Source organism: Kitasatospora misakiensis (assembly GCF_042656005.1).
Classification (GTDB): domain Bacteria; phylum Actinomycetota; class Actinomycetes; order Streptomycetales; family Streptomycetaceae; genus Kitasatospora; species Kitasatospora misakiensis.
This window is the reverse complement of record NZ_JBHSOF010000009.1, coordinates 1-112,562: the sequence shown is the minus strand read 5'-3', so window position 1 is coordinate 112,562 and position 112,562 is coordinate 1. Positions and strand designations below refer to the sequence as shown.

The 112,562-nt window shown below is 74.3% G+C and carries 104 protein-coding genes, 3 pseudogenes and 1 riboswitch (1 of these 108 running past the window's edge); of the genes and pseudogenes, 67 read left to right on the top strand and 40 right to left on the bottom strand.

The window, feature by feature from the left end; genetic code table 11:
• Positions 1-29, top strand: the final stretch of a protein-coding gene (locus ACFP3U_RS10260; protein ID WP_380225016.1) for an ABC transporter ATP-binding protein. It extends 1,786 nt beyond the left edge of the window; 29 of the gene's 1,815 nt are visible here — the last part of the coding sequence; its start codon lies off the left edge, out of view; it ends in the stop codon at positions 27-29.
• Between the two features lie 53 nt (positions 30-82).
• Here ACFP3U_RS10260 and ACFP3U_RS10255 read toward each other — a convergent pair whose 3' ends face one another.
• On the bottom strand, positions 83-751 hold the full coding sequence (locus ACFP3U_RS10255; protein WP_380225015.1) for a lysophospholipid acyltransferase family protein: 669 nt from the start codon (positions 749-751) through the stop codon (positions 83-85).
• Between the two features lie 216 nt (positions 752-967).
• On the opposite strand from ACFP3U_RS10255, the gene ACFP3U_RS10250 reads away from it, so the two are divergent.
• Positions 968-1,180, top strand: coding sequence for an EF-hand domain-containing protein (locus ACFP3U_RS10250; protein WP_380225014.1), 213 nt, complete (start codon positions 968-970; stop codon positions 1,178-1,180).
• A gap of 213 nt (positions 1,181-1,393) precedes the next feature.
• Here ACFP3U_RS10250 and ACFP3U_RS10245 read toward each other — a convergent pair whose 3' ends face one another.
• Positions 1,394-3,604, bottom strand: a complete 2,211-nt coding sequence (locus ACFP3U_RS10245) for a bifunctional glycosyltransferase/CDP-glycerol:glycerophosphate glycerophosphotransferase (protein ID WP_380225013.1) — start codon at positions 3,602-3,604, stop codon at positions 1,394-1,396.
• A gap of 174 nt (positions 3,605-3,778) precedes the next feature.
• Here ACFP3U_RS10245 and ACFP3U_RS10240 point away from each other — a divergent pair, with 174 nt between their 5' ends.
• From ACFP3U_RS10240 to ACFP3U_RS10230, 3 genes are all read left to right on the top strand, one after another.
• Positions 3,779-3,925 (top strand): hypothetical protein, encoded by a 147-nt coding sequence (locus ACFP3U_RS10240; protein WP_380225012.1) that lies wholly within the window; start codon positions 3,779-3,781, stop codon positions 3,923-3,925.
• Between the two features lie 456 nt (positions 3,926-4,381).
• Positions 4,382-4,651, top strand: coding sequence for a hypothetical protein (locus ACFP3U_RS10235; protein WP_380225011.1), 270 nt, complete (start codon positions 4,382-4,384; stop codon positions 4,649-4,651).
• Positions 4,652-4,925: 274 nt separating this feature from the next.
• The gene (locus ACFP3U_RS10230; RefSeq protein WP_380225010.1) at positions 4,926-5,381 is read left to right on the top strand and encodes a YjbQ family protein; all 456 of its coding nucleotides are present in this window, start codon (positions 4,926-4,928) and stop codon (positions 5,379-5,381) included.
• Positions 5,382-5,430: 49 nt separating this feature from the next.
• Here the strand turns inward: ACFP3U_RS10230 and ACFP3U_RS10225 are convergent, their stop codons facing one another.
• Positions 5,431-6,117: a DUF1990 family protein gene (locus ACFP3U_RS10225; protein WP_380225009.1), complete on the bottom strand. Its 687-nt coding sequence runs from the start codon at positions 6,115-6,117 to the stop codon at positions 5,431-5,433.
• Positions 6,118-6,216: 99 nt separating this feature from the next.
• On the opposite strand from ACFP3U_RS10225, the gene ACFP3U_RS10220 reads away from it, so the two are divergent.
• Positions 6,217-6,489, top strand: a complete 273-nt coding sequence (locus tag ACFP3U_RS10220; RefSeq protein ID WP_380225008.1) for a hypothetical protein — start codon at positions 6,217-6,219, stop codon at positions 6,487-6,489.
• Positions 6,490-6,541: 52 nt separating this feature from the next.
• On the opposite strand, the gene ACFP3U_RS10215 is transcribed toward ACFP3U_RS10220, so the two are convergent.
• Both ACFP3U_RS10215 and ACFP3U_RS10210 read right to left on the bottom strand, forming a co-directional pair.
• The gene (locus ACFP3U_RS10215) at positions 6,542-9,718 is read right to left on the bottom strand and encodes an AAA family ATPase (RefSeq protein WP_380225007.1); all 3,177 of its coding nucleotides are present in this window, start codon (positions 9,716-9,718) and stop codon (positions 6,542-6,544) included.
• Complete coding sequence (locus tag ACFP3U_RS10210; RefSeq protein WP_380225006.1) at positions 9,715-10,884, bottom strand: exonuclease SbcCD subunit D; 1,170 nt, start codon at positions 10,882-10,884, stop codon at positions 9,715-9,717. The genes ACFP3U_RS10215 and ACFP3U_RS10210 overlap by 4 nt, the downstream gene beginning before the upstream one ends.
• Before the next feature lie 493 nt (positions 10,885-11,377).
• Here ACFP3U_RS10210 and ACFP3U_RS10205 point away from each other — a divergent pair, with 493 nt between their 5' ends.
• From ACFP3U_RS10205 to ACFP3U_RS10195, 3 genes are all read left to right on the top strand, one after another.
• A complete protein-coding gene (locus ACFP3U_RS10205; protein WP_380225005.1) occupies positions 11,378-12,484 on the top strand; it encodes a hypothetical protein in 1,107 nt (368 codons plus the stop codon).
• A gap of 216 nt (positions 12,485-12,700) precedes the next feature.
• Positions 12,701-13,363 carry a hypothetical protein gene (locus ACFP3U_RS10200; RefSeq protein ID WP_380225004.1) on the top strand — a complete coding sequence of 221 codons (663 nt, stop codon included), beginning with the start codon at positions 12,701-12,703 and terminating at the stop codon, positions 13,361-13,363.
• 277 nt (positions 13,364-13,640) lie between these two features.
• On the top strand, positions 13,641-14,441 hold the full coding sequence (locus ACFP3U_RS10195; RefSeq protein ID WP_380225003.1) for an SGNH/GDSL hydrolase family protein: 801 nt from the start codon (positions 13,641-13,643) through the stop codon (positions 14,439-14,441).
• 65 nt (positions 14,442-14,506) lie between these two features.
• Here the strand turns inward: ACFP3U_RS10195 and ACFP3U_RS10190 are convergent, their stop codons facing one another.
• The gene (locus ACFP3U_RS10190) at positions 14,507-15,460 is read right to left on the bottom strand and encodes a nitroreductase/quinone reductase family protein (RefSeq protein ID WP_380225002.1); all 954 of its coding nucleotides are present in this window, start codon (positions 15,458-15,460) and stop codon (positions 14,507-14,509) included.
• Between ACFP3U_RS10190 and ACFP3U_RS10185 the strand changes: the two genes are divergently transcribed.
• On the top strand, positions 15,384-15,542 hold the full coding sequence (locus ACFP3U_RS10185; protein ID WP_380225078.1) for a hypothetical protein: 159 nt from the start codon (positions 15,384-15,386) through the stop codon (positions 15,540-15,542). The genes ACFP3U_RS10190 and ACFP3U_RS10185 overlap by 77 nt on opposite strands.
• A gap of 197 nt (positions 15,543-15,739) precedes the next feature.
• On the opposite strand, the gene ACFP3U_RS10180 is transcribed toward ACFP3U_RS10185, so the two are convergent.
• On the bottom strand, positions 15,740-16,906 hold the full coding sequence (locus ACFP3U_RS10180; protein ID WP_380225001.1) for a polysaccharide deacetylase family protein: 1,167 nt from the start codon (positions 16,904-16,906) through the stop codon (positions 15,740-15,742).
• Between the two features lie 233 nt (positions 16,907-17,139).
• Positions 17,140-19,011 (bottom strand): AMP-dependent synthetase/ligase, encoded by a 1,872-nt coding sequence (locus tag ACFP3U_RS10175; RefSeq protein WP_380225000.1) that lies wholly within the window; start codon positions 19,009-19,011, stop codon positions 17,140-17,142.
• Between the two features lie 531 nt (positions 19,012-19,542).
• Here ACFP3U_RS10175 and ACFP3U_RS10170 point away from each other — a divergent pair.
• From ACFP3U_RS10170 to ACFP3U_RS10145, 6 genes are all read left to right on the top strand, one after another.
• Entirely contained in the window at positions 19,543-22,524 is a 2,982-nt protein-coding gene (locus tag ACFP3U_RS10170; RefSeq protein ID WP_380224999.1) for a sensor histidine kinase, read from the top strand.
• The gene (locus tag ACFP3U_RS10165; RefSeq protein ID WP_380224998.1) at positions 22,521-22,940 is read left to right on the top strand and encodes a roadblock/LC7 domain-containing protein; all 420 of its coding nucleotides are present in this window, start codon (positions 22,521-22,523) and stop codon (positions 22,938-22,940) included. The genes ACFP3U_RS10170 and ACFP3U_RS10165 overlap by 4 nt, the downstream gene beginning before the upstream one ends.
• A gap of 269 nt (positions 22,941-23,209) precedes the next feature.
• A complete protein-coding gene (locus ACFP3U_RS10160) occupies positions 23,210-23,539 on the top strand; it encodes a DUF742 domain-containing protein (protein WP_380225074.1) in 330 nt (109 codons plus the stop codon).
• A 121-nt stretch (positions 23,540-23,660) separates the two neighbouring features.
• Positions 23,661-24,209, top strand: a complete 549-nt coding sequence (locus ACFP3U_RS10155) for a GTP-binding protein (protein WP_380225073.1) — start codon at positions 23,661-23,663, stop codon at positions 24,207-24,209.
• 255 nt (positions 24,210-24,464) lie between these two features.
• Positions 24,465-24,593, top strand: coding sequence for a hypothetical protein (locus ACFP3U_RS10150; RefSeq protein ID WP_380224997.1), 129 nt, complete (start codon positions 24,465-24,467; stop codon positions 24,591-24,593).
• A gap of 381 nt (positions 24,594-24,974) precedes the next feature.
• Entirely contained in the window at positions 24,975-25,808 is an 834-nt protein-coding gene (locus ACFP3U_RS10145) for a winged helix-turn-helix domain-containing protein (RefSeq protein ID WP_380224996.1), read from the top strand.
• A 102-nt stretch (positions 25,809-25,910) separates the two neighbouring features.
• On the opposite strand, the pseudogene ACFP3U_RS10140 reads toward ACFP3U_RS10145, so the two are convergent.
• Together ACFP3U_RS10140 and ACFP3U_RS10135 are read right to left on the bottom strand one after the other, a co-directional pair.
• A pseudogene (locus ACFP3U_RS10140) lies at positions 25,911-26,678 on the bottom strand (IclR family transcriptional regulator); the annotation flags it as partial.
• A gap of 600 nt (positions 26,679-27,278) precedes the next feature.
• On the bottom strand, positions 27,279-28,271 hold the full coding sequence (locus ACFP3U_RS10135; protein ID WP_380224995.1) for an aldo/keto reductase: 993 nt from the start codon (positions 28,269-28,271) through the stop codon (positions 27,279-27,281).
• Positions 28,272-28,670: 399 nt separating this feature from the next.
• Here ACFP3U_RS10135 and ACFP3U_RS10130 point away from each other — a divergent pair, with 399 nt between their 5' ends.
• From ACFP3U_RS10130 to ACFP3U_RS10105, 6 genes are all read left to right on the top strand, one after another.
• A complete protein-coding gene (locus ACFP3U_RS10130) occupies positions 28,671-29,702 on the top strand; it encodes an LLM class flavin-dependent oxidoreductase (protein WP_380224994.1) in 1,032 nt (343 codons plus the stop codon).
• Positions 29,703-29,952: 250 nt separating this feature from the next.
• Complete coding sequence (locus ACFP3U_RS10125) at positions 29,953-30,519, top strand: TetR/AcrR family transcriptional regulator (RefSeq protein WP_380224993.1); 567 nt, start codon at positions 29,953-29,955, stop codon at positions 30,517-30,519.
• Between the two features lie 56 nt (positions 30,520-30,575).
• Complete coding sequence (locus ACFP3U_RS10120; RefSeq protein WP_380224992.1) at positions 30,576-31,181, top strand: DUF4865 family protein; 606 nt, start codon at positions 30,576-30,578, stop codon at positions 31,179-31,181.
• Between the two features lie 17 nt (positions 31,182-31,198).
• Positions 31,199-31,705, top strand: coding sequence for a carboxymuconolactone decarboxylase family protein (locus tag ACFP3U_RS10115; RefSeq protein ID WP_380224991.1), 507 nt, complete (start codon positions 31,199-31,201; stop codon positions 31,703-31,705).
• Positions 31,702-32,616 carry a phosphotriesterase family protein gene (locus ACFP3U_RS10110; protein ID WP_380224990.1) on the top strand — a complete coding sequence of 305 codons (915 nt, stop codon included), beginning with the start codon at positions 31,702-31,704 and terminating at the stop codon, positions 32,614-32,616. The genes ACFP3U_RS10115 and ACFP3U_RS10110 overlap by 4 nt, the downstream gene beginning before the upstream one ends.
• A gap of 358 nt (positions 32,617-32,974) precedes the next feature.
• Positions 32,975-34,123: an alpha/beta hydrolase gene (locus ACFP3U_RS10105; RefSeq protein WP_380224989.1), complete on the top strand. Its 1,149-nt coding sequence runs from the start codon at positions 32,975-32,977 to the stop codon at positions 34,121-34,123.
• A 79-nt stretch (positions 34,124-34,202) separates the two neighbouring features.
• Here ACFP3U_RS10105 and ACFP3U_RS10100 read toward each other — a convergent pair whose 3' ends face one another.
• On the bottom strand, positions 34,203-34,532 hold the full coding sequence (locus tag ACFP3U_RS10100) for a MoaF-related domain-containing protein (protein ID WP_380224988.1): 330 nt from the start codon (positions 34,530-34,532) through the stop codon (positions 34,203-34,205).
• 334 nt (positions 34,533-34,866) lie between these two features.
• Positions 34,867-35,030: riboswitch (cyclic di-AMP (ydaO/yuaA leader) on the top strand.
• Here ACFP3U_RS10100 and ACFP3U_RS10095 point away from each other — a divergent pair.
• Positions 35,031-36,365, top strand: a complete 1,335-nt coding sequence (locus ACFP3U_RS10095; RefSeq protein WP_380224987.1) for a glycoside hydrolase family 16 protein — start codon at positions 35,031-35,033, stop codon at positions 36,363-36,365. It abuts the riboswitch before it with no gap.
• 121 nt (positions 36,366-36,486) lie between these two features.
• On the opposite strand, the gene ACFP3U_RS10090 is transcribed toward ACFP3U_RS10095, so the two are convergent.
• Both ACFP3U_RS10090 and ACFP3U_RS10085 read right to left on the bottom strand, forming a co-directional pair.
• Entirely contained in the window at positions 36,487-36,960 is a 474-nt protein-coding gene (locus ACFP3U_RS10090) for a hypothetical protein (RefSeq protein ID WP_380224986.1), read from the bottom strand.
• A gap of 442 nt (positions 36,961-37,402) precedes the next feature.
• A complete protein-coding gene (locus tag ACFP3U_RS10085) occupies positions 37,403-38,143 on the bottom strand; it encodes an IclR family transcriptional regulator (RefSeq protein ID WP_380225072.1) in 741 nt (246 codons plus the stop codon).
• A gap of 260 nt (positions 38,144-38,403) precedes the next feature.
• Here ACFP3U_RS10085 and aceB point away from each other — a divergent pair, with 260 nt between their 5' ends.
• Positions 38,404-40,053, top strand: a complete 1,650-nt coding sequence (gene aceB, locus ACFP3U_RS10080; protein ID WP_380224984.1) for a malate synthase A — start codon at positions 38,404-38,406, stop codon at positions 40,051-40,053.
• A gap of 64 nt (positions 40,054-40,117) precedes the next feature.
• On the opposite strand, the gene ACFP3U_RS10075 is transcribed toward aceB, so the two are convergent.
• Positions 40,118-41,182, bottom strand: coding sequence for a winged helix-turn-helix domain-containing protein (locus ACFP3U_RS10075; RefSeq protein ID WP_380224983.1), 1,065 nt, complete (start codon positions 41,180-41,182; stop codon positions 40,118-40,120).
• A gap of 55 nt (positions 41,183-41,237) precedes the next feature.
• Between ACFP3U_RS10075 and ACFP3U_RS10070 the strand changes: the two genes are divergently transcribed.
• Positions 41,238-42,509: an MFS transporter gene (locus ACFP3U_RS10070; RefSeq protein WP_380224982.1), complete on the top strand. Its 1,272-nt coding sequence runs from the start codon at positions 41,238-41,240 to the stop codon at positions 42,507-42,509.
• 292 nt (positions 42,510-42,801) lie between these two features.
• Here ACFP3U_RS10070 and ACFP3U_RS10065 read toward each other — a convergent pair whose 3' ends face one another.
• The 7 genes from ACFP3U_RS10065 to ACFP3U_RS10035 form a co-directional block, all read right to left on the bottom strand.
• The gene (locus ACFP3U_RS10065) at positions 42,802-44,187 is read right to left on the bottom strand and encodes an 8-oxoguanine deaminase (RefSeq protein ID WP_380224980.1); all 1,386 of its coding nucleotides are present in this window, start codon (positions 44,185-44,187) and stop codon (positions 42,802-42,804) included.
• 56 nt (positions 44,188-44,243) lie between these two features.
• Positions 44,244-45,731, bottom strand: coding sequence for a nucleobase:cation symporter-2 family protein (locus ACFP3U_RS10060; RefSeq protein WP_380224978.1), 1,488 nt, complete (start codon positions 45,729-45,731; stop codon positions 44,244-44,246).
• Between the two features lie 221 nt (positions 45,732-45,952).
• Positions 45,953-46,885, bottom strand: a complete 933-nt coding sequence (gene pucL / locus ACFP3U_RS10055) for a factor-independent urate hydroxylase (protein WP_380224976.1) — start codon at positions 46,883-46,885, stop codon at positions 45,953-45,955.
• 28 nt (positions 46,886-46,913) lie between these two features.
• A complete protein-coding gene (gene uraH, locus ACFP3U_RS10050) occupies positions 46,914-47,249 on the bottom strand; it encodes a hydroxyisourate hydrolase (RefSeq protein ID WP_380224975.1) in 336 nt (111 codons plus the stop codon).
• A gap of 105 nt (positions 47,250-47,354) precedes the next feature.
• Positions 47,355-47,858, bottom strand: coding sequence for a 2-oxo-4-hydroxy-4-carboxy-5-ureidoimidazoline decarboxylase (gene uraD / locus ACFP3U_RS10045; RefSeq protein WP_380224973.1), 504 nt, complete (start codon positions 47,856-47,858; stop codon positions 47,355-47,357).
• Positions 47,859-48,108: 250 nt separating this feature from the next.
• On the bottom strand, positions 48,109-48,489 hold the full coding sequence (locus ACFP3U_RS10040; RefSeq protein ID WP_380224970.1) for a helix-turn-helix domain-containing protein: 381 nt from the start codon (positions 48,487-48,489) through the stop codon (positions 48,109-48,111).
• Positions 48,486-48,794 (bottom strand): thiamine-binding protein, encoded by a 309-nt coding sequence (locus tag ACFP3U_RS10035; RefSeq protein WP_380225071.1) that lies wholly within the window; start codon positions 48,792-48,794, stop codon positions 48,486-48,488. Before ACFP3U_RS10035 ends, ACFP3U_RS10040 begins: the two co-directional genes overlap by 4 nt.
• A 161-nt stretch (positions 48,795-48,955) precedes the next feature.
• Between ACFP3U_RS10035 and ACFP3U_RS10030 the strand changes: the two genes are divergently transcribed.
• The 13 genes and pseudogenes from ACFP3U_RS10030 (at position 48,956) to ACFP3U_RS09970 (ending at position 63,528) form a co-directional block, all read left to right on the top strand.
• A complete protein-coding gene (locus ACFP3U_RS10030) occupies positions 48,956-49,813 on the top strand; it encodes a TIM barrel protein (protein ID WP_380225070.1) in 858 nt (285 codons plus the stop codon).
• A gap of 53 nt (positions 49,814-49,866) precedes the next feature.
• On the top strand, positions 49,867-50,754 hold the full coding sequence (locus ACFP3U_RS10025) for a 2-hydroxy-3-oxopropionate reductase (protein WP_380224969.1): 888 nt from the start codon (positions 49,867-49,869) through the stop codon (positions 50,752-50,754).
• Between the two features lie 430 nt (positions 50,755-51,184).
• Entirely contained in the window at positions 51,185-52,327 is a 1,143-nt protein-coding gene (locus ACFP3U_RS10020; protein ID WP_380224968.1) for a glycerate kinase, read from the top strand.
• Positions 52,328-52,471: 144 nt separating this feature from the next.
• Positions 52,472-53,857 (top strand): allantoinase AllB, encoded by a 1,386-nt coding sequence (allB, locus tag ACFP3U_RS10015; protein ID WP_380224967.1) that lies wholly within the window; start codon positions 52,472-52,474, stop codon positions 53,855-53,857.
• A 116-nt stretch (positions 53,858-53,973) separates the two neighbouring features.
• A pseudogene (gene alc, locus ACFP3U_RS10010) lies at positions 53,974-54,987 on the top strand (allantoicase); the annotation flags it as partial.
• Between the two features lie 293 nt (positions 54,988-55,280).
• Positions 55,281-56,741, top strand: coding sequence for a catalase (locus tag ACFP3U_RS10005; protein ID WP_380224966.1), 1,461 nt, complete (start codon positions 55,281-55,283; stop codon positions 56,739-56,741).
• A gap of 228 nt (positions 56,742-56,969) precedes the next feature.
• A complete protein-coding gene (locus ACFP3U_RS10000) occupies positions 56,970-57,749 on the top strand; it encodes an IclR family transcriptional regulator (RefSeq protein WP_380224965.1) in 780 nt (259 codons plus the stop codon).
• 221 nt (positions 57,750-57,970) lie between these two features.
• Positions 57,971-58,885 (top strand): metal-dependent hydrolase, encoded by a 915-nt coding sequence (locus tag ACFP3U_RS09995; RefSeq protein WP_380224964.1) that lies wholly within the window; start codon positions 57,971-57,973, stop codon positions 58,883-58,885.
• Positions 58,886-59,071: 186 nt separating this feature from the next.
• Positions 59,072-60,160 (top strand): PDR/VanB family oxidoreductase, encoded by a 1,089-nt coding sequence (locus ACFP3U_RS09990; RefSeq protein WP_380224963.1) that lies wholly within the window; start codon positions 59,072-59,074, stop codon positions 60,158-60,160.
• Between the two features lie 36 nt (positions 60,161-60,196).
• Positions 60,197-61,090, top strand: coding sequence for a M24 family metallopeptidase (locus ACFP3U_RS09985; RefSeq protein ID WP_380224962.1), 894 nt, complete (start codon positions 60,197-60,199; stop codon positions 61,088-61,090).
• Positions 61,087-62,832, top strand: a complete 1,746-nt coding sequence (locus ACFP3U_RS09980) for an SDR family oxidoreductase (RefSeq protein WP_380224961.1) — start codon at positions 61,087-61,089, stop codon at positions 62,830-62,832. Before ACFP3U_RS09985 ends, ACFP3U_RS09980 begins: the two co-directional genes overlap by 4 nt.
• 89 nt (positions 62,833-62,921) lie before the next feature.
• Positions 62,922-63,119 (top strand): type II toxin-antitoxin system VapB family antitoxin, encoded by a 198-nt coding sequence (locus ACFP3U_RS09975; RefSeq protein WP_380224960.1) that lies wholly within the window; start codon positions 62,922-62,924, stop codon positions 63,117-63,119.
• Positions 63,112-63,528, top strand: a complete 417-nt coding sequence (locus ACFP3U_RS09970) for a PIN domain nuclease (protein WP_380224959.1) — start codon at positions 63,112-63,114, stop codon at positions 63,526-63,528. The genes ACFP3U_RS09975 and ACFP3U_RS09970 overlap by 8 nt, the downstream gene beginning before the upstream one ends.
• A gap of 45 nt (positions 63,529-63,573) precedes the next feature.
• Here ACFP3U_RS09970 and ACFP3U_RS09965 read toward each other — a convergent pair whose 3' ends face one another.
• Entirely contained in the window at positions 63,574-64,014 is a 441-nt protein-coding gene (locus ACFP3U_RS09965; RefSeq protein ID WP_380224958.1) for a PIN domain-containing protein, read from the bottom strand.
• A complete protein-coding gene (locus ACFP3U_RS09960) occupies positions 64,011-64,289 on the bottom strand; it encodes a hypothetical protein (protein ID WP_380224957.1) in 279 nt (92 codons plus the stop codon). The genes ACFP3U_RS09965 and ACFP3U_RS09960 overlap by 4 nt, the downstream gene beginning before the upstream one ends.
• Before the next feature lie 136 nt (positions 64,290-64,425).
• On the opposite strand from ACFP3U_RS09960, the gene ACFP3U_RS09955 reads away from it, so the two are divergent.
• Entirely contained in the window at positions 64,426-65,343 is a 918-nt protein-coding gene (locus ACFP3U_RS09955; RefSeq protein ID WP_380224956.1) for an SDR family oxidoreductase, read from the top strand.
• 34 nt (positions 65,344-65,377) lie between these two features.
• Here the strand turns inward: ACFP3U_RS09955 and ACFP3U_RS09950 are convergent, their stop codons facing one another.
• Positions 65,378-66,391 (bottom strand): helix-turn-helix transcriptional regulator, encoded by a 1,014-nt coding sequence (locus ACFP3U_RS09950; protein WP_380224955.1) that lies wholly within the window; start codon positions 66,389-66,391, stop codon positions 65,378-65,380.
• Between the two features lie 119 nt (positions 66,392-66,510).
• Between ACFP3U_RS09950 and ACFP3U_RS09945 the strand changes: the two genes are divergently transcribed.
• Together ACFP3U_RS09945 and ACFP3U_RS09940 are read left to right on the top strand one after the other, a co-directional pair.
• The gene (locus ACFP3U_RS09945) at positions 66,511-66,723 is read left to right on the top strand and encodes a cold-shock protein (protein ID WP_380224954.1); all 213 of its coding nucleotides are present in this window, start codon (positions 66,511-66,513) and stop codon (positions 66,721-66,723) included.
• 62 nt (positions 66,724-66,785) lie between these two features.
• Positions 66,786-67,442 carry a LysE family translocator gene (locus ACFP3U_RS09940; protein ID WP_380224953.1) on the top strand — a complete coding sequence of 219 codons (657 nt, stop codon included), beginning with the start codon at positions 66,786-66,788 and terminating at the stop codon, positions 67,440-67,442.
• Between the two features lie 10 nt (positions 67,443-67,452).
• On the opposite strand, the gene ACFP3U_RS09935 is transcribed toward ACFP3U_RS09940, so the two are convergent.
• The gene (locus tag ACFP3U_RS09935; protein WP_380224952.1) at positions 67,453-67,746 is read right to left on the bottom strand and encodes a hypothetical protein; all 294 of its coding nucleotides are present in this window, start codon (positions 67,744-67,746) and stop codon (positions 67,453-67,455) included.
• 215 nt (positions 67,747-67,961) lie between these two features.
• Here ACFP3U_RS09935 and ACFP3U_RS09930 point away from each other — a divergent pair, with 215 nt between their 5' ends.
• On the top strand, positions 67,962-68,258 hold the full coding sequence (locus tag ACFP3U_RS09930; RefSeq protein ID WP_380224951.1) for a hypothetical protein: 297 nt from the start codon (positions 67,962-67,964) through the stop codon (positions 68,256-68,258).
• A gap of 21 nt (positions 68,259-68,279) precedes the next feature.
• Here the strand turns inward: ACFP3U_RS09930 and ACFP3U_RS09925 are convergent, their stop codons facing one another.
• The 5 genes from ACFP3U_RS09925 to ACFP3U_RS09905 form a co-directional block, all read right to left on the bottom strand.
• Positions 68,280-69,551, bottom strand: a complete 1,272-nt coding sequence (locus ACFP3U_RS09925; protein ID WP_380224950.1) for an XdhC family protein — start codon at positions 69,549-69,551, stop codon at positions 68,280-68,282.
• A 127-nt stretch (positions 69,552-69,678) separates the two neighbouring features.
• Positions 69,679-71,166, bottom strand: a complete 1,488-nt coding sequence (locus ACFP3U_RS09920) for an NCS2 family permease (RefSeq protein WP_380224949.1) — start codon at positions 71,164-71,166, stop codon at positions 69,679-69,681.
• 262 nt (positions 71,167-71,428) lie between these two features.
• Complete coding sequence (gene pucD, locus ACFP3U_RS09915) at positions 71,429-73,828, bottom strand: xanthine dehydrogenase subunit D (protein ID WP_380224948.1); 2,400 nt, start codon at positions 73,826-73,828, stop codon at positions 71,429-71,431.
• Positions 73,825-74,325 carry a (2Fe-2S)-binding protein gene (locus ACFP3U_RS09910; protein WP_380224947.1) on the bottom strand — a complete coding sequence of 167 codons (501 nt, stop codon included), beginning with the start codon at positions 74,323-74,325 and terminating at the stop codon, positions 73,825-73,827. Before ACFP3U_RS09910 ends, pucD begins: the two co-directional genes overlap by 4 nt.
• The gene (locus tag ACFP3U_RS09905; RefSeq protein WP_380224946.1) at positions 74,322-75,209 is read right to left on the bottom strand and encodes an FAD binding domain-containing protein; all 888 of its coding nucleotides are present in this window, start codon (positions 75,207-75,209) and stop codon (positions 74,322-74,324) included. Before ACFP3U_RS09905 ends, ACFP3U_RS09910 begins: the two co-directional genes overlap by 4 nt.
• A 434-nt stretch (positions 75,210-75,643) precedes the next feature.
• On the opposite strand from ACFP3U_RS09905, the gene ACFP3U_RS09900 reads away from it, so the two are divergent.
• Entirely contained in the window at positions 75,644-77,236 is a 1,593-nt protein-coding gene (locus ACFP3U_RS09900) for a PucR family transcriptional regulator (RefSeq protein WP_380224945.1), read from the top strand.
• 134 nt (positions 77,237-77,370) lie between these two features.
• On the opposite strand, the gene ACFP3U_RS09895 is transcribed toward ACFP3U_RS09900, so the two are convergent.
• The gene (locus tag ACFP3U_RS09895) at positions 77,371-78,507 is read right to left on the bottom strand and encodes an alpha/beta hydrolase (protein ID WP_380224944.1); all 1,137 of its coding nucleotides are present in this window, start codon (positions 78,505-78,507) and stop codon (positions 77,371-77,373) included.
• A 310-nt stretch (positions 78,508-78,817) separates the two neighbouring features.
• On the opposite strand from ACFP3U_RS09895, the gene ACFP3U_RS09890 reads away from it, so the two are divergent.
• From ACFP3U_RS09890 to ACFP3U_RS09860, 7 genes are all read left to right on the top strand, one after another.
• The gene (locus tag ACFP3U_RS09890; RefSeq protein ID WP_380224943.1) at positions 78,818-79,846 is read left to right on the top strand and encodes a substrate-binding domain-containing protein; all 1,029 of its coding nucleotides are present in this window, start codon (positions 78,818-78,820) and stop codon (positions 79,844-79,846) included.
• The gene (locus ACFP3U_RS09885; RefSeq protein WP_380224942.1) at positions 79,843-80,880 is read left to right on the top strand and encodes an ABC transporter permease; all 1,038 of its coding nucleotides are present in this window, start codon (positions 79,843-79,845) and stop codon (positions 80,878-80,880) included. The genes ACFP3U_RS09890 and ACFP3U_RS09885 overlap by 4 nt, the downstream gene beginning before the upstream one ends.
• The gene (locus ACFP3U_RS09880; protein ID WP_380224941.1) at positions 80,877-81,731 is read left to right on the top strand and encodes an ATP-binding cassette domain-containing protein; all 855 of its coding nucleotides are present in this window, start codon (positions 80,877-80,879) and stop codon (positions 81,729-81,731) included. The genes ACFP3U_RS09885 and ACFP3U_RS09880 overlap by 4 nt, the downstream gene beginning before the upstream one ends.
• Positions 81,728-82,834: an ROK family glucokinase gene (locus ACFP3U_RS09875; RefSeq protein ID WP_380224940.1), complete on the top strand. Its 1,107-nt coding sequence runs from the start codon at positions 81,728-81,730 to the stop codon at positions 82,832-82,834. Before ACFP3U_RS09880 ends, ACFP3U_RS09875 begins: the two co-directional genes overlap by 4 nt.
• Before the next feature lie 231 nt (positions 82,835-83,065).
• Positions 83,066-84,856 carry a gamma-glutamyltransferase gene (gene ggt, locus ACFP3U_RS09870; protein ID WP_380224939.1) on the top strand — a complete coding sequence of 597 codons (1,791 nt, stop codon included), beginning with the start codon at positions 83,066-83,068 and terminating at the stop codon, positions 84,854-84,856.
• Positions 84,857-85,074: 218 nt separating this feature from the next.
• Positions 85,075-85,878, top strand: a complete 804-nt coding sequence (locus ACFP3U_RS09865) for an exodeoxyribonuclease III (RefSeq protein ID WP_380224938.1) — start codon at positions 85,075-85,077, stop codon at positions 85,876-85,878.
• A gap of 172 nt (positions 85,879-86,050) precedes the next feature.
• Positions 86,051-86,665, top strand: a complete 615-nt coding sequence (locus ACFP3U_RS09860) for a hypothetical protein (protein WP_380224937.1) — start codon at positions 86,051-86,053, stop codon at positions 86,663-86,665.
• A 113-nt stretch (positions 86,666-86,778) separates the two neighbouring features.
• On the opposite strand, the gene ACFP3U_RS09855 is transcribed toward ACFP3U_RS09860, so the two are convergent.
• On the bottom strand, positions 86,779-87,540 hold the full coding sequence (locus tag ACFP3U_RS09855) for a lysoplasmalogenase (RefSeq protein ID WP_380224936.1): 762 nt from the start codon (positions 87,538-87,540) through the stop codon (positions 86,779-86,781).
• A gap of 250 nt (positions 87,541-87,790) precedes the next feature.
• Between ACFP3U_RS09855 and ACFP3U_RS09850 the strand changes: the two genes are divergently transcribed.
• Both ACFP3U_RS09850 and ACFP3U_RS09845 read left to right on the top strand, forming a co-directional pair.
• Positions 87,791-89,644, top strand: coding sequence for a DUF2398 family protein (locus ACFP3U_RS09850; protein ID WP_380224935.1), 1,854 nt, complete (start codon positions 87,791-87,793; stop codon positions 89,642-89,644).
• A gap of 246 nt (positions 89,645-89,890) precedes the next feature.
• A pseudogene (locus tag ACFP3U_RS09845) lies at positions 89,891-90,130 on the top strand (RNA-guided endonuclease TnpB family protein); the annotation flags it as partial.
• A gap of 15 nt (positions 90,131-90,145) precedes the next feature.
• Here the strand turns inward: ACFP3U_RS09845 and ACFP3U_RS09840 are convergent.
• From ACFP3U_RS09840 to ACFP3U_RS09820, 5 genes are all read right to left on the bottom strand, one after another.
• Positions 90,146-90,331 carry a hypothetical protein gene (locus tag ACFP3U_RS09840; protein ID WP_380224934.1) on the bottom strand — a complete coding sequence of 62 codons (186 nt, stop codon included), beginning with the start codon at positions 90,329-90,331 and terminating at the stop codon, positions 90,146-90,148.
• 221 nt (positions 90,332-90,552) lie between these two features.
• Positions 90,553-90,927, bottom strand: coding sequence for a MerR family transcriptional regulator (locus ACFP3U_RS09835; protein ID WP_380224933.1), 375 nt, complete (start codon positions 90,925-90,927; stop codon positions 90,553-90,555).
• An 86-nt stretch (positions 90,928-91,013) separates the two neighbouring features.
• A complete protein-coding gene (locus ACFP3U_RS09830; protein WP_380224932.1) occupies positions 91,014-91,829 on the bottom strand; it encodes an alpha/beta fold hydrolase in 816 nt (271 codons plus the stop codon).
• Positions 91,830-92,048: 219 nt separating this feature from the next.
• A complete protein-coding gene (locus ACFP3U_RS09825) occupies positions 92,049-92,702 on the bottom strand; it encodes a TetR/AcrR family transcriptional regulator (RefSeq protein WP_380224931.1) in 654 nt (217 codons plus the stop codon).
• A 160-nt stretch (positions 92,703-92,862) separates the two neighbouring features.
• On the bottom strand, positions 92,863-93,771 hold the full coding sequence (locus tag ACFP3U_RS09820) for an acyl-CoA thioesterase (RefSeq protein ID WP_380224930.1): 909 nt from the start codon (positions 93,769-93,771) through the stop codon (positions 92,863-92,865).
• 181 nt (positions 93,772-93,952) lie between these two features.
• Between ACFP3U_RS09820 and ACFP3U_RS09815 the strand changes: the two genes are divergently transcribed.
• Together ACFP3U_RS09815 and ACFP3U_RS09810 are read left to right on the top strand one after the other, a co-directional pair.
• Entirely contained in the window at positions 93,953-95,350 is a 1,398-nt protein-coding gene (locus tag ACFP3U_RS09815; RefSeq protein WP_380224929.1) for an SWIM zinc finger family protein, read from the top strand.
• On the top strand, positions 95,347-98,094 hold the full coding sequence (locus ACFP3U_RS09810; RefSeq protein ID WP_380224927.1) for a DUF7824 domain-containing protein: 2,748 nt from the start codon (positions 95,347-95,349) through the stop codon (positions 98,092-98,094). Before ACFP3U_RS09815 ends, ACFP3U_RS09810 begins: the two co-directional genes overlap by 4 nt.
• A gap of 54 nt (positions 98,095-98,148) precedes the next feature.
• Here ACFP3U_RS09810 and ACFP3U_RS09805 read toward each other — a convergent pair whose 3' ends face one another.
• The 3 genes from ACFP3U_RS09805 to ACFP3U_RS09795 all read right to left on the bottom strand — a co-directional run bounded on the left by ACFP3U_RS09805 (position 98,149) and on the right by ACFP3U_RS09795 (position 100,731).
• Entirely contained in the window at positions 98,149-99,426 is a 1,278-nt protein-coding gene (locus ACFP3U_RS09805; RefSeq protein WP_380225069.1) for an MBL fold metallo-hydrolase, read from the bottom strand.
• Positions 99,427-99,679: 253 nt separating this feature from the next.
• Complete coding sequence (locus ACFP3U_RS09800) at positions 99,680-100,132, bottom strand: MaoC family dehydratase (protein ID WP_380224926.1); 453 nt, start codon at positions 100,130-100,132, stop codon at positions 99,680-99,682.
• Positions 100,133-100,299: 167 nt separating this feature from the next.
• Positions 100,300-100,731 (bottom strand): pyridoxamine 5'-phosphate oxidase family protein, encoded by a 432-nt coding sequence (locus ACFP3U_RS09795; RefSeq protein ID WP_380224925.1) that lies wholly within the window; start codon positions 100,729-100,731, stop codon positions 100,300-100,302.
• A 280-nt stretch (positions 100,732-101,011) separates the two neighbouring features.
• Here ACFP3U_RS09795 and ACFP3U_RS09790 point away from each other — a divergent pair, with 280 nt between their 5' ends.
• The 13 genes from ACFP3U_RS09790 to ACFP3U_RS09730 all read left to right on the top strand — a co-directional run.
• On the top strand, positions 101,012-101,914 hold the full coding sequence (locus tag ACFP3U_RS09790) for a hypothetical protein (protein WP_380224924.1): 903 nt from the start codon (positions 101,012-101,014) through the stop codon (positions 101,912-101,914).
• A 282-nt stretch (positions 101,915-102,196) separates the two neighbouring features.
• Entirely contained in the window at positions 102,197-102,676 is a 480-nt protein-coding gene (locus tag ACFP3U_RS09785; protein WP_380224923.1) for a hypothetical protein, read from the top strand.
• Positions 102,670-103,620: a hypothetical protein gene (locus tag ACFP3U_RS09780; RefSeq protein WP_380224922.1), complete on the top strand. Its 951-nt coding sequence runs from the start codon at positions 102,670-102,672 to the stop codon at positions 103,618-103,620. The genes ACFP3U_RS09785 and ACFP3U_RS09780 overlap by 7 nt, the downstream gene beginning before the upstream one ends.
• 64 nt (positions 103,621-103,684) lie before the next feature.
• Positions 103,685-104,581, top strand: a complete 897-nt coding sequence (locus ACFP3U_RS09775) for an SAF domain-containing protein (RefSeq protein ID WP_380224921.1) — start codon at positions 103,685-103,687, stop codon at positions 104,579-104,581.
• Between the two features lies 1 nt (position 104,582).
• On the top strand, positions 104,583-105,860 hold the full coding sequence (locus ACFP3U_RS09770) for a CpaE-like family protein (RefSeq protein ID WP_380224920.1): 1,278 nt from the start codon (positions 104,583-104,585) through the stop codon (positions 105,858-105,860).
• A complete protein-coding gene (locus ACFP3U_RS09765; RefSeq protein WP_380224919.1) occupies positions 105,850-107,502 on the top strand; it encodes a CpaF family protein in 1,653 nt (550 codons plus the stop codon). Before ACFP3U_RS09770 ends, ACFP3U_RS09765 begins: the two co-directional genes overlap by 11 nt.
• Positions 107,499-108,515: a type II secretion system F family protein gene (locus ACFP3U_RS09760; RefSeq protein ID WP_380224918.1), complete on the top strand. Its 1,017-nt coding sequence runs from the start codon at positions 107,499-107,501 to the stop codon at positions 108,513-108,515. The genes ACFP3U_RS09765 and ACFP3U_RS09760 overlap by 4 nt, the downstream gene beginning before the upstream one ends.
• On the top strand, positions 108,512-109,390 hold the full coding sequence (locus ACFP3U_RS09755; protein ID WP_380224917.1) for a hypothetical protein: 879 nt from the start codon (positions 108,512-108,514) through the stop codon (positions 109,388-109,390). Before ACFP3U_RS09760 ends, ACFP3U_RS09755 begins: the two co-directional genes overlap by 4 nt.
• A gap of 85 nt (positions 109,391-109,475) precedes the next feature.
• Positions 109,476-109,766, top strand: coding sequence for a hypothetical protein (locus ACFP3U_RS09750; protein WP_380224916.1), 291 nt, complete (start codon positions 109,476-109,478; stop codon positions 109,764-109,766).
• 38 nt (positions 109,767-109,804) lie between these two features.
• Complete coding sequence (locus tag ACFP3U_RS09745; protein ID WP_380224915.1) at positions 109,805-110,182, top strand: TadE family protein; 378 nt, start codon at positions 109,805-109,807, stop codon at positions 110,180-110,182.
• Positions 110,179-110,679, top strand: a complete 501-nt coding sequence (locus tag ACFP3U_RS09740) for a TadE/TadG family type IV pilus assembly protein (protein WP_380224914.1) — start codon at positions 110,179-110,181, stop codon at positions 110,677-110,679. Before ACFP3U_RS09745 ends, ACFP3U_RS09740 begins: the two co-directional genes overlap by 4 nt.
• Positions 110,680-110,873: 194 nt before the next feature.
• Positions 110,874-111,350 carry a hypothetical protein gene (locus ACFP3U_RS09735; protein WP_380224913.1) on the top strand — a complete coding sequence of 159 codons (477 nt, stop codon included), beginning with the start codon at positions 110,874-110,876 and terminating at the stop codon, positions 111,348-111,350.
• Positions 111,350-112,562: LysM peptidoglycan-binding domain-containing protein (locus tag ACFP3U_RS09730; protein WP_380224912.1), on the top strand; the 1,213-nt coding region annotated here is incomplete at its 3' end. The genes ACFP3U_RS09735 and ACFP3U_RS09730, both read left to right, overlap by 1 nt.

Below are 112,562 nucleotides of genomic sequence, written 5' to 3'. Positions count from 1 at the left end.
AGTCCCCGGTCACGGCCGTCGCCCCCTGACGCACGGGCGCGACGCCCCCGCCGGGGGCTACGGACCGGCGTCTCGTCCGGCGTCAGGCCGCCTTGGGGACCTCGTTGTACGTCTCCACGAACTCCTGGCCGGAGAGCCGCTGGATCGCCGCCATCACCTCGTCCGTGACGTGGCGGCGGGCCTTGAGCGAACGCGCCTGGCCGTGCAGTTCGTCGAAGTGCAGCGGCTCGCCGAAACGGACCGTCACCTTCTTGACGCGCGGCAGCCGCTTGCCGATCGGGAGGATCTGCTCGGGCCCCTCCAGCGCCACCGGCACCACCGGGACGCCGGCGGTCAGGGCCAGCCAGGCCACGCCGGTCTTGCCGCGGTAGAGCCGGCCGTCCAGCGAGCGGGTGCCCTCGGGGTAGATGCCGAAGGCCTTGCCGTCCTCCAGGATCTCCAGCGCCCGCTCCAGCGAGGCCTGCGCGGAGCGGTAGGTGCCGCGCTCGACGGGCACCGCGCCGATCCCCTCGAAGAAGCCGCGGGACAGCGCGCCCTTGAGGCCGCTGCCGGTGAAGTACTCGGCCTTGGCCAGGAAGTGGACGCGGCGCGGCGCGGTGAGCGGGATCACCACGCTGTCGATGAACGACAGGTGGTTGCTGGCGAGGATGACGCCGCCCTTGCGCGGCACGTTCTCGATTCCCTCGATGGTGGGACGCCAGATCCCCCGGGCGAGCGGTTTCAGCACCAGCCTGGTGGCGAGATCGAGCATGGTCCCTCCCTGGACGAGCACGCCCGAGAGGTGCCCGGGCCTGAGGTACGACGAGCGGCGTTCGGTTTCCCCGGCCGGGCCGGGATCAGACCCGCAGACTACGACACCCACCCCCGAGCCCGTCCACTCCCGCCCGCCGTGGCGCTCGCCACGGCCGGGTAGGGTACCGCCGTCGGAAATGCACATCAGCAGCTGATCAGCCCCAGGAGGGTCCCCATGGCAGACGTCGACGACATCCGCGCGGCGTTCGACAAGTTCGACAAGAACGGCAACGGCCGCATCACCGCCGCCGAGTACGCCGTCGTCGCGCGCGAGCTCGGCGACCTCACCACCTCGATCGCCGTGGCCGAGGCCATCATCAAGCAGATGGACACCAACCACGACGGCGAGCTGACCTTCGAGGAGTTCCTGGCCGCGCGCCAGGGCTGACGACGGCAGGGCCGGCCACGGCCGGCCCGACCGCCCGGGCCAGGACGGGGCCCCGGAGTGATTCCGGGGCCCCGTCGTCGCGTCCTCAGGGCAACGTGTCCTCAGGCCGTCGCGTCTTCGGGTCGTCGTCTCCTCAGGTCGTCGTCTCCTCGGGTCGACGTCTCCTCGGGTCGACGTCTCCTCGGGTCGACGTCTCCTCGGGCCGTCGTGTCCTCAGCCGGCGGTCGGGAACACCCGGCGGACCACGCGCTCCGCCGCCCCGCCGTCGTCCCACGGGCAGAACCGCTTGCGGAAGTCGGCCCGCGCCGCCGGCGCCGGGTCACCGGCCAGCAGCGCCTCCGCCAGCCCCTCCGGATCCGTCGTCAGCGCGCCCGGCGGCTGCTCGAACAGGTCGAAGTAGACGCCCCGGTCCCGCTTGTACTCCTCCCAGTCCGGCGCGAAGACCACGATCGGCCGGTCCAGCACGGCGTAGTCGAACATCATCGACGAGTAGTCCGTCACCAGGACGTCGGCCGCCAGGTAGAGGTCCTCCACCGTCGGGTGCGCCGACACGTCCAGGATCTCCGCCGCGTCCTCGTCCGCGGTCAGGTCGCCCGGCCCGCCGGTGTGGAAGTAGTGGGTCCGGACCAGCAGGGTGAACTCCGGCCCCAGCCGCCGGGCCAGCTCCCGTACGTCCAGCAGCGGCACGTAACCGCCGCGCGCCTCCCGGTGGGTGGGCGCGTACAGCACGGCGGTGCGTCCCGGCGCCAGCCCGAACCGCTCGCGCATCGCCGCCACCTCGCCCGGCGTCGTCAGGGCCAGCCGGTCGTTGCGCGGGTAGCCGGTGTCGAGCATCTCGTAGCGGCCGGGGAAGGCGCGGGCGAAGTGCTCGCTGGTGTGCGGGTTGGAGGAGACCAGGAAGTCCCAGCGGTCGACGGCCTCCTGGAGTCGCTCGAAGTCCATCCCGTCGGCGGCCACCGGGTGGTCCCTGAGGTCCATGCCCATCGCCTTCAGCGGCGTGCCGTGCTGGGTCTGGACGTGCACCGTGCCGGGCCGCTTCACCATGGTCCGGGGGAAGTTGACGTTGTTCACGAAGTACTTGGCCATGGCCATCGTCTTCAGGTAGGCCGGGGTGTTGACGATGACGTACGGCACGCCGTCCGGCAGGGTCGCCGCCTGGGTGCGGTTCTCCACCACCCAGACCCCGTGGATCCCGGGCGCGAGCTCCTTCGCCTTCTCGTAGATCGCGGCCGGGCTGCACGCGTAACCCCGGTGCCAGTACGCGGCGTACACCGCCAGGTTCGGGTTCAGCGGCATCCGGCGGAAGGCGTTGTACGCGGTGAACCGGGCGCTGCCGCGCACCCCCTTCTTCAGGGCCGGTGCCACCGCCCGCGCCCCGCGCTTGAGTTCGCGCGGCAGCCGCCCGGTGCGGCGCAGTTCCGCGTACGCGCGCCGGGCGCCGCGCGCCGCGAGCCGGTACTGGACGCCGCGCACGCCCCCGGGGAAGCGGTAGTCGGCCGGGCGGTGCCGGGCGAAATGCTCGGCGATCCGGCGGAAGAACTCGGGCCGCAGGCCGACCGGGACCAGCCCCGGGGTGTCGTAGACGGTGAGCGCCTGCTGCACGGTCCGCTCGAACACCAGGGTGCGCAGCGCCTCCGGGACGGGCCGGCCGGGGCGGTCGGGCCGGTCCAGGAAGGCGAAGATCGCGTCGTACTGGGCGAAGGCGTCGGCGTGCTTGGCGGAGGCGGTGCTGGTGATCGCCCCGGCCCGGCCGCGCCGGTAGAAGTAGCAGGGGCGGTCGAGGTAGCGCAGCCGGTCGGCGGCGAGCAGCGCCGGGTAGGTGACGGAGATGTCCTCGTAGTAGCCGCGGCCGAAGGAGACGTCGAGGCCGAGCAGGAACGCGCGGCGGAACACCTTGTTCCAGACCGACATCACCGTCCTGAACAGGGCCGGGTGCTCGGCCAGCGTGCTCCCCCCGACGAGCGGGGATCCGGTCAGCACGTGCCGCCAGGGGTTGGGCTCGGTCCCGCCGTCGGGGTAGACGTGGGTGAAGTCGGTCAGCAGGACGTCGGCGGGCGCCTCCCCGCGGCCCTCGCGCTCCACCTCGACGGTGAGCTCGTCGAGGAGGGCGGCCACGGTGCCCTCGGGCACCCAGTCGTCGCTGTCGACGAACCAGACGTACGTGCCGCGCACCTCGGGGAGGGCGGCGGTGCGGGCGCCGCCGAGGCCCTGGTTCTCGGCGAGGTGGAGGACGCGCAGGCGCGGGTCGCGGGCCGCGTACTCGTCCAGGATCGCGCCGCTGCGGTCGGGGGAGCGGTCGTCGACCGCGATCACTTCGAAGCGGGACTCGGAGGGGGAGGCGTCCGCCAGGAGGGAGTCGAGGCAGCGCGGCAGGAAGCGCTCCACCCCGTGGACCGGGAGCACGATGCTGAGGAGGACTGGCACGCTGGCCGAGTCTACCGAGCGCGGTGACGGTGACGGCCACCGGAGGAGGGCGGATGCGGGGCACCGCGTGGGAAAGGGGTGGGCGCCGTGTGCGGGAAGGGTGCGCGGCCGATGCCGGTCGCGATGTTGGTCGCGATGTTGGTGCCGATCGCGATGCCGATGTCGGAGTCACCGATGTCGGAGCCGGAGCCGCCGGTGCCGGACCCCGAAGGGTGTGGCACCGGCAGCCTGGTGGCGGCCCGGCCGACCCTCTACGGCCGGCCGCCGGTCCGGGAACCGCCCGCACCTGGCCGCCGCAGCGTCGAGGCGGCCTGGCAGTAGGTACGGGGTAACCGGAAGCTTCATCAGTCGAACACTGCGGCCGGAGATGTTCGCGCCCGCATGGTCGATAGAGATACTGCTTGGAGCCGGGGCCCGCGTCAATCCCCCGGTTGTGTTCACTTCCTAAACGGATAGTCGTATCGCCCCAGGTGGTGGACCGAGGCCTCTCGCGAGCGCCGCCCGGCGGACACGGTGGGTGAACGGTCGGTGACCCTGTGCGCCGGGCGTGCACCGCTGCGGCGGGCGCCGGGTGAATGACCCGAAGTCCCTGCTGACGAACCGCTGGTCGTGCACCATCATTGATGCGTAGTCGTGATCGGTCGGGTGGTCCCTGGTGCAGTGTCAGTTGACGCAGCACGGTACGGTTGCAGAACACCAGGACGGTTGCGCGAAGGCCGTCTGTCACGGATAGTCTTCGCCTCACGGCCCTGGCGCCTCGTAGGGGTGGGAAAACTGATGGAACAGATGCAAGTGCGGGCTCGGCCTCGGGTGCCGGCGATCCAGTGCGGCGTCGGCACGACCGGCCGCCGGATCGAGCGACACCTGGCGGTGCTCGGTGCACCCGCACTCCCGGCGGTGGACACCGCCGAGGCGCTCGGGTTGATAAGGGAACTGACGCCGCGCGGCGCCGATGTCCCGACGTCGCGGGCGCGCCGCCATGCGCGGGTCAAGCTGCTGGCGCCGCTGCGCCGACTGCGGCGGGGGCTCTTCGGCGGGCGCGGCTGAGCCGGACCGGCTGAGCGGACGCCCCGGCCCCGGGGCGTCGCACACCGACCGTCGCGCTCGCCCGCACATCGAGCTGCACCGGCCCGACGGATCCTCGCGACCGTCGGGTCTTCCGTGTTCCCGGACCCGGTCGTCCCCGGTCGCTCTTGGTCGGTCCTGGTCGTTCCTGGTCGTTCCTGGACGGAACCTTTCAGCGTACGTGGACATGCCTCTCCGGCACGGGGAGTCGGCGAGGCTGGTCAACCGGCTCCCGTACGTGGGCCAGGATGGCGCCATGGCGGACCACAACCACTCCCGAACCACCTCCCACTCCACCTCCTTCCGGACCGAGACCTTCGAGATCACCACCGGCAGCCACGAGGTCGCGCTCGACATCACCGACCGCTGCGCCCGGTTCCTCGACGAGCACGCCGTTGGGCGGGACGGCCTGCTCAACGTCTTCGTCCCGCACGCGACGGCCGGAATCGCCGTCCTGGAGACCGGCTCCGGCAGCGACGACGACCTCCTCGCCACCCTGCGCGAACTCCTACCGGCCGACGACCGGTGGCGGCACCGACACGGCAGCCCCGGCCACGGCCGCGACCACGTCCTCCCCGGTCTGGTCGCCCCGCACGCCACCCTGCCGGTGATCGGCGGGCAACTCGCGCTGGGCGTCTGGCAGTCGGTGGTACTCATCGACACCAACGGCGACAACCCGCGACGGACGGTCCGGCTCTCCTTCCTGGGCTGAGCGCCGCGCACACCTCCGGTCGTCGAAGGCGCCGCCGGCGCGGACCGGGCTAGGACCTGTCCGGCAGTGACTCCGGTGCCGGCCCGGGCTCCGGGTCGGCGGCGGCTTCGACGACCGAGGTGAGGTAGCGCTCGATCGCCAGGTACTGGCAGAGCACGGCGACCGGGCGGCCGAGCCGCGCGTACCAGGCCGCGAGCCGGGCGAAGGCGCTGACCTCGAACCACACCTCGCCCGCCGCGTCCATGGACACCACGAACGCTTCCTCACCGCGCTCCGGGTGCCCGGGCAGCGTGCCGTAGGCGAAGCCGATCCGGTCCGGCTCGTCCACCGTCCACACCACCCGGCACGGGATCACCAGCCGGGGCCAGCGGGTCCCGGGCAGGCGGAGCCGCAGGAGGACGGTCGCCCCCGGCTCGGCGGGAGCGTAGGGGTGGACGGCGAAGCCGGTGCCCAGCTGGCAGCCCCAGCCGAGGACGAACCGGCCGGCCCGGGCCAGGACCTCCGGTCCGTGTCCGAGGTGGACCCGCCGCCGCAGGTGGGCGTACCCCTCCGGCAGCCGGGCGCCCCGGGTGGCGCCCACCTCGCGGTAGCTGGGCGCGGCGGCGCGGGCGGCGAGCAACCTCCGCTCCAGGGCGGAGCGGCCGGCCGGGCCGCCCCGGGCAGTGGTCGGGTCGGTCGGGTCGGGCAGGTCGGTCGGGTCGGCGCGGGGTATCTCGTGGCCGGGCGAGTCGGGCATACGGCCACCGTAGCGGCCGCCCTCGGGGCGACCTCGCGTGGGACCGCCTTGCGCGGGACGGCCTTGCGCGGGAGCGGCCCGGGGAGTAGAGAAGGCCACATGAGCGAAACAGCGACGCACGACAAGGGCAGCGCGAACGACGGGAGCACCGCCGTCCCCGACACCCGGGTCACCCCGGCGGCCGACCCGATCTGCGCCCTCGCCCCGAGCGACGCGGAGGCGGCCCTGCTGCCCGACCCGGAGCTGACCGGCCCGCGCGCAGACTGCGTGCTGTGCGGCGAGCCCACCGAACTGCCCGCCGACCACCCGGGCAGCACGCTCTGCCCCGTCTGCACCTGGCAGCAGGCCCAGCGGATCGCCTGCTCCGGCTGACCGGGCCGCCCGCCCGTCGTACGGATCCCGTTGGATCACGGATTTCCTCGGGTCAGGCGTCCTCCCGCCCCGCCAGCGCCAGGGTGGAGCCGTGCCGGCCCTTGCGGACCAGCAACTGGGCCGGGATCCGGCTGCGCAGATCGGCGACATGGCTGACGATGCCGACCGCGCGGTCCCGCTCGCGCAGTCCGTCGAGGACGTCCATCACCTCCTCCAGGGTGTGCTCGTCGAGGCTGCCGAAGCCCTCGTCGATGAAGAGCGTGTCCAGCGGCATGCCCCCGGCCTCGTCGGTGACCACGTCGGCCAGGCCGAGCGCCAGGGCGAGCGAGGCGAAGAAGCTCTCGCCGCCGGAGAGCGTCGCGGTGTCGCGCTCGGTGCCCGTCCAGGCGTCCACCACGCGCAGCGCCAGGCCCGAGCGCTTGTTGCCACCGCCCCGGTCGTCGCTGTGGACGAGGGTGTAGCGGCCGCCGGACATCCGGACCAGCCGGTCGCTCGCGGCCGCCGCCACCTGCTCCAGCCGGGCCGCCAGGACGTACGACTCCAGGCGCATCCGGAGCCGGTTGTCGGTGGAGGTGCCGGCCGCGAGCGCGGCCAGCCGGCTGATCCGCGCGTACCGGGTCAGCTCCGGGGCCAGTGAACGGGCCAGCTCGGTGAGCCGCTGGCCGATCGCGGCGAGTGCCTCGCAGCGCAGGCGCGCCGCGTCCCGTGCGGCGTGCGCCGCGCGCAGCCGGTCGGTGGCGGCGCCGAGCCGGCTCCGGGTACCGGGCAGGTCGGCGGGCGGCAGGGCGGCCGCCGTGGCCAGCTCCGGCTCGGCGAGCCCCCGCTCCGCCTCGTCCAGCGCCACCCGGTGCCGGTCCAGCCGCAGCTCCAGCCGATCGCGCTCGGCGAGCAGCAGCCGGACGGCGACGGCGTCCTGCGCGCTCGCGAACCCGGCCGCCACCCCGGCGGCGGCGAGTTCGTCGTCGGCCCGTTTGAGCTGGTGCGCCGCCTCGGTGGCCGCGCGGGCCGCTCCGCCGAGGTCCGCCACGGCCGAGGCGAGGCGGTGCAGCGCGTTCGCCCGGGCCGCCACCGACGGCGCCTCGCCGCGGGCCGCGGCCACCCGGGCGGTCAGCTTCTCCTGCTCGGCGTGCAGGGTCCGGGCCTGGGCGGCCAGTTCCGCGCTCCGCTCCCGGGCGTCGGCCAGCGCGGTGCGGCGGACGGCCTGCTCCTCGGTGAGCCGCTCGATCTCCCGGCCGACCGCACCGAGCCGCTCCGCGACCCGGACCGCCTCCCGGTGCTCCAGCCCCAGCCCGGTGAGCGCCCCGGCCAGGGCGTCGGCGGGCTCCTCGCCGGCCGCGCCGGCCGCCGCCGCACGGCGCACCCGGAGGCCGGCGAGTTCCCGTTCCGCCGTGTCGGCGGCCTGCTCGGCGGCCGTCTGGGCGTGCCGGGCACGCTCCTCGTCCTCGGCCCGGACCGGTTCGCCGACCGGGCGGGCCGGGGCCGGGTGCTCCGCCGAGCCGCAGACCCGGCAGGGCTCGCCGGCGCTCAGCTGCGCGGCCAGCTCGGCGGCCATGCCGGTCAGCCGGCGCTCGCGGAGCTCCAGGCCGTGCTGCCGGGCGTCCAGGGCCTCGGCGCGCCGGGCGAGGGCGCGCGGCGCGGCCCGGTCGATCTCCCGGTCCAGCGTGTCCCGCTCGCGGGCGGCGGACAGCCGGGCGGTCAGCTCGGCGCGGCGGGCGTCCAGCCGCTCGACCAGCGCGGCGGCGTCCCGGGCGGCGGACTCCTCCTCCTGCAGCGCGGCGAGCCGGGCGTCGAACTCGGCCAGCCAGTCGCCCGCCTCCTCGGCGAGGTCCTCGGCGCGCCGCAGGTCCGCGGTGAGCGCGGCCCGGGTGCCGGCCAGCTCGGCGCACTGCCGTTCGTCGTCCCGGGCCCCTTCCAGCCGGACGATCTCCGCGCGCAGCCGCCGCTCCGCCTCGGCCAGCTCCTCGGCCTCGGCGTGCGCCAGCGCCCGGCCGCCGCCGGTCGCACCCGCGCCGGTCACACCCGCGCCGGTCGCGCCCGCCCCGGCCGGTCCCGCACCGCCGTCGGCCGAGACCCCGCCGGCCAGGCCGTCCCGGCCCGCCCGGTCGGTGGCGATCTCGGCGAGCACCGCGCGGTGCCGGTCGGCCTCCTCCCGGGCCTGCCGGTACGCCGCCGCCGCGCGCTCCCGCAGGTGCAGCACGGACTCGACGCCGACCGCCGCCTGCGCCGCGGTCAGCCGGCGGCGGTCCGCCGCCCGCGCGGGCTCGTCCTCGGCCAGCCTGGCGGCCTCCCGCACGGCCTGCCGGTGCCGCTCCTGCCGGTCGGCCAGCTGCTCGTCGGCCTCCCGCGCCCGCTCCGCCGCCCGGTGCGCCTCCTCCGCGCCGGCCAGCGCGGCCTCGGCGACGGTCAGCTGCTCGGCCGCGCCGCCGCGCAGCACGGCCGCCCAGCCCAGCACCCCCGTGGTGAGCTCGGCGTCCGCCGACGGGCTCGGCGCGCCGTCGTCCTCGGTGGTCACCCGGCCCTCGGCGGGCTCCGCGCCCGGGCCGGCCGCCTGCTCGGCCTTGCTGGCCAAGTCCCGCAGCCGGCCGCGCCCGGTCTGGACGGCGGCCTCGTGCGCCCGGCGCTGCTCGGCCAGCCAGGCCTCGACGGACTGGAACCGCTCGGTGTCGAACAGTCGGCGCAGCAGCTTGCCGCGCTCCTCCGAGTCGGACCGCAGGAACCGTGCGAAGTCGCCCTGCGGCAGCAGCACCACCTGGCAGAACTGGTCCCGGCTCATCCCGATCAGCCGGTGGAGCTCCTCGCCGGCCTCCTGGTGCGATTTGCTGACCGCCCGCCAGCCCGGCGCGCCGTCGCCGGTGCCCGCGCCGTCCACCGACCACTCGCGCAGCAGGGTCTGCGCGCGCTCGACGGTCATGCCCGTGCCGACCTTCTTCGGCCGCGGCTGCTCGGGGATCCGGATGACCTCCAGTCGGCGGCCGCCGAGCGTCAGCTCCAGCCGGACCTCGGTCAGCCGGTCGAGGTCCGCGTGGTCGCTGCGCAGCCGGTTGGCGCGGCGGGTGCCGGGCACCTCGCCGTAGAGGGCGTAGCAGACCGCGTCCAGCACACTGCTCTTGCCCGCGCCGGTGGCGCCGCGCAGCAGGAACAGCCCGCCGGCGGCCAGTGCGTCGAAGTCGACCGTCTCGGTGCCCGCGAACGGGCCGAAGGCGGTCACCGTCAGCCGGTGGAGTCTCATCGGGGCAGCTCCGCCTTCCGGTCGGTGGTCTCCCGGACGCGCTCGAAGCCGTCGCGCAGCCAGCCGAGCTCGTCCGGGTCCGGCTCGGCGCCGGGGCGGACGTGCCGCAGGAAGCCCTCGGCGATCTCCAGGTCGGTGCGCCCGCTGACCCGGGCCGCGTAGGAGGGGGAGGCCGCGGCGGTGGTCTCCTCCGGATCGAACAGCAGCTGGAGGGTGTGCGGGAAGCGGCGGCGCAGCCGCTCCATCGGCTCGCTCGGGCGGCTCGGGTCGGTGAGGGTGACCTGCACCCAGGACTGCTCGTCGGCGGTGTGCCGCTGGTCGGTGAGCAGCTCGTCCAGCCGGCCGCGCAGCCGGGCCAGCGGCCGGGGGACGGGGCAGAAGACCCGCTCGGCGGTGACCGCGCCGCCCGCCGCGAGGTCGACCAGCCACATGCTCTTGCGCTGCTCGTGCTCGGAGAAGGAGTAGGCGAGCGGGGAGCCGCTGTAGCGCAGGTGCGGGGCGAGGGTCTGGCAGCCGTGCAGATGGCCGAGCGCGGCGTAGTGGACGCCGTCGAAGACGGCGGCGGGGACGGCAGCGACCCCGCCCACCGCGATGTCGCGCTCGCTGTCGGTGGGCTCGCCGCCGGTGACGAAGGCGTGCGCGAGCACCACGGCGCGGGTGCCGGCCGGGCGGGCCGCGAGGTCGGCCCGGACTTGGTCCATCGCCGCGCCGAGCACCGCCGCGTGACCGCCGCGCGCCAGCCCGAAGCGCTCCCGGACCAGCGTCGGCTCCAGGTAGGGCAGACCGTAGACGGCGACCGGTCCGTGCGCGTCGGCCAGCAGCACCGGCTCCGCGCACTCGCCGGGGTCGGTCCGCAGGTGGACTCCGGCCCGGCCGATGAGGCCGGCGCCGACGCCGAGGCGGCGGGCGGAGTCGTGGTTGCCGCTGATGAACACCGTCGGCACGCCGAGGTCGGCGAGCCGGTGCAGCACGTCGTCGAACAGCGCGACCGCCTCCAGGCCCGGCAGCGCCCGGTCGTACACGTCGCCGGCGACCAGCACGGCGTCGACGCGCTCGTCCCGGACCACCGCCACGAGGTGGTCGAGGAAGGCGCGTTGGGCGTCGTGCAGGCTCTCCCGGTGGAACGAACGCCCGAGATGCCAGTCGGAGGTATGCAGCAGTCGCATGGTTCCCGACCATAACGGGCGCCACCGACAACTCGGTCCGGAACGGGGACCGGCGGCCGTCCGGGGGCGGGCCGGCCAGGCTCCGCGCCCTCACTCCAGGTCGATTGTCAGTGACGCTGTGTATGGTCGCGGTCGTCGGGAGCCAGGGGGCTCGTGGGGCCGGCGGACGTGTCGACGACGGAGGGAAGTGACCGTGCAGGACCAGATGCGAAGCGAGTTGCGGGAGCAGCGGCAGGAGCAGGAGCAGGAGCAGGGACAGGAGCGGGAGCAGGGACAGGAGCGGCACCCGGAGCGGTGCGGTGGCGGAGGGCGCCGCCGTGGCCGACGCGGTCGAGGTGGCCGATCGGTCGGCGGGGGCGCGGTCGGCTGCCGCGAGCGGTGGCGCAGGCCGGTGGCGCGGTTGTGGGGGCCGGGGCCGGGGCCGGCCCGGCAGCGGCCCAGCCCGGGTGGGCCGGGCGGTCGGGTCCCGGACGGGCGGCCGCCGGGCGGCGGGGTGAGCACTCCCCGGACCGGGGGCTCGGGCGGGTCCGCCGGGCCCGGGGTGCGGGACCGGCGCCGGGGGCGCCCGCGCGGGGCGCCGCCGCCGCAGCCGGTGGCGCTCGCGCTGGCCGTCGGCGCCGGCGACTTCGCCGATCTCGCGCGGCACGGGCTGTTCGGCGGTCTGTCCTACCGGTCCTACCTGCGGCGGGTGGCGGTCCAGCTCCGCGCGCTGCGCGGACACGGGCTGGAGGTCCACCTGCGGATGCTCGACCCCGTCGACTACGAGGAGTACTGCGAGGCGCTCGGCTTCGCGCCCGGGGACGCGGCCGCCCGGGTCGCGTACGCGGCCGATCCCGAGCTGGCCGGGGAGCCGTTCGTCTACGCCGGGCAGCGGTTGACGGCGCTGCTGCCGGAGCTGGCCGACGACCACCGGGCCAGGGTGCGGATCTCCATCGCGATGGCGGCCCTGCTGACGGCGGTCGGCGAGGGGCCGCCGGGGGAGCGGCGGCTGGTGGCGGCGATGCGGCACGCCGTCGAGGTCCAGCTGGCGGTGGCGGCGGGGGCCGGTGACGGCTTCCACCTGCTGACCCTGCGCTGCCACGGGCCCGCGGACGGCGAGGAGCTGGCCTCGGCGACCGACGTCCGGGTGGAGCGGGGCCGGTCCGCGGCCGGCGGGCGGGACGCCGAGGCGTTCTGCGTGACGCTGGCGGCGGGCCTCGCCGTCGGCGGCTCCGGGGCGATGGTGTTGCACGGGGACCCGGCGGCGCCCGGTGGGCAGACGGCGCGGGGCTGGGCGCTGCGGCGGGGGCGGCTGCGGCCGATGACCGTCCGCGAGGTGCTGGACGAGCTCGCCGACGACGTCGGCCGGGGCCTGCCGTTCCCGCCGGCGGTCGTCCCGTTGCCGGGCTTCCCGCTGCCGGCGCCGCCCTCGGCGGAGGGTGGTCGGCCGGGGGAGGGGCGGTCGCGGCCGCCCGGTGATCCGGTCGGTGACCAGCCCGGCGGCCGGCCCGGCGAACGGCCGGGTGGCCGGCCCGACGACCGGCCGCCCGGGGGCGGCCAGCCGGGCGGGCGGCCGTCCGGGGAGCCGCCGTTCGGGGACGGGGGTGGGCCCCTGGTGTGACCACGGCTGACCAGGGCGTTCGGCTCGGGGTGTCCACCAAGCGGCGCTGGGGACTGTTCATCGACCGCCTGTTCGGGGAAGATTTCGGGGAAGATCAACAGTGGGAACGGTCGGTGCCCCACGCCGCCGTGCCCGCCGCTCCGCCCCGAACCGAGTACCGCGAACCGTCCCCGCGCACCGTCGGTCCGGCGAGCCCGACACCGAAAGGGGGGACGCATGAGCCGGATCGAGTACAGCGCGGAGATCGCCGAGCTGCTCGGCCTGGTGCGCCGGCGTCCCACCGCGGGCTGGCCGTGGCGACCGGGTGAACGGGTGCCCGCCGGGCTTCCGGTCAAGCAGTCGTGGGGGTGGCTGTTCGCCCCCGACGGCCGGGTGCTGACCCTGGTCAACCCCAAGGACGGCATCGTCTCGCTGCCCGGTGGCTCGCTGGAGCCGGAGGACGCCGGTGACCCCGGTTCCGCGCTGGCCCGGGAGGCGGCCGAGGAGGCGCAGGCGTTGATCGGTACGCCGTACTACCTCGGTTACCTCTACGACCGGGTCGGCTCGGCCAACGGTGGACACGAGTGCGCCCGGGTCCGGATGGCCGCCGCGCTGCGGGCCGTCGGTCCGAGCCTGCCGGACCCGGCCTCGGGACGGCACTACCGGCGGCTGCTGGTCGCTCCGGGCCTCGCCGTCGAGCTGCTCGGCTGGGGCGCGCCGGGCCTGCGTCAGGCCCGGGCCGCGGTGGCGACCGCCGTCCGGAGGCTGGGCGTGCCCGCGGCCGCCAACGAGACGATCGAGGAGCTGCCGCTGAACGGCTGCGAGCTGTTCCCCGGCGCGGCCCCGGGGTCGGCTTCCGGTCCGGCCCCGGCCCAGGGCCCGGGCGCGCCCCCGGTGTGACCCCGACCGCCTGACCCCGACCGCCCGACCCCGACCGCCTCACCCTGACCACGTAACCCCGACCGCGCAACAGGCCGTACCACCCGACCCGGCTGAACGCCGTCCCTCGATCGGGCGACGCCCGGAAACCGGCGCCCGGGCGCATTTCCCGTGGTGGAAGGGGCAGTTCACCGTCCCGTTGTCAGACTGTCCGTCAATTGCCTTGGCATGACAACTTCCCGAGTTAGCTACCGCCTGGTATCAAATTCTGTGACGCGAGTCACTCCCAGGAGGTGTCATGCTACGCCCTGCCCGTGCCATGTCCGTCGCCGTCACCGCGGTGCTCCTCTCCCTGACCACCCTCGTCACAGCCGGTTCGGCCCACGCCGCCGGGGTCAACTACGTCGCGCTCGGCGACTCGTACGCCTCAGGCCTCGGGGCCGGGAGCTACACGAGCGAGAGCGGCAGCTGCAAGCGCAGCACCAACGCGTACGCGTACCTGTGGAAGAACGCGCACGCGCCGTCCTCCTTCTCCTTCGTCGCCTGCGCCGGCGCCAGAACCTCAGACGTGCTCAACAACCAGCTCTCGGCCCTGAACTCGTCCACCACGCTGGTCAGCGTCAGCGTCGGCGGCAACGACGCGGGCTTCGCCAGCGCGATGCAGACCTGCGTCCTCGACTCCGAGAGCGCCTGTCTCAACGCCATCGCCACCGCGAAGAACTACGCGACCGGCACGCTGCCCGGCAAGCTCGACCAGGTCTACTCGGCGATCCACGCCAAGGCCCCGAACGCCCGGGTCGTCGTGCTCGGCTACCCGCACCTCTACAAGGTCGGCGGCAGCTGCATCTTCGGCATCGGCGACACCAAGCGGTCCGCCATCAACAGCGCCGCCGACACGCTCGACGACGTCATCGCCAAGCGCGCCGCCAACGCGGGCTTCGCCTTCGGCGACGTCCGCTCGATCTTCCGCGAGCACGAGATCTGCGGCTCCAGCACCACCTGGCTGAACAGCACCACCCTGCCGGTGGAGGAGAGCTACCACCCGAAGGCCGCCGGCCACTCGGGCGGCTTCCTGCCGGTGTTCACCGCGCAGGCCTGACCGCACCCCGCAGACGGCGGGCCCGCCGGTCCCCCACCGGGGGAGGGACCGGCGGGCCCGTCCACTCAGCGCCCCGATGGCGGGAACGGGATCCCGGCCAGGGCGGGCAGCAGTTCCCGCTCCTCGTGGGCGAGATGGGCCTCCAGCTCGTCCGCCGTCCGCGACAGTGCGGCCCGGAACCGCTCCGGTTCGGCGGATTCGAGGCCGGACACCAGCGCGACCAGCTCGTCCTTCAGCCGGGACACCGCGCGGTGCTCCTCGGCCAGCCGGTCCAGCACGCCCCGCAGCTCCGGATGGCTGCGGGCCAACGCCGGGAAGACGCCGTGGTCCTCGCCGGAGTGATGGACGGTCAGACCCTGGCAGAAGGCCAGGCAATGCTGGCGGATCTGCAGGCCGAGCGCCGGAGCGCGGCCGCCGCCTCCTCCGGCGAAGTGCGCCTCGGTCTCGGCTCGCACCTGCCGCACCTGGGCGCGCAGCCAGTCGTGCACCTCCAGCAGTTTGTCCGCGAGGCTCGCCACCTCGCGCACCGGCGCCCCGGCCCCGGCCCCGGCCCCGGCCCCGGGGTCCGGGTGCTCCAGCACCACCACGGGCAGGACCCGTGCGGTGTGCCGCTGGTAGTCGCCGTACCCGGGGGCGGCCCGGACGACCGCCTCGAACAGCCGGTCGCGCCGTTCCCCCTCGGCGGGGACGGCGATCGCGTCGAACACCTCCTCGCCAAGTTCCACCCGCACCAGCGGGCCGGCGAGCAGATTCCGGTACCACTGCGGGTGTTCGGGCGCCCCGGCCGCCGAGGCGACGACCAGCAGCAGCCCGTCCGCCCGTACGAACCCGAGCGGCACGGTGTGCTCCCGCCCGGAGCGTTCGCCGACGGTGGTCAGCAACAGCAGGTCCCCGCCCTCGAAGGGTCCGCCGACCCTTCCGCCCCGGGCACGGAACTCATCGATGACCGACTGGTTGAACGACGAAGGAGAAGTAGATGAAGAGGATGAAGAGGATGAAGAGGAAGAAGAAGAAGACATGGGCATGCGTCTGTGGGTGTCTCCGAACAGGGGAAGAGGCGGCCGAAGCCGCGGTGATCGTCAGGAAAGGGGAGCGGAGTAGGTACTCATCGCGCATCGTCCCTCTGCGTAAAGGTGCTCGCTCGGTCACCGGCCGGCCCACATCTCTTTGGCCGGCGCCACGCCGCACGCGGACCATCCCAGCACCCGCACACGCCCGCTGTCAACGCGTCGGAAACGGCGCACCGCCGGCCCCCCGGGCGGGGTCGGCGGTGCGCCGGCGAGCGGCAGTCGGCGGTGTCAGCGCAGGTAGGAGGCCAGGCCGGCGGGCTTGAGGCCGGCGGCCTCGGCGGCGGCCAGGGCGCGTCGGAGGTCGTCGGCGAGGGTGTCCGTCCAGTGCATCAGGACGACGTCGCCGGGCGACAGGGTCCCCTCGTGCCAGATCTTGGCGGCGCCCCAGCTGAAGTCCGCGTCGGCGGTGAGCACGGTGCGCATGCCGCAGTTGGCGGCGGCCTGGAGGGTGTCGGCGTTCCAGGCGAAGAACGGCGGGCGGAACACGGTGGGCGCGGTGCCGAAGAGGCGGGTCAGCGAATCCCGGGCGTCGCAGATCTCCACCTGCTGCTCGGCGGGCGGGAGCTTGGTGAGGTCCCGGTGGGAGACGCTGTGGTTCTGGACGGAGGAGCCGGGTGCGGCGGTCACCCGCCGGAAGTAGTCGGGGTTGGCGGCGGCGGCCATCGGCAGCGGGAAGGCGGTGATCGGCAGTTGGTGGTCGGCGATGAAGCGCTCCGCCTCCGGGGTGGTCTGCCAGCCGTCGTCGACGGTGAGGAAGACCACCTTGTCGCTGGTCGGCACCGAGCCGGCGGCGGTCGCCGGGGTGGGCGCGGGACTGTCGACCCGCATGTCGTCGACCGCGAACGGCCCCTGCTGGTACCAGCCGTGGACGGCGAGCCGGACGGTGGTGGCGGTCGGGCCCGCGGTGAAGCGGGTGGTCAGCTTCTGCCAGCCGCCGTTGGTGCTCTCCGTCCAGGCGGGGGCGGTCGGGCGGTCGGTGCCGTCGGTGGCGCCGAGGAAGACGAACCTCCCGCGGACCCAGGCGGAGGCGGTGTAGGTGGTGCCGGGCTGGACCGAGACGGTCTGCGCGCACTCGCCGGTGGAGTCCTCGCCCGCCGGGGTGACGGCCAGGGCGGAGGCGCCCGAGTGCGGGGCGGCGGTGGTGACGGAGGCCTCGGCGGGACCGCCGGAGCAGCGCCAGCCGGGCACGCTGCCCCAGTCGGCGAGCGAGGAGGCGGGGATCTCGAACCCGGGGTTGGTGGCCAGGTTGACGGCGGGCGCCACGGCCTCCGTGCCCGAAGCGGCGGGCTCCGCGCCCGAAGCGGCGGCCGGTCCGGCGAGGCCGGCCACCAGCAGCACGGCGGCGGCCGGCCCGGACAGACGGCCGGACAGACGCCCGGACAGGCGTGTGGACATGCGCGAGGAGATGGACACGTGGGGACTCCAGCGTGGGGGACGCGCCCGTGGGGCGGGCGCGCGGAGAACGGGATGTGGGGGTGCTCCCGGAGGGGGCGGGAGCCTTCGGCGTGCCGCACTCGGACCGGAGAAAACAATGGACTGGACCACTGCGATCGTCAAGGGAGAGCGCGGCCCGGCGAGACCCCGTGTCGACCCCATGTCACCTGCGTAAAACGGGACAAGACGAGACGTCAGGGGGCGTACAGCTCCTCGATGTCCGTCGCGTAGTACTCGACGATCGCCGCCCGCCGCAGCTTCAGCGAAGGCGTCATGAGCCCCTGCTCCATCCCGAACTCCCGGGGCAGCAGTCGGAAGGCGCGGATCGACTCGGCCCGCGAGACGGCGGTGTTGGCCGCCGCGACCGCCCGCTGGATCTCCGCGTGCAGGTCCTCGTCGGTGAGCACCGTCCACGGGTCCGCCTGCCCGCGCCCGCGCCGCTTGAGCCAGTGCGCCAGCGCCGCCGGATCGAGGGTGATCAGCGCGGCCACGTACGGGCGGTCGTCGCCGACCACCAGGCACTGCGAGACCAGCGGGTGGGACTCCACTCGGACCTCCAGCGCGGCGGGCGCGAGGTTCTTGCCGCTGCTGGTGACGATGACGTCCTTCTTGCGGCCGGTGATGGTCAGGTAGCCGTCCTCGTCCAGGCTGCCGAGGTCGCCGGTGCCGAACCAGTCCTCGACGAGCGATTCGGCGGTGCAGCGCGGGTGGTTGAGGTAGCCGCCGAAGACGCCGGGGCCGCGCACCCACACCTCGCCGTCGTCGGCGATCGCCACGGTCGTGCCGGGCACCGGCCGCCCGACCGTGCCGACCTTCGACCGGCCGGGCGGGTTGCCGGTGACGGCGGCCGAGGTCTCGGTCAGCCCGTAGCCCTCGTACAGCTGGAAGCCGATCCCGGCGAAGAAGAGGCCGAGTTCGCGGTCGAGCGTCGAGCCGCCGCACATCAGCAGCCGGGTCCGGCCGCCGAACACGGCGCGCAGCCGCTGGTAGACCGTGCGCTCGTAGGCCAGGTGGCGCAGCCGCAGCGCGGTGCCCGGGCCCGGTCCGCGCCCGAAGGCGCGCTGTTCGCGGGCGGCGGCCCAGTCGACGGCCACCTGCCGGGCCTGTTCGAGGAGTTCGCCGCGCCCGGCCTCCTCAGCGGCGCGCCGGGTCTGCTGGAACACCTTGTCCAGGACGTAGGGGACGACGAGCAGGAAGGTCGGGCGGAGGGCGGCGAGCGCGGGCAGCAGCGCGTCGGTGGACAGCTCGGCGACGTGGCCGAGCCGGAAGCCGCCGCGCACCGAGGCGATCTGCACCATCCGCCCGTAGACGTGCGCCAGCGGCAGGAGCAGGACGGTGCACGGCTGGTGGCCGCCGGTGTCGCGGATCGCGTCCCCCCAGCCGTCGAGCTGCGAGTCGGCCGCGGCGGCCAGCGCGCCGTGGGTGATCAGGCAGCCCTTGGGGCGGCCGGTGGTGCCGGAGGTGTAGACGACGGTGGCGACGGTGTCGGCGGTGACGCCGAGCCGCTGCCGGTGGACGAGCGAGTCCGGCACTCCGCGGCCGTCCTCGACGATCGCGGCGACGCAGTCCCGGTCCAGCTGCCAGATGCCGGTCAGGTCGGGTAACGCGTCGCAGACCGCGCCGACGGTCATCGCGTGGTCCTCGTCCTCGACCAGGCAGGCCACCGCCTGGGTCTCGGCGAGGATCCAGCGGACCTGCTCGGCCGCGGCCGTGGGGTAGACCGGGACGGAGATCGCGCCGATCGACCAGAGCGCGTAGTCGAACAGCGTCCACTCGTAGCGGGTGCGGGACATGAGCGCGACCCGGTCGCCGTAGCGCACGCCCCGGGTGAGGAGGCCCTTGGCGACGGCGAGGACCTCGTCGCGGAAGTCGGCGGCGGTGACGTCCTGCCACCCGTCCCCGCCGGTGGCGCACCGGGCGTCCCCGCCGGTGGCGCACCGGGAGCGGTTGGCACGGCGGGTCAGTTGGACCAGGCCGGGGGAGCGTTCCGCGGTGTCGTAGAGCGAGTCGGCCAGCCCGCCGGTGGCCGGCGGTCCGGCCGGGGCGGGCATGGTGAACTCGCGCACGATCCCCCCGATCCGTCCTGCAGGTGCAGCGAAACTATCGGATAGCTTGCCGACTGCCCAGGGTTGTGACCGTGACGCGACGAGATCGGCACCGGTGCGTGCGGAAAGTGTCGTGGAGTCGTCACGAGCGTCGCACGACTGTGGGGAACCGGTGATCACGGCGGTGATCCGGACACGATCCGGTTCGGGGCGAGGAGAGGGTGGGTTCGACCCTCGAACGAGTGGTCAGGGCGTAGTAGAGTCTCGCAGACCCACGGCCGGGGCCCCCGGCCGATCCCCGGAACAGCCCTCGGCCGGTACTTGGTCCGTACCAACCGAATCCCTACCAAGCCGCCGCCGTACCAAGCCTTCTCCGTACCCGCTCGACTCGATGCCGGGCCGACTCGCCACCGAGTCGACTCTGTCCGTGCCGCCCCGGCCCGCCCCGGCCCGCCTCCCCGCCTCCCCGCCCACCCGTCCGCCCCACCCGTCCGGACGTCCCGCCCGCCCCCGCACCCCGTCCGCGCCTGGCACTTCCCGACCGAGGACTCCATGCGTCTGCGCAGCAGCTCGATCCGCGCGAAGATCATCGCGCTGCTCCTGGTGCCCATCGTCGCCCTCACCGCCCTCTGGGCGTACGCGACGCTCGCCACCACCGGCGACGTCTGGAGCCGCCTGGACGTCAGCCGGACGTACAAGGAGTTCGGCACCCCGGTCGACCAGTACGCGCACGACCTGCAGAGCGAGCGCCGAGCCGCCGTCCGGCGACTCGCCGACCCGGCCTCGCGGGCCGCCCGCGACGCCTTCGAGCAGGCCCGCGCCACCACCGACCACGACCTGGCCGTGCTGCAGCAGAAGAAGGACACCGAGGGCAGCCGGCTCGACGAGGCCCAGCGCGGCCGCTACCTGCAGATCCTCGCCGCCGCCGACCAACTCGCGCCGCTGCGCGCCCAGATCGGCCGGGCCGCGCTGAACTGGGAGTTCGCGCTCGGCCAGTACACCGACCTGATCAAGCCCACCTTCGGCTTCCGCTCCGCCTTCGTCGCCCGTCAGAGCGGCCAACTCCCGCGGCAGGGGACGATCCTGATCGAGCTGGTGCGCGCCCGCGAGTACCTCGCCCAGGAGGACGCGGCGATGGAGGGGCTGCGCAGCGCGCCCGGCCGGCCGACCGCCGAGCAGTACCAGGTCGCGCTCGACGCCCTGCACAACCAGCAGGCCCTGTTCACCGTCTACATCGCCGAGCTGGACCCGGTCGACCAGGCCGACTACATCGCCCTGCGCGGCGGCGAGGCCTGGGCCGCGCTCGCCCGGGCCGAGGCGGACTTCGTCGGCGCGGGCGGCCCCGAGCGGGTGGTGCAGGCGATCAACGGCGACGCCTGGCGGGAGACCGCCGACCGCGCGCTCGACGACCTCGCGGCGATCAACGCCCGGCTGGCCGGCACCATCGACGACCGCGACCACTCCTACGCGATCGGACTGCTCTGGCGCGGCGGCATCGCCGGTGTGGTCGGTCTGGTCGCCGTGGTGCTCTCGGTCCTCATCTCCTACCGGATCGGCCGCGGCCTGGTCCGCCAGCTGATCGGCCTGCGCAACGCCGCCAACGAGCTGGCCGGCACCCGGCTGCCCTCGGTCATGCTGCGGCTGCGCAAGGGCGAGTCGGTGGACGTCGCCGCCGAGGCCCCCGAACTGGACTTCGGCCACGCCGAGATCGGCCAGGTCGGCCGCGCGATCAACGCCGTGCAGCGGGCCGCCGTCGAGGCCGCCGTCGAGCAGGCCGAACTGCGGCGCGGCGTCTCGGCCGTCTTCGTCAACCTGGCCCGCCGCAGCCAGGTGCTGCTGCACCGTCAGCTGACCCTGCTCGACACCATGGAACGGCGCACCGAGGACCCGACGGAGCTGGAGGACCTCTTCAAGGTCGACCACCTCACCACCCGCATGCGCCGGCACGCGGAGGGCCTGATCATCCTCGCCGGCGGCTCGCCCGGCCGGGCCTGGCGCAAGCCGGTGCGGATGGTGGACGTGGTCCGCGCGGCGGTCGGCGAGGTCGAGGACTACGCCCGGGTGATCGTCCGGCCGTTCCCCGGCACCGGGCTGCTCGGCAGCGCGGTCGCGGACGTCACCCACCTGATCGCCGAACTGGTCGAGAACGCGGCGGTGTTCTCCCCGCCGAACACTCAGGTCACCGTCCAGGGCGAGGTGGTGGCGCACGGCTTCGCGCTGGAGATCGACGACCGCGGGCTCGGACTGAGCGAGCAGGCGCTCGCCGAGATCAACGAACGCCTCGCGGTGGAGCAGGAGTTCGACCTCGCCGACACCGACCGGCTGGGCCTGTTCGTGGTCAGCCGGCTGGCCCGGCGGCACGGCATCCGGGTGCACCTGCGGCCCTCCCCGTACGGGGGGACGACGGCGGTGGTGATCATCCCGCGCGAGCTGCTGGCGGAGGCTCCGGACGGACTGCCGGAACCGCCCGCGGCCTCGGGCGCGGGTACGGGCTCGCGTGCGGGCGCGGGGTCGGGCGTCGGCCCGGCTTCCGGCGCGGACGCGGCCGGGGCGCGGCGAGCGGCCGCGCAGCGGCGCGCGCAGCGTGACCTCGGCGAGCGGACCGCGCTCGACGAGGACGGTCCGGACGTCGACTCCCACGGCGCGCTGAAGGGCGTGAACGGATCCGGCGGTCGGCACCGGATCACCGGCGGTCCGCGACCCTCGGCGCCCGAACCGGCCCGGACGCCGGGCGGGCTGCCGCGCCGGTCCCGCGGCAGCGGCGGGCCGGTGCTGGTGACGGCGCCCGCCGGTGAGGCGGCCGGTCCCGGCACCGGACGGCACCGCCGGGCGGAGGCCGCGGCGGTGGTGGACGCGGATCTGAACGCCGACGCAGCCGTGGACGCGGGAACGTCCGACGGTGGGGCGGTGCGCGAGGCCGCGCCCGCGAACGGAGCCGCGGCGACGCCGGCCGCACCGGCCGCCTCGGGTGCGCTGCCGCGCCGGGTCCGGCAGGCGAGCCTCGCCCCGCAGTTGCGCGAGCGTGCGGCGAACGCCGCTGCCGGGCGGTCCGACCGTGCCGGCGCCGCCGATGGCGCCGGTGCGGGCGAGCCGGTGCGCGAGCGGTCGCCGGAGGAGGCCCGGGCCGCCTTCTCCTCGTTCCAGCGCGGCTTCACCCGAGGCCGGGTCGCCACCGCCGTCCCGCCGGCGACGCCAGCGCCGACGCCGAGCCCCACCTCCCGTCCGGCCTCCGCGCCCGGTCGGCAGTCGCCGGACCCGGAGCGCCGCGCGCTCGCCCCGGCACCCGCTCCGGCGGCGCTGCCCGGCCCCACCGGGGGCGAGCCGGCACCGCTGGCCCGCCGCGCGCCCGTTCCACCGCCGACCAGGTTCGTCCGGCCCCCGCACGCCGCGGCGGAACCGGGCGCACCCGTCGGTCCGTTGTCCGACGGGCCGTCGGAAAGGCCCGCTCCACCCGCAGCACCCGTAACACCCGCAGGACCAGAACGACCCGCACGACCGGTACCACCCGCTTCAGCGGAAGGAACAGATTCATGACCACTTCGACGCAGTCGGCCGGAGACCTCAACTGGCTCCTGGACGACCTGGTGGGACGCGTGGCCGCCCTGCGGCACGCGGTGATCCTCTCCAGCGACGGCCTGGCCACCGGCGCCTCCCGCGACCTTGACCGGGAGGACGCCGAGCACCTGGCCGCCGTCGCGGCCGGCTTCCACAGCCTGGCGAAGGGCGCCGGCGGACACTTCAAGGTCGGCGGCGTGCGCCAGACCATGGTCGAGCTGGACGAGGCCTTCCTGTTCATCACCGCGGCCGGGGACGGCAGCTGCCTGGCGGTGCTGAGCGAGGCCGAGGCCGACATCGGCCAGATCGCCTACGAGATGGCCCTGCTGGTCAAGCGGGTCGGCGAGCACATGGCCGCCGAACCGCGCGCCGACGTGGCCCCGCCGGGGAGATGAGCGGGCCGATGGCGGACGAGGAGCCGACACCGGTGCCGCGCGACCCGGGGACGGAGAAGCGCGAGCCGGAGGGCCGTGCACCGGACGGTCATGAGCCGGACGGCGACAACGAGCCGGGCAGCGGTGAGCCGGACGGTCGTGCGGCCGGGGAAGGCGGCCGGGACGGGGAGGGCGGGGGCGACCCCGAACTCGACCTGTTCCGGGCGCGGACCCCGGTCGACGACCGCTGGTTCGACGACGACGCCGGCCCGGTGGTGCGTCTCTACTCGATGACCCGAGGCCGGGCCAGGCCGGTCGAGGACGGCCTGTTCGACCTGATCTCGCTGATCACCGCCAAGCCCCCCGGACCGGTCGCGGCGGCCGTGCCCGCCCAGGTCCTCGACCCGGAGCACCACACCATCCTGGCCTGGTGCCGCCGGGATCCGATCTCCGTGGCCGAGCTCGGCTCCTACACCGACCTGCCGGTCAGTGTCGTGCGGGTCCTGCTCGGCGACCTCTACGACGCCGAGCTGATCAGCGTCACCCGACCCGTTCCGCTCGCCGAGCTGCCGGACGAGCGCCTGTTGCGAGACGTGATCAATGGACTCCGTGCGCTCTGACCTCCACGCCGCCCCCGCCGTCGGCCCAGCCCCCGCGCACGACCGAGGCGGCGACCCAGGCGGCGACCCAGGCGGTGACCGGGCCGGTGATCCGCGCTGGCGCGGCGGCCCGGCGGTCGCGGTGAAGATCCTGGTCGCGGGCGGCTTCGGCGCGGGCAAGACCACCCTGGTCGGCTCGGTCAGCGAGATCCGTCCGCTGCGCACCGAGGAGGAACTCAGCGAACTGGGCCGCCCGGTGGACGACACCGCGGGCGTGGAGGCCAAGCGCACCACCACGGTCGCCATGGACTTCGGCCGGATCGACCTGCGGCCGGGGCTCGCCCTCTACCTGTTCGGCACGCCCGGCCAGGACCGGTTCTGGTTCGTCTGGGACGAGCTGGCCCGGGGCGCGCTCGGCGCGGTGGTGCTGGCCGACACCCGGCGGCTGGCGGACTGCTTCCCCTCGGTGGACTTCTTCGAGCAGCGCGGCATCCCCTTCCTGGTCGCGGTGAACTGCTTCGAGGGCAGCGAACTGTTCTCCCCCGAGGAGGTCAGGGACGCGCTCGACCTGGACCCGGACATCCCGGTGCTGCTCTGCGACGCCCGCCTCCGCGAGGACGGCAAGGAACTGCTGGTGGCACTGGTCGAGCACGCCGCGGCGCGCCGGGGAACGCGCCGGACCGGGGTCTGAAACCCGCGCGAGGCCCACACCGAGGCCTGCCACGACGGGTGGCGTCTCATCAGGGTGTTCACATGTCGGACGATCCGGGCCGGGTAGGTTGCCTTGACCGGCCCGGCGTGGAAGGCTCTGGGGACGAAGGCCGCCCGGCCCTGTCGCCGGGATGCCTCGAACGTGCCGCGCACCGGGTGTGCGTCCGGCATGAGCCGAAGCGCGGCACAGGGACGTGCCGGCGCACCGGGACACCAGAGGGGGGAGGGCCGTACCGTGAACGTCGAGCAGCGCTGTGCCGCGGCGGTGTCCGCCCGCGCCTCCCTCGCCATGCCGGCCACCCCGGCACTGACCGTCCGGCGGTACATCGACCAGGCGCTGATCTGCAGCGCCTGTTGTCGCTGACCACGCCACCCGTCGCCAGCCTCGTCACCGTCACCGCTGTTCGCCGCCCGGGGGAGTTCCCGGCCGGTGCGGACCGTCCGGACCCCCGGACGGACCCGGCGGACGCTGACGGTCCATCGCATCGTCGACCCGGCAGCACCGGACAACCGTCCGGTGAGCCGCCGTCGTCCCTGCCCGCTTCGCGGAGAGCACCAGTGAACCTCGCCAGCCTCGAACCGTTCTGGCCGTCCCGCCAGCCGCACCTGTTCGACCAGACGTGTCCGGGTTCGCCCAGCGCGTCCCGGCACTCGCTCCGCTGACCTCGGGTCAGTCCACGGCAGCACGCCCGGTAGACGCGCAGACGACTCCACCCCGTCCGTCACGCGCGAAATGAGCGGCATCATGTCCTCCACCTCCACCGCCACCCTTCCCCTCCCCTCCGCGACCCCGCACCTGCGCGCGGTCCGCTCCGTCTCCTCGACCGCCGAACGCTGGCACAGCGGGCCGGTCCCGCAGCGACCGGCGGCCGGTTCGCCGCCCGGGGCCGCCCAGGCCGCGTCCGCCCGGGTGGCCGGCGCGGCGATCCCGTCCGTCTCCCCGGCGCCTCAGGGCGGGGCCCCGGTCGTTCCGCTGCTCCCGCCGCAGGCGCTGCTCGCGGCGCTGCCGGAGGGGGCGGCGGTGGTCGCCGCGCTGCCGCAGGGTTCGCTGCCGCAGGCTCTGCTCGCCCAGTACGGTGCGCAGTTCGGCGCCGCGGCGGGGCAGCCGATGGTCGGCTACCTGGTGCTGGTCCCGGCCGAGGGCGGCGGCCTCGCCGCCGTGGCGGGCGCCGGGCAGCCGGGCTTCCCGGTCGCCTCGGTGCCGGCTCCGTCGTCCGGCCACACCATTGCCGGCCCGTCCGTGGTCGGCCCGTCCGCGGCCGGGGCCGCCGTGCGCCCGGTGCGGCCCGCCGGCCGTGGCATCACGGTCGACACCGAGCGTCGCAACGCCTACGTGGACGGCCGGTTGCTCGACCTGACCTATCTGGAGTTCGAGCTGCTCGCCCATCTGACCGAGCACCCGCAGCGGGTGCACACCCGCGACCACCTGGTCTCCGCCGTCTGGGGCTACGGCCACGTCGGTGACGGCCGTACGGTGGACGTGCACGTGGCCCGGCTGCGCCGGAAGCTCGGTGCGGCTTACCGGGACAGCATCGTGACGGTTCGTCGGGTCGGCTACAAGTACACCCCGGTGGCCTGAGCGCGTACCGCTCCCCGACTCCTCGATCGGCTGCGGGCCGGGCGTCCACGTGAACGCCCGGCCCGTTCCACCTGTGTGACTGTGCGTCAGATCCGCTGGTCCGGGCGGCACGAGCAGCACGGCGAGCGCACCGGCGCAGGACCGCGCGTGGCCGAGGAACCAGTCCAACCGCTCGTCGGTGAGGTGCGCGGGCGTGGAGCGGACGGCGAGCGCGAACCGGGACTGTTCGGCGCCGTCCAGTACCGGCACGGCCACCGTCCGGACCCCGGCCTCCGACTCGCCGTCGTTGAGCGCGTACCCGGTGGCCCGGACCCGCTCCAACTCCTCGGCCAGGTACCCGGGTTCGGTGATCGTCCGGTCGGTGAACGGCGCCAGCGGACCGAGCGTGGACACCCCCGCGTCACCGGGGCGGGGCCAGGCCAGCAGCACCTTGCCGAGCGCGGTCGAGTGCAGCGGGCGGCGCAGCCCGAGCCCGGTGTCCGGCCGGACGGAGGCGCCGACCAGGATCACCGCGTGCGAACCGCTGCGGATCGCGAGGTCCGCGGCGGCGCCGGTACGGCGGGACAACAGGTCGAGCTCGGGTGCGGCGAGGTGCAATCCCCGCTGGTGGAAGGTGAGTTGGCCGAGTTCGGCGACCGCGGGGCCGAGCCGGTAGCGGGCCGTGTGCTCGTCCTGTTCCAGGAATCCCGCGCTGACCAGGGTGCGGGCCAGCCGGTGCGCGGTGGACACGGACAGGCCCATCCGACGGGCCAGGTCCGAGGCGCTCAGGTCGCGGCCGTTGTCGTGGAAGCAGTGCAGTAACCCGAGGGCCCGCTGAACGGCCTGGGCGCCGGCCGGCGGGCTCTGGACGGCGGTGACGGCCTCGGCCATGGCACCCCTCGTTCTGTCCGTGGCCCCGGCCGGTTCACCGGAGTCGCTCCCAGACTAGGGCAGCGCGTACGTCGGGAATGTTTCAACGGCGTTGCGTACCGGCCGCATCGGCTGGCGGGCAGTGGGCGGTCGGCGCGGTCCACGTGGTCGGCCCGACGGTCCAAATGGTCGAGCGGATCCAGGAGTTCGAGTCCCTCGGTGCGGACACCTTTCTCCTCTCCGGCAATCTCTCCGGCAATCCGCTGCCGGAGAGGAGGCCCACCGGGTGGCCGGGACGGTGCTACCTGCGCTCGGCGTCCATCGACGGCAGGGTGCCGGGCAGGAGGGGGAACGGCAGGGGCGAGGTCAGCGCCAGCTGCCGGGCGAAACGGGCGACGGTCCGGAGGAGGTACGTCCGCACGGCGGGCTCCCGAGGTCTCGAAGGACGCGTACGGACGGTTCCGTACGCGTCGTCCAACGAGCGCGGTGCCCCGCCGGTCACGCATCGACCGGTGAGGCACCGCGGTTCCGTCACGGGCCCGCCCGAAGACCACCGGCCCGCCCGAAGCGCCGAAGGCCTAGAAGGCCTCGAAGGCGCGAGCGCTCCGGGCGGGCGGCCGCTCAGCGGCTCAGCGTGTCGATCTCCGCCAGCTCCTCGTCGGTCAGCGGACCGCCCGCCAGCGCGTCGATGTTCTGGTCCAGCTGGCGCACGCTGCTGGCGCCGATGATCACCGACACCACGCGCGGGTCCCGCAGCACCCAGCTCAGCGCCAGCTGCGCGAGGGTCTGCCCGCGCCGCTCCGCCACCTTGTTCAGCGCGCGCAGCTGCTCCAGCTTCGCCTCGGTGAGCGCCTCCTCGCGGAGGAACTTGCCGATCGACATCCGCGACCCCGTCGGCACCTGGCCGGAGAGGTAACGATCCGTCAACAGGCCCTGTGCGAGCGGGGAGTAGGCGATCAGGCTGGTCCGGGTGTCACCGACCGCGTCCAGCACGCCGGCGTCCTCGACGTGGCGGTTGAGGATCGAGTACGCGCACTGGTTCATCAGCACCGGCGTGCCCAGCTCGCGCAGGATCGCCACGGCATCCCGGTGCTGCTCCGCCGGGTAGTTGGAGATGCCCGCGTACAGCGCCTTGCCGGCCCGGACGGCCGAGTCCAGCGCGCCCATGGTCTCTTCGAGCGGGGTGTTCGCGTCGTAGCGGTGCGAGTAGAAGACGTCCACGTAGTCGAGGCCCATCCGGTCCAGCGACTGGTCCAGGCTGGCCAGCAGGTACTTGCGGCTGCCGCCGTCTCCGTAGGGGCCGGGCCACATGTCGTAGCCGGCCTTGGAGGCGATGAACAGCTGGTCCCGGTACGGGCGGAAGTCCTGGGCGTAGAGGTGGCCGAAGTTGCGCTCGGCGCTGCCGTACGGCGGGCCGTAGTTGTTGGCCAGGTCGAAGTGGGTGATGCCCCGGTCGAAGGCGCGGCGCAGCACCGCCCGCTGGACGTCCAGCGGTTGGGCGTCACCGAAGTTGTGCCACAGGCCCAGCGAGACGGCGGGGAGCAGCACGCCACTGCGGCCGGCCCGGCGGTAGGTCATCGAGGCATAGCGGTCATCCGCGGCGAGGTAGCTCATGGCGGACATCCTGCCAGGTCGCGGCCGCCCGGCCGAGGGGCGTGCCGCAGACGTCGGGCGCGGCGTCCGGTGCCGCGTCCGGTGTTCGGGCCGGAGCCGGGCCCGGCGCCCCTTGCCGAGGCGTGGGCGGGTACCTATGCTCGCGGGGGATCGTGGATCATGCGCGTACGAGCGGAGGGGGCCGGAGCCGTGGACGTCGACGTCCGTGCCGCCCGCTTCCGCTGTTGTTGTCGCCCTCGCAGCACCTCGCGCTGAGCGCGCCGGTTCCCGACGTTCCCGTCCGGCCCCGCGCGATCCGCCCCTCCGGTGCCGCGCCTGCGTGAGCGGCCGACCGTGGGGCGCTCCGCCGGGTTGTCGCGCCGGCCGTCCGCCCCCCGAGCGCCCTCGAAGGAGACCGCCGTGCGGTTCACCGTCTCGTCCCTCGTGTCCAACGTGCCCGATCCCGTCACCGGGCTCCGGTGCACCCCGCACGAGAAGCTGTACAACGTCATCGACCAGGCCGTCACCGCCGAACGTCTCGGTTTCGACGGCTATGGAGTGGGGGAGCGGCACGGCGAACCGTTCCTCTCCCCGGCGCCGCCCGTGCTGCTGAGCGCCATCGCTGCCCGCACCTCGACGATCCGGCTGTTCACCACCGTCACCGTGCTCTCCGTGGCGGACCCGGTCCGGGCCGCCGAGGACTACGCGCTGGTCGACCAACTCTCCGCAGGCCGGCTCGAATTGATCATCGGCAAGGGCAACGACCCCCGCCACCGCGAGCTGTTCGGCCTGCCGGAGGAGCGGCAGTGGGACGCGCTCGCCGAGAACTACGCGCTGCTGCGCCGCCTGTGGCGGGAGGAGAAGGTCAGCTGGGAGGGCGGCGGCCGGCCGCCGCTGCACGAGGTCACCACCTGGCCGCGCCCCTACCAGGACCCGATCCCGGTCTGGCACGGCAGCGCCACCAGCACGCTCTCCACCGACCTGGCCGCCCGCTACGGCGATCCGCTGTTCTCGGCCAACACCTCCCACCCCTTGGAGACCTACCAGGGGCTGGTGGACCACTACCGCGAGCGCTGGGAGCACTACGGCCACAAGCCCGAGGACGCCCGGGTCGGCACCGGCTTCGGCGGGCTGTTCGTCGCGCGGCGTTCGCAGGACGCGGTCGAGGGCTTCCGCCCGTACTGGGAGGCGATGTCCAGGTGGACGGCCGGCCGGGGCAACCGCTCGCCGTTCGTCTCGCTGGAGGACGCCGTGGCGCGCGGTTCCCTGCTGGTCGGCAGCCCGCAGCAGGTGGTCGAGAAGATCCACCGGTACCACCAGGCCTTCGGCAACGAGGTCGTCGGCGTCGGGGTGGACCTGCTCACCGAGGACGCCCAGCGCGAGCAGTTGGAACTGTTCGCGAGCGAGGTCGTGCCGGTGATCCGGCGTGAACTGCCGTCCAGGAGGCCGTGATTCCGCTCTCGGTGACGCACCGTCATCGACGGAGGTTGGCGAGGTGATGCGCGCCACGATCCTCGGGTGAATGCGGTGCGGTATTCCTGGGGACGACGATCACACGGGGCTGTGGACCGCCGGGGGGCGGCCCACGGCCCCGTAGCTCCTCGGTGTCCGGCTTTCCGGCTCCCGGTCTTTCGGGCGCGCATCGATCTTCTGTACCTACTGGTATGTACAGCTGTGCGTACCAGTAGGTACAGTGGCGGCCATGGCAACCCAGGACCGCCTCATCGAGAGCACCCAGGAACTCCTCTGGGAACGCGGCTACGTCGGCACCAGCCCCAAGGCCATCCAGCAGCGGGCCGGTGTCGGCCAGGGCAGCATGTACCACCACTTCGAGGGCAAGCCCGACCTCGCCGCCGCGGCCCTGCGCCGCAGCGCCGAGCAGATGCGCGCCCTCGCCGAGGCCGACCTCGCCGGTCCGGGCACCGCCTACGAGCGGGTCGCGTCCTATCTGGGGCGCGAGCGCGACGCCCTGCGCGGCTGCCGGATCGGCCGGATGGCCCAGGATCCGGAGGTCGTCGCCGACCCCCGGTTGCGCGCGCCCGTCGAGGAGACCCTCGGCTGGCTGCGGGGCCGGATCGCCGAGGTGATCGCCGAAGGGCAGGCGGCCGGCGAGCTGCGGCCCGGCGCCGAGCCCGCCGACCTCGCGGCCGCCGTGGTCGCGGTCGTCCAGGGCGGGTACGTGCTCGCCCGCGCCGCCGACAGCGCGGAGCCCTTCGAGCAGGCCGTCCGCGGCGCCCTCGCCCTGCTCGCCGCCCACCGCCGCGACTGAGCCGCCCGCCCGTCGCCCGCCACCGGACCGCCCTCGCCCTCTCCCGGGAGCCCGCCGTGCACGCGATGCAGTACGAGATCACCTTCCCCGCCGACTACGACATGGGGATCATCCACCGACGGATCGCCACCAAGGGCCATCTGCTCGACCACCACCCCGGCCTCGGGCTCAAGGCCTATCTGGTGCGCGAACGGGGCCTCGACGGCTCGCCCGTCAACCAGTACGCGCCGTTCTACCTGTGGCGCACCGCCGAGGGGATGAACAGCTTCCTCTGGGGCCCCGGATTCCGCGCCCTCAGCGGCGACTTCGGCCGCCCCACCGTCCGGCACTGGATCGGTGCCGGTCTCCACCGAGGCCCGGCCGCCGACGGCCCGACTGCCGATAGCCCGGCCGCGGGCGCTCCCGTGGCCGCCACCCGGCTGACGGCCCGCCTCCCGGAGGGCGTCGACCCGGCCGAGGCCGTCGAACGGGCCCTCGCCGAACTGCCCGACCATCCCGATCTGCACACCGCGGCCGTCGCCGTCGACCCGGCCCGGTGGGAAGTGCTGCGGATCGCCCTCTGGCGCACCGCCGCCCCGGAGGACGTGCCCGGCGCCCGGTACCGCGTGCACCACCTCTCCAGCCCCGAACTCGACCGGCTGCCCGCCGGTCGCCACTGGTGAAAGGACCGTCCCGCCCGATGCGCCCGGCAGCCCACCCCACAACTCCCCTCGCTGAAAAGCCCGTTGACGTCGGCCTCGTTCCGTCCCCGATGGACCGGGCCGCCGGCCACGCCCTGCTCGCCGAACTCGCCGGCGCACGGACCCAGTCGAACACCCTGGGCCCGCTCGACGACCTCGCGCCCGGATTCGCCGACTGGATCGTCACAGCGCTGTTCGGCGGCACCTACCAGCGCCCCGGGCTCGCCCTGCGGGACCGCCAGGTGGCCAACCTCGCGGCGCTCACCGCACTCGGCGGCGTGGAACCGCAACTCGCCGACCACGTCCGCAACAGCCTGCGGATCGGCCTGACCAGGACGGAGATCACGGAGATTCTGGTCCACCTCGCGCCGTATGTCGGCGTTCCCAAGGCGCTGGCCGGACTGCGCGTCGCAGCCGCCACCTTCTCCGAGACCGAGACCGAGGCAGAAACCGAGTCCGACGGCGCTGGCGCGTCCGGCTTCGACACCGAGGGAGCAGCGGTATGAGCGCCGCCGTCCGGACCGTCCTCGGCGATCTCGATCCGGCCTTCCTCGGTGTCTGTGACGCCCACGACCACCTCTTCTTTCGGAGCCCCCGGCTGCCCGGTGAGGAGCTGGACGACCCCGCCGCCGCCGAGATGGTGCTGCGTGACTACGCGGCGGCCGGCGGCCGGGCGTTCGTCCAGTGGACGCCGGCCGGGATGGGGCGCCGGGCCGACGTGATGCCCGAACTCTCCCGAGCGACCGGGGTCCACGTGATCGCGGCCACCGGGCTCCACCAGGCGGTCCACTACGACCCGGCGGAGCTCGAACGTCGCTACGCCGGCCTCGCCGGGTTCTTCACCGCCGAGCTCACCACCCGGCTGCACGGTGCGCCCGAGGGTGTCCGCGCCGGACTGATCAAGGTGGCGGGCGACTACCACGGCCTCGACCCGCACACCCGGCAGGTCATGGCGGCCGCCGCCGAGGCGCACCACGCCACGGGCGCGCCGATCGCCGTGCACCACGAACTCGGCACCGCCGCACCCGACGTCCTCGACCTGCTCTGCGAACGGCACGGCGTCCCGCCGGGGCGGGTGATCCTCGGCCACCTCAACCGGCACCCGGACCTCCGCCTGCACCGCGAACTCGCGGCCCGTGGCGCCTTCGTGGCGCTCGACGGACCCTCCCGCGCCAATCACGCGACCGACCACCACCTCTTCGACACGGTGGCGGCTCTGGTCGAGGCCGGGTGCGCCGACCAGTTGCTCCTCGGCGGCGACACCACCACCCGCACCGCCCGGCACAGCCCCGGCCCCACCCATCTCCTCACCGCCCTCGTACCCCGCCTGGCCCGAGAGTTCGGCCCCGACCTCCCGCAGCGCATCCTGACCGCCAACCCGGCCCGGGCCTTCGCGGCCGAGTGGCGGCAGGGCTGAGCGGGGAGCAGCGGACGGCTGACAATTGACAGCTGACAGAATCTGTTATCTGTTATCTGAAATCTGTCAGCTGATATCTGTCAGCTGTCAATTGTCAGCCCGGGAACGGCGCGGCAGCCCATGCGCCCACCCCGGGCCGGCCGGCCGACCGCCGCGAGCACACCCGAACCGTCCGCCTCTCCTCCTCCAGGCCGATGGTGTTACCGCTGGTCGGCGGGGACGGGAGGCGCTCCGCGACCGCTAGGCTGGGTGGTCGCGCCTCGGCGACGGCTCCGCTGCGGACGGGGGAACCGGGGCGGCCCTCCCGGGTGTCCTTCCCTCGGGGGAGGGGAGTACGAGGCGTGGGAGCAAATACGACATGGGTCTGACGAGCCACAAGGTGCTGGCGCTGACCGTTCTGATCGCCGTCGCGGCGATGGCCGGGACGGTCTGGCTGTGGCCGAGACTGTCGAAGCGGAGCTGGCAGGCGGTCCTCGGCCGGATCGGCGCGCTGCTCGCCACCCAGCTGACCGTGCTCGCCGCGCTCGGCCTGGTGGCCAACAACTACTTCGCGTTCTACAGCAGTTGGGACGACCTGCTGGGCACCGGCGACAGCGGGCCGGTGGTCATCCACAACAAGGCGGACGCCTCCGGCCGGCTGCGCGTCGAGACCATCGGCCACGCCGAGGTGAAGGGCGGCGGGGCACTCGGCCGCGAACCCAGGCAGTCCGGCGAGATCCGCGAGGTCCGGATCGACGGCGCCACCACCCGCCTGTCCACCGAGGGGTACGTCTACCTGCCGCCGCAGTACTTCCAGCCCGAGTACGAGCAGAAGCAGTTCCCGGTGCTGATCGTCAGCACCGGCTTCCCCGGTATCGCCAAGAACCTGGTCACCCGCCTCAACTACCCGGGCGCGGCGCTGAAGCTGCTCCAGGAGGGGCGGATGCAGCCGACCGTGATGGTGCTGGTGCGCCCCTCGCCCGCGCTGCCGCAGGACACCGAGTGCGAGGACATCCCGGGCGGCCCGCAGTCCGAGACGTACTTCACCAAGGACGTGCCCTCGGCCATCCAGGCGACCTACCGGGTCTCCAGCGACCCGCAGTCCTGGGCGTTCATGGGCAATTCGACCGGCGGCTACTGCGCCCTCAAGCTGGCGATGCGTCACCCCGAGGTCTTCCCGACCGCCGTCTCGCTCTCCGGCTACTACCAGGCCGCCGACGACCCGACCACCGGGGACCTCTTCAAGGGCAGCGAACAGCGCCGCAACGAGGCCGACCTGATGTGGCGCCTCCAGAACCTGCCGCAGCCCAAGGTCTCCGTGCTGCTGGCCGGCACCAGGGAGGGCGACGGCAACTACCGCCGCGAGACCGAGGCGTTCGTGGCCGCCACGCGCAGCCCGATGAAGGTGTCCTACAGCATGCTGGAGACCGGCGGCCACAACTTCGAGACCTGGAGCAAGCTGCTCCCGTCCTCCCTGGAGTGGATCTCGCAGCACCTGACCGTCCCGGCCTCCGGCCAGGCGGTCTGACCGCGCAGGCCCCGACCGTACCGACCTACCGGCCGGACCGACCTACCTGCTGTACCGACCTACCGGCCGGACCGGACGCTCAGGCCACCTGCTCCAGCGTGCCGGTGTGCAGCTCGCCGACCCGGCCGCCCTCGCCCTCGTACGTCCAGAACGCGCGGACCGTCATCCGGGCCAGGTCCATGACGTGGCTGACGGTGATCCCGCTCACCTCGGTCCAGCTGACGAAGTACAGCTGCGGGCCGATCTCGGCGACGTGCAGGGTGACGTCCTCCCACTGGCCCGCCGACTCGCCGAGGCCCTCCCAGCGCAGCCGCTTGCCGTCGGCCGAGTAGGCGTTGCGGAAGGCCGCGCCGTTGTCGACCCGGAACAGGAAGGTACGGCCGGCGAAGGCGGGCAGGGACGCGGTCATGGTGGGGCGGTCTCCTCGTCGCTGGACGTGGCGATCGGTGCGGCCCGGACGGTTCCGGACCCGAAGGGATCTCCAACCTATCCGACCACCCCGGCTCCAAGGCGGAGTTTCCCCGCCGGCCCCGCCACTGCGTCCACCCGGCCCAGCCCGGCCCTGTGCACGGCGCGGACGGAGCGCAGGGAGCGCAGCGCGTGACCCGCGTGACCGGTGTGAGCTGTGCGACAACCGTCCCAGGAAGGTTGTCCGTACCCGGACGGTCTGCCTAGCCTGCAAGAGGCTTCCGCCGCAGCGGAGCCCCGCCGTCGGGACGCCGAGTCCCGTCCACCCGCCGGCCGGCAATCGAGCACCACGCGGACGGGAGCGGGGGACCCAGGTCAGTGCCCGGCCGTGCGCTTCGACGTGCGACCGAGGCTAGGGGTGAAGCCGCTTTCCGGGCGGCCGGGCTACCTCAGCGCCCGAACCCGACAGCTCACCTCGTAGGCGTCGCAGAGGACTGCCATGCCTACTTCCTCCCCGCAGCCCGCCCAGCCCGACGGAAGCGCGCGGGCGTTCGGCCGGCGCTCCGTGCCCCGCCACGCCCGTCCCTCCCGCCGGGGCCGCACCGCCGCCCTCGCCGCGACCGGGGCGCTCGCCGTCACCGGCGGCGGACTGCTCGGCATACCGTCCGTGACCGGCGCCCAGGCCGCCTCCCTGCCGACCGTCACCCAGGACAAGCTCGGCCCGGCCACCATGGTCGCGGGCAAGGCGTCGACCGCCTCGCTCACCCTGCACTCCTCCGCCTGCTTCACCGCGAAGACCGTCGGCGTCGGCGTCCGCGACGCGGGCGGGAACAACCTCGACTTCCCCGGGAACGTCTCCAACGCGCGGATCTGCCCGGGCGGCCTGTCGATCACCACCGGCCCGCGCACCCTGGCGGCCGGCAGCTACACCCAGTTCGGCTTCTGGCAGGACGCCGGTGGCACCTGGCACAACCTGCCGTCCCGCCAGCTCGTGGTCTCCGCCGCCACGCCGGCCCCCGCCCCGACGCCGACCCCCACTCCGACGCCCACGCCGACGCCGACCCCCACGCCGACCCCCACGCCGACCCCCACGCCCACCGCCACGCCGAGCCCGACCACGCCGGCCACCGGCAGCCCCGTCCCCGGCAAGAAGCTGACCTGGGACGAGGAGTTCAGCGGCCCGATCGGCTACGGCTCCCGCTGGACCGGCGACCGGAGCAGTTCCTACCACTACGGCAACCACAACCCGGACGACAACAAGCTCGACTGGCTGAACAAGAACAACGTCACGGTCGCCAACGGCGTCGCGACCTTCACCGCCAAGCCGGGCGCCAACACGCTGGAGAACGGCAAGCAGTCCTGGGACACCGGGCTGCTCACCACCGAGTACTCCAACGAGGGCTTCCAGGTGAAGACGGGCGACTACGCCGAGACCAGGGTCAAGCTCCCGGCCGGCACCGGCGCCTGGCCGGCGCTGTGGACGTGGAACGGCACCAGCGGCAGCCACGGCGAGATCGACAGCTTCGAGTACCACACCGACAACCCGAACCTGCTGGAGCTGACCAACCACGTCAACCCCGGCCACCTGTACTACACCGACGCCAAGTCGATCGCCAAGGACGGCTGGGTCACCATCGGCACCTACTACGGCGCCAACTCCGTCGACTGGTACGTCAACGGGGTCAAGGTGTTCTCGGACGGCAAGGGCGTCGGCGCCAACTGGTCCGCGTACCTGATCCTCAACCTGTCCCTGAGCGCGGGGAACTACCACCCCGCGCCCCAGGGCACGGCGCCGATCACCTTCGCCGCGGACTACGTCCGGGTCTACCGGTAAGTCCGCGTCCACCGGTAGATCTGCATCCACCGGTAGGTGCGCGTCCACCGGTGATCACCGCGGGCGACGGTGGCCGATCGTCGGCCACCGCCAACCGCGGTGATCACCGGCCGCCGGCAGGTCAGACGGCCGGACGCGGACCGGTGGTCTCGACGACCTGGATCTCGAACGGCTGCTTGTTGTTCTCCTCGTTCCGGTCGTCGTCGCCGCGGACCGCCACCCAGCCCCCGGTCAGCGTGCCGGGCGCGGGGACGGTGGTCGCGAGGCGGACCGGGATGATCGCGGTCGCGCTGCGGAACTTCGGCAGGCCGGCCGGGAAGGTGCAGCGCACCCGGTGGCCGTTCTGGAACTCGTAGCAGTTCTCCGGGAAGTACGGGACCTCCGGGGTGACGCCCTCGGGCAGGGTGACCACGACGGTGAACGGCGACGCGGTCCGGTCCGGGCCGAGATTGCCGATGAAGGCGTGCACCGTGGTGGTGCCGCCGGGCGCGGCGGCGTCCGGGTCGAGCCGGACGACGTAGAGGTCGGAGTCCGAGGCCGTGACCGCCGCGGGATCGGCGGCCGCTCCCGGATCCCCGGCCCCGGGATCGGTCACCGGTGAAGTCACCGGTCCGGTCACCGGCGCGGGCGTCTTCTCGTCCGGCGGACAGACCGCCCCGGTCGCCTGTCCGGCGGCCAGGACCGCCACCGTGCACCCCATCACCAACGATCTGCCGAGAAGACCTCGAACTGATCCGCTGCGGGTCATCGCCGCTCACCCTGCTCTCCGACTCCGGCGCCCCGCGCCGTCGCGGGCCGCGTCCGCACCAGCGTCGCCGACCGGCCCGCCGGGGCCGGGGCAACCCGCCCTCGGGTGGCTCGAACGGGCGAACCCCGGGGGCGGTTTCCCGCACAGGACGTCGACCGCGTCGACTTTCTGTGCGCGACTTTCTGTGCGCGAAACGCCTCCCGACGCCCGACGATGTCTCACCCCGCCCGGACCGCCGCTCCTCATGAGCGGTGTTGACCGCCGGGCCGATCGCCGAGTTGACCGCCGGTCAGGGCGCCAGGACCTGCCCCAGTCGGGCCGCGATCCCGTGCATCACCGGGACCAGGGACGCCGTGCCGGCCTGCTCCTCCAGGGCCCTGATCCGGGCCTCCGGGCCGGAGACGGAGAGCGCCGTCGGGGTCGGCGCCCCGGGGACGGCGAGGGCGATGCACCGCACCCCGATCTCCTGCTCCTGGTCGTCGACCACGTAGCCGCGCTCGCGTGCCTCGGCCAGCTGGGCCAGCAGTTCCTGCGGGTCGGTCACCGTGTGCGGGGTGTGCGCGGGCAGCGGGTTGGGGCCGAGGACGGCGCGGGCCTCCTCCTCGGGCAGCTGCGCCAGCAGCGCCTTGCCGACACCGGTGCAGTGCGGTTGCACCCGGCGGCCGACCTCGGTGAACATCCGCATCGAGCGCCGCGACTGCACCTGCCCGACGTACACCACCTCGCCGCCCTCCAGCACCGCCAGGTTGGCGGTCTCGCCGGTGGCCTCCATGAGTTCCGCCAGGTAGGGGCGGGCCCAGCTGCCGAGCAGTCGCCCGGCGGTCTCGCCGAGCCGGATCAGCCGCGGCCCGAGGGTGTAGCGGCGCGCGGTGTCCTGGCGGACATAGCCCTGCTGCACGAGGGTACGAACCAGACGATGGATGGTCGGCATGGGCAGTCCGGAGGAGGTGGAGAGCTCGCTGAGCGTCGCCACGCCGCCGGAGTCGGCGAGTGCCTCCAACAGCTGGAACGCCCGTTCGACGGACTGCACCCCGCCGCTCGCACGCTCCGGGCCCGTCGACGGCGCGGGCGACTGCGTGGTCGACGGCGCGGGCGACTGCCCCGGCGACGGTGCGGTCGGCTGTGCGGCGCTCTCGGTGCTCTCGGGGGTCGGGGCCACCGGCGTTCCCTTCGCTGTCGGGGGAGGAGTACAGTCCCAGCGATCATCTCAACAAACCGTTGAAATTCTGTATCGCGGAAACTAGTCTCCACCTTACAGAATCAAGCCCTCCACTTAGGAGTGTCCTGCTCATGGCTGCAGATCAGGGACCCGGAGCTTCCCCCACCGCTCCGGTCGTCACGGTCGCGGGTCCGCGCGTCCACCGGGCCGAGGAGGTGCTCACTTCGGAGGCGGTCGCCTTCGTCGTCGGCCTGCACCGCGCCTTCGAGGGCCGGCGCCGAGCGCTTCTCGCCCGCCGCCGGGAGCGCCGTGCCGAGATCGCCCGCACCGGCACCCTGGACTTCCTCCCCGAGACGGCCGGCGTCCGCGCCGCCGACTGGCGGGTCGCCGAGGCCCCGAAGGCGCTCCAGGACCGCCGGGTCGAGATCACCGGGCCCACCGACCGCAAGATGGTGATCAACGCGCTCAACTCCGGCGCCAAGGTCTGGCTCGCCGACTTCGAGGACGCCACCTCCCCGACCTGGGAGAACGTGGTGAGCGGCCAGGTCAACCTGATCGACGCCTTCGAGGGCCGGATCGACTTCACCAGCTCCGCCGGCAAGGCCTACACCCTCCGGCCCGCCGCCGAACTCGCCACCGTCGTGGTCCGCCCGCGCGGCTGGCACCTCGACGAGAACCACCTGCTGGTCGACGGCGAACCGGTGGCCGGCGCCTTCCTCGACTTCGGCCTCTACTTCTTCCACAACGCCGCCCGGCTGCTCGCCCGCGGCGCGGACGACCCGAACTCCGGGCCGTACTTCTACCTGCCGAAGACCGAGAGCCACCTGGAGGCCCGGCTCTGGAACGACGTCTTCACCCACGCCCAGGAGCAGCTCGGCATCCCGTACGGCACGATCCGCGCCACGGTGCTGATCGAGACCATCACCGCCGCGTTCGAGATGGACGAGATCCTCCACGAACTGCGCGACCACGCCGCCGGGCTCAACGCCGGCCGCTGGGACTACCTGTTCTCCATCGTCAAGAACTTCCGCGACGCCGGCGAGCACTTCATCCTGCCGGACCGGAACAGCGTCACGATGGCCTCGCCGTTCATGGCCGCCTACACCAGGCTGCTGGTGCAGACCTGCCACCGGCGCGGCGCACACGCGATCGGCGGCATGGCCGCGTTCATCCCCAGCCGCCGGGACCCGGAGGTCAACGCGGCCGCGCTGGAGAAGGTCAAGGCCGACAAGGACCGCGAGGCCGGCAACGGCTTCGACGGCTCCTGGGTCGCCCACCCGGACCTCGTCCCGGTCGCCGGCGCCTCCTTCGACGCCGTCCTCGGCGACCGACCGCACCAGAAGGACAACCCCGGCCCGGCCGAGCCGGTCACCGCCGAGCAACTGCTCGACATCGCCGGCGCCGGCGGCAGCTGCACCCGGCACGGGCTGCACAACGCCGTCCAGGTCGGCATCCGCTACATCGAGGCCTGGCTGCGCGGCCTCGGCGCGGTCGCCATCTTCAACATGATGGAGGACGCCGCCACCGCCGAGATCTCCCGCTCGCAGATCTGGCAGTGGATCCGCAACGACGTCGTCCTCGCCGACACCGGGGAGAAGGCCACCGCCGAGCTGGTCCGCGCCCTGGTCGCCGAGGAGCTGACCGCGCTGCGGGCCGAACTCGGGGACGAGGCCTACGCCGCCGGGCGCTGGGGCGAGGCCGCGCAGCTCTTCGAACAGGTCGCCCTGGCCGAGGAGTTCGCGGAGTTCCTGACCCTGCCCGCGCTGCCCCTGCTGGGCTGAGCCCGACACTACCGACCGGGCCCGCACCGGCCGGCGTGTGGAACCTCGCGCCGGCCGGGGGGCGTCACCCGTGGCGGAGCGTCAGCGCGTCGCCCAGGGCGCTGCGCCGGTAGAGCACCTGGCGGCCGTGCCGGGAGCGGTCCAGCAGACCGGCGGCGGCCAGTGCGCCGAGGTGGCGGCTGACCGCACCCGGCGTCACCCCCAGCCGGTGGGCGAGTTCGGTCGTGCTGGCCGGGGACTCCAGCAGCACCAGCAGCCGGGCCCGGGCCGCCCCGACCAGCCCGACCAGCGCCGCCGGCACGACGGGTGCCGCCGACGCCCCAGCCGGTCCGGCCTGTCCGGCCCGCCCAGCCTGTCCGGCCCGCCCAGCCGCCCCGGCCAGGCCCTCCGCCATGGTCGCCCGGCCGCGCGCCGGGTAGGCGATCAGCGGCGGGCCGTCCTGGGTGATGTCGGTCTGCGCGCCCATCCCGGCCAGCGTCGGGATCAGCACCAGGCCCCGCCCGGCCACGTCCACCGAAGTGCCCAGCGCCCGGACCGCCGGATTGCTGTCGTTCAGCCGCAGCACCCCGGCCCGCCACGAGATCCGGTCGTCGAGGTCCGCGAACAGCCCCTCCGCACCGCGCTCCGAGAGCATCCGGCCCCGGTACGCGAGGTCCGCCTCCAGCACCGACCGCGCCCGCGGCCACCACGCGGGGGCCAGACAGCGCGTCCAGTACGCCGACAGCGCCTCCGCCACCCGGGCCCGCAGCTCCGCCGGGCGGTCGATCAGCGCGGTGAGCACCGGCGGCAGCGGGCTCCCGTCGCCGGCGTAGGCGGCCAGCACGTCCGTCCTGACCTCCTCCGACGGTGTCCGGGCCAGCCGCGCGAGCTCGTCGTGGAAGTCCGGCCGGGGCACCGACGGGCGCGGCGTCAGGAAGTCCGGCACGAAGGCGTTCGGCGTGATCAGCGCGTCCAGCAGCGCGGTGTCCAGGGCCTCCCAGCGGTCCTGCCAGCCGGCGATCCACGGTTGCTGCTCCGGGTAGTACGCCGGCCACCGGCGGGCGCGCAGGCCCAGCACCGTCTCCTGCAGCGCGGAGTAGGCGAACGAAGTGGCGGCGAGATCGTCGACGCCCATACGGAACTCGAACATTGACCGTAAAGGTAAAAGAATTCCGTCCGGCCGGGAACCCCGCTGTGCTTCTGCCATGACCTCCTCCCCCCTCACGGGGGCGCCTCCGCGCGCCCCCGGCCGACGACTCCTGCCCGCCGACCCGCTGCTGCGCCGACTCGTCCTCATGAGCCTGGTGAACTCGGTCGGGGACGGGCTCTTCGTCACGGTGAACGTGCTGTTCTTCACCCGCTCGATCGGCCTGACGCCCGCTTCGGTGGCGCTCGGCCTCACCGTCGCCGGGATCTGCGGGGTGTTCTCGGGCGTGCCGATGGGCCGGCTCGCCGACCGGGTCGGGACCAAGCGGCTGCTGCTGGTGGTGGTCGGGCCGCTGGAGGCGGTGGCCGTGCTGGGCTACGCCTTCGTGCACTCCTTCGTCGCCTTCGTGGCGCTGGCCTGCGTCGCGACGGCGCTCTCGCGCGGGGCGGCGGCGGTGCGCAGCGCCCTGATCGCCCGGGCGCTGCCCGCCGAGGGCCAGGTGCGGGCCCGGGCGCTGCTGCGCTCGGTGATGAACGCGGGTCTGGTGGTCGGCTCGGGCGGTGCGGCGATCGCCCTCCAGGCGGACAGCCACGCCGGGTACGTCACGATGCTGGTGCTGGACGCGGTGAGCTTCCTGGGCGTGACGGTGCTGCTGGCGGGCCTGCCCTTGGCCGGCAACGCCGGTGCCGTCGACGCCGGGGCGGGGCGGGCGCCGGGGCGTCGGCGGACGGCGCTGCGGGACCGCCGGTACCTGCTGGTCACGGCGCTGCACGCGGTGCTGGAGCTGCAACTCGCGGTGCTGACCGTGGGACTGCCGCTCTGGATCGTGCTCGAAACCGAGGCGCCGCCGGCGATGGTCGCTGGCGTGAACGTGGTCAACTGCCTGCTGGTGGTGTTCTTCCAGGTGCGGGCGAGCCGGGGCGTCACCGACGTGCCGTCGGCGGCGCGGGCGTGCGCACAGGGGGCGGTGCTGCTGGCGGGCTGGTGCCTGATCTACGCGGCGGCCCAGTACGGCCCGGCGTGGGCGGCGACCGGCGCGCTGCTGGTCGGGGCCCTGGTGCACAGCGTGGGCGAGCTGCTGACCTCGGCCGGCGGCTGGACGCTCAGCCTGGACCTGGCGGATCCGCGGGCGCACGGCGAGTACCAGGGGGTGTTCATGAGCGGGCAGGCGGCCGCGCACGTGATCGGGCCGCTGGTGGTCACGCTGACGGCGGTGGACCACGGGGCGGTCGGCTGGGTGGTGCTGGCGGGGGTGTTCGCGCTGGCCGGACCGGCGCTGCTGCCGGCCGCGCGGGGCTCGCTGTCGCGCGCCGCCGTCCGCGTCGGCTGAGGGCCCGGCGGCCGGAACCCCTTCCGGCCGGTCTGCCGGGCACCGCTGCGGGCGCCCCACGGGGGTGGGAGCCGGCTGCGGTGCGGCGGCGCGCCGCTGCCCCGGACCCTCGCCGTGGGTCCGGGGCAGCGGTCCGCCGGCCGGACGGGGCGGACCGGGAGGATCCGTGGCCCGTCCGTCCGGCGGAGTCCGGGTGACGCACCGTCCCTGGGGCGGCCCGGAGTTCCGGTGGGGCGGCTCAGCGGTGTTGCGGTCGGGAGGTGATCCGGTGCTCTCAAATAACCGCGGGCCGTCAGACCGGTCGGGCGGCCAGCTCCTTGGCGGCCCTGGCGCAGGCCTGGGCGATCCGGTCCTCGTTCACCGTGGTGAGCTGCCCCTGCTCGACGACGGCGTTGCCGTTGACGAAGAGCACGGCCAGCGGCGGCAGCGCGCCGAAGGTGAGCGCGGCGACCGGGTCGGCGATCGAGGAGTGCATGATGCCGTCGACCTTCCACAGCGCGAGGTCGGCGAGCTTGCCGGCCTCGATCGAGCCGATCTCGTTCTGCCGGCCGAGCACCCGGGCGCCGCCCATGGTGCCCAGGCGCAGCGCCTGCCGGCCGGTGAGCGCGGTCGGGGAGCCGTGCAGCCGGTTGATCAGCAGGGCGTTGCGCAGCTCGGTGCCGAGTTCGCCGGACTCGTTGGACGCGGTGCCGTCGACGCCGAGGCCGACCGGGACGCCGGCCGCCAGCATGTCGGGGACTCGCGCGATCCCGGCGGCCAGGCGGGCGTTGGAGGAGGGACAGTGCGCGACGCCGGTGCCGGTCTCGGCGAACTTGGCGATGTCGGAGTCGTTCATGTGGACGCAGTGCGCCATCCAGACGTCCTCGCCGAGCCAGCCGACCGACTCGAAGTAGTCGGTGGGGCCCATCCCGAACAGCTCCTTGCAGAAGGCCTCCTCCTCGGCCGTCTCGGAGCCGTGGGTGTGCAGCCGGACGCCCTTGCGGCGGGCGAGTTCGGCGGACTCGCGCAGCAGCCGGGTGGAGACCGAGAACGGCGAGCAGGGCGCGAGCGCGATCTGCAGCATGGCGTCGGGGGAGGCGTCGTGGTAGCGGTCGACGGCCTCCTCGGAGGCGGCGAGGATCGCGTCGAGCTCCTCGACCGCGTGGTCCGGGGGCAGGCCGCCGTCCTTCTTGCCGCGGTCCATCGAGCCGCGCAGCGCGGTGAACCGCAGGCCCAGCTCGCCGACGGCCTCGATCTCGGCGCCGAGGATGTCGCCGCCGTCCTTGGGGAACACGTAGTGGTGGTCGGAGGCGGTGGTGCAGCCGGACTTGAGCAGCGCGGCGGCGGAGCCCTGGGCGGCGGCGTGCACCAGCCGGTCGTCGATCCGGGCCCAGGTCGGGTAGAGGGCGACCAGCCAGTCGAAGAGGATGTCGTCCTGGGCGAGGCCGCGGGTGATCCACTGGTAGAAGTGGTGGTGGGTGTTGACCAGGCCGGGCGTGACGAGGTGGCCCTCGGCGTTGATCCGGCGCACCACGTTGTCCAGCCAGGCCGGGGCGGGGCCCTCGCCGACCGACTCGATCCGGTTGCCGAGGATGACCACATGGCCGCGGGCGTACTCGGTGTCGTGGGCGTCGACGGTGGCGATCGCCGCGTTCTCGATGACGATCCGCTGATCGGCGGGCGGGGGCTGGACGGCCATGGGTGACTCCAAGGGGGAAGGCCGGGCGGGCACGGGGCGCATGCCCGCCCGGTGGGTCAGGAGGGTGACGGTGTCGCCGTCGGCACCGCGGTGCCGGGTGGCGCCTCGGTGGCGGCCCGGCGGGGGGTGCCGAGGTGGTGGAAGAGCAGGTTGAGCAGGACGGCCGCGACGCAGCCGGCCGATATCCCGGAGTGGAGCAGGGTGCGGGCGGCCTCCGGGAAGGCGTCGTAGAAGGTCGGCGCGGCGATCGGGACGATGCCGATCCCGAGCGAGACCGACACCAGGAGGGTGTTGGCGCCGGAGTCCAGCCCGGCCTCCGCGAGGGTGCGGATGCCGCTGGCGGCGACCGTGCCGAAGAGGACGATCCCGGCGCCGCCCAGGACGGGTTGCGGGACGAGCGAGACGAGCGCGCCGAGCACCGGGAAGAGCCCGAGCAGGACGAGCAGTCCGCCGCCGGTCGCGACGACGAAGCGGCTGCGGATCCCGGTCAGCGCCACCAGCCCGATGTTCTGGGCGAAGGCGCTGGCGGCGAAGCCGTTGAACACCGGGCTGACCGCGGTGGCCAGCCCGTCGGCCCGCAGCCCGGCGGCCAGGGTCCGCTCGTCGGCCTCGCGGTCGACGATCCGTCCCAGGGCGAGCATGTCGGCGGTGGACTCGGTCATCGAGACCACCATGACGATGCAGAGCGAGGCGATCGCGGCAGCGTCGAAGATCGGCGCGCCGAAGTGGAACGGCGAGGGCAGGGCGAACACCCGGGCCTCGTGGACGGCGCCGAAGTCGGCCAGCCCGAGCGGGAAGGCGAGCAGGGTGCCCACCGCCAGCCCGACGAGCAGCGAGACCTGCTGCCAGAAGCCGCGCAGCAGCCGGTTGCCGAGGACCACCGCGCCGAGGGTGAGCGCGGCGAGTCCGATGGCCCGGGGCGAACCGTAGCCGGGGGCGCCCGGCGAACCGCCGCGCGCCCAGTTGACGGCCACCGGCAGCAGGGACACCCCGATGAGGGTGATCACGGTGCCCTGGACGACCGGCGGGAAGAACCTGATCAGCTTGCAGAAGTACGGTGCCGCGAAGAGGCACAGGGTGCCCGCGACGATCACCGCGCCGAAGATCACCGGTAGGGCGTCCTTCGGGCCGTGCTCCTTCGCTATGGCGATCATGGGGGCGACGCCGGCGAACGAGACGCCGTTCACGAACGGCAGCCGGGCGCCGATCCGCCAGACGCCGATGGTCTGGAGCAGGGTGGCCAGTCCGGCGGTGAACAGGCTGGCCGAGATGAGCAGGGCGAGTTCGGCGGGGCTCAGGCCCACGCCGGCGCCGACGATGAGCGGGGGAGCGACGACTCCCGCGTACATCGCGGCGACGTGCTGGAGCCCGCTGGTGAGGAGCCTCACCGGGGGCAGGAGCTGGTCCACCGGGTGGACTCCCGGTGGGTCGACCGCGGACGGGTCGCGGTCGACCGTGGACGGGTCGCGGTCGGCCGTGGACGGGCCGGACGTGCTTGCAGGGGTGGAACCGCCGTCGGTGCTACCGGTGTTGCTGGGTGCCATGTCGAGCCCCTCTTGTGCCTCGGCTCGCGGCGCGCCCGTGACGCTGGAGGTCTCCCGAGGGCGGGACGGCGGTGCAAGGGTCCCTCGGGGTCGGTTCTCCAGCTCCCCGGGCCGGCCGCCGCGAGGGTGGGCACGGTCTCCGATGGGTGTGGGGGGTGGAGAAGCGATGGTGCTGGAGCAATGGGTGGAGCGGTGGATGGCGCGGTGGGGGAGTCGGCGGGTCAGACGACCGGGATCACCGGGACGACGCCCTCGCGGTGCACCGTGCCCTCGATGAGGCCGTACATCCGGTCGGCGGCGTAGTACACCTCGTTCTCGTTCTTGAGGCCGAACGGCTCCAGGTCGACCAGGAAGTGGTGCTTGTTGGGGAGTTCGAGGCGTACCTCGTCCACCTCGGCGCGGTTGTTCAGCACGCGGGTCCCCATCGCGTGCAGGGTCTGCTGCAGCGAGTAGGAGTAGGTCTCGGCGAAGGCCTCCAGCAGGTGCCGCTTGACGTGGGTGTAGCAGCGGTTCCAGTTGGGCTGGGCCTCGTCGTCACGGCCGGTGAAGCCGTACTTCCAGCGGGCGGTGACCTGGGTCGCGAGGATCCGGTCGTACGCCTCCTGGAGGGTGGTGTACTTGTCCTTGATGTAGCCCCAGAACTCCGAGTTGGTGGAGTTCAGGACGACCAGGTCCTTGAGCCCGGAGATCACCTGGACGGACTCGCCGTCGTAGACGATCTCGCTGGTGCGGACCTCCTGGCCGTTGCGGACGAAGGAGTGGCCGAAGGAGTGGCCGGCCTCCTCCGAGCCTATGAAACGGGCGTTGTCGTCGGGGGTGCGGATCCGGTCCCAGGTGTACTCCTCGATCCGGATCCGGGCCCGGTGCACGACTCCGCGCTCGGTGTCGTCGACGAAGTGCCGGGCCAGGAGGATGCCGAAGGCCTCGGCCGAGTCGATCCCGTACTCCTTGGCGAAGGCGAAGACGGTGTTCTTGGTGGTGTCGGTGGGCAGGCAGTTGGCGTTCGAGCCGGTGAGGTGGACGTCGTCGAACTCGCCGGAGAGGGCGACCGAGACGTTCAGGTCCTTGATCTCGTGGCGGGTCGAGTCGCGGTAGACGCGGACGATGCGGTTCTCCGCCTTGCCGTACTGGTTCTGACCGAGCACGTGGGCCATGAGATGGCTCCCATATCAATCGATCGGTCTAGCTTCCGCGGTAGACCGAGTATCCGAACGGGTTCAGCAGCAACGGCACGTGGTAGTGGTGCTGCGCGGGCGCGACCGTGAAGACGATCGAGACCTCGGGGAAGAACGGCGGCTCCTCGGACTTCCGCGCGTAGTACGCGGCGGTGTCGAAGACCAGCCGGACGACCGAGCCCGCCTCCACGGCCGGCAGGTCCTTGGCCCGGCCGTCGGAGTCCGTGGCGGAGGTGCCGAGCACCTGCCAGCCACCCTCGGTGTGCAGTGCGAGCTCGACCGGCACGCCCTCGGCCGGGCGGCCGAGACTGGTGTCGAGCACGTGGGTGGAGATGCCAGTCATGGGTGAGGTGACCTTACTGAGGGCAGAGGTGGTGCGGAGGGAGCGGACGTGCTGCGTCGGTGATATCTGACGGACCGTCGGATTTCTCCTTCCTCCGAACGATCGTCAGTTGTCGTCGAGCAGACGGTTGATGCGGATGTCATTGATCTTGAGCAGCTCGCCCCGGACGATCTCCGCCTCGGTGGCGGGGTCGTTGGGCCGGCGCTCGCGCAGGGCGGCGAGCATGGTGGCCGCGGTGCGGCCGGTCGCGCAGATCAGGAACACATGGCCGAACTTGGCCTCGTAGGCGGCGTTGGCGCGGCGCAGCTCGTCGAGCAGGGCCTCGTCGGCCCCGTGGACGCCGGCCTGCTCGCGCTCGGAGGTGGCGTCGCCCGGTTTGGGCGCGCCGATCCGGGCGTGGCCGGCCATCGCCTCGTGCAGGTCGGCGACGGAGAGCCCGGCCATCGCCTTGGCGTTGGCGTCGAGCAGGGCCCGGCGATCCTTCCACGGGCGGGCCGCTACGACGGCGTCGGCCCAGGCGGGGCTGGTGCAGACGTCCAGCAGGAGCTCCCTCAGCTCGGCGGTGTCGGTCGCCGCCAGGGCGTCAAGGGCGTGGGGGTGGTTGGTCACGAGTGGACCTCCTGGAGAGTGGTGCCACCCGCACAAGCTAGATCGGTGGGATCAGGCCGTCAACACTTTGTTGAACGGTTGGTGGTTACGTTTTGCGACGGCCCTCGTTGCCGGGGTGTTTCGTGTGTGATGAGACAAGTGTGCCCCGCCGGGAGCCGGGCCAGACTGGCCCGACCGGCGGGGCGTACCCCTCTGGGGTCTCCTGTGAAGCCTCCTGCGGGGCCTCTTCCGGGGCCTCTTGCGGGAGGGGTCAGTTCGGCTTCGAGCTGTCCTGGCGGTTGAGGTAGTTGTACACGGTGAAGCGGCTGACGCCGAGCGCCGTGGCGACCGTCTCGACGCCGTGACGGACGGTGAACGCGCCGCGCTCCTCCAGCAACGCGACCACGCGCTGCTTCTCCCAGCGGTCCAGCTCGGTCAACGGCCGGCCGTCGAACTGCCGGGTCATCTCGGCCAGCATGCGGTCCAGCGCGCTGCTCAGGTGCGGCAGGCGGACGGCCAGCGCGCGCTCGCCCTCCCACTCCAGGAGGACGTCCTCGGGCTTCGCCTCGTCCAGCGGGACGGGCGTCGCGCCGATCGCGTCCAGCAGCGGCTTGATCGCCGCGGCGAGCGGGTGTTGCGGCTGTTCGGTCACGGCGTACCGCCCTCCGCGGTTCTCCCGGTCCCGGGCTTGTTTTCGGTCCCGGGCGCGGGCTCGCTTCCGGTTTCGGTCTCGTCGAGGACGCTGACCTGGACCGAGATCCGGGTCGCGCCGGCGTCCAGGCTCTCCCGGAGCAGCTTGGACACGGCGGCCAGAACCTGGTCCGCCTCGCCCTCGGCGCCGGTGCCGAACGGGCCGACCGCGACGGCGAGGCCCGCCTCGTCGACCGCCTTGCGGGCCGCCACGGCGTGCGGCGGGAACGTGTCCAGTTCGAACGGTTCTGTCGTGAACTCCACCATCAATCGCACGCGCTCACTCTAGCGAGCGGCCTGTGGCGGAGCGCTTCAACAATTTGTTGCAGATGCCTTGACAGTCGCTCGATGGCCTGGAGATGCTTCCACTAGACAGAATCCTTCTTCCGCGTTGTGGAAGTCGAATGACGGAAGAGAGATACGAGGTGATGGACGTGGCCGCCGAACCGAGCGCTGCCGCCCGGCACAGCTTCACGGTCAACCTGTCGATCCTGTTCGGCGAACTCCCGCTGCTGGAGCGCCCGGCCGCAGCCGCCGCCGCCGGGTTCACCGCCGCCGAGCTGTGGTGGCCGTTCGGCGAGCAGTACGACCCGTCCGAGGCCGAACTGGACGCGCTGCGCAAGGCCTTCACCGACGCCGGCGTCCGTCTCACCGGCCTCAACTTCCTCGACGACCTGAGCTGGGGCGCCCGCGGTGCCGTCTCGGTGCCGTCCGAGCGCGACCGCTTCCGGGCCAATGTGCCGGTCACCGTCGCGCTCGCCGCCTCGCTCGGCACCCCGGCGCTCAACGCGCTGTACGGCAACCGCGTCGAGGGCGTCGACCCGGCCGAGCAGGACGCCCTCGCGCTGGAGAACCTCGTCCTCGCCGCCCGGGCCGCCCACGGGATCGGCGCGATCCTGCTGGTCGAGGCGCTGAACCGGCCCGAGTCCCCGGACTACCCGCTGGTCTCCGCGGCCGCCGCGGTCGAGGTGGTGGACAAGGTCAACGCCGCCACCGGCCTGGGCAACGCGAAGTTCCTCTGCGACCTCTACCACCTGGCCCGCAACGGCGAGGACCTCGCTGCGGTCATCGACACCTACGCCGACCGGATCGGCCACGTGCAGATCGCCGACACCCCCGGCCGCAACGAGCCGGGCACCGGCGAACTGGACTTCGAGGACCTCTTCGCCCGCCTCACCGCCGCCGGCTACACCGGCCGGATCGGCCTGGAGTACCGGCCGTCCACCGGCGTCAGCGCCGACAGCTTCGAGTGGCTCGCGCGGGAGCACCGCGCGGCCGTCCGCTGACGGTCTCCTCCCCGCCCCCCGCACCCCCCGTACGCAACAGAAGGAACGACGCGATGAGCCGCAAGATCGCCTTCATCGGCCTCGGCATCATGGGCAGCCCGATGGCCGCCAACCTGGTCAAGGCCGGCCACCACGTCACCGGCTTCAACCTCACCCAGCCGCAGATCGACGCCCTGGTCGCGGCCGGTGGCCACGGCGCCACCAGCATCGCCGACGCGGTGAAGGACGCCGAGATCGTGATCACCATGGTCCCGGCCGACCCGCACGTCGAGCAGGTCGTCCTGGGTGAGGGCGGCGTCCTGGAGAACGCCAGGGCCGGCACGCTCGTCATCGACATGTCGAGCATCACCCCGCAGACCTCGATCAAGGTCGAGGCGGCCGCGAAGGAGAAGGGCATCCGCACCCTGGACGCCCCGGTCTCCGGCGGTGAGGCGGGCGCGGTCGAGGCCGTGCTGTCGATCATGGTCGGTGGCGCCGCCGAGGACTTCGCCGAGGCCAAGCCGCTGTTCGACGCGCTCGGCGCCACCGTGGTCCACGTCGGCCCGGCCGGCGCCGGCCAGACCGTCAAGGCCGCCAACCAGCTGATCGTGGCGACCAACATCCAGGTGCTGGCCGAGGCCGTGGTCTTCCTGGAGAACGCGGGCGTGGACCTCGCCGCCGCGCTGGACGTGCTCGGCGGCGGCCTCGCCGGCTCGACCGTGCTGAACCGCAAGAAGGCCAACATGCTGAACCGCGAGTTCGCCCCCGGCTTCCGGATCGACCTGCACCACAAGGACATGGGCATCGTCACCGACGCCGCCCGGGCCGTCGGCGCCGCCCTCCCGGTCGGCGCGGTCGTCGCCCAACTGGTCGCCTCCGCCCGGTCCAACGGCGACGGCTCCCTCGACCACTCGGCGCTGCTGCGCGGCGTCGAGCGGCTCTCCGGCCGCGAGGTGAAGTAGCCCCGCCGGCCCCCAGGGCTCCTCCCCGTGGCGTGTACCTGCCCGGTCGTGCCCGCGCCACCGGGAGGCAGACTGACAGCTGACAGAATCTGTTATCTGTTATCTGAAATCTGTCAGCTGTTATCTGTCAGTCGTCAGCTGTCAGTCGTCGGCCGCCAGGCGTCGGCCGACCTCAGACCCGATCGGCGGGCGGGCCGGGGCTCATCCGCCCGCCCGCCGATCGACCAGACTGCGACGCGCCCACCCTCACAGGGGGCACTTCGGTCGTGCCGCCCGGCGCGTCGCACCGGCTCCCTCCCTCACCGAGGGGAGCCCCTCGTACGTCGGAAGCGGGACGAGGGGAACGGCGGGGAGGGAGCCGCTTCCCGGGGCGTCCGGGTCCATGCTTGACGAACCATCGGCAGACCAGTCCGGAAGTGAGGCCCACGCCATGCCCGCCACCCCCCACCAGGGCCATGTGGTCGTAGCTCCCGACAAGTTCAAGGGCACCCTGGAGGCCGCCGAGGCCGCCGCCCGGATCGCCGCCGGCATCCGTCGTGCCGCTCCCGGTACCGAGGTGCGCGAACTGCCCGTCGCCGACGGCGGCGAGGGCACCCTGGCCGCCGCCCTCGCGGCCGGCTTCACCAGGGTCGCCACCAAGGTGGCCGGTCCCACCGGCCTGCCGGTGGACGCCGCGCTCGCCGTCCGGGGCACCACCGCCGTGGTCGAGCTGGCGCAGGCCTCCGGCCTGGCCCGGCTCCCCGGCGGCCGGACCGCCCCGCTCGCGGCCGGCTCCTACGGTGTCGGCCAGCTGATCGGCCGGGCGGTGGCCCAGGGCGCCCGGCGGATCGTCCTCGGCCTCGGCGGCAGCGCCAGCACCGACGGCGGCGCGGGCATGCTCCAGGCGCTCGGCATCTCGCTGCTGGACGCCGAGGGCGCCGAACTGCCGCCCGGCGGCGCCGCGTTGCGCCGACTGGACCGGATCGGCCTCGGTCCGTCGGCCCGCACCCTGGACGGTGTCGAGGTGGTCGTCGCCTGCGACGTGGACAACCCGCTGCTCGGCCCGCGCGGCGCCGCCGCCGTCTACGGCCCGCAGAAGGGCGCGAGCGGCGAGGACCTGGTGGTTCTGGAGGAAGGTCTGACCCGGTTCGCCGACGTGGTCGCCGCCACCGTCGGCCGGGACGTCCGGGAGGCCCCCGGCGCCGGAGCCGCGGGCGGGGTCGGCTTCGCCGCACTGGCCGTGCTCGGCGCCACCATGCGACCCGGCATCGAGCTCCTGCTCGACCTGCTGGGTTTCGACGAGGCGGTGCGTGGGGCACGCCTCGTCGTCACCGGCGAGGGCTGTCTGGACGCGCAGACGCTCCACGGCAAGGCCCCCGCCGGCGTCGCCGCGGCGGCTGCTCGGGCGGGGGTTCGGGCGGCCGCCGTCGCGGGGCGGGTGGAGCTGTCCGAGCGCGAGTGGCGGGCCGCCGGCTTCGTCGCCGCCTACGCGCTCAGCGAGTTGGGCGAGCAGCCGGGTGACGGCATGACCAGGGCAGGAGAGCTGGCCGAGGTCGCGGGGGAGCGGCTCGCGGTCGCCTTCCTACGCCGCTGAGCACCCCGGGAGCCACTGGCCGACTCGCGCCGCCCTCGTACTTTCCTCCATTGACGTTTTGTTGAAGGCAGGCCTAGGCTCCGGCCATCCTTCGGCGCGTCCCTTCAATTCAGACACCCCCATCCAGGCTTCGGAGGTCCCCCCATGCCCCCCACGCCCCTCAGCGAGACCGCGCTGATCCGCTCCCGCCGGGTGGTCCTGCCGGACGGCGAGCGTCCCGCGGACGTGCTGGTCCGGGACGGGAAGATCGAGCGGATCGCCGCGCACGGCTCCCTCCCGGCCGACGACCGCCAGGTGACCGACCTCGGCGACACCGCCCTGCTGCCCGGTCTGGTCGACACCCACGTGCACGTCAACGAGCCCGGCCGCACCGAGTGGGAGGGCTTCGCCACCGCCACCCGGGCCGCCGCGGCCGGCGGCGTCACCACGATCGTCGACATGCCGCTCAACTCGGTGCCCCCCACCACCACCCTCGCCGGACTGGAGGCCAAGCGGAAGACCGCCGAGGGCCAGGCCTGGGTGGACCTCGGCTTCTGGGGCGGCGCCGTCCCGGACAACCTGGCCGACCTCGAACCCCTGCACCGCGCCGGTGTGTTCGGCTTCAAGTCCTTCCTGGCGCCGAGCGGCGTCGACGAGTTCCCGCACCTGGAGGCGGCCGGGCTGGAAGCCGCGCTGGCCGAGCAGGCCCGGCTCGGGGCGCTGGCCATCATCCACGCCGAGGACCCGGCCGTGCTGGCCGCCGCGCCGCAGCAACCCGGCGTCCACTACCGGGACTTCCTCGCCTCCCGCCCCGCCGACGCGGAGACCGCCGCCGTCGCCCGGCTGCTGGACACCGCCCGCCGCACCGGCGCCCGGGTGCACGTCCTGCACGTGTCCTCGGCGGCCGTCCTGCCGCTGCTGCGCCAGGCCCGGGCGGAGGGCGTCAAAGTCACCGCGGAGACCTGTCCGCACTACCTGACCCTCGCCGCCGAGCAGGTCCCGGACGGCGACACCACCTTCAAGTGCTGCCCGCCGATCCGTGACGAGGCCAACCGCGACGCGCTCTGGGAGGCCCTGGCGGCAGGGGAGTTCATCGCCGTCGTCTCCGACCACTCGCCGTCCACCCCGGATCTCAAGCTGCTGCCCGAGCACGGCGGCAGCGGGGACTTCGCGGCGGCCTGGGGCGGCATCGCCTCCCTCCAGCTCGGCCTTCCGGCGGTCTGGACCGAGGCCCGCAGGCGCGGCCACACCCTCGCCGACGTGGTCGGCTGGATGTCGGCCGGCCCGGCCCGGCTGGTCGGCCTCGCCGGGCGCAAGGGCGCCATCGCGGTCGGCCACGACGCCGACCTGGTCGCGTTCGACCCGGACGGCGCCTTCGCCGTCCACGCCGCCGAACTGCACCACCGCAACCCCGTCACCCCGTACGCGGGCCGGACGCTCACCGGCGCCGTCCGCACCACCTGGCTGCGCGGCCGGGTCGTCGACCCCGCCGGCGAACCGTTCGGCGTACAGCTCACCCGCCCCCGCACCCCGTCCGAGGAGCTCCAGTGACCACGGTCCCCGCCCAGAGCGTTCCCGCCCCCGGTGCGCCCGCCTCCGGTGCTCCCGCGCCCGGTGCTTCCGCGAACGCCGCCCCCGCAGTCGCGCCCCGGGCCCCGTTCACCGAGCTGGTCGACCTCGCCTCGCGCGCCCTCGGCGCCGGCGTCGTCGCCACCAACGAGGACACCTTCGCCGACGCCGAGAACCTGCTGGTCGCCGCACCCGCGGAGTTCCGCCCGCACACCTTCGGCCACAAGGGCCAGATCATGGACGGCTGGGAGTCCCGCCGGCGCCGCGGCGTCGGCGCCGAGCAGCCGCACCCCACCGACGAGGACCACGACTGGGCGGTCGTCCGGCTCGGCGCCGCCGGGGTGATCCGCGGACTGGTCGTCGACACCGCGCACTTCACCGGCAACTACCCCGAGAGCGCATCCGTCGAGGCCGCCTCGATACCCGGCCACCCCTCGCCGGCCGAGGTCGCGGCCGCCGAGTGGGTGGAGATCCTGCCGCGCACCCCGCTCCGGGGCGACACCGCCCACGAGTTCGAGGTGCGCTCCGAGGCCCGGTTCACCCACGTCCGGCTCAACATCTTCCCGGACGGCGGGGTCGCCCGGCTCCGCGTCCACGGCGAGGTGCTGCCCGACCCGCGCGAACTGGACGGCCTCAGCTTCGACCTGGCGGCCCAGGAGCACGGCGGTGTCGCCGAGGCCGCCTCCGACCGCTACTACTCCTCCCCGCACAACCTCAACGCTCCCGGCCGCGCCTCCGTCATGGGTGAGGGCTGGGAGACCCGGCGTCGGCGCGACAAGGGCAACGACTGGGTACGGATCGCCCTGGCCGGGGGCGGCGAGGTCCTGGGCGTCGAGGTGGACACCACCCACTTCGTCGCCAACGCCCCCGGCTGGGCCGACCTGGTCGGCTACGACGCCTCCGCCGGCGGGGACCCGGACACCGACGGGGACGGCTGGTTCGAACTGCTGCCGCGCACCCGCCTGCAGCCCGACACCCGGCACCGGTTCCGCCTCACCCCGCGCCGTCCGGTGACCCATGTGCGGATCAACGTCCACCCGGACGGCGGCCTCGCCCGCCTCCGGGTCACCGGCCGCCTCACCGAGGCCGGCCGCGCCGCCCTCGCGCTGCGCTGGTTCGACGCCGTCCCGGCCGCCGAGGCCGTCGCCGCGTTCACCGAGGCCGGTCTGACCGCCGGCGAGGCCGCCGAACTCGCCGCCGCCCGCCCGCTGGGCGGCCCGGCCGAGGCCCGCGCCGCCGTCGCCGCGCTCAGCCCGTCGGACGGCCCCGACGGCGAGCACTCCTCCCGCCGCCGCTCGGCGGCCTGGCGGCTGCTCGGCATCTGATCCGGCGGCGCCGCGCCGGCCCTGATGCCTCGTCACATCCCTCTCCACGCGCCACCCTTATCGACACCGAAGGACCCGTCATGCCCAAGATCCTGACCACGGAGTCCGGCGCCCCGGTCGCCGACAACCAGAACTCGGCCTCGGCCGGCGCGTACGGCCCGCTGCTGGTCCAGGACCAGCACCTGCTGGAGAAGCTCGCCCGGTTCAACCGCGAGCGCATCCCGGAGCGGGTCGTGCACGCCCGCGGCTCCGGCGCGTACGGCTACTTCGAGGTCACCGACGACGTGTCGCGGTACACCCGCGCCGCGTTCCTCGGCGAGGTCGGCAGGCGCACCGAGCTGTTCCTGCGCTTCTCCACCGTGGCGGGCAACCTGGGCTCCAACGACGCGGTGCGCGACCCGCGCGGCTTCGCGGTCAAGTTCTACACCGAGGAGGGGAATTACGACCTCGTCGGCAACAACACCCCGGTCTTCTTCATCAAGGACCCGCTGAAGTTCCCGGACTTCATCCACTCGCAGAAGCGCGACCCGTTCACCGGTGTCCAGGAGGCCGACAACGTCTGGGACTTCTGGGCGCACTCGCCGGCCTCGACCCACCAGATCACCTGGCTGTTCGGCGACCGCGGCATCCCCGCCTCGTACCGGCACATGAACGGCTACGGCTCGCACACCTACCAGTGGGTCAACGAGCAGGGCGAGGCCTACTGGGTGAAGTACCACTTCAAGACCAACCAGGGCATCCGCTCGCTGGACGCCGGGCAGGCCGCCGAGGTGGTCGGCGGCGACGCCGACAGCCACCAGCGCGACCTCCACCAGGCCATCGAGCGCGGGGTGTTCCCGAGCTGGACGCTCTACGTGCAGCTGATGCCGGTCGCCGAGGCGGCCGACTACCGCTTCAACCCGTTCGACCTCACCAAGGTGTGGCCGCACGCCGACCACCCGCTGGTGAAGGTCGGCCGCCTGGTGCTCAACCGCAACCCGGAGAACGTCTTCGCCGAGGTCGAGCAGTCCGCGTTCTCGCCGAACAACTTCGTGCCCGGCATCGGCCCGTCCCCGGACAAGATGCTCCAGGGCCGGCTGTTCGCCTACGCGGACGCCCAGCGCTACCGCCTCGGCGTCAACCACACCCAGCTGCCGGTCAACGCCCCGCGCGCCACCGAGGCGGCCACCTACGGCCGCGACGGGTTCAGCGCGCTCAACCCGGCCGGCCGCGCCAAGAACTACGAGCCCAACTCGTACGACGGCCCGGCGCAGACCGACGCGGCGCTCGCCGCCCCGGCGGAGCTGTCCGGCTGGACCGGGACCTACCCGACCCCGGCCCACACCAAGGACGACGACTTCTTCCAGGCCGGTGAGCTCTACCGGCTGATGTCGGAGGCCGAGCGGGGCCGGCTGATCGCGAACCTGGCCGGTGCGCTGGCCCAGGTCACCCGCGACGACATCGTCGAGAGGAACCTCGCCCACTTCCACGCCGCCGACGAGGAGTACGGCGCCCGTCTGGAGGCCGCCGTCACCAGGCTCCGGACCGCCGACGAGTCCTGATCACCCGTCCCCGGGCGGCTCCGGGCGGCTCCGGGAGCGCGGGGGCGCTCTGCGGGGCCGCACGGGGGTGAGTGGGCGTGAGCAGGCGCGGGGCGGGGCATATGCCAGTCAAGCGATTCACCGCGTCCGCCTGAATATTCCACGAGAGGGGGATGGGCGAGGCGGGTGGTGGATAGGGTGGAGCCTACCCGCGGGTCACGTAGCGGGTGGACATCGGAAGGGGACGACATGTCGACACCAGCCCCGGGCCGTCACGCCGCACCGGAGCAGGGGGTGCCCGGTGCGTTCACCTCGCTGCGGCACGCCCTCAGACTGCTGGAGGCGGTGGACCGGCACCCCGGTGGTGCCACCCTCGTGACCCTCGCCAGGGAGACCTCCCTGGGCCTGCCGACGGTTCGCCGGCTCGCCGAGATCCTGGAGATCGAGGGCTACCTCCGCTGCCAGGACGGCGGTTGGGTGCTCGGCGGCACCTTCGCGCTGCTCGGCCAGCACAACCGGGAACAGCTGGTGCGCGCCCGGATGGAACGCAAACTCGACGATCTGCGGGACGAGTTGGGTGCCGCGGTGTACTTCGTCCGCTACCACGAGGGTGAGCTGTCGGTCGAGGCGGTCTCGGCGTCCGACCAGGCGCCGGCGGTACAGGAGTGGGTGGACTTCCGGGCCACCGCGCACGCCAGCGCGATCGGCAAGTGCCTGCTCAGCCAGCTCGACCACGACGGCCGGCGGGACCACCTCTCCCGGCACCCGGTGGCCCGGCTGACCTCCCGGACGGTCACCGACGCCGACCAGCTGATGCACCGCCTGGAGCGCCAGCCGGCCACCGTGCCGGTGCTGGACATCCAGGAGTACGCGCTCGGCACGGTCTGCGCGGCCGTACCGGTGACCGCCGGCAGCACGGTCGGCTGCCTGGCCACCTCGATGCCGGTCGGCGACGTCCACCGCCTGAAGGCCGCGGCCGAACTGCTCGCCGCCCGCGCCGCGCCGTTGATGCTGGCCATGGCGGTCTGAGGCACCTCGCGAGCCCACGGGACCCCGCTTCGGCGGGGTCTTCGCGTTTCCGGCGTTTGCTGTGTTTCCAGCGTTTCCAACGTTTCCCGGTGGCCCGCGCGGCGCGCAGCACTTATTAGACTCGACGTCGATAAGGCGTGCCGAAAGCCTTGTGGTGCGGGCTACCCGCGAGTACGTTTTGCCGGGTCGAGCCGCCGCCCGCAGGTCAGGAGGGCCCTTCCATGCCCAGCGCCACCCCCGTCCCCGCCCTCGCGCCGCCCGCCGCCCGGGTGCACGATGGCCTCGTCCTGGAGCCCCGCGACGTCCACTTCGACTGGGCCGGGCTGCCGCTGCACTGGATCCCCGACGAGCCGATGGCCACCCACGTCATCAACGTGCTGCACCTGCTCCTCCCGGAGGGCGAGCGCTGGTTCGTGAAGGTGTTCAAGGAGGCTCTCCCGCTCATCCGTGACGAGCAACTCCGCGACGAGGTCCTCGGATTCATCGGCCAGGAGGCCATCCACGCCGAGGCGCACCAGGAGGTCCTCGACCACCTGCTCGGCCAGGGCCTCGACCCGCGCCCCTACGTCCGGCAGGTCAGCTGGCTGTTCGGGCGCGTCCTCGGCGACAAGCCCGGACTGAGCCCGGCCCGGCGGCGCGAGAACCTCGTCGAACGGGTCGCGTTCGTCGCGGCGATCGAGCACTTCACCGCCTTCCTCGGTAACTGGGCGCTCAACTCCCCGGGCCTGGACCGCGCCAAGGCCGACCCGACGATGCTCGACCTGCTGCGCTGGCACGGCGCCGAGGAGGTCGAGCACCGCAGCGTCGCCTTCGACCTGATGGTCCACCTCGACCCCGGCTACGCGCGCCGGATCCGCGGCATGCTCATCTCCGGACCGCTGCTGGTCCACCTCTGGGTGCGCGGCGCCCGCTTCCTGCTCGCCGCCGACCCGACCCTCGACGGCCGACTCAAGCCCACCTGGCGCGAGACCGGCCGGATCGCCAAGCGCGGCCTGCTGCCGGACCCGATCCGGTCGATCCGCTCCGGCCTGCGCTACCTGCGGCCCGGCTACCACCCCACCCAGGAGGGCTCCTCCAGCCAGGCCCTCGGCTACCTCGCGACCTCCCCGGCCGCCCGCGCCGCCGCCGGTAGGTGACCGGCGCGGCCTGCGCCCGGCGGCTGACGACTGACGGATAACAGCTGACAGATGACAGCTGACGTTATCTGTCATCTGTTATCTGTTATCTGTCAGCTGTCAATTGTCAGCCGTCAGCCGTCAGCCGCTCCCCGAATCTGGCAGCCGCCACCCGTCGGCTGCCACCGGACCCAAGGACCCCGCCGGATGGACCTGCGCACCCCGCCCCCCGATCTCTACGGCCGCCCGCGCGCCGACACGTTCTTCCGCTTCCTCACCGCGTTCGGCGACCGCTACAGCCCCGCCCTCGGGGGCCCGCTGCTGCGCCGCAACCCGCGCCGCCCGTTCAGCCGCCCCACCGAGGCGCTGCGACTGGTCGTCACCGCCCGCCGCGCGGTCGCCGCCGACGCCGTCGAACTGACCCTCGCCGACCCCTCCGGCACCGCCCTCCCGGCCTGGCAGCCCGGCGCCCACCTGCTCCTCGCGCTCCCCTCGGGCCGCGAGCGCCACTACTCGCTCTGCGGCGACCCGGCCGAGCGCTCCGCCTACCGGATCGCCGTCCGCCGCCTGCCCGACGGCGGTGGCGGCTCTGTGGAGATCCACGACACCGTGCACCCCGGCACCCGGCTGAGCGCCCGCCGGCCGCGCAACGGCTTCGCCTTCTGCGCCGAATCTGCCGTCCTGCTGCTGGCCGGCGGCATCGGCATCACCCCGCTGCTCCCGATGGCCCGCGAGGCCCAACGGATCGGCCTGGACTGGCACTTGGTCCACACCGGCCGCAGCGCCGACACCCTCCCGTTCGCCGACGAGGTGCGCGCGCTCGACCCGGCCCGCGTCCACCTGCGCACCGACGAGGAGCACGGCGGCCCGCCCACCGGCGCCGAACTCCTCGCCCACGCCCCGCGCGGCGCGGCCGTCTACTGCTGCGGACCGGCCCCGATGCTGGCCGCCGTCCAGCACGCCCTCGACGCCTCGCCCGCCGTCGGCCTGCACTTCGAGCGGTTCGGCGCGGCCCCGGTCACCGGCGGCGCGCCGTTCACCGTGCGGCTCGGCGCCGACGGCCCCGAGCTGCCGGTCCCGGCGGACCGTTCCGCCCTGGACGTGCTCCGCGAGGCCCGCCCCGATCTCGCGTACTCCTGCCGGCAGGGCTTCTGCGGCACCTGCGAGGTCCGCCTGCTGGCCGGCACCCCGGACCACCGCGACCGCCGCCTCACCCCCGAACGACGCGCCGCCGGGGCGGTGTTGCCCTGCGTCTCCCGCGCCGCCGCGGGCGAGACCCTCGTCCTGGATCTCTAGAGCAAGCCCGCCGAAGCCCCAGAAGGAGCCCCCGCCGTGCCGCGCACTCCCGCCTTCCCGTTCACCGAGCGCGACCTCGCCCGTTTCCGGGAGACCCAACAGCTGGCGTACGACTGCGCCGAGCAGGTCGCCGCCTGGATCGAACCCGGCGTCACCGAGCGCCAGGCCACCGCCCAGTTGCGCCGCCGTCTGGTGGCCGCCGGCGTGCAGGACTTCTTCCACATCCCGTTCGCCTGGTTCGGCGACCGGACGGCGTTCCGCCACTTCCACACCCCGCTGCAGTTCTTCGCGGGCAACCGCCGCCTCCAGGAGGGCATGCCGTACGTGCTGGACTGCGCCCCCGTCGTGGACGGCTACACCGCCGACATCGGCTACGGCGGCAAGGTCGGCGAGAACCGCGTCTGGGACCGCCTGGCCGCCGACCTCAAGGTCTACCGCGAGCTGATCCTCGCCGAGGTCCGTGCCCGCAGGCCGCTCGCCGAGGTGTACGCGGCCGTCGACGCCCAGATCGAGGCGCACGGCTACGACAACCGCCACCGCGTCTACCCGGGCCGGGTGATCGGCCACCAGGTCACCCGGACGACCGCCCGCGGCCCCGCCGGGGTGAACGTCTTCGGCTTCGGTGTACGGACCCTCCAGACGCTCGGCCGCGAGCTGATCAGCGAGCGCCTGCACGGCCGTTCCCCGCTCTGGGCGGACGGCCGCTCCTCCCGGCACGCGCCCACCCCGGGGCTGTGGGCCGTGGAGCCGCACATCGGCTTCCGTGAGGTCGGCATCAAGTTCGAGGAACTGCTGGTGGTGACCGAGGACGACGCCTACTGGCTCGACGACGACCTCCCGCACGTCCGCCGGTGGAGCAGTGCCGCCCAGGCCGAGCCGGCCCCTACCCCCACCACGACGACCGCCGCCCCTGAGGGAGCCGCCCGATGAGCGCCCGCGCCACCCGCCCACCCGCCACCCGCCCCCGCACCGTCCACTCCGGCGGCGTCCCACTCGCGGTCTTCGAGCAGGGCGACCCGGCCGCCCCCACCGTCCTGCTGGTCCACGGCTACCCCGACACCCACGCCGTCTGGGACGACGTCGCCGCCGACCTCGCCCGCGACCACCACGTGGTCCGCTACGACGTGCGCGGCGCCGGCGCCTCCGCCGCGCCCGCCGACCGTTCCGGCTACCGCCTGGAGCAGCTCGCCGCCGACCTGTTCGCCGTCGCCGACGCGGTCAGCCCGGACCGCCCGGTGCACGTGGTCGCCCACGACTGGGGCTCGCTCCAGTCCTGGGAGGCCGTCACGGCCCCCGGCGCCGAACGCCGCCTCGCCTCCTACACCACGATGTCCGGGCCCTGCCTCGACCACCTGGGCTTCTGGCTGCGCGAGCGCCTCCGCCGCCCCACCCCGCGCCACCTCCGGCAACTGCTCGCCCAGGGCGTCCACTCCTGGTACATCACCGCCTTCCACCTGCCCTTCCTCGCGCCCGGCGTCTGGCGGCTGGGCCTGGCCCGCGCCTGGCCCCGGGTGCTGCGCGACCTGGAGGGCGTCACCCCGCGCGCCGACCACCCGCAGCCCACCCTCCGCCGGGACGCGGTGCGCGGCATCGAGCTCTACCGGGCCAACATGCGCCAGACCCTGCGCCACCCGCGCGAGCGCCCCACCGAGGTGCCGGTGCAGCTGATCACCCTCACCGGGGACCACTACGTCGGCAGCTACCTCTCCGAGGGACTGGAGTGCTGGGTGCCCAGGCTGACCCGTCGGACCCTGCGCGCCACCCACTGGTCCGCACTGCTGGAGAAGGGAACCACCGTGGCCGGACTGGTCCGCGAGCACATCAGCCGTACCGAGGCCGGCCACTCAGGCGCAGGTGCCCCCGGCGACAGCCGGCTGGTCGTCGTCACCGGCGGCGGCAGCGGCATCGGCCGGGCCACCGCGCTCGCCTTCGCCGAGGAGGGCGCCCGGGTGGTGGTCTGCGACCTGGACCTCGACGCGGCCCGCCGCACCGCCGAACTCGCCGGCCTGCTCGGCCCGGCCGCCCACGCCTACCGGGTCGACGTCAGCGACGGCGCCGCCGTCGACGCCTTCGCCGAGCAGGTCGCCGCCGAGCACGGCGTGCCCGACGTGCTGGTCAACAACGCCGGCATCGGCCACTCCGGCACCTTCCTGGAGACCACCGAGAAGGAGTGGCAGCGGGTCCTCGACGTCAACCTCTGGGGCGTCATCCACGGCTGCCGCGCCTTCGGCACCCTGATGGCCGACCGCGGCGAGGGCGGCCACATCGTCAACCTCTCCTCCGCGGCCGCGTACCTGCCCTCGAAGGCGCTCACCGCCTACGCCACCAGCAAGGCCGCGGTGTTCATGCTCTCCGACTGCCTGCGCGCCGAACTCGCCGGCCACGGCATCGGCGTCTCCACCATCTGCCCGGGCCTCGTCAACACCAACATCACCCGCACCTCCACCTTCTCCGCCACCACGGCCGAGGAGCAGGCCGCCAAGCAGGCCCGGGCCGCCCGCCTCTACGCCCGCCGCGGCTTCCCGCCGGAGAAGGTGGCCACCGCGATCCTCGCCGCCGTCCGCACCGGGCGCCCCGTCGTCCCCGTCACCCCCGAGGCGAAGGCCGCCCGCTTCCTCAGCCGCCTCGCCCCCGGCCTCCTGCGCCTCGCGGCCCGCCTCAACGTCACCTGACCAGCCGCGCAGGCCAGCCGCACGGGCCTGTGATATCGGATAGGCTCGACGGTGATATCGCAGGTCTGCGCCGCTCTGGGAGGTCGACCATGGCCCGTACCGTGATTGACGTCAATGACGCCCTGCTGGCCGAAGCCGCCGAGATCTTCGGAACGACGACCAAGGTCGCGACCGTCAACGCCGCCCTCGAGGACGCCGTCAAGCGACGCAAGGGCCGGGGGTTCCTCGACTGGCTCGCCGAGGGCGGACTGCCCGATCTCACCGGGCCGGTGGACAGGGGTGAGTGAGCGGTTCCTGATCGACAAGTCGGCCTTCGCCCGCTATCCCAAGCCGGTGGTGCGCGCCGTGGTCGACCGGCTGTTCAACGAAGGGCGGCTCGCGCTCTGCGGTGCCGTCGAGTTGGAGATCATGCACAGCGCCCGGTCCAAGGCCGACGCCGATCGGATCCGGGAGGGCCTGCGGGGCTTCGACTGGCTGCCGACGCCGGACGAGGTGTGGGACCGGGCGATCGAGGTTCAGGCCATGTTGACGACGGCCGGCAACTGGCGGGCCCTGTCGGTGGCCGACCTCCTCATCGCCGCGACAGCCGAGCGGCACGGCGTCAGTGTCCTGCACTACGACGGTGACTACGACATGATCGCCGCCGTGACCGGTCAGCCGACCCGCTGGGTCGTCCCGCCGGGTACTGCGGACTGAGGCCGGCCGGGAGGACCGCCCATGGGATCAGCCGAGTCACCCGAATCACAGGTCGAAGGGCAGGATCCGGAAGGCCTTGTGCTCGGCCGTCAGCGGGCGGACCGCTCGAAAGTCTCGTTGATCGAGTGCCAGGATCGCGTCGGTGCGGAACTGCGCGGCCAGGGCGATGTTGACGGCGTCCGCGAGGTCGAGGCGAAGATCCAGCTGTCTGGTTCGAACGGCCTGCGCGGCCTCCAGGGTTCCGGCGGTGATCTCGGGCATCACCGCCCGTCCGGACCGGACCCGTCGCAGGATGTCGTTGACCGCGTCGAGGGCCGCGTCGAATCCCAGGATCCGCCGGGCCAGGTGGTCGAGTTCGCTCAGCAGCACGGGGGAGAGGACCAGGAGGCCCGAGCGGTCCAGGACCTCCCGTGCGGCGGCGCCGGCCGGGTGCTCTTCGTCGAGGGCCGCGAGCAGGCCGGACGTGCCCGCCACCACGACGATCACGCGGCGCCCTGCTTCCGTTCGGGAAGAACGGCGGCCTGCTTCGTCTGCTCGTAGGCCGCCGCCTTGTCGGCCCGGACGTCGTCCTCGGTCGCCTCACCGATCGGCTTGTAGGTCCGGCTGAAGAACGGTTCGTCCCACCTGCGCCGGGACATCGCCGCGAGGTGGATCCCCTCCCGGATGATCTCCGCTTCCGCTATCCCCTCCCGGGCCGCCGCCTCCTTGATCACGGCGAGATCCTCGGCTTCGACGTAGACGGTCGTGCGCTTGAGAGCCATATGGGTATGGTACCGCCGCCATACGTCTGACCCTTCTGACCCTTCTCCGGAATCCCGACAGGAGATGTCGGGATTCCCGGGGAGGATCGATCGTGAGACGGGTGGAGACACCGGGGCACGTGAGGAAGGGCGAGGGATGACGGAGCAGCCGCTGAAGGGCAGGGTCGCGCTGGTGGCGGGGGCGACCAGGGGGGCCGGGCGGGGGATCGCGGTGGCGCTGGGCGCCGCCGGGGCCACGGTGTACGGGACGGGGCGCAGCGCCGAGGGGCACCGGTCGGAGTACGACCGGCCGGAGACCCTGGAGGAGACGGCCGAGCTGGTGACGGCGGCCGGCGGCCGGGGCATCGCGGTGCGGGCCGACCACCTGGTGCCCGCCGAGGTCGCGAAGGTCGCCGCGCGGATCGAGGCCGAGCAGGGCGGGCTGGACATCCTGGTGAACGACATCTGGGGCGGCGAGCAGCTGTTCGCCTGGGACCGCCCGGTCTGGGAGCACGACCTGGACAACGGACTGCGGCTGCTGCGCCTCGCCGTCGAGACGCACGCGATCACCAGCCACCACCTGCTGCCGCTGCTGGTGCGCCGCCCGGGCGGGCTGGTGGTCGAGATGACCGACGGCACCGCCGAGTACAACGCGACCCGCTACCGGAACTCCTTCTTCTACGACGTCGCCAAGTCCGCCGTGCTGCGGATGGCGTTCGCGCTGGGGCACGAGCTGGCGCCGCGCGGGGGGACGGCGGTGGCGCTGACGCCGGGCTGGATGCGCTCGGAGATGATGCTGGAGCACTACGGCGTGACCGAGGAGACCTGGCGCGAGGCGACGGTCGCCGAGCCGCAGTTCGGCATCTCGGAGTCGACGGCGTACGTCGGCCGCGCGGTGGCCGCGCTGGCCGCCGACCCCGCCGTGGCGCGGTTCAACGGCACCTCCCTCTCCAGCGGCGGGCTGGCCCTGGAGTACGGCTTCACCGACCTGGACGGCAGCCGCCCGGACGCCTGGCGCTACCTGGTGGACGTGGAGGGCGCGGACGGCCCGGTGGACCCGGCCGGCTACCGCTGACGGCGGTGACGGCGGCGGCGCGGGGAGCCCCGGCTCACGGCGCGTCGGCGGCCGGGGCCCCGTACAGGGCTGCGGTGCGCGCCGCCGCCTCGGCCAGCCGTCGGCGCAGGGCCGGCGGCTCCAGGACCTCGGCCTCCGGTCCGAGCCGCAGCAACTCCTCGTAGCCGACCTCCAGCGACTCCACGGGCAGCCGGACGGTCACCCTCCCGTGCCCGTCCGGCGGCCCGGCGCCGGCCAGTGCCTCCTGTACGGCGACCGGTTCGAGCAGGTGCGGCAGCCGTTCGACGCCCCGGGGAGTGAGCCGGACGATCACCGTCTCGCGGAGCAGCGAGCGGGCGAACCCGGCCGCCTTGGCCTCCCAGAACGCGGCCAGGTCGAAGCCCTCGTCGCCCTCGTCGGGGGCGAAGCGACGGTCCGAGGCCTCGGCGGTGACCAGCCGGTCGACCCGGTACACCCGGTGCTCCCCGTGCTCGGCGCTGTCCCCGCCACCGTCCGGCCGGGCGACCAGGTACCAGGCGCCCGCCTTCAGCACCAGTCCCGAGGGCCGCAGCAGCCGCTCCACCGGGTCGGCGTCCGGCCGCCGCCGGTAGCGCACCCGCAGCAGCCGCCCGCCCCACACCGCCCGCGAGACCTCGGCCAGCAGGGGCGGCACGGGCGCGTCGCGGAACCAGCCCGGCGCGTCCAGGTGGAACCGGCGCGCCCCGGTGGACGGCGCCTCGCCCAACTCCCCGGCGACCTTGAGCCGGGCGGCGAGGGCCGGATCGGCGAGGCCCATGTCCCCGAGCGGTCCGGGCAGCCCGGCCAGCAGCAGGACCTCCGCCTCGGCCCGGTCGAGCCCGGTCAGCCGGGTGCGGTAGCCGTCGAGCAGCCGGTAGCCGCCGGCCCGCCCGCGGTCGGCGTACACCGGGACCCCGGCCTCGGCCAGCGCCAGCACGTCGCGCTGCACGGTGCGCTCGGAGACCTCCAGTTCGGCGGCCAGCTCGGCACCGGTCATGCTGCGACGGGCCTGGAGCAGCAGGAGCAGGGAGATCGCCCGGGCCGTGCGCATCCGCCGTCGTCCCCCCTCCCGCTCGGGCCGGGGCGTGCGCCCGGCCGGTTCAGCACCGATCATGGGTGGCGTGGGGGAGGCTCCGGCCCCGCGCCGACTACGGACCCGAGGAGACCCCGATGGCCACCGGCATCGTGCAGTCCTACCACGCCGACCATGGGTACGGCCTGATCACCCCCGACGACGACGGCCCGGCGCTGTACGTGTACTACGACTCGATCGTGGCGGCGGACGGCGGCGACCGGACGCTCGTCGAGGGGCAGCGGGTGGAGTTCGACCCGACCGAGCAGGAGGGCCGCCGGGTGGCCGAGCGGGTGCGCGACACGGCGTAACCGGCCCGAGCGGCCCGAAACCCTTGCGGTGAACCGGCGCGCCCCCCGTACGATCGGGGGCCATGGAGATGACGACCGCCCTGTGGTCCTTCGCCCTCGTCGTGGGGCTGCTGACGCTCACCCCGGGTCTCGACACCGCCCTGATCCTCCGGACGTCGGCGCTGGGCCGCCGTCGGCAGGCCTGGGGCGTGGTGCTCGGCATCCAGACCGGCACGCTGCTCTGGGGCGCGCTCACCTCGGCCGGGGTGACGGCGCTGCTCACCGCCTCGCAGCTGGGCTACGAGATCCTGCGCTGGGCGGGTGCCGCGTACCTGGTGTGGATGGGCGTCGGGATGCTCCGCGCCCGGGCGCACCCCGGGGACGGGGCCGAGGACGGGGCCGCGGACGAGCAGGACGAGCAGGAGGAGCGCGCCGACGCGGGCGGGCTGGCGGCCGGCTGGCGGCGCGGTCTGCTGACCAATCTGCTCAACCCGAAGGTGGGCGTCTTCTACGTGGCGGTGCTGCCGCAGTTCATCCCGGCGGGGGCGCCGCACTTCGCCGCCGGCGTGGCGCTGACGGCCGTGCACGTCGTGGAGGGGCTGGTCTGGTCGACGGTGCTGGTGGGCTTCGCCCGGGCGCTGCGCGGCTGGCTGCGCCGCCCGGCGGCGCGCCGGGCGATGGACCGGGTGACCGGTCTGGTGGTGGTGGGGTTCGGCGTGAAGCTGGCGGTCTCGGACTAGCCGGCGAAGCTCAGCCGGCGACGCGTCCCAGGCCCTCGCGCAGGTCGTCGGGGTTCATACAGATGTGCATGTCGATGTGGGCGTTGAACTCCAACCAGAACGGCTCGCAGATCTGCACCACGGCGGCCTCGTCGGGGACGTCGACGACGACGATCTGACAGCGCCGGCCGTGGCGGGGGAAGGCGTAGGCGGCCTCGGGCTTGAGGTCGGCCATGATCTGGTTGAACTTGGCCATGATGGCGCCGTCCGTGATGGCCTTGTTGGCCGTCTGGGTGTCGAGTTCGATCTCCAGCAGCACGCGCATGGCGGTGCCCCTCTCCGGGCTCGGACGAGTCCTCGCCTCCAGCGTCCCGCGCTCCCGGGGGGCCCGCAATTCACCCGGTCGGCGGTACCGGGTTGGCCGTCCGGGCGGTCCGGGGCTGCACTGGGGGAGGCGGCCGGGCCGCCCCGAACGCCGGGACACAAAGCCGCCGGGACACGAGCGGCCGGGACACGAGCCGCAGGTACAGGAGCCTTCCGATGGCGATCATCGTGGTGTTCGACCTTCCCGGGGTTACCCAGGAGCAGTACGAGGAGTCGGTGGACCGGCTGACCGGCGGCACCGGGCTGAACCGTCCCGAGGACTGGCCGGTGCGCGGTCTGCTGACGCACGCGGCGGGCCCGCTGCCGGACGGCGCGGGCTGGCACGTCACCGATGTGTGGGAGTCCCGGGAGGCCTTCGACCACTTCTCGGCGGTGCTGCTGCCGATCCTGCGCGAGGTGGGGATGGCGACCAGCACGCCGATGATCTGCGAGGCCTACAACGTGGTGCGCTGAACCGCCGGGGCAGCGGCCCCGTCAGGCGGCGTGCGGCTTCCGCTCCCGGCCGGCGTCCGCCTGGTGCGGCCCGTCCGCCCCGCCAGGCCCGTCGCCCCGGCCGTCCGTCGCCGCGAGGTCGTGGTGGATCGGCCCGTCCCCGGCGCTCAGCGGCAGGCAGCTGCCGCCCCGCCGGTGGGCGACGATCTCGGCGGCGACGGAGACGGCCGTCTCCTCCGGGGTGCGGGCGCCGAGGTCGAGGCCGATCGGCGAGCGCAGCCGGCCGATCTCGGCCTCGCCCAGGCCGGCCTCGCGCAGCTTGGCCTCGCGCTCACGGTGGGTGCGGCGCGAGCCCATCGCGCCGACGTAGCCGACCGGCAGCCGCAGCGCGCGTTCCAGCAGCGGGATGTCGAACTTGGCGTCGTGGGTGAGCACGCAGAGCACCGTCCGGCCGTCCAGCCGGTCCAGCTGGGAGTCCAGGTAGCGGTGCGGCCAGTCGACGACCACCCGGTCGGCCTCGGGGAAGCGCCGTTCGGTGGCGAAGACCGGCCGGGCGTCGCAGACGGTGACGTCGTAGCCGAGGAACTTGCCGATCCGCACCACGGCCGCGGCGAAGTCGATCGCACCGAACACCAGCATCCGCGGCGCGGGCACGTACGACTCGACGAAGAGCGTGACGGTGCCCTGCTCGCGCTCGTCGCAGGGGCGCCCGTCGAGGCCGAGGACGAGGCGGCCGGTGCGGCCGGCGTCGAGCATGGCCCGGGCCTCGGCGACGACCGCCCGCTCCAGCGGGGCGGCCGCGAGGTGCCGCGCGGCGCGGGTCGTCAGCGGGGTGGCGGCGGGCACCGGGCGGGCGGGGGAGAGGGCGCCGTGGTGGGTGTCGGCGGTGACGGCGACGGTGGCGCCGAGCAGCCCGGCCGGTCCGGCGACGACCCGGGCGAGTGCCACGGGGGTGCCGGCGGCGATGAGCGCGAGGCCGGTGTCGAAGGCCGGGTCGGCCCCGGGGCGGACCGGCTGGACGAAGACGTCCAGGATCCCGCCGCAGGTCAGACCGACGGCGAAGGCGTCCTCGTCGCTGTAGCCGAACCGCTCCAGCACCGGTTCGCCGGAGTCCATGGCGGCCTGGCAGAGCTCGTAGACGGCGCCCTCGACGCAGCCCCCGGAGACGCTGCCGATCGCCTCGCCGTCCGCGTCGACGGCGAGCGCGGCGCCGGGGTCGCGCGGTGCGCTGCCGGAGACCCCGACGACCGTGGCCACGGCGAAGGAGCGGCCGGACGCGTGCCAGGCCAGCAGTTGCTGGGCGATGTCCTGCATGACGGGGCTCCTTTGCGCTTTCGAGGGTAGTCAATCGGTGCGGTCGAGGGCAGGGGAGTGCCGCCGGTGCCGCCGCCGGACGGGAGGACGATCCCGTCCGGCGGCGGCACCTCGGCGGCGAGGCCGGTCAGTGCACGCCCAGCCAGGACTTGACCGGGGTGAGCGCGAAGTAGACGAGGAACACCCCGGTGAGGATCCACATCAGCGCCCCGGGCTCGCGCCACCGCCCCCGGCCGGCCTTGATCACCGTGTAGGAGATGACGCCGGCCGCGACGCCCGCGGTGATGCTGTAGGTGAACGGCATCAGCACGCAGGTCAGGAAGGCCGGGACGGCCACCTCGCGGTCGGACCAGTCGATGTGCCGGGCCTGGCTCATCATCATCGAGCCGATGACGACGAGGGCCGCGGAGGCCACCTCGACCGGCACGATGGCGGCCAGCGGCGAGAAGAACAGCATCAGGGCGAAGAGCCCGCCGGTGACGGCGGAGGCGAGTCCGGTGCGGGCGCCGTCGCCGACGCCGGTCGCGGACTCGACGAACACGGTCTGCCCGGAGGCGCCGGCCAGGCCGCCGACCGCGCCGCCGGCGCCGTCGATGAACAGGGCCTTGGACAGGCCGGGCATCCGGCCGCGCTTGTCGGCGAGTCCGGCCTCGGTGCCGACGCCGATGATGGTGGCCATCGCGTCGAAGAAGCCGGCCAGGACGAGCGTGAAGACCGCGACCGAGGCGCTGATCGCGCCCAGGCCCTTGCCGCCGAAGGCGCCGAACAGGTCGACGTCGCCGAAGAGGCTGAAGTCGGGCGCGGCGACCGGCGAACCGGGCCAGACCGGCGCGGAGTTGCGCCAGGCCTCGGCGGGCAGGTCGGCGAGCCGGTTGACGATCACGGCGACGACGGTGCCGCCGGCGATGCCGATGAGGATGGCGCCGCGCACGTTGCGGGCCGTCAGCACGAAGATGGCGAGCAGGGTGAGGCAGAAGATCAGCACCGGCCAGCCGGTGAGCTCGCCGGCCGGGCCGAGTGAGAGCGGAGTGGGGCCGCCGGTGTGCGTGAACCCGGCCTTGAAGAGGCCGATGACGGTCACGAACAGGCCGATGCCGATGGTGATGGCGTGCTTGAGCGGCAGCGGAATGCCGTTCATGATCTTCTCGCGCAGGCCGGAGACCACCAGCAGCACGATCAGCAGGCCGTAGATCACGCACAGGCCCATCGCCTGCGGCCAGGTGGTGTGCGGCACCACCAGGGCCGAGACGGCGCCGGAGACGGACAGGCCGGCCGCGAGGGCGAGCGGCACATTGCCCACCACGCCCATCAGGACGGTGGTGACGGCGGCGGCGAGGGCGGTGGCGGTGGTGAGCGCCGCGTGGTCCAGCTTGGCGCCGGTGACGTCGGCGCCGCTGAGGATCAGCGGGTTCAGCAGGATGATGTACGCCATCGCCATGAAGGTGGTGAGGCCGCCGCGGAGTTCGTTGGCGAGGGTCGATCCCCGGGCGGAGATCTTGAAGTAGGCGTCCAGCGCGTTGCCGGGCGGGGCCGGGACCGACGTGGGGGCGTCGTCCTCGGTGTCCTCGATGGGTCTGTCTGCAGTGGTGCCGGGCTCCGTGGGGATCCTGGTCATGTCCACTCCCAAGTGTCAAAGGGGGTTGGGGTGGGCGAGCCGACCTGGCAGCCAGGTGACGAAGGCGTGGCACAGGGGGACGATTCGACTCACGGTTGCACGGGTGGAGCGGGCCGCCACCGGACCCCGGCGTGGGCGGGGGCGGCCCCGGTGCCGCGTGGTGCTGTTGGAGGGGTGTGCTCCGCCCCGGGGCGGCGGGGAAGACCGGACGCCGCCCCGGGGAGTCGCGGGGGTGTGGGGGAGCAGGAGGGGGTGCGCGGGGCTAGAGCTCCCCGGGCTGTTCGGTGGTCAGGTGCTCGGGGCGGACCGGGATCCGCCGCAGCGCCAGACCGGTGGCGTCGCGGATGGCGGCCACGATGGACGGCGTCGCCGAGACGGTCGGCGCCTCGCCCACTCCGCGCAGCCCGTACGGGGCGTTCGGGTCGGGCAGTTCGAGGATCTCGACCGGGATCGGCGGGGTGTCCAGGATGGTCGGGATCAGGTAGTCGGTGAAGGAGGCGTTGCGCACCTTCCCGTCCTTGAGGATGATCTCCTCCATCACCGCGAGCCCGAGCGCCTGGGTGCAGCCGCCCTGGATCTGGCCCACCACCGAGAGCGGGTTGAGCGCCTTGCCGACGTCCTGGACGGCGGTCAGCTCGACCACCTTGACCAGGCCCAGCTCGACGTCCACGTCGACCACCGCGCGGTTGGCGCAGAAGGTGTACTGGACGTGGCCGAAGCCCTGCCCGGTCTCCTTGTCGAACGGCACGGTCGGGCGGTGGTGGTGCTCGCGGGTGAGCTCGATCGCGTCGTCGCCGAGCAGGTCGACCATGGAGACCAGCGGACCGGCCGACTCGGAGACGACCTTGCCGCCGACCAGCGTGAGGTCCTGCTGGGTCCAGCCGTAGCGGCGCCGGCCCTTCTCGATCAGCTCGCGCCTGACCGCCTCGGCCGCCAGCTTGACCGCGCCGCCCGTCATGTAGGTCTGCCGGGAGGCGGAGGTCGAACCGGCCGAGCCGACCTCGGTGTTGGCCGGGTGGATGGTCACCTGCTCGACGCCGAGCTCGGTGCGCGCGATCTGGGCGTGCACGGTGACGCCGCCCTGGCCGACCTCGGCCATCGCGGTGTGCACCAGGGCGACCGGCTCGCCGCCGATCACCTCCAGCCGCACCCGGGCGGTGGAGTAGTCGTCGAAGCCCTCGGAGAAGCCGACGTTCTTGATGCCGACCGAGTAGCCGACGCCGCGCACGATGCCCTCGCCGTGCGAGGTGTTGGAGAGCGCGCCGGGCAGCAGCCGCACGTCCAGGTCGTCGGTGTCGAGCGGCGGCGGCAGCGGCATGTCCTTGACCCGCCGCAGCAGTTCGGCGACCGGCGCGGGCGCGTCGATCTCCTGGCCGGTGGGCATCCGGTCGCCCTGCCGCACGGCGTTGAGCTGCCGCAACTCGACCGGGTCCATGCCGAGTTCGGCGGCCAGCCGGTCCATCTGGCTCTCGTAGCCGAAGGCCGCCTGCACCGCGCCGAAGCCGCGCATCGCCCCGCAGGACGGGTTGTTGCTGTACAGCGCGATGGCGTGCATCCGGACGTTGGGGATCACGTAGGGGCCGTTGCCCAGCGAGGCCGCGTTGCCGACCACGGCGGGCGAGGCGGAGGCGTACGCGCCGCCGTCCAGCACGATCCGGGCGTCGGAGTAGACCAGCTTGCCGTCCCGGGTGGCGCCGTGCTCGTAGTACATCTTCGCCGGGTGGCGGTGCACATGGCCGAAGAAGGACTCGTCCCGGGAGTAGACGATCTTGACCGGCTTGCCGGTGCGCTGGGCCAGCAGGCAGGCGTGGATCTGCATCGAGAGGTCCTCGCGGCCGCCGAACGCCCCGCCCACGCCGGCCAGGGTGAGCCGGACCTTCTCCTCCGGCAGCCCGAGCACCGGCGCCATCTGCTGACGGTCCACGTGCAGCCACTGGGTGGCGATGTAGAGGTCGATGCCGCCGTCCTCGGCCGGCACCGCCAGCCCGGACTCCGGGCCGAGGAAGGCCTGGTCCTGCATGCCGACCTCGTACGTGCCGCTGACCACGACGTCCGCCAGCGCCCGCACCTCGTCGGTCACGCCGAGGCCGGAGACCAGGTGCTGCTCGTGGCAGATGTTGCCGTACGCGTGGGACTTGTACTCGTGCGGCTCGTGGACGTACCCGTAGGTCTCCGGGTCGAGGCACTGCTCCTCGGTGACGATCGGGGTGAGCACCTCGTACTCGACCCTGATCTTCTTCACCGCGCGCCGGGCGGTCTCCGGGTGGTCGGCGGCGACCAGCGCGATCGCCTCGCCGTGGTAGCGGATCTTGTCGATCGCCAGGGCCGGCTGGTCGGCGATCTCCAGGCCGTAGTACTTGGCCCCGGGGATGTCCTCGTGGGTGAGCACCGCGTACACGCCGGGCACGGTGAGCGCCTCGGAGATGTCCACGGAGAGGATGTTCGCCCGGGGGTGCGGCGAGCGCAGCGCCGTACCCCAGAGCATGTCCTCGTGCCACAGGTCGGAGGAGTACGCGAACTCGCCGCGCACCTTCAGCGTGCCGTCGGGGCGCAGCGGCGAGCCGCCGATGCCGTCCTTGCTGGACTGCCGGATCTCCTGGAGGTTCTTCTCGCCCTGGATCGTCCGGGTACCGCTGGTCCGGTCACTCGTCCGCGCGTTCATTCCGCCACCGCCTCACCGGCGTGGGCGCCGGCGCACTTGCGGGCGGACGCCAGCCGCACCGCGTCCATGATCTTCTCGTAGCCGGTGCACCGGCACAGGTTGCCCGACAGCGCCTCGCGGATGTCCGCGTCGGACGGCTGGGCGTCCTGCTCCAGCAGCGCGTCGGTCTGCACCAGCAGGCCGGGCGTGCAGAAGCCGCACTGGACGGCGCCGGCGTCCACGAAGGCCTGCTGGACCAGGCCCAGCTCGCCGTCCTCGCCGCCGAGCCCCTCGACGGTGCGCACCTCGCGGTCCTGCACCTGGCCGGCCGCGACCAGACAGGAGCAGACCGGCACGCCGTCCAGGTAGACCGTGCAGGAACCGCACTCGCCCTGCTCGCAGGCGTTCTTCGATCCGGGCAGGCCGACGCGTTCGCGCAGCACGTAGAGCAGGCTCTCGCCCTCCCACACGTCGTCGGCCTCGACCGGCTTGCCGTTGGCGGTGAACGTGACCCTCATGCCGCGCTCCTGATCTGCTTGCGGTAGTCGTTCCAGGTCCAGGTGAGCGTGCGCCGTGCCATCACGGCGAGCGCGTGCCGCCGGTAGTCGGCGGTGCCCCGGACGTCGTCGATCGGGGAGGCGGCGGCCTTGACCAGCTCGCCGAACCGCTGGACCACCTCGGCGCCCAGCAGCTCGCCGCTCTCCCACAGGCCGCGCTCGGCGAGCACCTCCCGCAGGTACTCCTCGGCCTCGACGGCGCGGCGCGGGGTGGGGGCGGCCGAGCCGATGCCGGTGCCGACGGTGCCGTTCCTGGGGTGCAGCGCGAAGCCGAACGCGCAGACCGCGATCACCATCGCGTTGCGGGTGCCGATCTTGGAGAACTGCTGGGGGCCGTCCGCGACCGGGATCCGCACGGCGCGGATCAGCTCGTCGGCCTCCAGGCAGTGGCGCTTCACCCCGACGTAGAAGTCGTCGATCGGGATCAGCCGGGTGCCGCGGACGGAGGCCGCCTCGACGAGGACGTCCCGGCCGGCCGCCAGCAGCGCCGGGTGGGAGTCGCCGGCCGGCGAGGCCGCGCCCAGGTTGCCGCCGACGCCGCCGCGGTTGCGGATCTGCGGCGAGCCCACCGTGCGGGCGGCCAGCGCGAGGCCGGGCAGCGGGCCGGACAGCTCGTCGATGATCCGGCTGTAGGGCACGGCGGCGCCGAGCCGCACCGCCTCGCCGTCGTTCGACCACTCGGTGAGCTCGGTGACGCGGTTCAGATCGAGGATCGCGGGTGGCCGGTGCACGTCGAAGTTCATCTCGACCATGACGTCCGTACCGCCCGAGATGGGCAGCGCGGCCGGGTGTTCGGCCTTCGCCGCGAGTGCCTCGTCCCAGGTGGCGGGCCGAAGGAACTCCATGCGGGTCTCTCCTCAAGTCGTTGCCGTCCGGACGGGTGGGCACAGTGCCCGTGTCCGGTGGCCCGGGGTCCGGTGTTCGAACCGTGCCCACCGCGTCGTCGCCTATGCGTCGGGTCACCGGGGTGTGTCCGGCGGCGTGTGGCCAGTGAACCGCTGTGACGGGGGCCACTGGCAGTCACCGATGGCATGAAGCCCCGGCTGTGGTCCCGCCCGGCATCCTGTACGTTCCTCTAAGGAGCACGATGCCGCAGCCCAGCCGCGCGCCGGGCCACACCTACGACCGTAATCCGGCCGTGATTCCCAAGCCACGACCCCGTAATCCGGGCACCCGTTGGGACGTAACGCCGAGCACGGGTGTTCGGGCACACTGTGACCGCGGACCGAGCGCTCGGACCACCCCCACACCCCACCGCCAGCCCGTTAGGAGCCCCCGGATGCGTGTCCGTGACCTGCTCGCCCCCGGCGCCCCGCGCCTGCGCCTGCTCGCGGCCGAGGAGGAGCTGGACCGGCAGGTCAGCGGCGTGATGACGACCGACCTGCACGACCCCGGGCGTTATCTGCACGGCGGCGAGCTGGTCCTCACCGGCATGCTCTGGCGGACCGCCCCGGCCGACTCCGAGCGCTTCGTGCGCACCATCGTGGCCGGCGGCGCGGTCGCCCTGGCGGCTGGCGAGGCCGAGGTCGGCCCCGTCCCCGAGGACCTCGTCGAGGCGTGCCGCCGGCACCGGATGCCGCTGCTGGCCGTGCCCGACGACATCGCCTTCGGCACCGTCACCGAGTTCGTCGGCCGCCAGGTCTCCGCCGACCGGGCCGCCGACCTGGCCGCCCTGGTCGACCGGCACCGGCAGCTGGTCTCGGCGGCCGGCGGGGGCGGCCTGGACGCCGTCCTCGACCTGCTCGGCGGGGACCTCGACCTCGACTGCTGGGTGCTCACCCCGACCGGCGCGGTGATCGCCGGACCGGCCGACCGGCTCCCCGCCGGGGACCGCGACCAGCTGGTCCGCGCCCACCTCGCCGCCCAGCGCCAGCGCCGCCGCCCCCCGCACCGGGCCCGCCTCGCGGCCGGCGCCTACTCGCTGCTGCCCGCCCCGGCCGACCCCGAGGCCGAGGCGCCGCTCGCCGACTGGGTGCTCGCGGTGGCCGGCGACGTCACCGAGTGGACCGCCAAGCGCCAGCAGCTCGCCGAGAACCTGGCCCGGCTGGTCGCCGCCGAGCGCCACCGCCGCGACGAGGGCCGCCGACTGCGCCGCCGCCTCGCCGACGAGGTGCTCGCGCTGCTCCAGCGCGACGCCGACCCGGCCGAGATCAGCCGCACCCTGTACGCGTCCTCGGCGATGGCCGCCCGCTACGAGAGCCGCGAGCCCGGGCCGCGGACGCCGGACGGCTCCTGGCTGGTGCTCAGCGCCGAGGGCACCGGCCTGCCCGAGGGCGCGGTGCGGGCGATCCTGGAGGAGGCGCTGGGCGGTGCCGGCGACCGGGCGCTGGTCGCCGACGCGGGGACCGGCGCGGTGGTGGTGCTGCCCGCGCCGGACAGCCCGGTGCCCGCCGACGCCCTGCGCGAGCTGCTCGCCCCGCTGGAGGCCGGGCTCGGTTCGGAGGGCCGGATCACCCTCGGCGTCTCGGCCCCCGCCCGGGAGGCGGTCGGGCTGCGCGGCGCGCTGGAGGAGGCCCGGCACGCCCGCCGGATCGCCGCCGCCCGGGTGGGCCGGGTCTGCGTGGCCGGGCCGGAGGAGCTGGCCTCGCACGTGCTGCTGCTCGCGGCCGTGCCGGACGAGGTCCGCCGGGCCTTCCGCAGTCGGCTGCTGGACACCGTGATCGCCTACGACATCGAGCACCAGGCGGACCTCGTCCGCACCCTGGAGGCGTTCCTCCGGTCGGACGGCTCCTGGACCAGGTGCGCCGCGCAGCTGCACGTCCACGTCAACACGCTGCGGTACCGGATCGGCCGCATCGAGGAGTTGACCGGCCGTGACCTCTCCCGGCTGGAGGACCGGGTGGACTTCTACCTGGCGCTCGAACTCGCCTGAGCCCCGCGCACCCGGAGCGCCCCGGAGCACCGGCCCGCCCCGAGCCGAAGGGGCGCGCCGGTGCCGAAAGGGAGGCGCGAGGGAGCGACGACCGTCGGCACCGGGTCAAAGCGCCCCGGAGGCGAGCGGGCGAGTTACAGCGCCGGGATGATGCCGGTCAGCCACTCGAAGACGCCCGGCACCATGTCCTTCCACACGTCGCTGGAGTGCGGCCCGGTGGTCTCGACCACCTGGACGGTGGTCGGCGCCTTGGCGACGGCGGCGAGCGCCTGGCCGTCCTCGTAGCCGTCGCCCTTGTTGCCGGAGATGTAGAGCGCGACCTTCGGCGGCTGGGGCGCGCTCTTGAGGATGGTCACCGGGTTGTTGGCCTCGCGGAGCTTCGGGTCCTTGCCGACCAGCGAGTCCGGCTCCTTGGCCGGGTCGTTGTAGCCGGAGAGGCTGATGGCGGCCCGGTAGCGGTTGGGGTGGGCCAGCGAGAGCTTGGTGGCGCAGTGGGCGCCCGCCGAGTAGCCGGCGACGGCCCAGCGGTCGGCGGACGGGTCGGCCCGGAAGTTGTCCAGGATCATCTGCGGGACGTCCCGGGTGAGCCAGGTGTCCGCGTTGACCTTGCCCGGTACGTCGGTGCAGCCGGCGTCGGTGCGGTTGCCCAGCAGCAGGGTGCGCGGCGAGACCAGGATGAACGGGGCCACCTTGCCCTGCTGCATCAGCGGCTTGAGCTGCTCGGAGACCTTGAGCGTGCCGTACCAGGTGGAGGAGGAGCCCGGGAAGCCGGGGATCAGCTCGACCACCGGGAACTTCTTGTCCTTGAACGCGGGGTCGTGGTACTGCGGCGGCAGCCAGACCAGCACCTCGCCGTCGACGCCGGACAGCTGGCCCTTGAGGTCGGTCTTCTGGACGTCGTTCGGCACCTTCGGGTCGTCCACGCCGCGGAAGGACTGCTGGACCTTGTTGGCCGACGGGTGCGCGGCGTCACCGGCGGCCGAGGTCTGGCCGCCGGCCTGGTCGATCGGCGGGACGGACGGCACCGCGCGCACGTGGTGGCCGGTGCCGAGCAGGTCGTCCCAGTTGCCGTAGATGAGGTTGGCGTTGTTGACCATGATGAAGACCATCAGCACCGCGGTGGCCTGGCAGAACACGATCATGGCGAGCCTGGACAGGACGCGCACCGGTTCGGGGCCCTTGACCCGACCCCAGAACCACATCGCCACCGCGATGGAGATCGGCACGAGGATGACCGTGCAGATGAAGAATGGCGTACCTGTCAGTTGCATCAAGTTCTCGTATCCGGGTTCGAAGCCGCCCGGGCCCCACTCGCCCGGAACGCCACCTCAATGGCATCAGACGGCGCGTAACGGGGATCGGTTGCCGTCCGAATCTGTGCGGAACCTGAGAGGAACATCACGTTTCCGCGAAGCTCCCTTTTCGGGTCCGCCCCAGTCTGCCACTCTGGCAGGCTCTGCCCGGACGTCACGTCCAGCGAACGCCCAGGAATCCCCCGCAGGGCACGATACCGCCCGGACGGATCGGCCCGTCGGGCGAGGCGGTGCGAACGCGCGTCCGCGGGGAAGCGAGACTATGGGGATGAGCACAACCCGCATGAGTCCCGTCCGCCGGCTCCGGCCCGTCGCCGTGGCGCTCGCCGTCCTGGCCCTGACGGTCGCCGCCGCCGGCTGCAGCAGCACCGGAGGCAAACGCGCCGAGGAGGCCCGCGCCAAGGCGTCGGCCGCCGGCGGCAGCGCCGTCACCACCCCGCGCTGGAAGGTCGCCATGGTGACCCACGCCGGTGCCGGCGACGCCTTCTGGGACACCGTGCGCAAGGGCGCCGAGCAGGCCGCCGCCAAGGACAACATCACCTTCCTCTACTCCAACGACGCGCAGACCCAGAACCAGGTCCAGCTCGTCCAGGCCGCCATCGACCAGAAGGTCGACGGCCTGCTGGTCACCCTCGCCAAGGGCGACGCGATGGCCGACGTCCTCGGCAAGGCCAAGGCCGCCGGCATCCCCGTCATCACCATCAACTCCGGCCAGGAGTTCTCCGCCCGCTTCGGCGCGCTCACCCACATCGGCCAGGACGAGAGCACCGCCGGCCAGGCCGCCGGCGGCGAACTGGCCGCCCGCGGCCGCAAGAACGTCCTCTGCGTCATCCACGAGCAGGGCAACGTCGGCCAGGAGCAGCGCTGCTCCGGCGCCCAGGGCCGGGCCGGCGGCGCCTTCCAGGTGCTGTACGTCGACGGCGTCAACATGCCGGACGCCCGCGCCGCGATCTCCGCCAAGCTCCAGGCCGACCCGGCGATCGACACCGTGCTCACCCTCTCAGGACCGATGGCCGCCACCGGCCTCCAGGCGATCCAGGACGCCCGCCGACCGGTCGAGCTCGACACCTTCGACCTGGGCACCCAGGTGGTCTCCGGCCTCAAGGCGGGCACCGTCGGCTTCGCCGTCGACCAGCAGCCCTACCTCCAGGGCTACGAGGGCGTCGACCTGCTCTGGCTCTACCGCTCCAACCTCGACATGCTCGGCGGCGGCAAGCCGGTCGCCACCGGCCCGCAGATCCTCACCAAGGAGAACGCGGACGCGCTCGCCGAGTACGTGGCGAGGGGGACCAGGTGAGTTCCCCGGACGTCCTCGTCCAGGACCGCGAACGCCCGGCCGCGCTGCGCCGCCTGGCCGGCCGGCCCGAACTGGGCGCGCTGATCGCCGCCGCCGCGGTCTTCCTGGTCTTCGCCGCCGTCGCCGAGCCCTTCCTGCGGGTACCCTCGCTGGGCACCGTGCTGTACGCGGCCTCCACCATCGGGATCATGGCCGTACCGGTCGCGCTGCTGATGATCGGCGGCGAGTTCGACCTCTCCGCCGGCGTGCTGGTCACCACCGCCGCGCTGACCTCGTCGATGGTCTCCTACCAGCTCACCGCCGTGACCTGGGTGGGCGTGCTGGTCTCGCTGGCCGTCACGCTGGCGGTCGGCCTGTTCAACGGGTGGATGCTGGCCCGCACCAGGCTGCCCAGCTTCATCGTCACGCTCGGCACCTTCCTGATGCTGACCGGCGCCAACCTCGGCGTCACCAAGCTGGTCTCCGGCACCGTCTCCACCAAGCCGATCTCGGACATGGAGGGCTTCGCGTCCTGCCGCTGGCTGTTCGCCTCCGAGGTGACCGTCGGCGGGCTGACGATCAAGGCCACCGTCTGGTGGTGGATCGGCCTGCTGCTGGTCGGCAGCTGGGTGCTGCTGCGCACCCGCTTCGGCAACTGGGTCTTCGCGGTCGGCGGCGACGCGGCCGCGGCCCGCGCGGTCGGCGTCCCGGTCGCCCGGACCAAGACGGTGCTCTACCTGTTCGTCGGCTTCGGCGCCTGGGTGCTCGGCCAGCACCTGCTGTTCTCCTTCGACACCGTGCAGTCCGGCGAGGGCGTCGGCAACGAGCTGATCTACATCGTCGCGGCCGTCATCGGCGGCTGCCTGATCACCGGCGGCTACGGCTCGGTGGTCGGCTCCGCGCTGGGCGCGCTGATCTTCGGCATGGCCAGCAAGGGCATCATCTACGCGCAGTGGAACCCGGACTGGTTCAAGTTCTTCCTCGGCGCGATGCTGCTGCTCGCCGCCCTGCTGAACACCTGGGTCAAGCGCCGCGCCGAACGGGGGCCCCGATGACCACGCCCGTCCCTCTTCTGCCGGGTACCGAGCTGCTCGCGCTCTCCGGGGTCGGGAAGACCTACGGCACCGTCCGCGCGCTGGAGGACGTCTCGCTGACCCTGCGGACCGGCGAGATCAGCTGTGTGCTCGGCGACAACGGCGCCGGCAAGTCCACCCTGATCAAGATCATCGCCGGGCTGCACCGGCACGACGAGGGCACCTTCACGGTGGGCGGCGAGGAGGTCACCTTCGACTCCCCGCGCCAGGCCCTGGACCGCGGCATCGCCACCGTCTACCAGGACCTCGCCGTCGTCCCGCTGATGCCCGTCTGGCGGAACTTCTTCCTCGGCTCCGAGCAGGGGCACAAGCGCTGGGGCGGCCTGCGGATCGACGCCGACGGCATGCGCGCCACCACCCGGAGCGCGCTCGCCGACATGGGCATCGACCTGCCCGACGTCGACCGCCCGATCGGCACCCTGTCCGGCGGCCAGCGCCAGTGCGTGGCCATCGCGCGGGCCGTGCACTTCGGCGCCAAGGTGCTCGTCCTGGACGAGCCGACCGCGGCGCTCGGCGTCAAGCAGTCCGGCGTGGTGCTCAAGTACGTCACCGCCGCGCGGGACGCCGGGCTCGGCGTCGTGCTGATCACCCACAACCCGCACCACGCCTACCTGGTGGGCGACCACTTCACCCTGCTCAAGCGGGGCCGGACGGCCGGCAGCCACCCCCGTGCGGAGATCGGCCTCGAACAGCTCACCACCGAGATGGCCGGCGGTTCCGACCTCGCCGAGCTCTCCCACGAGCTGGGCCGGCCCTCGACCACCCCCGACCCCGCGTCCGACCATTCTGCCGAGGAGCGTCCCCAGCCGTGACCACTCCCCAGGGCGGCAACCGGCCGCCGGTCCTGCCCACCCTCCTCGGCCTCGGCCCGCGCGCCGAGCGCCGCCGCCGGGCCCTGCCCGCCGGCCTGCTCCGGCTGCCGACCATCGGCGTCGACATCGGCGGCACCAAGGTCGTCGCCGGCGTCGTCGACGGCGAGGGCAAGGTGCTGGAGAAGCTGCGCACCGACACCCCCGACAAGTCCAAGAGCCCCAAGGTGGTCGAGGACGTCATCGTCGAGCTGGTGCTGGAGCTCGCCGACCGGCACGACGTCCACGCCGTCGGCATCGGCGCGGCCGGCTGGGTCGACTCCGAGCGCTCCACGGTGCTCTTCGCCCCGCACCTCAACTGGCGCGGCGAACCGCTGCGCGACGCGCTCAGCTCCCGGCTGCGCTTCCCGGTGATCGTCGAGAACGACGCCAACGCCGCCGCCTGGGCCGAGTGGCGCTTCGGCGCCGGCCGGGGCGAGGAGCACATGGTGATGCTCACCCTGGGCACCGGCATCGGCGGCGCCGTCGTCCGCGACGGCTACGTGGACCGGGGCAGGTACGGGCTGGCCGGCGAGTTCGGGCACATGCAGGTGGTGCCCGGCGGCCACCGCTGCCCGTGCGGCAACCGGGGCTGCTGGGAGCAGTACTCCTCCGGCAACGCGCTGGTGCGCGACGCCCGCGAACTGGTCGCCGAGGAGTCCCCGGTGGTCCAGGCACTGCTGGCCCGGGCCGGCGGCAACGTCGAGGCCATCACCGGCCCGCTGGTCACGGAGGCCGCCCGGGCCGGCGACCCGACCGCCACCGAGCTGCTCTACGACGTCGGCACCTGGCTCGGCGTCGGCATCGCCAACCTGGCCGCCGCCCTCGACCCGGGCCGCTTCGTCATCGGCGGCGGCGTCTCCGAGGCCGGCGACCTCCTGCTCGGCCCCGCCCGCGACACCTTCCGCCGCACCCTCACCGGCCGGGGCTTCCGCCCCGAGTCGGCCATCGTCCACGCCGCCCTCGGCAACGAGGCCGGCCTGGTCGGCGCCGCCGACCTCGCCCGCCAGGTCGCCCGCCGGTTCCGCACCATCAAGCGCCGCCGGGTGGAACGCGCGGTCCCGTAACCGGGCCGCCGGGGGGCGGCGAGTGACGACTGACAAATGACAGCTGCTATCTGTCAGCTGCCGGCTGTCAGTCCGCGAAGCGACCGCCCGCCCGCCGGTCGGGCCCGCTGTGGCGTGTCAACTACCCGTTGGTAGCGAGGCGGCACGGTTGTCGGGGTCATGGCTCCTGTGAAACAACGGAGCTGACGCCGATTCAGTCGATCCGGCCGATTCAGGGGAAGAGGAGTTCGGATGAGAGCCCTGGCCCGTATCGCCCCACCGCTGCTGCTCGCCACCGCGCTGGTGTGGTCCACCGTCGGACCGGCCGGGGCGGTGGCGCCGCCGGCCAAGGTGCCCGAGGCGGTGGGCTGGGGCGGGGCGGTGGCCAGTGTGGACGCCGACGCCACGGCGGCCGGGATCGAGGTGCTGCGCAAGGGCGGCAACGCCGTGGACGCGGCGGTCGCGGTGGCGGCGGCGCTCGGGGTCACCGAGCCGTACTCGGCCGGGATCGGCGGCGGCGGGTACTTCGTCTACTACGACCACGCCAGCGGGCGGGTGCACACCATCGACGGCCGGGAGACCGCCTCCCGGACCGCCGACACCTCGCTGTTCCTGGAGAACGGCAAGCCGCTGCCGTTCGCCGACGCCGTCACCAGCGGCCTCTCCGTCGGCGTGCCCGGCTCCCCGGCCACCTGGCAGACCGCCATTGAACAATGGGGCCGGCGCAGCTTCGCCGAGGCCCTCAAGCCCGCCCAGCGGATCGCCGAGCAGGGCTTCACCGTCGACCAGACCTTCCAGGACCAGACCTCGCTCAACCAGGCCCGGTTCAAGGACTTCCCCGACACCGCCCGGCTCTTCCTGCCCGGTGGCGCGCTCCCGGTGGTCGGCTCGACCTTCCGCAACCCCGATCTCGCCGCCACCTACCGGCAGCTCGGTAAGGAGGGCACCGAGGCCCTCTACCGGGGCGACATCGGCGCCGACATCGTCCGCACCGTCCAGCACCCGCCGGTCGATCCGGCGTCCGGCCGGGTCGCCCGCCCCGGAAAGGTGGACGCCACCGACCTCGCCGACTACCGGGTGCGCCGTCAGCAGCCCACCCACGTCGCCTACCGGGACTACGACCTCTACTCGATCGCCCCGTCCAGCTCCGGCGGCACCACCGTCGGCGAGGCGCTCGGCATCCTGGAGGACGGCGAGGTCGCCGACTACGACACCACGCAGTACTACCACCACTTCCTGGAGTCCACCCGGCTCGCCTTCGCCGACCGCAACCGCTGGGTGGGCGACCCGGCGTTCAACGACGTCCCGGTCAAGGAGCTGCTCTCCGCCCGGTTCGCCGCCTCCCGGGCCTGCCTGATCAGCCCCGACCGGGCCCTGACCAGCCCGATCGCCCCTGGCGACCCGCGCCACCCGGCCGCCTGCGCGAGCGTGGGCCCGGCGCCCGCCGCCGAGCCGTACGAGGGCCTGAGCACCAGTCACCTCACGGTGGGCGACCGCTGGGGCAACATCGTCTCCTACACCCTGACCCTGGAGCAGACCGGCGGCAGCGGCATCACCGTCCCCGGCCGCGGCTTCCTGCTCAACAACGAGTTGACCGACTTCAACTTCACCCCGCTGGTGCCGGGCGTGCCCGACCCCAACCTCCCGGGGCCGGGCAAGCGGCCGCGCTCCTCGCTCTCGCCGACCATCGTGCTGCGCGACGGCGAGCCCGTGCTGGCGGCCGGCTCGCCCGGCGGCGCGACGATCATCACCACCACCCTCCAGGTGCTGCTCGGGCGCCTGGACCGGGGGCTGAGCCTGGCGCAGGCGATCGCCGCGCCGCGCGCCAGCCAGCGCAACACGGCGGCCACCCAGGCCGAGCCCGGCTTCCTGGCGCTGCCGGAGCGGGCCAGGCTGGAGGCGCTCGGCCACGTGTTCGCCAGTACGCCGGAGATCGGCGCGGCTACCGGTGTCGAGCGGCTGCCGGACGGCCGCTGGGTCGCCGCCGCCGAACCGGTGCGCCGTGGTGGCGGCTCGGCGGCGGTGGTCCGGCCCGCGCCCTGAGATCGAGGCCTGAAGCCGTGCCCTGAGGCCGCGCCTTGAGGTTGTGGCCGCACGCCCCCGCACCCGGCGGGGCGTGCGGCCCGACCGCGCGCCGGCTGGATTGTCGGTGCCGTTCGGTAGATTCGGGGTGGGCGTCCAGCAGGGCGCCCGCCCCCGTGCGTCCAGCACTCGTCCGTACCGAACCGCCATCGCCACCGCCACCGGGAAGGCCGCCCGCCGTGACCGTCCGCATCGCCACCTGGAACATCAACTCCGTCACCGCGCGGCTGCCCAAGCTCCTCGAATGGCTGGAGAGCGCCAAGCCGGACGTGCTCTGCCTCCAGGAGCTCAAGTGCGCCTCCGACGCCTTCCCGTACGAGCCGGTCCGCGAGCTCGGCTACGAGACGGCCGCGCACGGCACCGGCCGGTGGAACGGCGTGGCGATCGTCTCCCGGATCGGCCTCGACGACGTCGTCCGCGACCTGCCCGAGCAGCCCGGCTACCTCGCCGACGACGCCCTGTTGCCCGACGTCGAGCCGCGCGCCATCGCCGCCACCTGCGGCCCGGTCCGGGTCTGGTCGGTCTACGTGCCCAACGGCCGCGAGGTCGACCACGCCCACTACCGCTACAAGCTGGAGTGGCTGGAGGCGCTGCGCCGGGCGTCGCTGGAGGACGCGGCCGGCGAGCGCCCCTACGCCGTCCTGGGCGACTTCAACATCGCGCCCAGTGACCAGGACGTCTTCGACGTGGCCGCCTTCGAGGGCCTGACCCACGTCACCCCCGCCGAGCGGGCCGCGCTCGCCGCCCTGGACGCGGCCGGCCTGCACGACGTGGTGCCCCGCCCGCTGAAGTACGACCGCCCCTACACCTACTGGGACTACCGCCAGCTGGCCTTCCCGAAGAACCGGGGCATGCGGATCGACCTCACCTACGCCAACAAGCCCTTCGTGGACGCCGTCACCGACAGCTACGTCGACCGCGAGGCCCGCAAGGGCAAGGGCACCTCGGACCACGCCCCGGTCGTCGTCGACCTGGACCTCTGAGCGGCCCTGGGGGGCCTCGTCACTGGGCGTAGTCGGCTCTCCCTCGAACGGGCCAGAGCGGTGGCCGGGCGCGGAGGGTGTGCCTAGCGTCGGTGAGTGACCGGGTGTAGTTGTTCGATCACGTGGACATCGGAGTCCCCGGCTGCGCCCGAGAGAACCCGGAGGTTCCGGTATGCGCCCCACGCGTACGGCCGCCGCCGCCCTGATCGGCGCGACGGTGCTGACCGGCCTGACGGCCCCCCTCGCGCTGGCCAAGGACGGCGCCGCCTCGGTCAGCCCGTCCCAGGCCGCACCGGGCCAGACCGTGACGGTCACGGTCGCCTGTGAGAAGTCCGACAAGCCCAACGCCAAGACCATCACCGCCAGCTCGCCGGCCTTCGAGGGCGGCCCGGCCACCCTCACGCTCGGCTCGGACGGCAAGCACACCGGCTCCGCCCGGCTGGCGAGCAAGTTCGGCGGCGAGAACAAGATCGACGGCACCTGCCCGGACGGCGGCGCCTTCACCACCAATGTCACGGTGACCACGGTCTCGGTGTCCACCTCCGGTGGTTCCGCGCCCTCGGGCCTGGGCGGGTGGAGCGAGGCGGCCGGTGAGTGGGCGGGTTCGCTCGGGCAGTCCGGTGCCGGCAGTCAGCAGGTCGCCCCGCACGGCGCGGTGAAGACCGGTCTGGGCGGCTCGGTGGCGGCCGACCCCGCGGAGCTAGTCGGCGGTGCGCTGCTGGTTGTGGGCGGCGTCGGCGGCTTCTGGCTGCTGCGGCGGCGGTCGGCCGGCGCCGGATCGGCCTGAAGGGACGCTTCCGCGAGGGTGCCCCACGGGCCGCGCGCGACCGAGGGGCGAGGACGGGTGCCGCCGGACGGAGTGTCCGGCGGCACCCGCGCGCTCGGTCGGACCGTGGCGGGTCAGACCGTGGCGGGCCGGAACGTGGCGGGCCGGAACGTGGCGGGCCGGAACGTGGCCGGACCGTCCCCGTCCTCCCGGGACTCGGCGGCCCGGAGCGCACCGGTCGCCAGCAGGTACTGCGCCAGGATGTAGGTGGCCATGATCCAGAACTCGTGCCCCGGCAGCCGGCGCCACTTCGCCAGCTTGGTGGCGATCAGCGTGTCGGAGAGCAGGAACAGCGCGCCGCCCAGCCCGCCCCGCGCGCCCAGCCCGGCCGAGGTGACCGCCGTCGAGGCGAGCAGCAGGCTGTAGCCGGCCACCGGGATCCGCAGGTCGCCGAGATCCGGCCAGAGCCGGCCCACCATCGTCACCCAGGCCGTCGCGTACGCCGCCGCGACCACCGCCGCCCGACGCCGGTCGGTCAGCGCGCCCTGGCCGACGAACATCGTCACGTAGCAGACGTGCGCCGCCGCGAACGAACCCATTCCGGCCAGGAACGCGGTGTCGTCGCCGAGCTGGAGCAGCACGTCCCCGCCCGCGCTCAGCAGCAGCGCCGGGGTGAGCAGCTTCGGAGCGCGCCGGCCGGCCTCGGTGGCCCGGGTGACGCTGTGCGCGGCGAGCAGCGGCATCAGCGGCGGCTTGGTGGCGTGCCGCAGGGCCGGCGTCCCGGTCAGCAGGGCTCCCAGGTGGGCCGCCGAGGTGGTGGCGTAGCCGGTGAGCAGGCCGGTGGCGGAGCGCAGCCGACCGCCGAGGACGGCGCGGGTGGTCGTACGGATGCTCATGCGGCGGTGTCCTCCGGGCGGGTGGTTGGGTGGGGGAGCGGGGCGGCGGGGCGGAGCGGTGGGCACGACAGGCGACCTGAAGGGGGCGCGGAAGAGATTGTTACCGGTGCGTAGGTCCGTCCGCGCAACCGGGGTGACGTGTCGCCCGTCCGCTGCCCGCCCGCCGTTCGGTCGCCGTTCGGCCGGATGTCGCCGGGAGCCGGGCGGGTGCCAGCGAGGGCCGCGCCCACCGTCTAGTCTGGTTCCCGACATGGAGCAGCAGGAGTACGCGACCGGCGCCGCGCGGACGGCCGGTGGCAGGTCGGACGGGCGCACGGGCGGGGCGGGGCGGGGCACCACCGACGCCGTCCTCGTCGTACGCGCGTCCGCCCCCCGTCCGGTACCCGGAGCCGCCCCCACCACGGGAGTTGACGCCCCGCAGGGCCCCGGCCCGGCCCCCGCCGCCTGCCCCGACCGCCCGGAATCGGACGCGCCCACCGGTTCCCCCTCCCCGTCCGCCGAGGTGCTCTCGCCCGACCCGGGGCTGCTCCGCCTCGCGCGCTGGTTCGCTGAGGCGGACCCCCGTACCGCCGACGACCTCTGCGCCGCCTCTCTCGGCCTCTACCCGGCCCGGCACTTCGGCGCTCCCACCGAACCGGTCGCCGCCGGACCGGCCGCCACCGAGGTCAGCTGGTGGCACGGCCCCACCGCGCACACCCCCGCGCCGCCGCGCGCCCGTGAACCGCGCGCCGCCGGCGGCCTGCGCCGCGCCCGCCGGGACGCCGCCGCGCTGCCCGTCGTCCTCTCGGGCGCCAAGCCGGGCCAGCCCGGCCGGCACCGCAAGCCCGAACGCTCCCGGGGGCCCGCCGTGGTGCCGCAGGATCGTTCCGCCGCGGCCACCGCGGCCGAACGGCGGATCGCCGCCCGGCTGCTCGTCGCCCACCCGCTGGTCACCGCCTCCGGGCCGCACGCCGACGGCTTCCCGCTGATCCGCCGTCACCGCGACTGGCTCGCCGAGCGTTTCGACACCCTGCTCGGCTACCGCCTGGTGGTCGGCCCCTGGCATGCCCGCCTGCACAAGGCCGGACTCGGCCCCGGCGCCGCCCGTCGCCTCGAACACCCCGTCACCGGCGCCCCGTTCACCCCCGGCGGGTACGCGCAGCTCGCCCTCGCGCTCGCCCTGCTGGTCGACGCGCCCGAACAACTCCCGCTCGACCGCCTGCTCGCGGCGATGAAGGCCGCCGACCCCGGGACCGGTCCGGCCGCCCGCCCCGGGGACTGCCCCGACCTCGTGATGGCGCTCGCCGTGCTCGCCGACTGGCAGGTACTCGGCGACCTCCCCGCCGAGCTGTCCGCAGACCTGCCCGCCGAGCCGTCCGACCCGGCCGCCGTCCTGACGGTGGACCGGGAGCTCGCCCGCGCCGTCCCGGTCGGCCCGCCCGCGCTCGCCGACGACGCCGCCGACCTCATCCGCCGCGCCGCCGAGGCCGAGCCCGGTACGGCCGTCCGCCGCCGGCTGGCCGAGACCCCGGTCGTGCTGGCCGCCGACCTGCCCGAGGACCAGCGCGCCTGGCTGCGCGACCACGGCCGGACCGGCCCGGCCGCGCTCGCCGACTTCCTCGGCCTGGAGTCGGAGCTGCGCGCCGAGGGCGTCGCCCTGCTCGACCCGGCGGAGGAGCTCACCGACCTCGCCCTGCCCGGGACCGACACGGCCGCCCAGGCGGCCCTGCTGCTGGTCGAGCGCCTGGTCGAGGAGGTCCGGCCGCTCCCGGGCGAGACCACCGGCCCCGATGTGCCCGTCCCGGACGCGCTGATAGACGGCGTGCTCGGCGACATCGCCGACGAGTACGGCCTGCCGGCCGGCTGGCACCGGGGCTACCTCGCCGACCGCACCGCCCTGCGCCGCGACGCGCTCGACCTGCTCCACCGGATGGGTCTGATCACCCCCGCCCCGCGCGGCACCCGCCCCCCGGGCTGGCTGCTCCGGGCCCCCGCCGCCCGCTACGCGCCGGCCCCCGATCTCGTCCCCGCCCCCGGCACCGGCCGGCACTCCCGGCGCGACCCCGACATCACCATCCCGGCCCCCGCCGCCCCCGCCGCGCCCCGCGCCGGCCAGCCGGCCTGACCGCCGCGCCCCACCAGGCCGCGCCCCGGGCACGAAAAACGCCCGCACCGCGATCAGGCGGGCGGGCGGTGGCGGTTCGGCGGTGCTATCGGGGCTGATCGCAGTGGGCCGGGCTTCAGCCTGGTGGTGAAGCGAGTCTGAACCCTGTCGTGACGTGTGCGTTCGCAGTCTCCCGCACTGTTGTCAGTGCCCTCGGACAGGTTGATCGTCATGCAGCTCCGGTACTCCTTCCGCCTCTACCCGAACCGGTACGGGCGCGCCTTCCATCGAACAGGACGCTTCGAGCCCACCTCGCAGGTCTGCTCGAACTGCGGGGCCGTCCTCGACCGGGACATCAACGCGGCGGTCAACGTCGCCCAGGCCGCCGGACTGGCGGTGTCCGCCTGTCGAGCGCAGGTAAGACCGGTACTTGTACCGGCGCAGCGCGGTGAAGCAGGAACCCACCGAGACGGTCAGCCGACCGTGGTAGGAATCTCCGGCCTTTAGGCCGGAGAGCGGAAGTCAATCCCGGACCGTCGCGGTGGCGGTGGCGACCGTGCCGTGCTGGACGGTCTCGACGGTGGCGCCGACGCCGAGGGTGCCCAGGGTGACGGAGGCGAGGACGGCGAAGCAGGCCAGGACGCGGCGGTGGCGCTGCGGCAGCGGGAAGCGCGGTTCCTGGGGGGTCGCCGGAGGGTGGGCGTTCATGACACGGAGGTTTCCAGGGCGGCGTTAACGATCGCTACGTGCGGGTGAAGTCCGGATGGGAGGTGGGCGTCGGCTTGGGCGCATGCGCAACGCCGCAGGTCACGCGATACCCCGGGGAGGCCGGTGGCCCACCCCGGGGCGGGCGGGTTTCACCCGGTCGGGGGGTGCCGGTCGCCCCGACGGGCATCGGCCGGGCCCTCGCCGACGGCGACCCGGCCGGTTCAGGCGGCCGTGTAGAGGCGGGACGGCGGCTCGGCCGCGTCCAGGTAGCCCGCCAGGGCGTTCCGGCTGCGGGTCAGCTCGCCGATGCGCGCGTCGAGTTCGGCCAGCTCGTCGCGGAGCGTGCCGAGCAGGTTGGGGCAGGCCTCCAGGGCGGGGACCGGTCCGCTCGCGCAGGGGAGGATCTCGGCGATCACCCGGGTGGACAGGCCCGCCGCCAGCAGGCTGCGGATCTGCCGCACCCGGACGGTGTCGCCCTCGTCGTACTCGCGGTAGCCCCCGGTGGAGCGGGTGGGCCGGAGCAGGTTCTGCTCCTCGTAGTACCGCAGTAGGCGGGTGGACACCCCGGTCAGGCGGGCGAGTTCTCCGATGCGCATGATCGGGCGAACACCGTCGGCCGGCCGGGTGTTCCCGCGCGGCCCCGGCCGGGCACCTGGCCGGCCGGGGCCGTGGTGACGGGGTATCAGGCCGCGACCGGGTGGGCCGGGCTCGCCGCCAGGAAGCCCAGCAGCAGCTCCCGCAGCTCGGGCAGCCGCTCGACCATGGGCAGGTGGCCGGCCGTCAGCTCGACGAACCGCGCGCCGGGGATGCCCTCGGCCAGGGCGCGGTGCTGCTCCGGAGAGACCAGGCCGTCCTCGGTGGTGGAGACCACCAGGGTCGGCACCTCGACGCGGGCCAGTTCGCCGCGGACGTCGGCGCGGGCGGCGAGGTCGAACTGCTGGCGGAAGCCCGCCGGGAGCGGCGTGCCGGCTATGGCGGCGCGGAGCTCGGCGAGCTGCTCGGCGGGCAGGGCGTCCACCCAGCTCCGGCCGAACACCGTGGTCAGTTGCTGGTCGGCCATCAGCTCGGGGTGCTCGGCGAGGGCGAACAACTGGTCGGCGAGCAGTCGGAACCGCTGCGAACCGCCGGCCACCCCGGAGAGCAGCAGCAGCGAGCGGACCCGCCCGGGGTGGCGGGTGGTGATCCGGACGGCCACGGCGGCTCCGAGCGAGTAGCCGGCCAGGTCGAACTCGGTCAGGCCGGCCGCGTCGGCGGCGGCCACCAGGCGGTCGGCCAGCTCGTCGAGCGAGGGCTCGCCCGGTTCGGCGGGGCTGTCGCCGGAGCCGGGGTAGTCGGGGGCGACGACGGTGCGGTGGGCGGCGAGGTCGTCGATCAGCGGACCCCAGTTGTCGCGGGCGCTGCCGCCCGCGCCGTGGGCGAGCAGCAGCCCGGGGCCGCTGCCGCGGACGATCGCGGCGAGCGGCGCGGGGGTTGCGGTGGCGGTGGGCCGGGTGGTCATGGCGGTGCTCCTGAGCTGCTCGTGCGGGCGGTGGGTCGTGGCCGGACGGCCGGACCGCTTCGCACGTTAGAAGTTCACACCAGTGTGAAGGTCAAGCCCCGTCGCCGCCCGCCTGCCGCCCGCCCGTTGCCTGCCCGTCCCGGCCTGTGGGCGGGCACGGCGAACCGCCGGTGCGGCGGGGGCCGGGCCCGTCCGCCCCCCACCGGACCGTGCCGCGCCTCAGGCGCTGGACGTGACCTCGTACGGGGCCGGGTAGGCCGTCTCGTACGGGGTCAGCACCAGCCGGACCACGTCCTCCAGCCGGCGGCGGGCGTCGCCGAGCGTGGTGCGGCCGGTCACCCAGGCGGTCAGCTCGCCCTGCCAGGCATGGCCGACGATGTGCCGCACCAGGTCGCTCGCAGCGGCCGGCACTTCGTCGGCCATCACCGCCTGGAGCGCCGCGCTGTCGGCCCGGGCCATGCCCTGCAGGGCCTCGCTGGCGAAGGGGTCGGTGGAGGCGGCGACGGCCACCCGGAGCCGGGCCAGTTCGGGCTGCCGCTGGTAGGCGCGCATGCCGCCGCGGACGAACCGCACCACCCGGTCGGTGGCGCCCAGGCCGGCGCGCGGTCCGCGCAACTCCGCCACCAGGTCGGCCAGCAGCAGCCGGTGCCATTCGGCGATCGCCGCCGCCAGCAGGTGGTCCTTGGAGGAGAAGTAGCGGTACGCCGTCCCCAGGGCGACTCCGGACCGCTCGCAGACCTGCTTCATCTGCAGCCGCTCGACGCCGATCTCGTTCACCAGGGCGAGCGCGGCCGCGATCAGGCTTTCGCGGCGTTCGAGCTGACGCGGAGACATCGCCTCCACCGGCCGTGGTGACAGGTCAACCTTGGTCACCCGCACCATGATACGGGCCGGGGCCGCTCAGGAATATGACGCCCACCGGCCGCCCTCCGTTCGCCCGCCGGCCACCGGGGAGTGGACGGGGTCGTGAACGGCGGGCGGCCGGTCGGCGCGGCGGCGCCGTTCGGTGCGGCGCGGCCGGGTGACCGGGAGTTCAGCGCGGCGCGACCAGGCGTTCGCGGATCAGCGCCTCCTGGACGGCGGAGGCCACCAGTCGGCCCCCGCGGTCGTAGAACTCGCCCAGCGCCAGCCCGCGGCCGTCCGAGGAGGACGGGCTGCGCTGCGCGAAGAGCAGCCACTCGTCGGCCCGGAACGGCCGGTGGAACCACATCGCGTGGTCCAGCGAGGCCATCAGCAGCCGGGGCGGCTCGGTGCGTTGGAAGAAGTTCGGCTGGACGTGCAGCCCGGCGGTGGAGGCGAGCGTGAGGTCCGAGAGGTAGGTGAGCGCGCAGACGTGCAGCAGCGGGTCGTCGGCGGGCAGCGGCGAGCCGGTGCGCAGCCAGACGAACTGCTGCGGCATGCCGGGCACGGTCGGGGGCACACCGGGCGCGTCCGGCGGGACGAACCGCAGCTCCAGGGCGCCGAAGCCGCTGGCGGCCAGCGCGGCGCGGGCGGCGTCGTCCCAGAGCGAGAAGGCGTCCGGCAGTTCCTCGGGGCCGGGCAGCGCCGGGATCTCCCGGTGCCGGTCGGCGGCCGGCTCGGGGCGCTTGAAGGACGCCGAGAGGGTGAAGACGTCCTCGCCCCGCTGGACCGCCGTCACCCGCCGGGTGGCGTAGGAGGTGCCCTGGCGGACCCGGTCGACCCGGTACTCGATCGGGCGGGTCGGGTCGCCGGGCATCAGGAAGTAGCCGTGCAGCGAGTGCACGGAGCGGTCCGCCCCGATCGTCCGCCCGGCCGCCACCAGGGCCTGCGCGGCGACCTGGCCGCCGAACGCGCGCATCGGCGCTCCGGCGTGGCAGTGGCCGCGGAACGTGTTCTCGTCGAGCGGCTCGATCCGCAGCAGCTCGGCGAACGGTCCGGCCGTGTCGGTGGCCCGTCTGTCCTGTTCGGTCAGCTCTGTCACGGGCCCATAGTGGCAGACGGGGGCGGCCCGCCGGTGTGACGTGGGTAACCCGACGGGCGAACATTCTTGCTAGAACGTGTTCCAGTCCGCCGGGCCGGGCGAGCGGTGGTCGCGTGGCGGGCGGGAGGGCGGCCGGAGGCGGGAGGGCCGATTGTCAGTGCCCTGACCTAGCGTGCTCGGCATGTCGCAATCCGCACACGCGTACGCCTATCTGCGCCCGTCCGCCGTCCTCGACGGCGCGGCGGGCCGGCGCCTCGCCCTGGAGACCTCCGGCGGCGTCACCCCGTTCGGGGCCGCCGCCCACCCGCGCTTCTTCGCGGGCTTCCTGGCCGAGCCGGCGCCGGCCGCCGCCGCGCTGCTCGCGGTCGCCGACGTCGCCGCGGCCCGCTACTACCAGCCGCAGCTGCGCGCCTCGCTCGACCCGGTGGTCACCGCCAACGGCGACCGGCTCCGGTTCGAGTCCTTCTCCGGCTGCTGCGGTGTCTACGCCCGCCTCGACGTGCTCGCCGCCGGCCTGGACGGCGACGAGATCGGCCACGGCACCACCAACGTCGACGTCAACAATCCGCTGCGCGAAGCACTCACCCGGATCGGTCCGGCCGAGCCGCTGCACCTCGCGGTCGGCCCGGACGCCCTGGAGGTCACCACCTTCGACGGGCCGGTCGTCGAGAAGAAGGTCCCGCTGCCCGAGCGCTGGCTGCGCGGCTTCGCCGAGACCCAGGTCACCGCCGCCGGCTTCGACCTGCGGGCCGAACTGCCCGCCGCCGAGGCGGTCCGCTTCCTGCGCTCGCTGCCGCGCGGGGGCCGCGGCGGCGCCCGCACGGCGCAGTGGGTGGTGGCGGCCGGGCGGACGCTGCGGCCGACCACCCGGCCGGTGCCCGGCGCGGTCTGCCTGCCCGGCCCCGAGCGGCTGGCCGCCCTGCAGCGGGTGCTGCGGCACGCGCGGGCGCTGCGGATCTACGGCCCGCCGGTCGTCGGGGACGGACCGGCGGCCTCCGCCTGGGAGGTCGAGCTGCCCGGGATGCGGCTGACGCTCACCCTGTCGCCGGACGCCTCCCGGGGCTTCAGTGGCGAGGGCGGGGTGCTCGGCGCGCTGGCCACCGGGGCCGCCGCGGCCGACGCCGACCTGGTCGCCGCGCTGCTCGCCTGGGAGCCGCGGATCGAGGTCGCCGAGCTCGCCGAGCAGGCCGGCCTCACCCCGGAGCGGGTGCGGGCCGCGCTCACCCGGCTCGGCACCGCCGGGCAGATCGGCTACGACGTCGCCGAGGCGGCGTACTTCCACCGGCAGCTCCCGTACGACGCGGGGCGGGCGGAGACGGCCAACCCGCGGCTGCGGGCCGCCCGCGCGCTGGTCGCCGCCGGGGCGGTCCGGCTGGAGGAGGGCGGGGCGACGGCCACCGTCACGGTCGACGACCACCTCCAGCGGGTGCGGACGGACGCGGCGGGCGCGGTCGGCTGCACCTGCCTCTGGTGGGCGAAGTACCGGGGCGGGCGCGGGCCGTGCAAGCACGTGCTGGCGGTGGGCATGGTCCGCGAGGCGCGGGCCCAGGACGGCGGACACCGGGAGGGGACCCGATGAGCACGACGAGCACGGTAACTGAAAGTGGTAGCGCCGGTGCCGGGAGCGCGGCCGACGCGGTGGAGGCCCTGCTGACGGCGATCCGCGAGGGCTGGACCGGCCGGGTGCCGGGGCTGCTCCGGGCGCTCGGCCCGGCCGAGCGGCGCTCCTGCGTCCCGGCGCTGAAGGAACTCCGCCTGGCGAACCGCGGCGAGTGGACCAAGCAGGCCAACCAGCGGATGTGCGCCCTGCTGGTGGCTGGCGCCGGCTGCCACCCCGGCGCCGCCGGCGCGGCCGGCTGGATCGGCGCCCGGGACTTCACCGGCCGCTCCTGGGCCCGCCACCCCGCCCTCGCCGACGTCGTCGAGGCCCAGCCGGTGGAGTGGCAGATCGAGGTGGTGAGCCGGCTCGCCGCCAAGCGCGGCTCCGGCTTCAACTGGGACCTCTTCCCGCTGATCGAGCGGGTGGTGCGGCGCACCGGCTGCGTGGTGCCGGCCTCCGACGAGTTCGTCGCCGAGTGGCTGCGCTCGGGGGCCGGGCGGCAGAGCGGCAGCCTCACCACCCTGCTGGAGCGGCTGCCGGTCGACACCTTCACCCCGGTCCTGCTGCCCCGGGTGTTCGAGCTCGACGACGTCGCCTGGTCGCTGGACGCCCGCCTCGGCGCCCGACCGGGGGACAACTGGCCGGCCGCGATCGCCGGACTGCCCGAGGCGGGCGTGTTCGAGCGCGCGGAGCTGATCGCGCTCTGCCTGGGCCGCCTGGTGCGCGGCGGCCGGGCCGCCGACCAGCGGGCGTTCCTGAGCGTGCTGACGGCGCTCGCGCCGACGCCGCAGGAGTACGCGGCCCGCGCGCGCGACCTGCTGGTGCTGCTGGACGGGCTGTCGGCGGTCGCCGGGCACGCCCAGCAGGTGCTCACCGCGCTGGACGAGGCCGGGCTGGTCGAGCCCGAGCTGGTGATCGAGGCCTCGGCGGTGGTGCTGTTCCGCGCCGAGAAGAAGCTGGTGCGCGCCCAGCTCGGCTGGCTGGAGCAGGCCGCGAAGCGCTCGCCCGAGAGGTCCGGCCCGGTCGCGCTCGCCGCCGCCGACGCCTTCGGCCACCCCGACTCCACCCTCCAGGAGCGGGCGCTCAACCTGGTCGCCCGTCGGCTGAAGACCGCCGGTGAGGCCGTCCTGCCGGAGCTGCGGCTCGCCGCCGAGGCGCTCAACCCCGTCCACCACGCCCGGGCCGGCGCGCTGTTCGGCGCGACCGTGGGCGGCTCGGGCGGCTCGGGGGAGGACGACACGGCCTGGGACGAGCTGCTGCCGCCGGTCCCGGTGCCCGTCCCGCTCGGCGAGCCGCTCGCCACCCCGGCGGAGGTCGCCGAGGAGCTGGCCGTGCTGCTGGCCGCCGGGCAGCCCGGCGTCGCCGTGTTCGAACGGGTCCTGGACGGCCTGGTCCGGCACGCCCACCGCGACCGGCTCGCGCTCGTCGGCGCGCTGGAGCCGGTGCTGCGGGTGAACCGGTGGCAGAACGTCGGCCGGTGGCAGGACTGCGGCCCGGCGGACGCGCTCTACCCCGCGGCGGTGGTGGCCGGCCAGGTCGACCCGCACCGGCTCGGTTACGTCTTCCGGAACAAGGGCCGGCACCCGCTGCGGGGCGAGTACAACAGCGTGTACGGGACGGTGCTGGCCGCCCGGATCGCCGAGGCGGCCGAGCGGGTCGGCACCGACCCCGTGCCGCTGCTGCTCGCCACGCCGACCGACACCACCGGCGCGCTCGCCGCGACCGCCCTGGTCGAGCGCCTCGCCGCGTACGAGGCCGCGGGTGCCACGGCCGGGCCCGCCGACCTGAACGCCGCCCTGCTGCGGGTCGCCCCGACGGCGGATCCGGCGGTCCTGGCGGCGGCCGAGCGGCTGACCTCGCCCGCCGGGCGGTGGGTGGCCGCCTGGCTGCGCGGCGGCGGCCTGCCGGCCCGGCCCTCGGAGCGGGTGCTCTTCGCGCCCGGCCCGGACTCCCCGCAGCCGACGAGGGCCTGGGACCGCTGGTGGGAGAGCGTCAAGCGGCTGGCGGTCGCCCAGGCCGGCAGTGCCGGCGGCCCGGTCGGACCGGCGGGCGAGCGGCTCGGCCCGGAGTTCCGGGCACTGCTGGAGGGCACCGAGCCCAGCGTGGACCGGGCCCGCCGGCAGAACGAGTGGCTCTGGGAGCCCACTGTGCACTGGGCCGCGATGCTGCCGCAGCACCGCGAGGAGCTGGCGGCCCGGTGGCTGGACCGGTTCGCCGACTCCGCCGACCGGGAGCGGCGCGGCGGCTCGGCGATGCTGGTCACCCTCGCCGAGGCCGGCGGCCCGGCCGGGCTCGCGCTGCACCTCGCCCTGGCCTACTGCCTCGGCGCGCGGTTCCCCGAGGACCGCACCGCCGCCGTGGACGCGCTGCTGGTGCTGGCCGCCCGCGGCGACCTGGACGGCGCCCTGCTCGGCCGGGAACTGGGCGAGCTGGTGGCGCTCGGCACGGTGAAGCCGAACCGGCTCGCGCACGCGCTGGCCACCGCCGCCGAGACCGGCGCGTACGCCACCGTCTGGTCGGTGCTGGCCCCCGCCCTGCCCGCGCTGCTGGGCGGCGAGGCCCTGCGCGGCACCGCCGACCTCCTCGCGGTCGCGACCGACGCCGCCCGCCGCTCGGGCGCCCGCGGCCCGGTACCGGAGGTGACCACCACCGCGGCGCGCCCCGGCGCCGCCCGTCTGGTGAAGGAGGCCCGCGCGCTGCGCGACGTCCTGGGCGCCGCCTGAGCCGGGCCCGGCGGGGCCCGGCGGGCGGTCACCAGGCGCTCACCGGGAAGCGGGTCAGACCGGAACGCCGTCGTCCTCGGCCGTCACCCTGGGCCGCGACCCGTCGGCACCGGACGTCGTGGCACCGGACGTCGTGGCACCGGACGTCGTCGGACCGGACGCCGTCGCGCCGGACGTCGTCGCGTCGGCGGCGCCGGCCGTGCTCGCCGGTCCGCCCGGCACCACCAGCGGCGCGACGTCCTGCGGCAGTGCGGCCACCGCCCGCCACCAGCGCCGCAGCGCGGGCGGCTCGGCCGGCTCGAAGGGCTTGCCGGGCCGCGGCACGGCCAGCCGGGCGCCCTGCGCCCGCGCGGCGGCGACCACCCGCTCGGCGGGCTCCTCCCACGGGTGCGGGGCCAGGTTGAAGGTGCACCAGTGGATCGGCAGCAGCACCTCGCCGCCGAGGTCCAGATGCGCCCGCACGCCCTCCTCGGGCGTCATGTGCACCTCGGGCCAGAAGTCGCTGTAGGCGCCGACCTGCACCATCGTCGCGTCGAACGGGCCCAGCCGGCGGCCGATCTCGGCGAAGCCGGCGAAGTACCCGGTGTCCCCGCTGTGGAAGACGGTCCGCCCGCCGCCCGCCACCACCCAGGACGCCCAGAGGAAGAGCGGGCTGGTGCGCGGGCCGCGGCTGCAGTAGTGCCGGGCGGGGGTGGCGGTCAGCGTCAGGCCGGCCACCTCGGCCGACTCCCACCAGTCGAGTTCGACGATCCGGCCGGCCGGCACCCCCCAGTGCTCCAGGTGCGCCCCGACCCCGAGCGGGACGGCGAAGGTCGCGCCGGTGCCGATCAGCGCCCGGATCGTGCCCATGTCGAGGTGGTCGTAGTGGTCGTGGGAGACCACCACCACGTCCACCTCGCCGAGTTCGGAGAGCGGCAGCGGCACCGGGTGGAGCCGCTTGGGCCCGGTCCAGGCGAACGGCGAGCAGCGCTCGCCCCAGACCGGGTCGAACAGCACCCGGCGCCCGCCGATCTCGGCGAGCACGGTGGCGTGGCCGAGCCAGGTGAGCCGCAGGCCCGAGGCGGGCGGTTCGGCGAGGTCGACCGGCAGCAGCCGGTGCAGCGGTACGGCGGCGGCCGGGATCCGCCGGGCGCGGTCGGCCGCCAGCTGGGCGCGGGTGATCTCCAGCGGGCTGCGCTCGTAGACCAGCCGGCGGGTCGGGACGGGGTTGCGGAAGGCGCCGTCGACGAACTGCGGCGAGCGGCGGATCCGCGCCAGCCGCTCGCCCCGGGGCTCGGCACCGAAGGCGTCCGTCCGGACCCGGTGCCAGGCCGCGCGGGGGAGCCCCGCCAGGCCGGGGGAGGCGGTGAGGCCCGGGGCGGTCAGGGCCGAGGACAGGCCGGGGACACGGGAGTACCACGGGGCGGCTGGGCGGGGCACGGCACCTCCAAGGACGGCGACGGATACCTGGCATGCCGGGGCGCGCACCGCCGACGGGGACGCCGATTCGGTACGACAACCATCTCGTCGGAGGTTACTCGTGCTCGGCCCTCCGGACCCGGCGAGCGGCGGCCGCCGTCCGCCGACCAGGGGCCTTCCCCCGTGATCAGGAGTAGAAACGGGTGATCGTCTCGGCGACGCAGTGCGGCTTGGCGCTCTCCGCGCTGGTGATGGTGAACCGGACCACCGCCTGCACGCCACCGGGCACCTCGGTGGCCGAGACCAGCTCGGCGGTCGCCCGGATCGCCGTGCCGACCGGGACCGGCGCGGGGAAGCGGACCTTCTCCGAGCCGTAGTTCAGCGCCATCCGGACGCCCTCGACGCCGTAGCACTCCTTCGCCAGCACCGGGATCATCGACATCGTGAGGTAGCCGTGCGCGATGGTCGAGCCGAACTGGCTCTCCTTCGCCCGCTCCGGGTCGACGTGGATCCACTGGTGGTCGCCGGTGGCCTCGGCGAACAGGTCGATCCGCGCCTGCTCGACGGTGTGCCACTGGCTGGTGCCCAGCTCGGTGCCGACGGCGGCGGTCAGCTCGGCGAGGGAGGCGAAGATCGTCACGGGACGCTCCTGGGAGGGCGGGCGGGGCGACTGCGGTCGCGCTGCGGTGGTGCGAACTCCGCAGAGTATGCCTACTCGCCGGTCACCTGTCAGGGGTCCACGGGAAGCGGGGTGGGGCGGGGCCGGGAAGGGCCGGCCCCGGGCCGGGCTCGGGGGGCGCCGGTGCCTCAGGAGTGCCGGACCGGGCGGCCGGCCGCGGAAATCCGGCGCCCGCTGATCAGTTCGGGCGCCAGCGCGACGAACACCGGGTCCGGCTCGCCGACCCAGGAGCGCAGCCCCGAGCGCAGCGCGCGGAGGATCTGCTCCGGATCCCGCAGGATGTCCGCCCGGCCGTGCACCAGGACGCTCCAGCCGCTCCGGGTGTCCGGGTCCAACCGGTCGGCCTGGAAGGCGACGACGGTGCCGTCCAACCGGCGCGCGGTGGCGCTGCCCCGGCGCACGGCGAGCAGCAGGCGCCCGTCCGGGGCGACCTCGAAGGCGACCGGCAGGACGGCCGGCAGCGCGTGCTCGGTGTACACCACGCGTCCGACGGGCACGGTGCTGAGCAGTCGCAGGCACGCCTCGGCGCCGAGTTCCTCCGGTTCGTCGTCACGGTCCATGGATCCGATCGTCCCCCTGTCACGGACGGGCCGACAGGGCCCATGGTCCCTGAGCGGCGGGGCCTTGCGCCCGTCCAGGGGGCCCGGCGTCGCGGCGGTGGGCGACGGGCGGTGGGCGACGGGCGGCGGTCGGGGGTGCCGGAAGGCCCGGCGGTGACGGTGCGGGGCGGTAGCCTGCCCGGCGGTGGCACCGGGGCGCACCGGGTGTGCCGCGAGGTCCGGAGCGGACGGCGGAACGGTTCGGCGGCCCCGGGGGACCGGGGCCGGGCAGGAGGGGGCGGTGCGGGTGGCAAGCGGGATCGATCTGGTGGTGCTCGGCGCGGATGCCGGGCCGGACCGCGCTTTCGGCGGTTCGGCGCAGGCCGCCGAGGGCGCCCGGCAACTGGCCGAGGTGCTTCCCGGGATGTGCTTCGACGCGGGCGCGGCCGGCAGCCGCGTCACCGCGGTGGAGCCGGGCGCGGACGCCAACACCATGCTCACCGCCGTCCGGGAGGCCGCCGCCCGACCGGGCCGCTGGCTGCTGGTCTGCCTGGTGGGCCAGTTGGTGGCCGACCCGCGCGGCCGCCGGCTCGCCCTGGTGACGGCGGGCTCCACCCCCGACAACGCCTACCGGCGCGGGCTGGCCTGGGACTGGGTGGTCAGCGCGATGGTGCACGGCGACCAGGAGGAGGCGCTGCTGCTGGTCGACGCGGTGGTCGACAAGGACACCTGGGCGGCGCTGGAGCGCGGTGGCGGCGAGGACGGCGCCGGTGAACTGCTCAGCTACTCGCGGGTCCCGCTCTGGGGCCGGATCGGCCGTCACGCGCCCGGCCGCTACACCCCGGGCAGACGCGGCCGGGAGGCCGTCCTGCCGGGCGGCCCGGGATCGTTCAGCCGGGCGCTCACCACGGTGCTCCGGCAGGGTGTCCCGGGCGCGCCCGCCGCCGTCGGGCCGCACGAGCTGCAACCGGCCGTCGGCGCGCTGCTCGACGGCGGCGCCCAGCAGGACGGGAGCGGCGCCGGTGCGCCCCCGCACTCGGGGGAGGCGCCGGGGGTGCGCCTGCTCGTACCGCCGGAGGGCGGGCGCCTGTTGATGCGCAATCGGGCCGCGGTTCGGGGTGCATTGGCCGGATTGTCGCTTTCCGAAGAACTGTTGGCTCTTCTGTGGCGGGAAAGTGCCCCGACGGATCCTCCTTCCGCGTAAGGTCAGGAGGCCCCAGGTGTTGCCGTGAAGGCTCGGTTTGGCGAAGAATCGATGCTCGCGAGGCAACACCGGCGGGACTGCGGAATTCTTCTGGCGGCCCCGGACCACACCCGGGACCGGCTGCGACGAGGTGGGGCGATGCGGCAGCGCGGAATTGTGTTGCGCCCTGGGGCGGTTGGGGTCGGTGGGCTGATTCTGGCGTTGCTGCTGGGGGGATGTTCGAGCAGTGGAGCCGGTGGTTCCGCCGATCGACTGGGGACGAATGCGCCCACGGTTGCGGCGGTGACTCCGGTAACCCCTTCGGGTGGTTCGGCAAACGTCGGGAACGCGCCGACCGACGGGCCCGAAGGCGCTTCCGCGCGCGACGCGGTGAGGGCGTATCAGAACTGGTGGCAGGCCCAGGTGGAGGCCTACGGACGGACGGACTCGGACGGCTCCGGCTTCCGGACCTTCGCGTCCGGGCAGGCGCTGACCGACGCCCTCGTCAACCTCAAGCAACTGCACGAGGCCAAACTGGTGATGACGGGCGAACCGCGGAATTCCCCGGCGGTGAAGTCCCTCGATCTCAGCGCCGATCCGAACACCGCCGTGATCGAGGACTGCCTGGACGTGTCCGGATGGCACCAGGCGGACGCCGTGACCCACGCGGTAAAGGACCCGCCCGACCGGCTCGGCCGGTACGTGGCGACCGTTTCCCTGCGACAGTTCCAAACGCGCTGGCTGATCAACGAGTTCAAGCGGGAGGTGGGACGGACATGCTGAAACCGGTACGGCGATGGGTGATCGGCGCACCGTTGTTCGCCGGATTACTGATGGCGCCGACGGGCCTCGCAGTGGCGGATCCGGACCCCACCGGGGGTGCCACCCGCTGCCACGTGAACGCCATCTGCTCCGGGACGAAGGAGACCAGCACTCGGCCGCCGCGCGGCGGCGGTGGGGGCGGTGGTGGGACGGGCGGAACCGGCGGCGGGACGCAGGTCTGCTCCTACAACGGCCAGGAATTCGCCTGCAGCGACCCCGAACTCGGCTGGTTCAGCGCCTCGACCGGCTGCTACTACCGGCTCGTCACCCCGCCGCCCCCGGAAGGGGACCCGCGCTGGCAGGGGCACAAGCCGAGCGACGGCGGCGTCTACAACCCGACCTGTGTCCAGAGCGACGGCACCCGCAGCGCCGCCCCGGCGGAGTTCCACGCCCAGCCGCCCGCCGGGCCGCCGCCGGACAACCCGGTGGAGATCGCCAACGAGGCTGCGGAGCGGATCGACTTCCCGGACCCGGTGCCCGGCGTCGCCCCCGAGGGCACCTCCGTGGTGGGCGCGCCGGTCTGGTTCTGGCTGGCCAACCCGCAGCCCCCGGCGGCGAAGACCGCGCAGGGCAACGTCATCTCGGTGACCGTCACCCCCCGGCTGAAGAGCCTGGAGTGGCACCTGGGCGACAAGCTGAACGTGAAGGACGAGACGGTCCTGACGTGCACGGGCCCCGGCACTCCGTACGAGCCGAAGTACGGCGCCACCCCGTCACCCACCTGCGGCCACGTCTTCACGACCGGCTCCGGCACCCGGAAGGACGGCCGCTTCTACGGCACCCTCACCGTCCACTGGGTCGGCGAGGTCACCGTGAACGGCGGCACCCAGACGGTGGCGCCGATCCCCCTGGAGACCACCGTGCGCCTCCAGTTCCCGGTGGCCGAGGTGCAGGTCCTCAACTAGGCGGCCGGACCCCGCCGTACGCACAGCAACGACCGACGAACGACGCGAGGAAGGCCGAAGCCCGGTGGAGAACCGTACCTTTGCCACGCCCGGCTCCGGCACGTCCGCCACGGCGACCGCGAGCAGCACCGCGACCGCGCCCGTGGCCGTGCCGGAGCAGGGGCGCGGCGCCCCGCGCACCCCCGGGCGGGCGCTCGGCGCGCGGCGCAGGCGCCCCGCCGTGCTGGCGATGGCGGTGGCCCTGATAGCCGCCGGCGGGCTGGGCGGGGCGGTGCTCTACAACAGCACCGGCCAGCGGATCACCGTGCTGGCGCTCGCCCGGGACGTGCCGTGGGGGCAGACGCTGACCGACGGCGACCTGGTGGCCGTCCGGATCGCGAGCGACCCCGCGCTCAAGCCGCTGGACGCCGCCGACCGGGCCAAGGCGGTCGGCATGCGGGCCACCACCGACCTGCACCGGGGCGGGCTGCTGACCAGGTCGGACCTCGCGCAGTCGCTCGTCCTGAACCCGGGGCAGCTGCTCGTCGGCGTCTCGGCCCGGCGCACCCAGCTGCCGGCCACCCGGCTCCAGCCGGGCCTGCCCGTGATCGTGGTGTACACCCCGGACGGGGGCCGGGCCGACACGCTCGCCGCCACCGTCTACACGGTCGGCCGGGTGGACACCGACGGCAGCCAGGTCTTCGACGCCGTCGTGAACGAGGCGGACGCCGGGCGGCTGGCGGCCTGGGTGGCCACCGGGCGGATCCAGGTGGTGCTCGCCCCGCGTCCCTCCGCCGCCTCGCCCGCCGCCGGCGCCCCGACGTCGGGAGCCCCGGCCTCCGGAGCCCCCGCCACGGGCGCGCCGACGTCAGGCGCCCCGACGTCCGGAGCCCCGACCGCCGGCGCTCCCGCCGCCACCGGCGCCCCGGCGGCCAACCGCCCCGCCGGCACCGGCGCGCCGACCGGGGCGGGTGGGAACTGACATGGCCGTCATCGCGGTGGTCGGCGCGCCGGGGGCACCCGGCGCCACCACGACGGCGCTGGCGCTGCTGCTGGCCTGGCCGCTGCAGCCCGGCCGCCGGATCCTGCTCGTCGAGTGCGACCCGGACGGCGGCGCCGTCCTGGCCGGTGCCCTGGAGGGCCGGGTCGAGGCGGTCTACGGGCTGCGCAACCTCGCCGTGGCCGACCGGCGCGGGCTGCTCGCCCAGGCCCTCTGGGAGCAGCTGATCGACCTGTCGCCGGAGGGCAACGCCGAACGCCTGCTGCTGCCCGGCCTCACCGACCCGACCCAGGCGCCCGGCCTCGCCTACACCTGGGAGCCGCTGATGGAGGTGCTGCACGGGCTGGAGTCGCAGGGCTACGACGTCCTCCTCGACCTCGGCCGCTCCGGCGCCACCGGCATCAGCGCGGTGCTGGCCCGCCGGGCCGACGTGGTGGCGGCCACCGTGCGCACCACCCTGCGCGGGCTGAGCGCCGCCCGACCCCGGCTCGCCACGCTGGCCGAGGACCTCGCCACGGCCGGCACCGGCGCGGACGCGCTGGGCCTGCTGCTGATCGCCGAGGGGCCGTACTCGGGGGCCGAGGTGTCCCGCGAGTTCGGGCTGCCCGTGCTGGGCCTGCTTCCGCACGCGCAGCGCACCGCCCGGGTGCTGTCGGACGGCGGGGACGTCACCGACCGGCGGTTCGTCCGCTCGGAGCTGATGCGGACGGCGCGGTCGGCGGCGGACGAGATCCAGTTGACGATCCGCCGGCGGCGCCAGCGGCTCGCGCCCGCCGCGGCGCAGCCCGCCCAGCTCGCGCCGGGGGCGTCGGGACCCGGGCCCGCACCGGCCGGGCCGCAGGCCGAGGGGGCCGGGTACGAGTACGCCCACCCCGCCGCCGCTGCGGCGCAGCAGCCCGCGCAGCCCTTCGGCCAGCCGAACCAGCAGCCGTACGAGCAGGCGTACGAACAGCCGTACCCGCAGTCGTACCAGCAGCCGTACGGGCCGGTGCCGCCGGTGATCACCACCGGTCCGGTGGCGCCGCTCGCCGGGCTGGCGCCGCAGCCGGCCGCCCCGGCGCCGTTCCCGGGGCACGGCGGCCCGTCCTACCCGGACCCGTCGTCTGCGGACCCGGCCCACACCGCCCCGGCGTACGCCGACCCCGGTTACCCCGGTGCGACCGTGCCGGGTGCCCAGCCGTACCCCGCGCCCGGGCCGGTCGGCCCCGGCGCCGTGGTCCGGGACGAACCTGTCGACGGGGAGGTGCTCCGTGCGCGGTAGTCCGCTGCACCAGCAGCCCGTGACCGACCCGGCCGCGCTGCCCTGGTCGACGCCGCTGCCCGGCCCGGTCGGGCCGATGACCACCGGGCGCGTCGCCCCGGGCCCGACGGCCCCCGGCCCGGCGGCCCCCGCCGACCGGACCCAGGCCGCGCCCACCACGGCCACACCCACCACGGCCCCGCCCACCACCGCCGCCACCCCCACCGCCGTCCCGTCCGCGCTGCCCTCGCTCGACCGGCGCGGCGCCGGCACCCGCCCGGCCGTCGACCCCGGGGTGGCGCGCGAGCTCAAGCGCCAGGTGGCCGCCGAACTGCACCAGCAGATCACCCGGTTGACCGCCGGCTCCGGCACCGAGCCGGACCGCGCCACCCGCCGCCAGCGCGGTCGCGCGCTGATCGAGGAGGCCGTCGCCCGCTGGTCCGACGCCTACGCGCAGACCCACGGCATCCCGCCGACCCGGGAGCAGGACCGCGCGCTCGCCGAGGCCGTCTTCGACCTGCTCTTCCGGGCCGGCCGGCTCCAGCCCTACCTCGACGACCCGGAGATCGAGAACATCCTCATCAACGGCTGCGACGATGTCTGGGTCTCCCGGGTCCACCAGCCGCTGCGCCAGGTCCCGCCGGTGGCCGACAGCGACGCCGAGCTCGTCGAACTGCTCCAGGACCTCGCCCGCCAGCACGGCGGCGGCGAGCGCAGCCTCTCCACCGCCAGCCCGACGCTCGCCCTGCGCCTGGAGGGCGGCATGCGCCTCCAGGCGCTCACCGAGGTCACCCCGCGCCCGTACGTGGCGATCCGCCGGCACCGGGTGGCCTCGGCGACGCTGCCCGAGATGGTCCGGCTCGGCACCGTGGACACGACCCTCGCCGCCTTCCTGGCCTCGGCCATCCGGGCCCGGAAGAACGTGATGATCACCGGCACCCAGGGCGTCGGCAAGACCAGCCTGCTGCGCGCGATGGCCGCCGAGATCCCGCCGGACGAGCGGATCGGCACCCTGGAGTCGGAGTTCGAGCTCTGGCTGCACACCCTCGGCCATCTGCGCCAGGTCGTCCCGATGGAGGCCAGGGAGGGCAACGGCGAGCGGGTGGAGGGCCGTTCGGCCGGCGAGCTGACCATCGGCGACCTCATCCCGGCGGCGCTGCGGATGACGCTCTCCCGGATCATCGTCGGTGAGGTCCGCTCCGGCGAGGTCGTCCCGATGCTGCGGGTCATGACCAACGGCGAGGGCGGCTCGATGTGCACCCTGCACGCGCGCGGCCCGCACATGGTCGTCGACCGCATCGCCGAACTCTGCCTGGAGTACGGCTCGCACATGACCGACGCGCTCGCCTACCGGCTCACCGCCAACGCGGTCGACCTCATCGTGCACGTGGCGATGGTCGACGAGACGCACGTCGGCGGGCGCCGGCACCGCTTCGTCTCGCACGTCCTGGAGGTCGCCGGCCTCGGCGAGAGCGGCCGGCCGGCGCTGAACACCGTGTTCGGGCCGCGCCCCGAGCTGGGCGAGCCGCGCGCCGTCCCGCACACGCCGCCGCAGTGCCTGGACGACCTGCGCCGGGCCGGCTTCGACGCCTCGCTGCTCGGCTCCCGGTACGGCAGCTGGGCCGCGCCGCTCCAGCTGCGGATCGGCGGTGGTGCCCGATGATGCCGCTCTTCGTGCTCTGCGGCCTGGCCCTCGCGGCCGGTCTGGTCGCCCTGGTGGTCTGGGCCCGGGGCAGCGACCCGGCGGAGGAGCCGGGGGAGCGCGAGCCGCTCAACCCGCTGGCCACCCGGCTGCACGTGTTCTGGTACGGCGCGCCCGGCACCGCCTCGAACCGGATGGTGCGGCTGCGCCGCGTCCAACTGCCGCTCGCGCTGATCGGGGCACCGCTGGGCTGGCTGTTCACCGCCATCCCGCTGACCGTGCTGCTGGTGCCGCTGGCGGTGTTCGGCCTGCCCTGGCTGTTCGACGCCACCCGTTCGGACACCGACCGGATCGAACGGCTGGAGGCGCTCTCCGAGTGGACCCAGCGGATCGCCGACGTGCTGCTGCTCGGCGTCGGCCTCAACCAGGCCATCGTCACCAGCCGGCGCACCGCGCCCGCCGCGATCGAGGCCGAGGTGGGCGAGCTGGCCGCCCGGCTGCAGGCCCGCTGGCGGCCGGAGGAGGCGCTGCGGCTCTTCGCCGACAGCCTGGCCGACGCCACCGCGGACAAGGTGCTCGCCGCCCTGGTGCTGCGCGCCGGGGACAGCGGACCGGGCCTGGCCAGGGCGCTGGCCGACATGGCGGAGTCGGTACGCGAGGAGGTCCGGCAGCGGCGCGTCATCGAGGCCGACCGGGCCAAGCACCGCACCACCATCCGCTGGCTGGTCGGCATCATCCTGCTGGTCGTCACGGTGGGCTCGTTCAACGCCGAGTACACCCGCCCGTACAGCACGGCGCTCGGCCAGGTCGTGCTCGGCGTGGTCTGCGCGCTGTTCGTGGCGGTGATCGCCTGGATGCGCGCGCTGGCCTCGTACCCGCCGGTGCCGCGCCTGCTGGAGCCGGACCGGCGCAGCCGGACCGGCCGGTCGCGGCTGCGCCGGTCCGGCGGCGGGGACACCCCGGACGGCGCCGCCGGGCCGGTCCCGGCCGACGGCGCCGAGGGCACCGCGCGACTGCTCGGGGAGGCCCGATGATCTCCCCGTGGTCCGTGCTGGCCGGCGCCGTCGCGGCCAGCGGTGTCGCCATGCTGATCGCCGAACTCCGGCCCTCGCCGCCCGACCTGGGCCAGGCGCTGGACCGGCTGCACCGCACCCCCGCCGAGCGCGCCCCCGACCCGGACGAGCGGCCGCGCTGGTTCGACCGGATCGGCGAGCGCTCGGTCCGGCTGCGCGGGGTCCGGATCCCGGAGCGCGAACTCGCCCTGATCGGCCGCACTCCGGCCCGGTTCATGGCGCACAAGCTGCTCTTCGCCCTGCTCGGTCTTGCGCTGCCGCCGTACCTGGTGGTGGCGGCGCTGGTGGTCGACCTGGAGCTGCCGTTCGCCCTGCCGCTGGTGGTCGGGCCGCTGCTGGCCGGGCTGTTCTGGTTCGTCCCGGACGCGATCGTGCGGGGCGAGGCCAAGGAGGCGCGGGTCGAGTACCTGCACGGCATCGCCGCCTACCTGGAACTGGTGGCGATGGAGCGGGCCGCCGACCTCGGCCCGGCCGAGGCGCTGCGCCGGGCCGCCGCCGTCGGGCGCGGCGCGGTGTTCCGCCGGATCCGGGACGCGCTGGACCGGGCGGCCACCGACCGGCTGCCGCCGTGGGCCGGACTCGACGCGCTGGCCGTGGAGCTGGGCCTGACCCCGCTCCAGGACCTGGCCGACATCATGCGGATCTCCGGCACCGACGGCGCCGCCGTCTACGACACCCTGCGGGCCCGGGCCAAGGGCCTGCGGGGCGAGCTGCTGGCGGAGGACCTCGCCCGGGCCAACGCCGACAGCGAGCGGATGGTGGCGCCGGGCTCGGCGCTGACCCTGCTGATGACCGTCCTGATCATCTTCCCGGCGCTCTTCAAGATGCTCAACTGAGCCGCCCCGTCAAGGCGCTCGACCGAGCCACCCCGTCCCGGAGGCCAGCACCTCCGACCCCGCCCCTCACCCCTGGGAGAAGTTCGTGAAGACCCAACTCAAGCCGCTGGTCGGCCGACTGATCGGTACGACCCTGTTGCCGATCCAGTTCGCCCTGATGCTCTTCCAGTTCCGGATGGGCCGGGTCAAGGCCGCCCGGGCGCGCGGCGACAAGGGCGCCATCAGCATCGAACTCGCGCTCGCCGTCATCGCGCTGGTGGCCGTCGCGGGCATGGTGGTGTTCGCCCTGTACGCCCTCAAGAACAAGGTCGTCGACAAGGTCAACCAGGACCCGAAGTACGACGGTGGCGGCGCCGGGGGTCCGGGCACCCCGTGAACCTCCGTCGTCGTCTCCGCCGTTCCGACCGGGGGTCGATGAGCCTGAGCCTGGCCATCGTCTTCCCGGTCGTCCTGATCCTGGTGCTGGCCGTCGCCCAGACCGGGCTGTGGTGGTACCACCGCCAACTCGCGCTGAGCGCTGCCCGCGAGGGCGTCGACGCGGGGCGGACGCAGGGGAACCGGACCGACGAGCAGAAGAACGAAGCGGCGCGCCGGCAGGCCGACGACTTCCTGAACCGGCAGGGCAACCAGGACCACCGGGTCTTCACCGACGGCAGTTCGCCGGTGCTGATCCGGGTCACCGTCGAGGTGAAGGCCCCGGTGATCGTCCCGTTCATCACGCCGCCGACGGTCACCCAGTTCGCCGAGGCCCCGCGCGAGCGGTTCGTCCCCCCGGTGGTGGTGGGGCCGTGAACGCGGTGGTGCGGTGGTCGGGACGGTCGGCCGGATGGCCGCGCGGGTTCGTCGCCCGCCGGGCCGCCCGGTCCGGGCGTGGGCGGGACGGCGGCAGCACGGCCGTCGAGGCGGCGATCGTCGCGCCCGCCGTGGTCGCGCTGATCCTGGTCGCGGTCGCGGCGGGCCGGGTGCAGACCGCCGCCGGCACCGTCGAGGCCGCGGCGCGCTCCGCGGCCCGGACGGCGTCGATGGCGCGCAGCGTGGACGGGATGGACGGCGCGGCGAAGAAGGCCGCCGAGGACGCCATGCGGCAGCAGGGCGTGCACTGCCGGAGCAGCAAGGTCACCGTCGTGCACGGCGAACTGGTCAGCCACGGCGTGTCCTTGGCGAAGGTCGAGGTGACGGTGCGCTGCGAGGTCAGCCTGGGCGACCTGGTCGGGGGGCCGAACGTGTCGTTGACGAAGACGCTGACCGGTCGGTTCACCTCGGTGGTCGACCGGTACCGGGGCCCGTGAGGCCGGGGTGCGCCGCGGGGGGCTGGTGAGTCGAGTGGGTCGAGTGGGTCGGGATTGTGTCGGGTCGCGGGGTGGGCGGTGATGGGGCTGTGACGACGAGCCGGGCGGACGGGGATTGGGGAGCCGTCGGGCGGGGGAGACGCAAGCGGAGGGCGCCCTGGGGAGGGCGGATGAGCGGGTGGGGAGGGAACGCCATGGCACGCGCAGGCGCGGTGCGGCCGTTCCGTGCCCGGCTCGGCGGCCCCTTCGGCGGCCGTTCCGACCGGGGCGCGCTGTCGATCTTCGTCGCCATCTGCGCGGCCTACGTGGTGCTGGTCATCGCGCTGGTCATCGACGCCGGCGGCAGGCTGCGGCTCGCCGAGCGGGTCGACGGCTACGCCCAGGAGGCCGCCCGGGTGGCCGGACAGCAGCTCGACGAGGCCGCCCTGCTGCGGGGCGAGGGCTACAAGCTGAGGGCGCGGTCCTACGTCGTGGAGGCGGCCGACAGCTACCTCGCCGAGTACGGCCTGTCCGCCGCCGGCGTGGACTTCTCCCCCGACGGTGCCACCGTCACGATCACGGTGCAGGCCGAGTTCCGCCCCGTCCTGCTGGGCGAACTCGGCAAACGGAAGGTCACGGGCCGGGGGAGCGCCACCCTCGTCCACGGAGTCAAGGAAGCGGAGACCGACTGATGGCCGCGCCACGCGCCAAGGACCAGACCCGCGCCGGGCGTCCGGCCCGGGGTGTGACCGCCACCCCCGCGTCCGGCCGACGGCCGGCGCCGCTGCCGTCCCACCGGGCGGGTCCCGGTCCCGGTCCCGGCCCCGGCCCCGGCCCCGGCCCCCGACGCGGCCGGGGCGGGGCCGTGCTCGCCGCGCTCGCGGCCCTGATCACCCTGCTCGGCCTGCTCGTCGGCCTGCCCGCGCTGCTGCTGTACGGCACCCGGGCGGTCGCCGACATGGGCGAACTCGCGCCCGACGGCATCGGCGCGCTGCTCACCAGCCCCGACGACGGGCGGCTGTTCCTGTGGCTGCTGGTGGTGGTCGGCTGGGTCGGCTGGGCGTGCTTCGCGCTCTCCGTGCTGCTGGAGATCCCGGCGCAGCTGCGCGGCCGGGTGGCCCGGCGGATCCCGGCCTTCGGCTGGAGCCAGCGGGCCGCCGCCGGTCTGGTCGGCGCGGTCATCGCGCTGGTGCCGGTGGCCGGTTCGGCCTTCGCCGCCACCGCCGAACACCCGCAGGTCGCCGCCGCAGCGGCGCAGGTGGCGGGGGTCCAGCGGGCCGCGCTGACCGCCGCGCAGGCGGCCCCGGCCATCGCGCCCGCCGCCGACCAGCAGGCCACCTACACCGTCCGGGACAGCCGGCCGGCCGACAGCCTCTGGTCGATCGCCGAGCGCCAACTCGGCTCCGGCGAACGCTGGCTGGAGATCGCCAAGCTCAACGACGGTCGGGTGATGGACGATGCGGGCATCCGCTTCGACGCGGACCGGCCGATCCAGCCCGGTTGGAAGCTCGTCATGCCGGCCGACGCCAAGCCCGACGGGGCGACCCCGGCCCCCGCGCCCGCCCCCGCTCCCGCTCCTGAGGGCGCGCCGCAGACCGGCCCGGCCGGCGGTGCGGCCCAGGGCTCCGGCGCGGGTGCCGGCGGCGGCACCGTCACCGTGCGGCTCGGCGACAGCCTGTCGGCCATCGCCGAGCGCGAGCTGGGCGACGCGGAGGCCTGGCCGAAGCTGTTCGAGGCGAACCGGGGGGTCCAGGCGCCGGACGGTGAGCGGCTCACCGACCCGGACGTCGTGGTGCCGGGCATGGTCCTCAGCCTGCCCGGCGCGGCGGCCCCCGCCCCGGCGCCGGCCCCCGCCCCGGCCCCGGCGCCCCGGCAGGCCCGTCGCGCCCGCCGCACCCGCCGCC

Coding starts and splice junctions, on each gene's coding strand:
- ACFP3U_RS10255 (WP_380225015.1), bottom strand. CDS start 751: ATGCTCGATCTCGCCACCAGGCTGGTGCTGAAACCGCTCGCCCGGGGG.
- ACFP3U_RS10250 (WP_380225014.1), top strand. CDS start 968: ATGGCAGACGTCGACGACATCCGCGCGGCGTTCGACAAGTTCGACAAG.
- ACFP3U_RS10240 (WP_380225012.1), top strand. CDS start 3,779: ATGTCGGAGCCGGAGCCGCCGGTGCCGGACCCCGAAGGGTGTGGCACC.
- ACFP3U_RS10235 (WP_380225011.1), top strand. CDS start 4,382: ATGGAACAGATGCAAGTGCGGGCTCGGCCTCGGGTGCCGGCGATCCAG.
- ACFP3U_RS10230 (WP_380225010.1), top strand. CDS start 4,926: ATGGCGGACCACAACCACTCCCGAACCACCTCCCACTCCACCTCCTTC.
- ACFP3U_RS10225 (WP_380225009.1), bottom strand. CDS start 6,117: ATGCCCGACTCGCCCGGCCACGAGATACCCCGCGCCGACCCGACCGAC.
- ACFP3U_RS10220 (WP_380225008.1), top strand. CDS start 6,217: ATGAGCGAAACAGCGACGCACGACAAGGGCAGCGCGAACGACGGGAGC.
- ACFP3U_RS10215 (WP_380225007.1), bottom strand. CDS start 9,718: ATGAGACTCCACCGGCTGACGGTGACCGCCTTCGGCCCGTTCGCGGGC.
- ACFP3U_RS10210 (WP_380225006.1), bottom strand. CDS start 10,884: ATGCGACTGCTGCATACCTCCGACTGGCATCTCGGGCGTTCGTTCCAC.
- ACFP3U_RS10200 (WP_380225004.1), top strand. CDS start 12,701: ATGAGCCGGATCGAGTACAGCGCGGAGATCGCCGAGCTGCTCGGCCTG.
- ACFP3U_RS10195 (WP_380225003.1), top strand. CDS start 13,641: ATGCTACGCCCTGCCCGTGCCATGTCCGTCGCCGTCACCGCGGTGCTC.
- ACFP3U_RS10185 (WP_380225078.1), top strand. CDS start 15,384: ATGACCGACTGGTTGAACGACGAAGGAGAAGTAGATGAAGAGGATGAA.
- ACFP3U_RS10190 (WP_380225002.1), bottom strand. CDS start 15,460: ATGTCTTCTTCTTCTTCCTCTTCATCCTCTTCATCCTCTTCATCTACT.
- ACFP3U_RS10180 (WP_380225001.1), bottom strand. CDS start 16,906: ATGTCCACACGCCTGTCCGGGCGTCTGTCCGGCCGTCTGTCCGGGCCG.
- ACFP3U_RS10170 (WP_380224999.1), top strand. CDS start 19,543: ATGCGTCTGCGCAGCAGCTCGATCCGCGCGAAGATCATCGCGCTGCTC.
- ACFP3U_RS10165 (WP_380224998.1), top strand. CDS start 22,521: ATGACCACTTCGACGCAGTCGGCCGGAGACCTCAACTGGCTCCTGGAC.
- ACFP3U_RS10160 (WP_380225074.1), top strand. CDS start 23,210: ATGACCCGAGGCCGGGCCAGGCCGGTCGAGGACGGCCTGTTCGACCTG.
- ACFP3U_RS10145 (WP_380224996.1), top strand. CDS start 24,975: ATGTCCTCCACCTCCACCGCCACCCTTCCCCTCCCCTCCGCGACCCCG.
- ACFP3U_RS10135 (WP_380224995.1), bottom strand. CDS start 28,271: ATGAGCTACCTCGCCGCGGATGACCGCTATGCCTCGATGACCTACCGC.
- ACFP3U_RS10125 (WP_380224993.1), top strand. CDS start 29,953: ATGGCAACCCAGGACCGCCTCATCGAGAGCACCCAGGAACTCCTCTGG.
- ACFP3U_RS10115 (WP_380224991.1), top strand. CDS start 31,199: ATGCGCCCGGCAGCCCACCCCACAACTCCCCTCGCTGAAAAGCCCGTT.
- ACFP3U_RS10110 (WP_380224990.1), top strand. CDS start 31,702: ATGAGCGCCGCCGTCCGGACCGTCCTCGGCGATCTCGATCCGGCCTTC.
- ACFP3U_RS10105 (WP_380224989.1), top strand. CDS start 32,975: ATGGGTCTGACGAGCCACAAGGTGCTGGCGCTGACCGTTCTGATCGCC.
- ACFP3U_RS10100 (WP_380224988.1), bottom strand. CDS start 34,532: ATGACCGCGTCCCTGCCCGCCTTCGCCGGCCGTACCTTCCTGTTCCGG.
- ACFP3U_RS10095 (WP_380224987.1), top strand. CDS start 35,031: ATGCCTACTTCCTCCCCGCAGCCCGCCCAGCCCGACGGAAGCGCGCGG.
- aceB (WP_380224984.1), top strand. CDS start 38,404: ATGGCTGCAGATCAGGGACCCGGAGCTTCCCCCACCGCTCCGGTCGTC.
- ACFP3U_RS10075 (WP_380224983.1), bottom strand. CDS start 41,182: ATGTTCGAGTTCCGTATGGGCGTCGACGATCTCGCCGCCACTTCGTTC.
- ACFP3U_RS10070 (WP_380224982.1), top strand. CDS start 41,238: ATGACCTCCTCCCCCCTCACGGGGGCGCCTCCGCGCGCCCCCGGCCGA.
- ACFP3U_RS10065 (WP_380224980.1), bottom strand. CDS start 44,187: ATGGCCGTCCAGCCCCCGCCCGCCGATCAGCGGATCGTCATCGAGAAC.
- ACFP3U_RS10060 (WP_380224978.1), bottom strand. CDS start 45,731: ATGGCACCCAGCAACACCGGTAGCACCGACGGCGGTTCCACCCCTGCA.
- pucL (WP_380224976.1), bottom strand. CDS start 46,885: ATGGCCCACGTGCTCGGTCAGAACCAGTACGGCAAGGCGGAGAACCGC.
- uraH (WP_380224975.1), bottom strand. CDS start 47,249: ATGACTGGCATCTCCACCCACGTGCTCGACACCAGTCTCGGCCGCCCG.
- ACFP3U_RS10035 (WP_380225071.1), bottom strand. CDS start 48,794: ATGGTGGAGTTCACGACAGAACCGTTCGAACTGGACACGTTCCCGCCG.
- ACFP3U_RS10030 (WP_380225070.1), top strand. CDS start 48,956: ATGGACGTGGCCGCCGAACCGAGCGCTGCCGCCCGGCACAGCTTCACG.
- ACFP3U_RS10025 (WP_380224969.1), top strand. CDS start 49,867: ATGAGCCGCAAGATCGCCTTCATCGGCCTCGGCATCATGGGCAGCCCG.
- ACFP3U_RS10020 (WP_380224968.1), top strand. CDS start 51,185: ATGCCCGCCACCCCCCACCAGGGCCATGTGGTCGTAGCTCCCGACAAG.
- allB (WP_380224967.1), top strand. CDS start 52,472: ATGCCCCCCACGCCCCTCAGCGAGACCGCGCTGATCCGCTCCCGCCGG.
- ACFP3U_RS10005 (WP_380224966.1), top strand. CDS start 55,281: ATGCCCAAGATCCTGACCACGGAGTCCGGCGCCCCGGTCGCCGACAAC.
- ACFP3U_RS10000 (WP_380224965.1), top strand. CDS start 56,970: ATGTCGACACCAGCCCCGGGCCGTCACGCCGCACCGGAGCAGGGGGTG.
- ACFP3U_RS09995 (WP_380224964.1), top strand. CDS start 57,971: ATGCCCAGCGCCACCCCCGTCCCCGCCCTCGCGCCGCCCGCCGCCCGG.
- ACFP3U_RS09990 (WP_380224963.1), top strand. CDS start 59,072: ATGGACCTGCGCACCCCGCCCCCCGATCTCTACGGCCGCCCGCGCGCC.
- ACFP3U_RS09980 (WP_380224961.1), top strand. CDS start 61,087: ATGAGCGCCCGCGCCACCCGCCCACCCGCCACCCGCCCCCGCACCGTC.
- ACFP3U_RS09975 (WP_380224960.1), top strand. CDS start 62,922: ATGGCCCGTACCGTGATTGACGTCAATGACGCCCTGCTGGCCGAAGCC.
- ACFP3U_RS09960 (WP_380224957.1), bottom strand. CDS start 64,289: ATGGCTCTCAAGCGCACGACCGTCTACGTCGAAGCCGAGGATCTCGCC.
- ACFP3U_RS09955 (WP_380224956.1), top strand. CDS start 64,426: ATGACGGAGCAGCCGCTGAAGGGCAGGGTCGCGCTGGTGGCGGGGGCG.
- ACFP3U_RS09950 (WP_380224955.1), bottom strand. CDS start 66,391: ATGCGCACGGCCCGGGCGATCTCCCTGCTCCTGCTGCTCCAGGCCCGT.
- ACFP3U_RS09945 (WP_380224954.1), top strand. CDS start 66,511: ATGGCCACCGGCATCGTGCAGTCCTACCACGCCGACCATGGGTACGGC.
- ACFP3U_RS09940 (WP_380224953.1), top strand. CDS start 66,786: ATGGAGATGACGACCGCCCTGTGGTCCTTCGCCCTCGTCGTGGGGCTG.
- ACFP3U_RS09935 (WP_380224952.1), bottom strand. CDS start 67,746: ATGCGCGTGCTGCTGGAGATCGAACTCGACACCCAGACGGCCAACAAG.
- ACFP3U_RS09930 (WP_380224951.1), top strand. CDS start 67,962: ATGGCGATCATCGTGGTGTTCGACCTTCCCGGGGTTACCCAGGAGCAG.
- ACFP3U_RS09925 (WP_380224950.1), bottom strand. CDS start 69,551: ATGCAGGACATCGCCCAGCAACTGCTGGCCTGGCACGCGTCCGGCCGC.
- ACFP3U_RS09920 (WP_380224949.1), bottom strand. CDS start 71,166: ATGACCAGGATCCCCACGGAGCCCGGCACCACTGCAGACAGACCCATC.
- pucD (WP_380224948.1), bottom strand. CDS start 73,828: ATGAACGCGCGGACGAGTGACCGGACCAGCGGTACCCGGACGATCCAG.
- ACFP3U_RS09910 (WP_380224947.1), bottom strand. CDS start 74,325: ATGAGGGTCACGTTCACCGCCAACGGCAAGCCGGTCGAGGCCGACGAC.
- ACFP3U_RS09905 (WP_380224946.1), bottom strand. CDS start 75,209: ATGGAGTTCCTTCGGCCCGCCACCTGGGACGAGGCACTCGCGGCGAAG.
- ACFP3U_RS09900 (WP_380224945.1), top strand. CDS start 75,644: ATGCGTGTCCGTGACCTGCTCGCCCCCGGCGCCCCGCGCCTGCGCCTG.
- ACFP3U_RS09895 (WP_380224944.1), bottom strand. CDS start 78,507: ATGCAACTGACAGGTACGCCATTCTTCATCTGCACGGTCATCCTCGTG.
- ACFP3U_RS09890 (WP_380224943.1), top strand. CDS start 78,818: ATGAGCACAACCCGCATGAGTCCCGTCCGCCGGCTCCGGCCCGTCGCC.
- ACFP3U_RS09880 (WP_380224941.1), top strand. CDS start 80,877: ATGACCACGCCCGTCCCTCTTCTGCCGGGTACCGAGCTGCTCGCGCTC.
- ggt (WP_380224939.1), top strand. CDS start 83,066: ATGAGAGCCCTGGCCCGTATCGCCCCACCGCTGCTGCTCGCCACCGCG.
- ACFP3U_RS09860 (WP_380224937.1), top strand. CDS start 86,051: ATGCGCCCCACGCGTACGGCCGCCGCCGCCCTGATCGGCGCGACGGTG.
- ACFP3U_RS09855 (WP_380224936.1), bottom strand. CDS start 87,540: ATGAGCATCCGTACGACCACCCGCGCCGTCCTCGGCGGTCGGCTGCGC.
- ACFP3U_RS09850 (WP_380224935.1), top strand. CDS start 87,791: ATGGAGCAGCAGGAGTACGCGACCGGCGCCGCGCGGACGGCCGGTGGC.
- ACFP3U_RS09840 (WP_380224934.1), bottom strand. CDS start 90,331: ATGAACGCCCACCCTCCGGCGACCCCCCAGGAACCGCGCTTCCCGCTG.
- ACFP3U_RS09835 (WP_380224933.1), bottom strand. CDS start 90,927: ATGCGCATCGGAGAACTCGCCCGCCTGACCGGGGTGTCCACCCGCCTA.
- ACFP3U_RS09830 (WP_380224932.1), bottom strand. CDS start 91,829: ATGACCACCCGGCCCACCGCCACCGCAACCCCCGCGCCGCTCGCCGCG.
- ACFP3U_RS09815 (WP_380224929.1), top strand. CDS start 93,953: ATGTCGCAATCCGCACACGCGTACGCCTATCTGCGCCCGTCCGCCGTC.
- ACFP3U_RS09810 (WP_380224927.1), top strand. CDS start 95,347: ATGAGCACGACGAGCACGGTAACTGAAAGTGGTAGCGCCGGTGCCGGG.
- ACFP3U_RS09795 (WP_380224925.1), bottom strand. CDS start 100,731: ATGGACCGTGACGACGAACCGGAGGAACTCGGCGCCGAGGCGTGCCTG.
- ACFP3U_RS09780 (WP_380224922.1), top strand. CDS start 102,670: ATGCTGAAACCGGTACGGCGATGGGTGATCGGCGCACCGTTGTTCGCC.
- ACFP3U_RS09770 (WP_380224920.1), top strand. CDS start 104,583: ATGGCCGTCATCGCGGTGGTCGGCGCGCCGGGGGCACCCGGCGCCACC.
- ACFP3U_RS09760 (WP_380224918.1), top strand. CDS start 107,499: ATGATGCCGCTCTTCGTGCTCTGCGGCCTGGCCCTCGCGGCCGGTCTG.
- ACFP3U_RS09755 (WP_380224917.1), top strand. CDS start 108,512: ATGATCTCCCCGTGGTCCGTGCTGGCCGGCGCCGTCGCGGCCAGCGGT.
- ACFP3U_RS09745 (WP_380224915.1), top strand. CDS start 109,805: ATGAGCCTGAGCCTGGCCATCGTCTTCCCGGTCGTCCTGATCCTGGTG.
- ACFP3U_RS09735 (WP_380224913.1), top strand. CDS start 110,874: ATGGCACGCGCAGGCGCGGTGCGGCCGTTCCGTGCCCGGCTCGGCGGC.